Genomic DNA, 115343 nt, shown 5'->3' with positions numbered 1-115343 from the left:
AAAGCACATAAAGATTGGAAAAAAGAGACCGAACAAGGTTGGCATTATATGTTTTTAGGTTTGAAACAATTAGTAGAAACAGGAAAAATTACTTATCCATCATTTTAATATAAATTATAGAGAACAGAGTATTTTTTTTAATAAAAGGATGTCTCTGAACAATTAAACTAGGATTAAATTTTATAGCAAATGGGCGCTATTCTGTACTTAGGAATGCGCTTTTTTTGTATCCAGCAAGTTTATGGAAATGAACACTTTTAAAGAAAAATGCTCTATATAAATGTCCAAAATATTAGACATTCTTAGAATTTGATCATAAGATACATCTAAAGTATTGGACAAATTAAGTGATAGATTTGAAAAATATTATGAAGGTACTACGAAAAAAATCCGGGGGTTACACAGGAAATAAATTTGCTAACGGGGGCGAAAACTGAACAAAGCTGTCGCTTCTTTAACTATTGAAACAGGTTTGTTCAATAAGAAATCACAAAAGGAAGAGCATTTACTATAAAATAAGATTTGATGTATTAATGTCTAATAAAAAAGTAATGCAAAAAATTGAAAGGATGTACATTAGTATTATTACACGACATAAATAAAAATATATGGAGGTTAGTATGTTATTTATGATATTTGGGGTTATTGCAATAGTAGCAACTTTTATAAATCTTTATATGTATAAAGCAGGAAAGGATTATAAGCTTGCTATGGCGATGGGATTATCATTTACAGCATTAACACTTTGTGCAGAATACAGTCTTGTATCGGTGTGGGTAGAAGTGGAAGATTGGGCAGCTTTAATGGATGTAGTACCTGGTATGGAAAGGGCATTATGGTTTTTGACAATTGTTTCTATCTTACTAAATATAGCACCTATACTTTTAGAACGAAAAGGTAAGAAATAATGACTTATTGTCACATCATTTATATAATATGCAATTATTGTGTAAGTCTTTATGTATAACAAACGGGGACAGTTGAATAAGAAACTTTGAAAAAAGCCTGTATCGTATCAATGATTAGTTGGTAATCTACGATACAGGCTTTGCCTCTCAGCAACTAATTGTCCCTATATATTTAATTTAGTAATCTCTGCGTTTTTCTGTGATTTTGTTGTCTAAAATTATACAATTTACCTTGCGAATTCGTTTTATTGACTTTCACAACCGAACTGCTTATCCGCTGGAAACGCTACTTTTAAATGAGCAGACATAAAGGAGCTACAGGTTCCTTTTTGAGGATTTATTTTACAAAGTTATTTACGATTTCATTGAACTTTTCAGCGTGTTCCCAGAACATCATATGTCCACCAAGGACTTCAATCTTTGATTCCGGAGAGATTTTTTCGGTGTAAGCTTTTGCAATATGTGCCCAGTGCTCGGCGACGACCGTTAAGGTTGGAACCGATTTGCTTAATTCTTTTGCTTCATTTCGATAATCAGAAAACATACCTGAAGCAAAAAGGTTTCCAGCTATATAGTATGGAGTCTTTAATGATTGTTCGACAAGCCAGTTTAATTCTTCTTGTCTTAATTCCCTCTGTACCATTACCTGTGTAATGTATGCTGAAATGAACTCCCTGTGTCCTTTCGAATTACGTAAGCTTGAATTGTAAATGGCCGCAATATCATCAAGTGATCCCTCTACCCAATCCTCGTTTTGGATCGATAATGATTTAGGTGGCATATCAATTAAAACGGCTGACTTAATAGTACTAACTCCATATTGTTTAAAATACTCCCAAACGGTTAAGCAGCCGAATGACCATCCTACCAATGTTGCATTTTTAATATTTAAATGCTTTAAGACTTGTGCTAAATCCGTTCCGTGTGTTACGTAATCATTACCATGCGAGGTCACCGTAGATCTTCCATGGCTTCTAGGATCGAGGACAATGACACGGTTTGTTTTTGAAAAATAATCGATTTGTTTTGAAAATACCTCAGTTGTAAAGGTGAAACCTGGTATAAATACAATAGGTTCACCTTGTCCAACGTCTTGAACAAATAGCTCTACCCCAGAATCCACTTCAATGTACTTTCCGCCTAAAACTGTCAAATGGGCCAACTCCTTTTAGGGTATTATTTGATAGTTTAATATATACTGGGAAAATCGGTAAAATAACTACTTTTTATACATTTAAAAAGGGCACTTGTTTCGAACTATGTTTATTATGGGAAGTAGTTTTGAATCTGGCTTTGGAGCATGCGACGGAATAAGTTCAAGTAACTTTCCTTATTCAACAAACGATTGGGATTGCTAATTATTCAGTTAGAAGGGGAAGTGAAGCTGAACTTTTCTTAGGGGATCAACAAATAATCGACAAGTGCCTGGCACTTGTCGAAAAAAAAGCTTACCCAACATCTGGTAAACTTTACTTTACTTTACTGTCTATTTAATCTTTCTACTTCAGTTTCAATATTAAAGACTCGTTTATTTAACACTTCAGTTTTATGTTCAAGATTCTTATTCATCCGATCTAATAACGCAGTTATATCTTGAGGCTGACTTAGCTGGGATACGATGAACAGCAGTTTTTATTTCTGTTAAATCACTTTTAATTTGTTTTATGTCATTCTTAATATCTTCTTGTCCACTTAAAAGCTGTCTCAATAATTCTTCCATCCCACACCGACCTCCATTTTATATATTATATTACAATTTTACATTTTTTCGGTTGAAATCTTCTTTTAATTCATAAGTTTAACAAGAAGGTATTTTACAAAAAGAGAGTGTTTAATATAAATGGGTTCGGTTGATAGTTTAATCTGAGCTTTTTCATATAGTTTACTATCTTTTTTAACTTACGCCCCCGTTTAAACGGAACAACAATAGCGCTTTATTCTATTCACTATCTTGTTGTGGTGAAACAAAGATACTAAGTCCATTTTATCACCATAATCCCACATCTTAACCCAAGGATATGTATTTTCAGGAAGATAAGGTTCGTTCTTCAAGTGGTTTAATTACACTCATATCACGTTTAGTACCGTGTATTTTTGTAGCTGGATATACCATACCTAACATATTTATATTCTTTGTTGAAGTCTAAATAGTGAAGGAGCCTATTTACTTCTTCCAGATACGCTCCCCGTTACTTTCCGTAATGCTTTACACCAATTTAAATATGATTTGAAGCACTACATACTACTGTATGCCAAGTATATTAATTTCATTGTAACAGATCATATATTCAATATTCTTTTAATTAATTGTATAATGAAAATACCGATGTACCTTTGACTTAAACGTGGGATCACTAATTTAGTGGAACCCTACCGTTAGTTTGAGGACATTGGGTTTTTTTATGGTTAAAAGTAATGTAAAATTGTGTTGTGCAGTGACCCTTAAAGTGATTCCGACTTACTGGGATGTGGCTATAATTAGACCTCTAATATTGAAGTGAGGCACTCCACTTATACAATTAAAAGGCACTGCACCCAAGTTTAATAATTAAGCTCCATTCCTGTATTTTTTACAGGATTTTTTTATTTTTTAGGAGGAATTTTGAGGTTTTATGTCGTAATTTTTATTTTGTTTAAGAGACTATATTGAAGAAATCCAAAAACAATATAATATTAAGCAGTAGAAACTCTACCGTTGGTTGGAGCTAGGAAACTAGACTCTTGTGTTAAATATGAGATTTAATATCTGGCGATATAATCCTGACATACTACATTGGGCACAAAGCTCTCACGGAAACTTGGATAGTCAGATATGTCATACTGCGACTGGGAGGAGAAATGATGAACACTACCATTACTCCATTTAGTTATGGAAATGACACGCATAACAGCCATAAAGGACAGCGTAATTTTTATCAGTTTTATGTCGGTATTGATATTGGGGCGAGCTTTCACGTTGCATCCTGCATACCGTTTGATGCATTCTTAGATCCTAAAGGTAATGCTTGGAAACGGACGAAGACAATGAAATTCAACGCTGTTAGTTCTGGAATCGCTGAGTTTTTAGCAGCTCTTAAGAAAATCGAAAATCAATTTTCACTTACCAAAAGAGAATTTTTAATTCTATTAGAACCCACAGGCGGACATTATTCTTACCTAGTACAACAAGTCCTATTAAACGAGGGCTATGATTTATTTCAAGTTGAGAACAGTGCTGTTGGGGAATTTCGAAAGAAAAACTTAGGAATCACTGAAAAGACTGATTCAATGGATGCCAAAGTAATGGCATATATGGGGTGGCATAAGCAACTACATCCACATATGCAAGGTGTAACACTTATTAGACCTCAATCAGTCCTTCAATCCTTGTTTAGAACAGTAATGAGGGACAGATGGTATTTAAACGTACAACTAACACGGCGAAAGAACCAGGTTCAACAGCTTTTAAAAGTCACCCATCCTGATTTAAATAAAGCTTTTAAGAGCCTATCTAGCACATCTGTTCTTAAGTTAGTCTTAGAGTACCCTACGGGACTTCATATGAAAGAAGCCACAGCAGAAGAAATATATAATTTTTTATTAAAAGCTGGTGCAAAAAGTGTAGCTAAACGAGCAGCTAATATATTAGCTAAAGTGATGCCTAATACTATCGCAGTTCCAGCTGAACATCTTGTAGAGAGACAAAATTGGATTATAGAAGAAGCCCTACGTCTAGAAGAAAGTCTCAAGCTTATTGACCAAGAGATACATAAACTTTTGTGGGGAGATCCTGACAAAGGGTTAGACCCACACCCATATACAGAAATCTTAATGTCCCTTCCTTTTGTGAGCGAAAATATTGCATGTACACTGATTGGAGTTGTAGGAGATATTGAACGATTTAGTACATATAAAGAGTTCAAAAAATACCTCGGTGTATCCGCAGAAAATAAACAATCAGGAACATCAGTGACTGGTACAAGACAGACATACAGTGGTGTTAGAGATGCCAGGAGAGTCCTTTATCAAATCGCTTTAATCATATTGGCAAACGGGCAAAAACAACCTACCGTCTTCAAAGCCTACTATGACCGCAAGGTAAACGAAGGAATGAATAAGAAAAAGGCAATTGGACATTTATCCGGTAAAATTGCAGCACTTATCTACACTGTCTTAAAAAACAAAGTAAAATATGATCCAATCACTCACGCTAAAGCTTGTGGAGTAGAGTTTAACAATCTTTATATCAAAAATAACGAGGGAAAAACTAAGCTACAAATTGAAAAATAGAGTTAAATACACAAAACCCTAAGTGCTTTAAATGAGCAAAAATCACCTATTAATTATTAAATTTTAGGTGATTTTTCATCTTTATAAATACTTTTTATTCGTCAAAGCACTACACTACATTTAAGTGAATTACTTCACAATATCCTTAGTAAAAACTCACTTTTTTAATTAATTTTTTTTGATTAATTGTTATGAATTTTTTGTATTTCGACTTAAATTATTTATGTATTGAAAACTATAAAGAAGTAATGCTCTTAAAAAGTCGATAGCTAAGTATTGAAATTTAGTTAATTTCTCCAAAGTAAATATTTTATAACGATCTACAAGTTTTACTCCTCCTAAAAAGATAAAACAAATGTGAAGAATTAGATTAGAAATTAAATATAATGGAAATCTGCCATAAGTCATTTTTAACAGCCAAAGACTTGTAACAAAATATGGACCAAAATTAAAAAAGTTCATACTATCCAAAGGTGGTATCCCTCTATAAAATCTCCACCATTTTTTCTTTTCACCGAATAAATCTATTGCTTTTGTGAATGTACTTATAAAGATTGCAGCTGGAAGATATTTCTCAAATGAATTTCTACCTAAGAATGGAACTGTTAGCCATGGTAGGATTAACAAACTTATATAAAATAATTTTGAGTTTTTCATTATATCACCTCTATAGGTTATAATGTATTCTTATATATCAATTTATTCAAACATTTACATATTTTTCCGCTTGCGCTAAACTGCCCCTATAACAAAAAAGAGCTGCCGCATCGACAACTCCCGCTGTTAAGCTATTGCATCCCGTTAGCCATCCATGAAACGCAAAAATCAGCGCTTCACCACAGAGAATGAAAACGGTTAAGAACCGTCAATACTGATTCTACGGCTGGGAGAGGAAGGTCGCTTAACTATGGTGCGTTAGAGCCCATCCGTTAGTCTGACTCCAACGACCACGGTGCACCACTGACTGTCGCTCCCTTTAGGGAAGCACACATGGTAGATTAATCCCATTCTGGTTGCTGCACCAGCCTCCAATTATATTCAGAGCCGTAGGAAGGATGTTTTCAATGGATGTAGTCATTGAAAGAGCATGCGGTATGGATGTTCATAAGGACAATATTACTGCATGTATTATGACACCAGAAGGAAAGGAGATTCAAACTTTTTCAACTAAAACTGTATTTCTAATACAGTTGGTTGACTGGATTAAAGAGCATAACTGTACCCATGTTGCCATGGAAAGCACAAGTGTTTACTGGAAGCCTATTGTTAATTTACTAGAAGCAGAAGATATTGAGTTTCTAGTTGTGAATGCCCAACATATGAAGGCAGTCCCAGGACGTAAAACTGATGTCAAAGATGCAGAATGGATTGCCAAACTTCTTCGTCATGGACTCTTAAAAGCTAGTTATATTCCTGATCGTAATCAACGAGAATTACGTGAACTAGTTCGATATCGCAGGAGTATTATTGAAGAACGAGCTAGGCAACATAATCGCATTCAAAAGGTATTAGAGGGTGCAAATATTAAGCTAGGCTCTGTGGTTTCAGACGTTATGGGCGTTTCAGGTCGGGATATGCTTAACGCTATTACCGAAGGAGAAGAGGACCCTGAAAAACTAGCAAACTTTGCTCGACGTACAATGAAAAAGAAAAAAGATGAACTAATGCTTGCCCTTAAAGGTTATATCAATTCGCATCAACGCCTAATGTTGAAAACAATTTTGAAGCATATTGATTTTTTAACTGAGCAAATCGAGATGCTCGATCACGAAGTAGCAGGAAGAGTAAGCTCCCATCAAGAAGACGTTGAACGCTTAGACTCTATCCCAGGCATAGCTACCAGAATGGCTGAGCAAATTTTATCTGAAATCGGAACAGATGTTAAAAATCAATTTCCAAGTGCAGCTCATATGTGTTCTTGGGCAGGTTTGGTTCCTGGACATAACGAAAGTGCGGGAAAAAGAAAATCATCTAAAACTAAAAAAGGAAACAAATATTTGAGGTCAGCATTAACAGAAGCAGCTCATTCTGTCAGAGGATCTAAAAACTATCTCGGAGCACTGTATCGGCGTACAGCGTCACGAAAGGGAAAGAAACGTGCAGGAATAGTAGTGGCTCATGCCATGTTGAGAATTGCTTATTATCTCTTAACCCGTAAAGAAATATATGTAGACTTAGGCGAAGACTACTTTGATAAACAGAGACAACAGTCAATTGTACGGCATTCCCTACGCAGACTTGAAAGTTTGGGATACTCAGTAACATTACAAGAACCTGAAGCATTATAATCCAGTTCGTATTCCTACAATAGATCAATAAATCAGGCGCTCTCCCCTTTTTTTAAAAAATGAATGAGCTGCGTCTTCTTAAGTATTGCCTTTTTCCTTTAATTACAGAAGTTTATTTTCATGGTAGTTTAATAGGGCATTATTGATTTTTTTCTTGTAACCATTCTTTGTATTCAGGTAAAGTGTATTCATCAGTTTTTACCACGGTCCATTGATTATGGTTCTGTATTAAGAAGACCTTCATTAAATATTCCCCGCCAGATTCGTCGAAGTCATCTCTCAAATAAGCAATGTTTCCGTGAACCAGAACTGTTACTTCATTATCATTTATTGCATTCACTTTAATTCGTTCATAACTTTCAATATTGTAATTGGCATCCACCAAGCCAAAACCTTGATTTAAAGATTCAACCTCATTTTTTTCTACATTAACTCCTTTTTCACTATCAATATTCTCTTTTAATTCTGGGTACCTTTCCCAGAGAATGTTTATATCATTATTTATTACTGCTTGAGTTCTATGATACATATACTCTCTTACAGGCTTTATATATTTCACCAAATCTGATGGATCAGGTTCAACAAAACCTTCTATATTATATTTTGAATTAATGTCATCTGATAATGCCGAATTTTGCTGACACCCTAATAATGACAATAATAAAACGACGATTAAACTCCAAATATGAAATGTCTTCATATAATTTTACCCCCCTTAAATTATAAGACGAACTTTACTTTGCATATGTTTCAAATTGGCATCAAGAATCACATCTTATTCCACTAAACTGCTTAGTTAGTTGAATAAGCCTGTTCCGTTTCTCTCTAAATATTTTAAGATAAAATCCTAATAAACCTTTTAAAAACAAGAATAACTCATTATTAGTATCGAAAATGACGTATAAAAAAGCATAGCTTTTAACACTGTTTTTTTACGCTGTACATAATTTTTTATTGTTAAAAAGCTGCTATTCGCAATGTGAATTTAGGTGTTAAAAACTTATAAACGTTGTCATACCAATAAGAATAGGAGTACGCACCGCTATTCGAAATGTACCTATTGTTTTCTCTCCTAGAACTGAACCCGTTAATCTAAGACATCTTTTTTGTCATTCATATTGATACACCTCTTATAATTTTAGATTTGTAAATAACACTTTAATAAAGGAAATTCAAAAAGAGTAGTTTATCAATAACTTATAAATAGAAGTATAATGTAAGTAAAGAGATGAAAACGAATGACAATGAGCTATTTTTATTGAATGATTAACAAATTATTAGCTGGTTTACTAAAACAATCAAAAACTATTTTTTTCATGTTTTTTAGCATGGAAATAACCTGTAATTCCAGAAGTAAAAGTTGGTAGTAAACTCCATAAAAAGAAACTCCACCTTCCAGTCAAAACGCTAATGATCAAGAAAAACAGCGGCACCCCAATTAAAACCATTAAAGATACTTTTTGATAACGATTCATTTATAAGCCTCCCATCCACGCTTTATTATTCAAGAGCTTACTTAAGTGCACAATAGCCATTAATTGTGAAATAGGAAAACTGTTTAAAGCTCACTATTAAGTATACCATCATTTAGGTGGTGCCTTTCCAAAAAAAGGATAGCTAAATGTAGCTATTCAACATACGTGCAAATTATTGTATTTTAAATTTTCATTCCAAAAACGAACGAGTTCGTTAAACCTTGTAGGGGTTTTTTTTGTTCATGCAATAAATTGGTTACTAGGTTTTTTGTTTTATAATGTCCTGCCAATGTGGAGGAAGTTCATGTGTTTCAAGATGTTCATATTTCTTTAACTTAATTTGATTAGGAATTATTGTTGGAGCAATTTCAAAAGTCAATCTGTCTTTTCCCACAGAAATATGTGGTCCAACCACTGGTGTAATTTCTAATGTGATTAAAAAATGAAAGGTGCGGAACCCACCAGGTCTTTCTACATTTATGATTTCAACTTGGTAAGGATAGACCGATGGCGAATAAGTTAAATATTCAGCATAATAATTGCTCACCGCCTTATCTATTTCTGGACCTAATAAAAGCATTACTATATCATGGACCATCATTTCTTCCGTATCTTGAGGTGGCGTTGTTCTTTCGTGTTTCCATCCTGACAGGAGCCAATCGAAAAACTCAACTGATCTCAATCGATACGTTTGATTATTTTGGGTAAGGATAACATCACCATCTGCCAGTGTACAAAATTTTGTTTGATTTTGAACATGGCAGTCATAGGCAGGTTTTACTATAGCAACGTCACCGTTTTTCATTTTAATATTTAATAGGGCAATTGGAGTTTTTTTATAAACTATTTCTGATGTTTCTTTTTCAGAACTTGCTGTGTTAATCCATTCAATCACCTTTTGAATCACGGCTGCTTCAATACCATCATTTTCATTGAAAGTGCGTGTTCCTCCTGAAGTGCGGTTTATTTGCATAAAAGCAACATCCTCCCATTTCATTTGGACATTTGCCTTTACAAGTTGAACGGGCAGAAAAGTTCCTGTGAAAATTAGGAATAATATGACTAACTTTTTCATTTATTTTTCACCACCATTGTAGTACTGAAATGCTTTATATTAGTTTCCCTCAATTGAAAATCTTGATGATTGCCATTCTTTTGTAATCAAACAATACCAAAGTAACTCTGTTGTAGAGCTGCTTTGTTGGGTTATCTGGAAGGATATAAGGAATAAGTTTTAATAAAGGGAAGAAGCTATACCATCTATGCATGAGTAGGGGTTAGTCTCGGTTAACATTTAGAGTGGAGTAGTTATAAAATAAACTTTTAGTTGGTACATAAAACATTGAAGAACGGGAAATGTTAATTTCTATGAGTGGAAAAAGCACCTCGAGCTGGAGGAGTGCAAGAGGTGCTTATTTATCTGAACGGGAAATTGCGATAGCTCTTGGTGTATTGGATATCTTGATGTTTTGCAATTACCCGTTGGGATTATTATGATGTTCACTTTCATTTTTTTTATGCGGAATTATAATAAGTTATTTCAGACACGTCATTTCGACGTGTTATTTTTTGTGGTAAAACGCTGGTATGGTGCGAGGGGATTAGGTATTTTAAAGGAGATAACGCTCACTGATGATCCTGTCAACAATTATAGTTTTATAGTTTTGGGGTCAGTCCCCCAGTGGAGTAAAGCGTTAATTCAGTGGGGGACTGACCCCGTTTTTCCCGTTTTTCATTCGTTTGAATTAATGAACTATTTAGCATACTAAATGTATTTATTTACTTAGCAACCTAAGTATTGAATGTTTCTATATAAATCATCTGTTAAAACGGATGATCTATTCCAAAGATAGTGTACGAATCCATGCTTTCACTAAGTCATATCAATTTAAATCATCAATGCTTCCTGTTATGATAATAACAAATTATTATGTAATAACCTTTTGTATGGGGGCGCATAACTATACTATTCAAACACCTCCAAGCTCCATCCACCTAGTAAATTAAGAAGAAAGAAGTGGTTACTTCATGACAATAAATAGACCGACAAAATCCATAAAAGATATATCCTTTTCCGTCCTTGACCTTGCATCCATTGTGCAAGGGGGGACGCCTAGTCAATCCTTCCAACATTCGATAGAGTTAGCACAGTTAACGGAAAAACTAGGCTATAAACGGTACTGGTTAGCGGAGCACCATAATATGCCTGGCATAGCAAGCTCTGCAACATCCTTAGTAATCGGCCATGTAGCCGCGCATACTTCTACTATTCGTGTAGGATCCGGTGGAATCATGCTTCCAAACCATTCGCCACTGGTTATCGCGGAGCAATTCGGAACACTCGAAGCAATGTTTCCAGGCCGAATTGATTTAGGATTAGGGCGTGCACCGGGAACGGACCAACGAACAGCCCATGCCCTTCGTGGGGCAAACTACACCAATGGCGATGATTTTCCAGAACAATTAGAGCAACTGCAAGCCTATTTTCAAGGTTCTGGACCGGTACGAGCAATCCCTGGTGAAGGAGCAAATATCCCTATTTGGTTGTTAGGTTCAAGTGGGTTTAGTGCAAGGTTATCGGCACAACTCGGGATGCCGTTTGCTTTCGCCAGTCATTTTTCACCTGAAAACACATTACCAGCCCTGAAATTGTATTACGAGAACTTCCAACCATCTGAGGAATATAAAGAGCCTTACGCAATGGTAGCAGTAAACGTTATCGCGGCAGATACGGATGTGGAAGCCGAATTGCTCGCCACTTCCATCAAACAAAGTTTCCTAAACATGATAAGGAATACGCCAACACAGTTGCTACCACCAGTAAAGAATTTAGACGAGCTCATGAGCCCATATGAAAAGGCAGTTTTAGAAAAACAATTAGGTTCCACTATCATCGGAAGTCCTATCAACGTAAAGAGAAAGCTGCAATCCTTCTTAGATGAGACAAAGGCAGATGAGATAATGGTAAGCACAATGGTCTATGATCACAACGCCCGACTCCACTCACACCAACTCGTGGCTGAAATAATGGGGTTATAGGTGAGGAATAGTTTTAGGTTACGAAATCTAAACATATTTGTTACCTGGACTGCATAACAAACTGGAACTATTGTTGAAGACATCTTCTCTGTTTATTAGTAAATGCGCATAATTTGTTGAACAGGAACTGCCATTAATCACAGGATCCTTTGCTACACAGTACAAAGATACTATTCAACAGACAAGGTGAAGTAGCTTTTAATAAAAACGTCGTTTTCTTATCGGTTAAGAAAGCGATGTTTCTTTGTGATATTTAAAAATTAATCCATTTTACTTGTTGAACAATACCGCTCAGTTGTTCATTATTAATAATGAACAACTTATCCAATCGGGAATTTGATGATGAATTACTTTCAGACGCCAAAGTTAAAGTGATTGGAAATAAATTTAAAATCCAGAACTACTAGAAAAACGGTAGTTCGCAATCCCTATAGTTGTACTACTAAACATAGTAGAGATGGAAGCGATTGTGTTGTATAGTGAACATTTTCGTTCTTTGTTTATCTGATTGTAGCCAAATAATTGGCCAATTGCACACTAGCAATGTGCAATTTACTAACAATTTATAATATCATAAAGTCCTTCTTTTTATTTTTAAATGATTGCATTATTAAAGGCTAGAAGATAAAATAGCAATTTAAACTATTAAAGCTGACTAACATAGTGAGGGATTAGAATGAGTGAATTATCGATTTATAGTGTTGTTATTAAGAATGGGGATACAATGATTTTTACAACCGACATGCCAGAAGAAGAAATTGCAAAAATACCAGCAGCCAGACTTAATCAGCATCAGTTTTTTAATTATTTTCATGGTCATGGATACGATATGGAACTGCAAATGATTTTTAAACCTAATCCTCAATACTTTTCAAATAATACTGTCGAAGAATTTGTTGTTCCAACTAAATTACAAAAGGGGTATTATGAAGAACTTGTAGGTAATCAGAGAAAAGAATTTCAAGAACACATAAAAAAAATCGAAGTTAACCCACAAGAGAAAAAAGAGCAGAAACGAGAAAACCAAAACGGAGATCTATGGAAACTAGTATTACACGAAATGCAAAAAGCTCTTAGTAAACCAAGCTTTGTTACATGGATTGAGGGACTAGATGGTAGATTTGAAGGAGATACATTAGTTATATCAGCTAATAACTCATTTGCTCGCGATTGGGTAGAAACACGTTATGTACCGCAAATATCAAAGATTGTTAAGGGGATGTTGGGGCAAGAATATGATATTAAGGTTGTTTGCCCTGAAAGTTTATAGACTGTAATTTCAAGACCACAAAATGTTTGGAGTAAAGTATTGAACAATAAGAGGTTATTAATCTCACCTATACTGGATGTGAACTAAAAACCAATTATCCAATAGCGCTTATTCACAAACGAAGGAAATTTCTTATCTAACATAAGCCGTTTAGTTGAAATAAAACCAATAAGAAGCAACGTTTTCTACTAGATAAGAAACGTTGCTTCTTATGTATTTTTTGAGATTTTTGGATTATCAATTAATGAACAATCTCACTCGTTTGTGCATGAGAACAATTGTTCATTAAAATTAGCTCAATATCTATGGTTAGATAAACTAATCTGTGAAAATATTACTTAAACTAAGGCTGTAATATGGAGTAAGAAAACCGTCATTCTTTACTGCAGAGTAGACGTATACTAACAAAGTTATATTAAAGGTGTTTTTAAATGGTAGAATATAATAAATTACTGTTGGCTAAGAGAGGCGAACAATTACCCACTGTATTTCACTACAGGTACAAAGTTAGGTATTTTCATTATTAGTGTCCTAATATCTCCTTCGATAATGAAGAATGAAGAAATAACAGGTTTTACTATGGATCCTCCCAGTTAGCCATCCATGCCATAAAATCATCCACAGAGAATGAAAGTCTTTAGGAAGTGTCAGTCTGATACTGAACTTTTATTGCTTTCCTCTTTTTTTACGAAAATAGCAACTTAATGTAAAAAGGGGATTGACATTAAATATATAAAGTTATAATATATATCTTGTATTCGAGATATCTTAATTAAGTATTTAATCATTCGATATATATTTAAGAGGTGATAAATAATAGAGAGAAAATGTACAATCATAAAATGGTAATGAGCTAGAAAATATAGTTAGACTATTTGAGAAAAGGGAAAGAATACAAACTTGATTTTTTTTGGAACAATATCTCGAAATCGAGATAAAAAATAGGAGGATTTTAAATGATGGATTTTGGTTTACTATTAATTAGAGTAATAATTGGTGTTTTATTCATTGGACATGGTGCTCAAAAATTGTTTGGATGGTTCGGGGGTCATGGATTAAAAGGAACAGGAAGCTGGTTTGAATCCATTGGCATGAAACCAGGAATAACCATGGCACTTTTTGCTGGATTAGCAGAGCTTATTGGAGGAGGTTTGTTTGCTTTAGGACTTTTAACGCCACTTGCTGGAATTATGATTGCTGGAACGATGGTAATGGCTATCGTTAAGGTGCATGCACCAAATGGATTATGGGCAACAGCAAATGGATATGAATATAATTTAACCTTGCTTGCAGTAGCTATTGGAATAGCTTTAATTGGTCCTGGTCAATATGCTTTAGATGCATTTTTATTTTAATAATAATCTCAAATTAGAGATAAACTATATAGAGATAAATAATTAATACTTAAAATTAAAGGTAGGGTCAAAATAAAGTATCACGTTACTACGACTTAATTGATCTTAAGGAGGGAGTGTGAAAAATGAGTAAGAAAACAATGGGAATTCACCACATTACAGCAATCGTAGGACATCCACAGGAAAATGTTGATTTTTACGCAGGTGTTTTAGGTTTGCGTTTAGTGAAAAAAACAGTAAATTTTGATGATCCAGGAACATATCATTTATATTTTGGTGATGAAGGTGGAAAACCAGGAACAATTATTACGTTCTTTCCATGGGCTGATGCGTATCAAGGAAAAATTGGAGATGGGCAAGTAGGTGTAACTTCTTATGTTGTTCCGAAGGGTGCTATGAAATTTTGGGAACAAAGACTAGAAAATTTCAATGTATCCTACACTAAAATGGAACGTTTTGGTGAACAGTATTTAGAATTTGATGACCCTCATGGACTTCATTTAGAGATAGTTGAGCGAGAAGAAGGAGAAGTTAATTCATGGGCGTATAGTGGGGTAACTCCTGAAGTTGCTATCAAAGGTTTCGGGGGTGCAACACTATTATCTACTCAGCCAAACAAAACAGCAGATTTGTTAGAGCATGTTATGGGCCTAGAACCTGTTGGGAAAGAAGGCGACTTTATTCGTTTTCGTTCCTCAGCAGATATCGGAAATATAATCGACTTAAAATTAACTCCTAACGGTCGCGGACAAATGGGAGTGGGAACCGTTCACCATATTGCTTGGAGAGCTGTTGATGATCAAGATCATTTGGATTGGCAAAAATATGTTGCAGAGAATGGATATGATGTTACACCGGTTCAGGATAGAAATTATTTTAACGCAATTTATTTTAGGGAACATGGAGAAATTCTATTTGAAATTGCGACTGATCCTCCAGGATTTGCGCATGATGAATCAGTACAGACAATGGGAGAACAGCTAATGTTGCCTATACGATATGAACAATATAGAAAACAACTTGAACGCAGGTTAATACCTATTCAAGTAAGAGAATTAGATTAATTTTGTAAGGGAATGATTTCTTTGCTTTCAATTGACCCTACTATGAAGACGGAAAGAGAGAATTATAAATTTCTAATCGGAAGTATTATCCCGAGACCTATTGCTTTTGTAACAACATTGTCTGAAGATGGTGTATTAAATGGTGCACCGTTTAGTTATTTTAATATTGTTTCTTCTAATCCCCCAATGATTTCTTTATCAATCCAACGGTCTGAAGGGAGACAGAAGGATACGGCTAAAAACATTTTGAATAAAAGAGATTTTGTAGTCCATGTTGTTGATGAACAAAATGTCGAAAAGATAAATAAAACAGCTGCAAGCCTTTCTTCAAACCAAAGTAAGATTGAGTTGGCAAAATTAACTCCGATTAAAAGTAAGATAATTTCAGTTCCAGGAGTTAAAGAAGCGAAAATTCGAATGGAATGTACATTAGAACATTACTTGGAGTTAGGTGGATATGGCTCACCTGGATGTGATTTTATTATCGGCAAAGTCGTTCAATATTATATTGATAGTGATATTTATGAAAATGGAAGAATCGACCCAAAGGGACTCGCTGCGGTAAGCCGATTAGCTGGAACTAACTATGCCAAAATCGGCGAGATGTTTTCTATAGACCGACCGAATTAATTCACTTTAATCCGTTTCAAGAATGGAGGGATCTACTTGCTTAAAACGGCAGGGATTCATCATATAACAGCAATGGTAAACGATGCACAAAGAAATATTAATTTTTATGCCGGTGTGCTTGGATTAAGGCTAATAAAGAAAACAATCAATTTTGATCGTCCAGAAGTCTATCATCTTTATTTTGGAAATGAATCTGGTGAGCCAGGAACAGTGATAACGTTCTTTCCATGGGCTAAACAGTTAAAAGGACGTATAGGTATGGGACAGGTTGGTGTGACTAGTTACGTGATCCCTATTGGTTCAACTGAATTTTGGGAAAATCGTTTAAATCAATTTGGGATCGAATACAAATCAGCTAATCGTTTCGGAGAAAAATTTTTGACATTTAAGGATCCAGACGGTCTTGAACTAGAACTGGTAGAGAGAGAAGAAGGACCCATCAATACTTGGAACTTTGGAGGTATTCAGTCAAAGAATGCCATAAAAGGATTTGGTGGAGCTACTTTAATATCAGCCCAGCCACATCAAACTGCAGATATACTTGAAAATATTTTAGGTCTGAAATGTATTGGAGATGGAGAGGGATTTCTTCGATTGATATCGAAGGCTCCACTTGGAAATACGATTGATATAAAGTTAACTCCATCTGTTCGAGGATTAATGGGGGCTGGAACTGTTCATCATATTGCCTGGAGAGCCAAGGATGAAGAGGAGCTTCATAGATGGAGAGAGCTACTGATGGAAAAAGGATATTATCCAACGGAAATCAAGAATCGAAATTATTTCAAAGCGATTTATTTTCATGAAAAAGGGGGAATACTCTTTGAAATTGCAACAGACCCACCAGGGTTTATTGTGGATGAACCAATCGATGAACTTGGTGAAAAGCTCATGTTGCCTTCATGGTTAGAATCAAAAAGAGAAGAATTATTGGAAACATTACCCAATATTGAAGTTCGTGCTTTGGAGGGAGATAAATGATGAAACATGTATTTCAAAAAGGCAAAGACCCAAATAAATCTACATTACTTTTGCTTCATGGTACTGGTGGTAGTGAGTTAGATTTATTACCTTTAGCCGGAAGAATTGATGATGAAGCATCTATATTAAGCGTTCGTGGGAATGTGTTGGAAAATGGAATGCCTCGTTTCTTTAGAAGACTAGCAGAAGGTGTATTTGATGAAGCAGATCTAGTGTTCCGAACAAAGGAACTCAATGAATTTCTCGATGAAGCAGCCGAAAAGTATGAATTTGATCGTGATAATATTATTGCAATTGGGTATTCTAATGGAGCGAATATCGCGGGTAGTCTATTATTTCACTATCAACATGCTTTAAAAGGTGCAATGCTTCATCACCCGATGGTACCGAGAAAAGGAGTTGAGTTACCAGATTTAACAGGAAAATCAGTCTTTATTGCTGCTGGGACAAATGATCCGATTTGTTCACCATTGGAATCACGGGAATTACAAGATATGTTAGAAAAAGCGAACGCAAATGTAGAACTTCATTGGGAAGATAGAGGTCATCAATTAACAGTAGAAGAAGTTGAAGCTGCAGCAAAATGGTATCGTAGTTTATAATCTTTTATTTTAAAAATATTTCGGAGGTAAAGTAGTTATGTTTAAACATGAATTAGGAGCACTTATTTTACGAGTAACATTAGGAGTGATATTTTTTATCCACGGATTAATCAAGTTCCAAGGTGGAATTGAAAATATTGTTGGATGGTTTGAGAGTATTGGATTGCCTGGTTTTATGGCATATGGTGTTGCGTTAGTTGAACTAATTGGGGGAATTGCCTTGGTCATTGGTTTAGGGACTCGTCTAGTATCCGCTTTACTTGCAATTCTGATGATTGGAGCAACATTAAAAGTAAAACTTGCTGTTGGCTTATTAGGAAATGGTCAAATGGCAGGATATGAGTTAGATTTAGCATTCTTAGCTATGGCTATTTATCTTGTTATCAATGGAAGCAAGCTGTTATCGGTGAGTCAATTTATTTTCAAAAATGATTCAAATAAGGTATCAAAAGCTGCTTAAGTAATGCATGTAAATTAAATTGAAAGAAATAAGGAGGTTTGTAATAATGGGTTTCTTATCCAAATTATTTGGAAATTCAACTATGAAGGAGAAAGAAAATATGTCAAATGTAAAATTAGCGGTGATTTATTACAGTATGGGTGGTACAAATTATCAATTAGCAAAATGGGCAGAAGAAGGTGCAAAAGAAGTTGGTGCAGAAGTGAAAGTCTTAAAAGTCCCTGAACTTGCACCACAGTCAGCCATAGAAGGAAATCCGATTTGGAAAGCTCATGTAGAAGCAACAAAGGATGTGCCTGAAGTTAAATTGGATGATTTAGAGTGGGCAGACGCGATTATCTTCAGTGTACCTACAAGATTTGGTAATATGCCATCACAAATGAAACAATTCCTAGATACAACTGGTGGACTTTGGTTTAATGGAAAGCTTGTAAATAAGGTTGTAAGTGCAATGACTTCTGCACAAAACCCACATGGCGGTCAGGAAGCTACAATTTTATCTCTTTATACAACGATGTACCATTGGGGTGCAATTGTGGCTGCACCTGGTTATACAGATCCTGTAACCTTTGGAGCTGGTGGAAACCCTTATGGAACTAGTGTTACAGTGAATCAAGATGGAAAAATGGTTGAAGATGTCGAGGCTGCTGTTAAACATCAGGCAAAACGTACTGTTACAGTAGCAGAATGGGTAAAGAAAGCGAACCAATAATAAATAATAAAGCTCATCGGAAAATTCGATGAGTTTTTTTGTACTCACTTTTTATAAATTTATTAACAAACAACTCCCCGGGTAAAGTAAAGCGTTAACACACTGGGGGTCAGGGAGCTTTTATTAAATTAAACCTTAAAGTTGGTACATAAAACAGTGAATGACTGGATGTTAATTTCTATGAGTGGAAGAAGCACCTCGATATGGAGGAGTTCAAGAGGTGCTTATTTATCTGAACGGGAAATTGCGATAATTCTCGGTGTATTCGATATCTTGATGTTTTGCGATTCCCCGTTGGGATTATTATGATGTTCACTTTCATTTTTTTTATGCGAAATTTTTACAAGTTATTTCTGACACGTCATTTTGACTTGATATTTTTTGAGCTTTCTATGGCGGACATATACAGTCCTCATCTAATATGGTAATTAGGATATACGTTTCATTCAATTAATAATTGGCTAAATTAAACATTTAATTTCTGCATTAAATTTTTTTATAGAAACAAAATAAACTCATGTAATTAGAAATTTTTAAGATGATTTGGAGGCAGATTTACTATGAATGAAGAAGTTTTAGCTCACTCTGGGGATCCCGTTCAGATTCTAGAAGGTGAAAAGAAAGGCGAAAAGGGTAGAATAATCGCAGTATATAACAATTCAGCATCAATTGAACTAGATAAAAGAGAATCTAATGGGCGACCATCTAAAACCGTGTTGTCTCATAAAAAATATAAAGTGATTAAATAGGTAAGATCGAATGGCCGCCTTGAACCTGCTTTAAGTACAAAAGCTAGGGGTTAAATTTGAGTGATGGCATTCAACTTGTTCTATAAAACCCCTTCATATTTCTCATTTATGCTGGTCAAATAAAATACGAGACGGTTACATAAAACTTTAAGATACAAAAGGTCAGTTTTTAGAAGTTCCATTTTCGGAATGCGACAGTAAATCTTTCCTTGGAATATATGATGAATGAGTGCCTGAACCCCAGTGTGGTAAAGCGTTAGCGTGCTGGGGGGCAGGCATTTTCTTATCTCCCTTTTTGTTTACAAAATACAGAAGTGTATATATTCAAAAAAGTTTGGGAATAACATCAAATACATTCTCAAATTGACGAAGTAGACATTAACTAAATATACCAAAAAAGGAGCTAGTGCAATGAAGAAGACACTAAAAATTATCGGAGGAGTTTTTGGGGCTTTTTTTTTGTTAGTGTTAATTTTACTAATAATAGATATTTCAAACGATGATACTCAAATAAAAGATGAACCGCAAACTCCTGAGGAAAGAATAATTAACGAAATTAACGAAAAACTCGGAGAACGAACAAATGAAGATAAAAAAAGAGTGGTTAAAGTAGAATTTGGAGAATTTTCTAAAGTAACTTTAAACGGTGATGAAACTTTTTCAAATAAAGATTTGAAATTAAATATGTTATCTGACACAGCAGACGTTTTTCAAATCATTTTCAAAAATGAAGAAGTGAATAAAGTAATGGTTGGTATTCAAACAACCTTTGTTGATGAATACGGAAAGGAATATGATCAAGACGGGGTTAGGGTTGTGTTGAATCGAGAAACATACGACAAAATTGTATGGGAAAATTTTAATGTTGAAAACTACGAAAATGTTGCTGAGAGCTTATATATCCATCCTGCCGTTTCTGAGGCAGCGAATAATTAATATGAATTTAATTATAACGATTAATTACGCCCCAAAATGGCTTAGTATTGCAGGCAGGATAATGGGAATAGTGCCTGTGACTTTCCCAGTTTGATTGTTTATTTTCATTCCTTAGCGGAGGTTCATTATTCATTACATTTCCTGCTCCTAGAAAAGGAATGATATTTTAACGACTAAATCTACACTCAATCATATTTAACCGCACGGTGAGTTTTTCACAAGTGCGTTTTTTTTACATTTCTTTACTTTCACTTTTCTATTTGGCCAATGATCCTTAATAGGGGAACAAGATTGAGAATAGCAGCGTTAGCGTACTGGGGTCAGGAATTTAGATTCAAAAAGGATTAGGAGACACAAAAAAAGGAATTGGCAAAGGTTGATGTTGCCCCAGTTCTTAAACCATTGGATCAGGTTAATTGAAGAGGTAATTTGACTAATAAAGGTAAAAACTTAAAGGGGTTATGTTAGATAGTGAGTATAGTTAATTATCTTGGTTGTAATTTTACTTTATCTTACAGTAAAGATGTTAATGAGGACAAAGTTTTAATTGGGGAAAATTTTTCGGATGACCAAATGAGAAATTTAGTAAAGAAACACTTTACAACTAAGAATATATATGAGGTTTTTACTGATGATTATGTAGGTATGTCATTTAATGCTAACGACCAAGACCCTTATCTTAAAAAAAGCGAAAGTATTGAATACTTATGAATCCGTAGCAAAAGATACAGATCAAATATAATCATTGGTACATTAGAAAGCGGAGCAACAGCTAACGTTCATATTCAAGGAGGAATCAAACATCTGGCAGGCACACATATAGAAATTTTTGGTGATGAGGGAACGCTTGTCCTCACTTCTCCAGGACAGCTTCAATTAGGGCCGTACAAAGTGATGGGTGCACGACAAACGGAAGCAGCGCAAAATCCTTCCGAACTGAAAGAATTAACAATACCAGATCAATATGTTTGGGTACCTAAAGAAATCAAAAACGCTGAGTCAAAAGTCTTAAATGTGGCACAAGCACATAGAAAGTTCGCAAAAGATATTCAGGAAGGTATTTCTCAAATGCCTACTTTTGAAGATGCTGTGAAACTCCATCAACTTTTGGATGCAATCGTAAAAGCCGCTGAAACAGGCGAACGTCAATATTTATAATGGTTTTATAATTTACCGCTAATTAATTAAAATCATTGCTTAACGATCTTCAATTAAAGGGTGCTAATGTTGAAGATGAAAACAAAAACCAACAGATCCCTTGCTGCGCAGTACAAGGATACTGTTGAAAAATTACCAAGAGACGATTCGTATTTACCGATATTGTAACATAATAAAAAGCTAGAAATGATTTCATCCTAGCTTAAATTATTTTTTATTTCATTTGAGAATTGAATTTATTACTTCGGGCAAATTTATTACAGATATAGAACAACAGGATGTAAATAGGAAATGAATAAATTGAGTTCCAATGTAGAGGTTGATATACTTTAAAGAACATTGCCAATGGTTCCCCTATTAATGAAACTAATAATGCATAGATGATTGCTTTTTTTATAGGTGACCATTTAGGCCTTATCTCAATAAAAAACATCGTGGAAACTGGTAATAGGGTTAAATCCCATGGAGTGTCGCCGGGTATAAATGGAAACACATCGTATGGATATATCCAAAGTCCTAATTGTACTCCAATGGAATCCATTAATAAAGCTATTAAGGCCATAAATAAACCTGAACGAATTAAGTCTCCAGTATAGGATTTGTTATGGAATTTCCACCATATATACCAAGGAATGATCCCTAAACAAATTCCTAACCACCATCTAGGGGATAGAAAAATAAGATCCTGCCATTTTTCTATTAGTAAAAGGTTTGCTTCTTGATATTTTATGAAAACTTTTTGCATTTCTTTTATTACATCATACGTAGTCAATTAATATCACTCACTCTGATCCATTTTATATTTTGGAATTGGTTCTATATATATACTTGCTAATGAACAATACAAATATACTGGCAGTATACAACTATTAGAGACGATTACTCCAAAAGTAATCGTCTCTTTCTTACTTGAAGACTTAAAACTACGAAAATAAATAGCTATCCATATCCAGTTGGTATTTTGTGTGGAATTAGTGCCTGACCCCCAGTGTGGTAAAGCGTTAGCGTACTGGGGGTCAGGCGCTTTCATTGAAGTGCTTAAATAGGTAAGATCGAATGGACGCCTTGAACCTGCTTTAAGTGCAAAAGCTAGGGATTTAATTTGAGTGATGACCCCTACAGTTCAATAAAACCACACTCATATTTCTCATTTATGCAGGTCAAATATAATACGAGAAGGTTACATAAAACTTTAAGGTCCAAAAGGACAGTTTTTAGCTGTTTCATTTTCGGAATGAGACAGCAAATCTGTTTTTGGAATATATAACGAAATTAGTGCCTGATCCCCAGTGGTAAAGCGTTAGCGTACCGGGGGTCAGGCATTTTCTTTTAAGGGGTAAGAAAGTGATGGTAAAATAATGGTAATGAGGAGGGGGATTATGCTAATTTTTTCTGTAATTGCATTTTCTGCTTTGGTTATAGCGATTGTGGCGGCAATTTTAGCTATTAAAGGTAAGTATGGGCTTTACTGGATTTCTGCTGTTGGAATTTATATATTTAGCTTTTTAGCAGGTTTTTCGATAGGACAAATGACAATTGGATTAACTTTTATACCATTAACTTTGGCTATTGGATATTCATTTGGTTGGATAAAAAATAAAATACACAACATTATTTTTCTTTGTATAGGTATTTTTGCAGGATTTCTAATGGTGCTTTATGTAGATGACGCTTGGTTGTTTTTCCCTTTTTGGTTTTTGAGCTAACGGGTGAGTTTCTAATCTTAACAGTAACACTCTTTTGCTGACAATAACTTATTTTAGTTCATTGAATAAGTTGATAATGTCATATTCTATTAGTTTTCTTTCTGTCCATGTTTGAGTACCAGTAGGAATAAACAATAAAATAAGATTTAACGTATTAGTGTCTAATAAAAAAGTAATGCAAAAAATTGAGATGATGTTCATTTGTATTTTACACGACAAAAATAAAAATATATGGGGGTAGTAATGTTATTTATGATATTTGGGGTTATTGCAATAGTAGCAACTTTTATAAATCTTTATATGTATAAAGCAGGAAAGGATTATAAGCATGCTATGGCGATAGGATTATCATTTACAGCATTAACACTTTGTGCAGAATACAGTCTTGTATCGGTGTGGGTAGAAGTGGAAGATTGGGCAGCTTTAATGGATGTAGTACCTGGTATGGAAAGGGCATTATGGTTTTTGACAATTGTTTCTATCATACTAAATATAGCACCTATACTTTTAGAACGAAAAAGTAAGAAATAATGACTTATTGTCACATCACTTATATATGCAATTATTGTGTAATCTATATGTAAACAAAACGATAGCACTATAACGTTTAAAGAGTAGGCTACTTAAACAATAAAAGGAAATTTTCTGGCATAATAATAAAAGCGGGGAGGTATGTTATGGGGTATTTGATATTTATTATTGTCCTTACAATTTTAATAATCTTGTTAGAAAAAGGGCTAAATAAACTACTTAGTGTACAAAAGAAAAAGGTTTCGGAAACTCCTGGTAAAAGATTTGACCAATGGGGAAGAGGCATTATCTTACTTCTCTTTTTATGTACACTTCCGTTTTTTATTATGGTGGAAACCAGCTTTATGAAGTGGTATTGGATACTATATTTGATTGTATTATTAGGTTTTCAGTCAATTTTGGAATGGAAGTACTTGAAGAATTCAAAACAATATGTCGTTTCGCTTATTATCCTTATAATATTCGTAATTATTCTTTATAATATTGAATATTTTATATCAATATTCGACTGGAGTTAGTTTATTTGAATGAAGATAATGTGAAAGTGTGTACCTTAAAGGTGGCGAATGTTTGCTTGAAAATCGACAAGACAAAAGACTAGAAATTTTAGAGAGATAGTACTCGTGCTTAAAGTAACGGGAGGTTAGTGGAACAGTAGAGGTTACAGCGAAAGACTCTTTTTTTTGTTCAATTAATGGTCAGTAATCTTTAACAAGGGAGATTTACTTTATGTAATAAAATATTAAAGCATTACATGGAAAAGTGAGGGGAAACAGAGTTGAATAAAATTTTGTTACATTTTGAAGGGCTGGCAGTTTTAGTGTTAAGTGTATATCTTTATTCGTTTAATGAGTACAGTTGGGGAATGTTTTTAATATTGTTGTTAGCACCTGACATTTCAATGATCGGGTATTTGATTAACAATAAAGTTGGAGCAAGATGCTATAATATTTTTCATACTTATACTTTGCCGATTACTATTGTAATAGTAGGTTTACTCTTATCTCATCAGTTGGTGTTGGCAGTGGGGTTTATTTGGTCAGCTCATATAGGGATGGATAGAGCAATTGGTTACGGGCTTAAATATTCAACTAATTTTAAAGATACACATTTAAATAGAGTGTAAGTTGTTTTACAAACAGCAGAATTTAATATTGATTTACTTAATCTTGAAATGAATATAAATGGCTAAAGGGAATCTTAATTAAATGATTCTCTTTTTTGTTTTATAATCTTAAATTAAATAGGAAGGCTATTAAACTACCATGAAAATAAACTACTGTAAGTAAAGGAAAAAAGAAATACATAAGAAGACGTAGCTCATTCATTTTTTTAAAAAGGGGAGAGCGCCTAAATTTTAATTCATAAATTTCTCCAAATATATGACATAATGCTGTCAAGGTTTGTTCATTATAGTATAAATATAAAACATGAAAAGAGGAATGATCAAATGACAAATTTAACGATAAAACATATGGGTGAAATAAGATTAACCGGCTATCGTACGAACGTTCCACTCCCAACAATGGAGAATGTGGAAGATGTATCGAAACAAAAGTCCGCACACTTCGGGTCACTCGCAAAAAATGGCAAATTCGGTGCCTTAATGGCTGGAAGTCGAGACAAAATTGGGTATGCAGTTGGGACTACTAGCAGCGATCACCTATCCTATTTCGCGGGAGCAAATACAACGACGCTTGCTGAAGATGCGGAACAATTGGTTCTACCGGCCAATGATTATGTCGTGCTTACCGCACAAGGAGGGCCAAGCCGAAATTTATTTGACCAATTAATCCGCCACTTTTTTGGAGAAATCCTCCCAAATCATCCTGAGTGGGAGTATGTAGATACGTATGTCATTGAAATGTTACTAAACGGAAACCCAATGGATGCGGTTGTTGAATTAGCAGTTCCGGTGAAACTGTAATACACCAGGTCCATTGGTCCACCATTGCTAATAAAAACTATTATTATTAAAATTGATGAAAAAAATCCTAAGTTTTTAGGAGGGAAGAAAGTGGATATGGATTTTGGTGCAATCAATTATTTAGCAGTAATTTTAAGTGCGGTTGCTATCTGTATTCTTGGTTCAATCTGGTATTCACCTAAGGTATTCTGGAATACTTGGCAATCGTTAAAGGGGTTGAAGCAGGAGGATCTACCCAGCATGGGAAAAGTGATGACGGGTTCGATTTTGCTGGCTATTGTTAATTCCTTTTTATTAGCAATTATTGCCGGGTGGGCAACTATTGATGGTTGGGTAGATGGATTATGGCTCGGGTTAGTAGTAGGTCTTGTCATCGCCGGCACCTCTGCCACGAATGCCCAATATGAAGGGATGAAGTTGAAACTTTATTTGATAACGGCTGGTTTTCATGTTATCAGCATGATACTTGCAGGGATTATTATCGGGAGTTTCTCTTGATATTTCACTCAAATTTATAGGATATCTTTTCGGATAGGGATGTATTTTTAATAGTACATGACGGTCACTCTAGTAGAATGACCGTTTTGTCGTTTTTTGGACAGTTTTATCGAAGATGGGGTTATAATGGCACGCTTTTTATTTAATAATGTTGGATCAGAAGGTCATGTTAATCCAACGATTGGTGTTGTGCAAGAGCTGATTTCGCGTGGAGAAGAGGTAGAGTATTTTACAATCGATGAAAGTTGTTTATGAATAACTTAGATACTTCATAGATTTAGGGTCTATGATATTGTCTTTAGTTCAATTACTGCTACTACTATCAGACCTATAAATAATCCTTTATTGATCGATTCTTATTAATCTCTATAAAATTTATAACAAACCCTACTTCCTTCTCACTTGCATCGCTGCTTAACTGTAATAAGATCTAAAAAGGTATTAGTTGTAGGAGGAACCATTCGAGAAGTATTAAAGCATCCTAGTGTAGAAAAAGTTGTAAAAGTGGAAATTGACGATAAGGTGTTTGGATATTCTAAACAGTATCACCCTCAGATGTGGAAGTAAGTTTTCAGGAAAAAGAATAATAAATATACGAACTATAAACAATTGATTTTTGCATTAAATTTTTTATAGAAACAAAATTAACTTATGTTATTAGAAATTTATAATATGATTTGGAGTCGGATTTAATATGAAAGAGGAAGTTTTAGCTCACTCTGGGGATCCTGTTCAGATTCTTGAAGGTCAATAGAAAGGAGAAAAGGGTAGAATAATCGCAGTATATACCAATTCAGCATTAATTGAACTAGATTAAGAGAATCTAATGGTAGACCATCTAAAACCGTGTTGGCTCACAAAAAATATAAAGTGCTTAAATTGGTAAGATCGAATGGACGCCTTGAACCTGCTTTTAGTGCAAAAGCTAGGGGTTTAATTTGAGTGATGACCCCAACTAGTTCAATAAAGCCACCTTCATATTTCTCATTAATGCAGGTCAAATATAATACGAGAAGGTTCCATAAAACTTTAAGGTATAAAAGGACAGTTTTTAGCTATTCCATTTTCGGAATGAGACAGCAAATCTGTCTTGGGAATATATGATGGAATTAATGCCTGAACTCCAATGTGGTAAAGCGTTAGCGTACTGGGGGTCAGGCACTTTCTTTGAGCACTTTTTCTTTTAATAGTATATTTGGTTAAACCTCTTGTAAAAGGTTAAACGTTTAATTCTTGTTGTACTGAACGGGTATTATCTAAAAGAAAAAAACTTCGATTTTTTTTCGTCTTACTAATTTGGAAGATATGATTAGAGTCTTCACAATGATATAATTAAGGAAATATACTAGAGGCGGTGAAATTATGAAATGGTCAGAGGTTAGAAAATTATACCCTAATCAATTTGTAAAATTAAAAGTGTTGTCGTCTTACATTGAAAGTGGTCAAGAGTTCATTGAAGATATAGCGGTAATTAAACCTGTGTCAGATGAATTGGCAACAAAAGAGCTGCTTCAATCAAAAGGTGACGAGTTAGTGTACCATACTGCGAATGAAAATATTGTGCTTGAAGTTCGTCAAGATGTAGGTCTAAGGAGATTCTACTATCATGAAAATCAGGCATAAATATGGGTTGCTTTTAGTCGATATAATCTTAACATTCAACGGTAAAAGTAAATTGATAGAGAACATGGTGGTAGATACAGGAGCAGCAAGAACACTTATTTCTCAAGATATTGTTGAAGATATAGGTCTTCACGTTGATCTACACGATAGAATTGTTACCTACTTTGGAGTTGGTGGAAAAGAACATGCCTTTAGAAAACAAGTAGATAAAATTCAAATTAATGATTTTGTTGTTAAAAAGATCGAAGTAGATTTCAACGATTTTGGTTATGAGGACATAAACGGATTACTTGGATTAGATTTATTAATGAAAGCAGGATTTAATATTGATTTACTTAATCTTGAAATGAATATAAACGGCTAAAGGGAATCTTAATTAAATGATTCTCTTTTTATTAATCTTAAAATGGAAGGTTCTATCGGATAATTAAGAGAAAACCTATTTATATCAAGGGTTTGAGAATGTTTTGTTAAGTGCAAAATTACTGGCATGCCGATTTCGTGCCGATGTAGTTATCTTTGAGTGTAGGAGGCGAACTTTTTGAGTTCGTCTTCTTCTATTTTTTCGGTGATTGCAAGATAAGTATCCGCAGTTGTTTTTATGGTTTTATGTCCTAATCGATTAGATACATATTTCAGGCCTGCTCCTGATTCAAGAAGCAAGACTGCGTGAGTATGTCTAAAAACATGGGTGCCTTTGTATTCAATTCCAGCTTTTTTGCAGTAATTTTGGATTGTTTCACGAATGATAGAAGGCGTTAAATATTGTCCATGGTAATTTTGAAAGATAATGCCATCTTCATTCTTTTGGAATCTTGTATTACCTAGTATTAATTCATTTTGCTAATAGTGTGTTTGTGAAATAATGTACTTAATGTAACGGGTATTTTAGTTAATCTATGTTAATATTCTTAGATTTTTAGAATGAACAATATAAAACTATTATAGGAGAATCTTAAAATGAAAAAGAAAATGAACTATTTAATCTTACTTTTATCGACCATCTTTATTTTTGGTTGCACCAATGTAGAAGATGCAGCTGTAACTGGCGTAGTGACTTTCGCTTTTTTGCCTTTATTTGAAATAATGAGCTCAAGTGATAGCGATTGAGTACTTTTTTGAGCCCTACCTTCTATTTAAGCATATTCTTCATCCCATTTGATAAGTTCTTTGTCGCGGGACGTCCGATGCGATTTAGCAATCGCTAAAACGTCGAAGGCATATTGACTGTTTACCATGCGAAGAACAATAAAGATCGGCTAGTGCCCCTTGCACCTAGTCTAACTCAACGAATAATAAAGTTAATAGAAAAAATTCATCGTTATTCGAAATGTACGGATTATCTGTTTCCATCAATAAAAGGGAACCGAATAGACAAAAGTACGGTATACCGCCGTTTTAGGGACTATCTACAACGAGCCGGCATATCCCATACTAGTACCGGTCCGAGAGTACATGATCTTCGTTATCCAAACCTAAATAAAATCCAAACCTTTTTTCAAGGTACCTGTGATTAAAAGAGCGGATGAGAAAAATATTAAAGGGATTGCTCGAGAAGTAAACGATTTAGCAGCAAAAGTTCGAAGCGGGAAATTGTCAGGAGCGGAAATGCAGGGAGGAACGTTTACCGTTAATAACACAGGTTCGTTAGGATCGATATTATCCAATCCAATTATTAATTACCCACAAGCTGCGATCTTATCAGTGGAATCAATTGTGAAACGTCCCGTTGTAATGGAAAACGATATGATTGCTATTCGCAGTATGGTTAACCTTTGCCTATCTTTTGATCATCGTGTATTAGATGGGTTTGTTTGTGGACGATTTATAAAACGTGTTAAGGCCAAATTAGAGAATTTGATAGAAAGTAGGATATCAGTTTATTAACCAAACAAGTAGTATTTAGACATACAATTGTACCTAGTAGAGATGCGAAAATCTAATAAGTCGTAAGAGAGCGCTGCTAAAATGGTGCTCTTTTTAAATGTTTTTATTACATAAGCACAAACAATAGAGAACCAAAAAACACAACTTTCGGTATCTTATAAGTAGAAAGTTGTGCAGATAATGATTGGTATATAATTTATTTGTACCCTAATTCAAACATCTCCAATTAATATTGATTAGGATGAACATACTCCAGTAAGCAACTTAAGCAATCAAATAAATAATAAGTTCCCCATATTAATTCACTATCAGTTGCAACATTTAATTTTTTGTTAAAACAACCACTTAGTAACATTCCGGGTCTTCTATTATCAAATTCATTCATAGGAGTTAAATAGTTTGTAATCAAACGTTCTATTGATTTTAGTGCTATTTCACGATAGATTTTAGTTTTCTTTTCATCTTCAACTAAATAACTTAATTTTAATAAAGCTGAAGCTCCAATTGCTGTTGCGGATGTATCTTTGTTCGTATGTGGGATTGCAGGATCATCGAAATCCCAAAATGCAACGCCGTCCTCAGGGAGATTATTAACCCACCAATCAGATACCTTAATAGCAATATTTAATAATTCCTTTTCATCAGGTCTCCATTGATATCCAACAGTATAATGCATCATTGCCCATGCTTGGGCCCTTCCCCATGTACTATCATCTGCATAACCTTTATGTGTATAGCGTTTAACGAGATTTCCTGAGCTATCAAAAGATGCTGATTGACATACAGAACCGTCTTCACGAATACTTAACTCATCATTTTTAATAGCATGTTTTACAGCAATATCCACTAAGGATGAATCACCTGTTTCTTTAGCAGCCCAAAGCAATAATGGTGAAGCGCTTACACCATCAATATTAGTATCTGAAATTCCCACACTACTGGCTTCCTCAGCTTCATTGCCAAGAGGGATAAGGCCAGCTTGTGGATTGAATTCTGCTGCAATCGATTTTGCTGCGCGAATGGCGAAATCTTTTGACTTTTGATCATTAAGTAGAATGCTGCCAAGAGCAGCCCCATAATAAAAAAGGAACCCGCGAAAAACAGTTTGAGAATCAATACGAACTTTTAATAGTTCTGTCCATTTATGAGCCCAGTCAAGATATTCAGGGTTTTTCGTGGTCTTTGCAGCTAACCAAAGCATACCATTCCAGTAACCTCCCGTCCAATCACCATAGGGGGAATAGGTCCAATCTCCAGTTTGTCCATCGGCATAGTGAGGAAATTCATCACCTGTAATATTCGCAGTAGCTTTAATTCCTTCAAGCATATGATTATAAGCTTGTTGCAATAATTCTGTTTGCATATTATCCAGTTCCTCCTCGTATTGAATTAATAATTTAAAAAAAGTAATACTATTATTCTTTGATTTTGGAGTTCCTATGTAATTTCAAAAAATGGTGAACGCCATTCACTGAATATTAGTTAAGTGAATTATAATCTAATAACCCTCTTTATAGCAACATTTTTTTAATATTTATAATGTTTCAATTTTTCTTATAAAGTTTTTGTAAACGATAAAATAGAATCAACAGTTTTCAACAAATAAGAGTGAACAGATTATAACAAATAAAATTCAACAGTTTACCGCAATTAACCCCACTTTCTATATACTAAATTTGTAGTCTATGGAAAGTGAGGAACAGGGAGTGGAAAAACTGATGATCTACAACGAGATTCATAGGCTTCGTAATGAGGGGTTCTCCAACAGTGCGATAGCCAGAAAATTAAAAATTTGAAGGAATAGGGTGATTGAATACGGGAGGATGACACCAGATGAATTTTACTTATATCTAGACTCACTACAAAGCCGAAGCAAAAAACTTGATCCCTATCATAAGGAGATACTTGGATGGCTTAAGGAACATCCAGACATGTCAAGGGCTCAGGTATTTGACTGGCTAGAGGAGAAACTCAAAGTCAAATCGGTTACAGAAGGAACAGTCAGGAATTACGTCAATGATATACGTGAAGCCTATCATATCCCAAAAGTGGCATCCGGAAGAGATTTTAGTACAGTTCCTGAACTTCCTATGGGCCAACAGATTCAGATAGATTTTGGGCAACAAAGAGTTCCCACAACTGGTGGAAAGTACATACGCCTCTACTTTATTGCGTTTGTGCTAGCTCATTCTAGATACAAGTATGTAGAGTGGCTTGATCGGCCATTTCGAGCAATAGATCTTATTCGAATGCATGAAAATGCCTTTCGGCACTTTGGAGGGATGTCCATTGAATTAGTTTATGACCAAGATCGTTTACTGGCAGTCAGTGAGAACGCTAGAGACCTTATTATGACAGCGGAGTTCACCAAATACCAGCAGACAAGGAAGTTCAAGGTTTATCTTTGTAGAAAATCAGATCCACAGTCAAAAGGTTATGTATAGTAAAAAATAATGTAAAGTAAATCGATTTTCCCAAATAGATTTAAAGAGATATATTTGATTTACTTTACATTATTGTAAATGATTTTTTATTTGTTAAATCTCTTTAGCCATGCCAATAAATCGGTATTATTCTCCCATATCGACTCTTCTTTAGGAGTTACATCTACATATGCCTTTTCAATAGCCTCTCGTTTTTCTTTAGAATCTGTTTTTGCATAAACCTCTGTTACTTGAACAGAACTATGACCGAGAAAATCTCTAATATATACAAGATTTACCCCTGACTGAAGCATATGCATTGCTTTTGAATGACGGAGACAATGGCATGTAAATACCTCCGGTATTAATGTTTTGTTTTTCTCTTGCGCTAAACTTATATATTTATTTAATATATAGTTAATACCTGCACGTGTTAGCTTTTCCTTTCTCTTATTAAAGAAAAGAGGATAGGAGTTGGCATTGATTCGCGTTAGATCTTGTTCTGTCATATATTGTTTTAATATTTTAACAGTCGGCTCCATTAATGGCACAATCCTAGCCTTATTTCCTTTTCCTATTAATTTGACAGTATAAGGTTTATCGAATCGAATTATTGACGGTGTTAGATCAATGATTTCCTGTACTCTTGCACCTGTGTCATATAAAACGGTTAATAGTGCTAAATCCCTTCGTCCATCTTCAGTGCTAACATCGGGCATTTCTAAGAGTAATTTAATTCCATCAAGGGTTAAATAATTGACTGTTTTCTTTTCAGCTTTTTTAACAGGTATAGACATTATCTTCTGCCATTCCGATAGATTATCAGGATTTTCATATTGAAGATACCTAAAAAAAGAGTGTAGAGCTGCTAAGCGAACATTTCTTGTGGATATACTACATTTACGTTTATTTTCTGTCCAATCTAAAAATTCAATTACAACTTCTTTCGTTATCATAACCAAAGTTAATTGTTCTGCAGAAATATTTTTTAAATCTTTTAAAAAAAAGAGAAAAAGAATAAAGGTATCTCTGTAGGATGCAATGGTGTTCTTGCTTGCACCTATCTCACCCGGAAGAAATTTTGTTAAAAATCCCGTTTAATAATAAGAAAAGTCTGTTGGTTTCATGGCATTTTCACCTCCGGAAATATATAAGAACAGATGCTATTTACATTTTGAAACAATTCCGGATACATTTCTGATGTCAACCTTACATATTTATCAGTAGCCTCTAAAGAAGAATGTCCAAGAAATACAGAAAGAATAGGAAGAGAGTAGTACAAATCAAGTCCTTTGCGCGACATTTCAGCTAATGAATGCACACTGAAGGAATGCCTTAGAAAATCCTAACGTTTGGATTTTGTAAGTTATCCAAACTTTAATAAAATCTAAACCTTTTTAACAAAAAGCTGATATCTCGGTAATTTTAGCAAAAAAGATTTGGATTTTTTTCACTTATTCTATGCTAATCTTGTCACGGAAAAGAGCAGCTTAAATCTTATTGTAATGCTACTGGAGCACCAATAGGCATTTGGAGTAACGGAGATTCTATATCTTATTACCACCGAAAAGACCCTAATTTTTTTGAGGACATTCCGGCAGTGCCAAGAGCTGACCAGAAACTATCTGATATTCTAGAAGAACGATGGACTATTGCTGACCTGGTGGAAAAAGACAAGTTGTTGACTGAAAGAAAATCCTTAAAAGACCTTATTCTAGAAATGGAAGATGAGGTTTTAGCTAACGCTGGTGTGGATGTTTTTGAGGAACTTTTCAAGTTGATTTTCACCAAACTATTTGACGAAATGGAAAGTGGTAGGAATCGGAACAGGCATTTAGAATTTAGAAATTACGGCGACACCGAAATTGAATTGAAAGCCAAAATTCAAGGTGTGTTTGATCGAGCTAAGATTAAGTGGCCTGGTGTATTTACCGAGGACGCCAAAATTATGCTTACTCCTTCTCACCTTTCTGTTTGTGTGTCGTCACTCCAAGATGTGAAGCTTTTTAATTCAAATCTTGATGTAGTTGACGAAGCATTTGAATATCTAATAAATAAAAGCAGCAAAGGGGAAAAAGGACAGTATTTTACCCCACGTTATGTTATTGATATGTGCGTAAAAATGCTCAATCCAAAAGAAAATGAAACAATGATTGATACAGCAGCCGGAAGTTGTGGTTTCCCGGTACATACTATCTTCCATGTCTGGGAACAGATTATGATGGATGAAGGTCTGGACAAAAGTCATTTGTTTACAACAGAGAATAAACCAGCCAGATGTATTGATTATGTTAAAGAAAAGGTATTTGCTATAGATTTTGATGAAAAAGCTGTTCGTGTTGGAAGAACATTAAATCTTATCGCCGGAGATGGCCAAACTAATGTCTTGCATTTAAATACTCTGGATTATGAGCGCTGGGATGAAAACACAGAAGATGAAGATTGGCAAGACATTTATTTTGAGGGATGGAGAAGGATAAAAAGGTTAAGAGCTGTTAAAAACAGCAATAGGGACTTTTCATTCGACGTTCTCATGGCTAATCCACCTTTTGCCGGAGATATCAAAGAAAGCCGGATAATTGCAAAATACGAACTTGGCAAAAACGCTCAAGGTAAATATCAAACAAAGGTAGGAAGGGACATTCTTTTCATAGAACGTAACCTTGACTTCTTAAAGCCAGGTGGACGGATGGCAATAGTCTTACCACAAGGACGGTTTAATAACAGCAGTGATAAAAGGATTCGTGAGTTTATTGCTGAACATTGCCGTATCTTAGGAGTAATAGGATTAAATGGGAATGTATTTAAGCCACATACTGGAACCAAAACTAGCGTCCTGTTAGTGCAAAAGTGGGATGATGAGCTTTGCCCTAAAGTTGAGGATTATCCTATTTTCTTTGCCACAATGCAAGAGCCAAGTAAGGATAATAGTGGAGAAAAGATCTTCGTTCGTAAGAAAGATTATGTCAATAACTTAAATAATAATATCCCTGTAGAAAAAGATAAAGAGCCGGTAGTAATAAATAGTTATAACAGTGTACCTGAAGATTTAGATCAGTACCTTTTAGATACACATGGTCATTTGATTGTAAAGCACGACCTGTTCAATCATGATGGACTTACTCAAGATGGTATTGCTGAAGCATTTATTGAGTTTGCTAAGAAAGAAGGGCTATCCTTCTGGGGAAAGTAAATAGCCCTTTCAATGAAGAAAGATTTAAAGCTTTATTGAAAGGGCTTGAAGTTAGCATAGTACCATTATCATACGCACGGCAAAATAATGATGTATTTAGGTTTGACAGTAATTACTTTCAAAAAAAGTTCCTACTAGAAGAATCAATTATTAGAAGTAGAAACCATGTAATCCTCGAGAATCTAGGTGTAGACATAAAATCTTTCGGTGCATACTCTCTTAATAATGAAGTCAACTACTTAGATAAAGGAATTCCTTTTATTCGTGGAGTTAATATGAAAAAAGGAAGAGTGTCATTCACCGATATGATATATATTGATGAAAATGCAAATTCATTATTATGGAAGTCAGAAGTTAAACCGGGAATGATTTTATTGTCTATGTCCGGAACAATTGGGGATGTTGCACTAGCTTCGGATAGGTGGCAATATCCTATTAATTCTAACCAAGATATAGCAAAGATAGATACAAAAGGACAAATAAACCCTTATTATTTATATGCCTTCCTTATGTCTGAATTTGGGCAAAATTATCTAAAACGAGAAACCCGTGGAAGTGTCCAACAACACGTATTTCTATCTCAGATAGAGTTATTTGAAATTCCTGTACCTTCAAAGGAATTGTGCATGACAGTAGAGAAAATCATCAAAAGTTCAGATGAAGCAATGTTTCAGTCAGAGGAAGTTTATCAACAGGCTGAAGACATTCTTACTGAAGTAATTGGGTTGAAAAATTATGAAATTAGTAAAGAATCCACTAACGTTAAGAGTCTTTCTAATTCCTTTTTTACTTCTGGCCGTTTGGACGCTGAATATTATCAACCAAAGTATGAAGAAATTGAAAATAGAATTAAATATAACAATGAATGGAACACAATTGGGAATCTACTAGAAAAAATTGATACCGGTGAATATTCACCAGAATATTTTAAAAAGGGTGAGATTGAGGGGCTAACCTTCTATATTAGAAGCACCAACATTAAAAATGGTCAAATTGAGTTTGATGATGACTATTATGTAAAGAAAGATAATTTTGTTAGAAAAGCTAAAGAAGGGGATATTGTTACTGCACGAGTAGGTTCCGTGGGGATATTTGGTGAAATAAGAAAAGAGTTGCAGGATTCTGTATACTCAGATAATGTCCTTTCTTTTAGATTACCTAAAAAATTTATTCCTTCCGTTTATACACTACTGTTTAATTCAAAGTTTTATTTTGAGTTAATAGATAGATTGGCAAGAGGATCAGTTCAACAAAGGTTAAACCAGGAAACATTAAAGGATTTAATTATTCCAATTATACCCTACAATGTGCAGGAACATATTGCAGCTCTAATTGAAGAAAGTTTTAGTTTGAAAAAGTATTCAGAAACTTTATTAGAAACAGCTAAAAATGCTGTTGAAATTTCGATCGAACAGGATGAAGCTTCTGCTATTAGTTTTATTGATAAATATTATACTCACGCATAAACCAATAATCCCTTCCATCAAGGAAGGGACTCCTACTTTTAAAATACAATGGTTCAACTCAAACTAACTTTATGAACCAAATTTGAAACATTATTTAATTAAGGATTTTAGTTAATTGTTTCTTCTTTAATATAGAAAATCACTTCTTGCCGTTTGGTTCGTTTTCTTTGACTATTTATTATTATTTTCCGTCTCTTGCTTTTTGTTATAGTGTGCTGACAATTAAATTTGGATACCATTATCCATGAGATTCAGTATCATACCGGCACTCATCAATTTTGTGCCGATTTCATGCCGGATTGAGTTTGTTTTGTATTTTAATCCATTTGAATAAATGGCTTTATATCAAGACTTTGACCAGTTTTTTAATAAATCATTTCATATCGTTTTAAGCACATTTAATCAAGTTTGAAATGGAAGGCTTATTCAAATTATGGGTGCTTTTATAAGGAATTAGTGCCTGAAACCCAGTCAGTTATTAAAAGAACTTTAAAGAAAAAGAATGTATTGCAATCATCCAACACGAGGGGCATGGTACCCATGGAGATTTAAGAAATTTAGAATTAGATTTACAACATCAAGGAATTCGGTACAGGTTGGTTTCATTTCAAAATTAGAAGACCTTTAACATAATATATCAGCCCCAACTGCCTAAGAGCAGTGGGGCAGACACTTGATTAAATAATCATTAAAAAAAATCACCGGATGGTTCTACTAAAAAGTCACAGTAACCTACTCGGACTATCCCGATGCTGCGGCGCAAACGCCAATATACATATGGCGGTTTGCTGATATTGCTTTTTTAATATGTAATAGGATTCGTTAAGGATTTCTTGGTGTCCATTTTGAAAGGTGATAACGGTTTGAATTGCATGGTTTGTTGGAGAGCTAAAGGTTTTTATTGATTTAACATGATGATAGAAGATCCAGCTGCATTCAAAAGCTTTCGGTGAGTGAGTCGGAAATGCAAAGATATTTTCATTAGGATTAATTGGAATCGGTACTCGATGCTTCGAACCGGTTCGATGGGTTACAGCAGTACGTCGTCCGTCATAGGTAGAGCCTCCATCTAAACAAGACGCTTTCACGATTGAAATCGGGGTCTGCCGAACATATAAGGTTTGATTGTCTTCTAAGGCAATGCAGCAATAATCGATATGAGCCACTGATAATAAAGCCATTGTACTTCTATTTACTTCATAAGTATCTAGCACTTTTTTCATACACAGCACACTCCTTAGTTTTGAGGTAAATAATGAGGAATCTAAGCAATTACAGATCAATAAAGCGGTTACAACTACGGGCGTCATTCACATCCTTTCTCCTGAATGTCATTTGCATTTACAAAATGTAAGTTGAAATCCGCTTACTCGCTAGAAATTCACTTTACTAGAATATTATTATCTAATAATAAAAAATGCGCCACAGCCTGTGATGCATTATTAGATCATTTCCTAGCCTTTAATACCTACTTTTTAACATTTTCATCCTGCATAATTAATATTTCTTTAATAATCTTTAATAGATGATCATGCTCTTCCATACTTCTATCGTTAAGAAGTTTGATGATTTCGACATATGATTCATTTTTATCTTTAATATTGGGATCGACCGTGCTAAAAAATTCCTCTAGAGATACATTCAATTCGCGCAAAATTGAAACTAGCAGCACTAGACTTGGAATTGACACTCCTCGTTCAATCCTGCTTATGTGTGAATAATGCGTAGATACACAATAAGCTAATTCTTCCTGAGTGACCTTCTTCTTATTTCGCAATTCTCTAATTCTATCACCAATTTTTAGAGCTAATTCTTTCATTTTAACCACCTCTTAAAGGTAGTTAATAGTAGTTTATGATAATGAGGAACAGACTGAGAGTGTGTATTTATCTTTAAATGTGAGTGTGAGGGTAAGTTTGATGAAAATCCGCTTTAACAATGTTCTTTTCTTCATTTTCAATGAAAATCTAGTAATGAAATATGTAATACTAAGCAAAACATAAAGAAGAAATGGGCTTATTTTATTGATATAAACCAACCCGATAATAAACGGCTTTAGATGAGTAAAGTGTTAAGTGTTATTAGCATGAATGAAAGTAATAGCCTATTCATTTTACTTACAAGATAAAATTCATTCCTAATTACTGATTTGTCATTTTTTTACTTTAAATTGCTCTTATTATAATGGTAAAATTTTCATAAGGAAGGTGAGGGTTTTGAGTTGTCCATTTTGTAATTTAAGAAAAGATCAAATTGTACTAGAAAATGAAACAGCCTTAGCATTTTATGATATATATCCAGTTCAAAAAGGACATTTATTAATCATTCCGAAGGAGCATGTAATCTCGTATTTTGATGCGAGTGATATTGAAATTGCCGATATTCATGACCTTATAAAAAAAGGAAAAGAACTGCTTGACGATGAGTATTCACCAGATGGCTACAATATCGGTGTTAATGTAGGCCATTACGGGGGACAAACTGTTCCACATTTACATTTTCATTTAATTCCGCGTTATAAAGGAGACATCGAGGACCCAAGAGGCGGAATCAGAAAAGCGATTCCGAATTTGGTGCAGTATCCGTAGGGAGGGGGAAGTTAGGGTGAAGTACCGATTAGGTTTGATCGTTTTGCTCCTTTCATTTATTAGGTTACCATATATTTTATTATGTTAACTAATTCTTTTTCGTTGCTAAATACAGTTTTTTTTGAAAATTTTTAAACAATTAAAAATGAATCCCACTAAGAACCTTACTATTTTATATTGGGAAGGTGTATGGCCGTCCTAAAAAATATGATAATTTTGAGGGATCTAAAATGAGTGACACGGTAAGGGGAAATAAAAGCCTTTCTAATGCCTATATACAAACATGGGCAATAACCTGAAGTTTCTGCGGCAACTCCGAGTGGACGAGGAAAAGTGAGAACAGTTGTCGAAATAGAAAGTCAGCCTCATTTAAATCTGGTACGATGATACCAATACAGAGATAGTGAACAAAGTGAGATCGTATCTTGCCATTCTAGCTGCTCCCTGAGACGTATAGGTGCAACAAGATTTGTTCGAGCACTATCAGGATCCACAAATTGCAAAGGGAACCTCACCGTACAATTATCGATAAAAACCTACATTACGTTTACCTCGGACTTTGTTCGGCAGAACTTTGAGACCCTTTACAACACTGTAATAGAATACCATGGGGGTATTAACAGTTAGGCCCCCCATTATCCTTCGCGGGAAACTTGGACGCTTTCCTATACTGTAGAAGCTATCAACACATCTCCGGGGAGGGCTCCCAGGAAGAAAGATTTTGTGGGAAGATGACGAGCTCCGTAAACTGTATAGTACTATTGGGAGAAACGGTGGTATAAGGAATGGAACACCGTATGAATTGACAAGTGACAGGCACTCTTTTTAAGATTGTCCCATAAATATTCAAAAATTTTCATTTACCCAAAAAGATCCTTATGTTCTTCTTTAATCTTTTTGTATTCTTCTACACTTAGTACGGTAAGGTTATCCGGGGATATTATATTGTGCCAGGGTAATTCAAAATTTGTTTGTTGAGGATCAAAGCCCTTTTCTAAAAAAAACTGGAGGCTCTTAAAAGTATCTTCGATAGGCTTATTATTATTTTCTGACCGAAGTAAAGAACAATCAACACTTGAAGCAATAATTACGACTGGTTCATAAGAACAATTCATTATATGACGTAGAAATTCATTGTCCAAATCAACAGGTACTGAATATTCCTTTAGAAAATGATATAAGATTAAAGTATTTGAAATAAGTTCAGATCCATATTTATTTTTTGTATATCTTACTGCTGTAAGTTTGCTTGGTGTTAAATAGACACCATTATATCGATGATTTGCTATTTCATTATTAACAATCATCTTATTTTTCTTCAACAACCAATGTTCGGAATTTGGGCTCCAATTAGACTTAGGAAGATATTCGCTATACTCATAACCTTTATTTACGAGCTTCTTAAGTGTTTCCATTATATTATATTTCTTTGTTGGATTTTCTGCTCCTAAGCCTTTTGTTAATATGTCATGCAAAAATAAGGTTGAAGTACCATGATATAACGGAATCATTAGCCGCCCATCTTTTATAAATTGCATGAAATTTCCCCTCCTATAGCTCCAATGGTTAAAGATTGTCTTCTTTAGTATTACTTTCTTCCGTTTTTTTAGAAGTGTTCTTATTACAATCTTGAAATATTAATGGGTTAAAAATTATTAAAGTTTTTTGTTTAAATCATAAAAAGAGGTAATAAGTTAAAGGAACCACTGTCGAAATAACCAATAACTCATAACCTAAGTAATACAAGATATTCGTATAAAGGAGTAGTTAGGTAAAAGAAACAATGAAATGTATACTACTTCCATTAGTATGAATCTTTTCCAGAATGGAACCATAGGAAATAGGGTAATTAAAATCTTGTTATGTTAGTGGGAGGATAAAGTGTACGTTTTGAATGGTAGAAAAGCAGAAAAGTTAGACCCGGTTACTTTTGCTGAATTAAGGTTGCAGGAAAGTGATCTTGAAGAAATTTTAAGAAACAGCATCGATATGATATGTGATGATGAAGAATCAATGCTCATTGTAGGTCAGCAAGTTAAGAATGAAAAGAATGGTAGGAGTGACTTAACTGCAGTTGATAATAATGGCAATATCGTATTAATAGAAATTAAGCGGGACCGTAGAGATATTGAAGGTAGGAAAGAGGCATTCGAGTTTCAAGCTATCCGCTATGCAGCTAGTTATGCCACCATTGAGAGTACTGATGACCTTGTGAAAAAAGTTTATGCGCCCTATATTGAAAAATATCGAAATGAATTCGAACTTGGAGAGCTGACCTCCTTTGAGCTCGGTATTCGGAAATTAAATGAGTTCTTGAGAGTCAACGAGGCAGAAAAGAGTTTTAATCATAAGCAAAAGATCATTTTGGTAGCTTCCGATTTTGATGAACAAACACTTTCTGCTGTATCCTGGTTAAATAGTAATCAGGTGGATATGAGTTGTTATAAGCTTACTCCATATAAGGTTAACGAAGAAATTTATTTACATAAAGAGAAACTTTTACCCGTCACTAATTATGAAGATTATTATGTGAACCTAATGGATAAGTCGGTAGCTGTATCAGTAAAAAGAAATAAAGGTGGTACACGACGGACCCTACCGAAGATCGATGCAATGCTTGAGTGGGGAGTAGTAAAAGAAAGTGACATCATTGTTGCCAAGGATAGAGGCAATGAAGGAGTACTTATGGCTAATGGAAACATTAAAGTAGATAACGAAGAAAAATCAATACAGGCGTGGTTAAAGGAGATTTATGGATGGTCAAGTGTACAAACGTATGTCTTTGCTATCCATAAAGAAAGTGGAAAATCTTTATCACAAATTCGAGAAGAATATATGGCTCAGCAGGCGATGGAAGATAGTAAGGATTTGTAGATATTTTATATCAATTTACATGGAACTTACTACTATATCACTTGTAAATCTTGGAGGTTAAAGATGAATTTTGTCTGTTGATTATTACATTGATAGTTGTGATCATGAATTCAAAAATGATTCAAGTTCAACAGAATCGAATGAAAATAATAGTAGACAATTTTAATTCTAAATTAACAGAAGTCGAAGAAAAGACAGCAGGAGCAACTTCAAAAATATGAGAAATTGACAAGACAAGATATATCACAATACATAGAAGGTTTAAAAACAAATGTAGTTCATGAAGTAACTCATTTCTATGAAGAATCCACGCTGGTTTTAAAACAAGCAGTGAAACAATTTGAGGATCTTCTATTTGAAAAATTAAATTGTTATTTAAATGAGTTGAAAGTGATTATTTAACTTTGATTGTTTACATAACAAAAGCATCCTTGTATCCCTTTCACTTTATCGGTCCAGTTTCACGAAGATATGTGTTTAGTTGCGAATCTTTATTGGTAAAATAGATTATTTCCCCCTATAAAAAGATCTTTTGATGGATGCGTTGTAGGCAAAAATATATATGAAAGAAATCGATGATATTTTCATTAATTCAAATCCCTCATAAAGGATGGAAGGGGCTTTAGGAGAAAAAGTGCTAAGTAAATTAAGGAGAATGTAAAATAATAGCTTATCTAATCACATTCTAAGACGAAATCCTTACTTAATAACGGGTTTTGTCTTTTTTACTTTAAAACGGTCTTATGATAATGGTAAAATTTTCATAAGGAAGGTGAGGGTTATGAGTTGTCCATTTTGTAATCTTAGAAAAGATCAAATTGTACTAGAAAATGAAACAGCATTAGCATTTTATGATTTATATCCAGTTCAAAAAGGACATTTATTAATCATTCCGAAGGAGCATATAGTGTCGTATTTTGATGCCAGTGATATCGAAATTGCCGATATTCATGAACTTATAAAAAAAGGAAAAGAACTGATTGACGATGAGTATTCACCAGATGGCTACAATATCGGTGTCAATATTGGCCATTACGGGGGACAAACTGTTCCGCATCTACATTTTCATTTAATACCGCGTTATAAAGGAGATGTTGAGGATCCAAGAGGCGGAATTAGAAAAGCGATTCCGAATTTGGTGGAGTATCCGTAGGGAGGAAAAATCATGCAAAGTTATTTAATTCCTTATATTGATCCAAGAAAAAATGATGGTGAAGAAGATCCGATGTTGCACGAGTTTACCTATGGGGACGTGAATAATAGGGGCAGTTATTTAAGGTATAAGGTTGAGAAAGGGGATTATTTATTTTTTCATACAAATATAAGAGGGAAAAGTCATTTAACAGCTTACTATTATGTAGAACAGGTTTGTGCTGTGGAAGATGCAAAACAAAATCCTCTAATCATGGGAAAGTATAAAAATCCACATTTATATCGAAAAACGCTGCAAGAAAACGAAACAATTGTGTTCGGTCATTCTGTCTATTCAAAAGTGCTTTCACATCCCTTACCCTTAACAGATAAAATTTTAAATAAGCTGTCTAGGAGACCTAAATCAATTGCAAGGCCATGGGTTAAAATCAACAAGAAAGATATAGACTTTTTACTTACAATGATAAAAGAACATGAAGAGGAAGGGTTCCTAGAAGATACATATTTAATGACAGAGGAAATCGAAGAATTGCTCGAAAGTGATATCGAAAGCTTTATTCATAAGAAACCAATGTTTATTAATGAAAATATAGAACCATTTGAGAGACAGTTAGTTTTGGAGTCGGGTAAACGGATAGACTTATTATTTAAAGAGAAAAATGCGGATAGTTATGTACTTGTTGAAGTTAAGAATACAGTAATAGGTAGAGATGCTTATTACCAACTCAAAGGCTATTTAGACGAGTTAAAGGAAACAATGAATGCAGAAATAAAGGGAGTTATTGTTTGTAAAGGGATCTTGCCTATTGCGGAAAAATTTTATATAGACAAGCTGCAAAAAGAAAGGATTGAGATTTATTTTCATGTTTGGAAATTTGACTTAATAAAATATTAGTAGATAGATAGAAAGGGGATAAACAAAATGAAAAACCCACTAGAATTAAATTTTGGTTTAGTAAGTGAGGTATTTAAATATATTCATGAACAAGCATTATCAAGTGGCCTTTATGTTCATTTGACTGGCAATTACCAGACATTGCAACTGTTCCGCGACCAAAGGGCTTTCGATGGTGGTGAAAAATATATTGGAGCCATCCAATTTGAAGGAAGTAATAATTTTGATGTAAAGCCACCTTCTATTGTGAGCTTGCGCTTTAAAAGGTCCAACCTATCAAAAAACTTGCTTGAAGAGCTCGAAAGCATAACGGATTATAGAAAGGACAAGAATTCGGGTCCAAACATTAATACATCCGCTGAATCCATCGCCTTTAAATTTGAAAGTCTTGATTATAAAGCTAAAGAGACAATAGGTAGAATAGGAGGAATTGTTAAGCAGTATAGATAAGTGGGATGGGGTATTAAATGACATTTATAAATACACCGTTTGAGTTTAGGCAGGTTGTATTACAATAATCGTATAGTGAAGTGGCTAACTATGGCAAAGCATTGGAATGATGATCAAATTTATTTACTTGAAGCAATAGAAGAGTATCGTAACGTAATAGAAGGAAAGAAATTAAATGCTGCAAGACGAATTACTAAAGAATTTGCTGAAATACTCCACAAAAATACCCCGGAGCTACAGCATAGAATAGTTCAATCAATTGTGGAACGTTTGCCTTATTTAGATAATCTTTTAGCGGGTGTATTTAACAAGGAGAATTATGCAAAAAAAGATCAACATATATACGCTAAGGCACCTAGGAGAGATGGGAGTATAGAAATAAATTACTGTAATATGCGTCATTCCTATAACGGTGCTATAAGAAAATCCTGATTATTTTAAATTTCATTAGCACAGTGATGGTCATGTAGGTACCCTAGAGGCAGTAACCCCACTTGATTGCAGTTAACTTTATTGAAAAGTTCAGTAAATGGAGGAGAACAAATGCAAAGTCATATAGAAATGGAAATTTACCATGAGTTGGCCGACAAATTATCTCCTAACGCAGAAGTTACTAAAAGGCCAAATGAACAAAAGTATAGAGTTTGGTTGCCTATTAATGTTTCAGATGGTTTTATAATTGATTTTTCCGGGGAAGTAGCGGATGGTTTTCGGATTGGTTATGTAATAGATCTTGACCAGCAGAATTCGTCGCGAAGGAAGGAATTTTCTGAGAAAGTTAAAGAGATTCATAAAAAACGTAATTTAGAGGATCTTTTTGATGCTCCTTTAATAAATAGGCAAAAAAATGAAACTATATTGAGAGATGGAAGGATGAAGTGGATTAAGAATAGTATCCACCGTAGAATGGGCTTTCATAAATATATTCGCATAAATAACTTCCGAGACCTATCTTCGGAAGAAGTAGTAGGATTAATGGAGAAGAGTTCGAGATCATTTATTGAAACTACTATGAGGGAATTATTGTGAGAATAGTTGTTAGTTATAGAGATACCTAATATGAAGTATAGGTTTTGTAAATGATTCAGATCAAAAATTTACATAGTAAATGTAATGCCAATTCGATTAAAGGGGTTTTAATTATGAGGAAGTACTATGTTATCGACAATTGGGATTTAAATAGAATAATAAAATTGGCTCCGAGTATGGATGCGCCAGTTCGAATAGTAGATTACAAAGGTATACCTTGCAGTGTTCATGGTGAACCGCTTGAACTAGTGGATGGGGAATACAAAGGATTATTTGGAACTAAGATGAAAAAACAGGTAAACAAAACAATATCATCTTCCCACATCTATAAAGTAACCCATCCACAAAATATTGCGGAATGTGGCCACAGATTGAATAGATTCATAGTAGCCGCTGTTGATGCAAATCAAAATATAGATCCAATTATTGAAGTAACGAACAATGGACGGTGCAATTTAAGGTGCAGCCAATGGGCAACTATGCTTAAAGCAAAACATCACGAAGATGCATTTGTTTTAACACCGAGTATAGAAGAATACAATAACCTGTTGAAAATCCTAAGTCATCGGCTAGTCTTATAGTGTATGGTGACTTGTAACTCTTTCCTTTTTCAAAAATTATATGTTTTAAATATCATATTAATTGGGGGTTGAAGATCATGGGAGTCCCTTTGTCCAATTATACTGCCCTTAAGTACTTAGCTGATGGGTCGGAAAAGAGCAGAACCCAATCACAAAGTATAGAAATGGAGTTAGCATTAGATGCACTAGAAAATTATAGTGTATTTGCGTTTATTTTACATGATCCTACAGTTCATCAAGATTTTCATGAGCTTTTTGAAAAACAATTTAAAAATTTGCATTATAGTTCTGGAAAGCACTTAGTCTTTTTTGGTTTAGTCGATTCACCACAAAATTATAGATTAATAGGAGAACGACCATTTTATTCAGATGTACGTGAGATGATGGAATCGTATGAAAATGAGCTTAATCATGAGTTTGATCCAACCTATACAGCGTTTGCCATTGCAAATAGCTTAAATATCCAACCGGATATGCTACCAGCTATTGTGGTTACTCATGATACCCGAATGAGGTCTTATCGCTGGTACAGGACCTGCCCGGATAAACTTGAAACACAAATGAATAGATTAACAGGGATATCCAATCAAATGAATACTTATAAGAAGAATGATCGGCTGTCTTTGGATGAAAAACAAAAGATATTGAATGAGCTACTAGATGAGCAAGATCTAGACTTATGCAAAGGTGCGGGTACGACCAAGCTCAATGAAAGTATGGCAAGAGCGTTATCGGATTTAATGAGTTTTTTAATCGAAGAAGAACACGACAATCATTCATTCAGAAAAAGTGATCAGTTCATCCAAAGGATAGCGAGAAGTCAGCGAAATATATCTTTAAATAAAGTCAAGCAGAATTTGACTATATTACAATCCACTATTAAAAACGTCGATAGTGTTGAAGGACACATTATGGGATTAATTGAAGACCTAAATATTAAATTAGCGACGTACCTAGCCATTATGAACCAGAAAAAGTCAAAAGAAGATTATAGACCATCTTTCCTTAATCAAAAATGGTTTGAGAGTCATTCCTTATTTCTTCTGCAAACTGGAATGGAGGTAAAATCCTATCTTCAAACAAAAGTTAAAGCTGTAGATTACTCACCAAGTGCTATTTGTTTTGCAAAGATGTTTGAACAAGAAATTAATTATTCTATAGTCCATTGGATTCGCAAACAAAAATCAATTATTCTGCCTGATTATTTTAATAAAGTTCAGCCGAATGTTAAAGCACTTGTGAAACCTCACTTTAAATCTGGTATTGAAGGTTTCACAGTTGATTTTAATAAAAAGTCTAAAAATGGGACATGGCAGCCGCCAGAGTTAGGAAAAACTAAAGTTATAGCTGAAAATAATATCACAACAGATAACTGGCGTTCCATTGGCATTTCAAAACCAGAAGAGTTTCTTAAGGAATGGCATCAAATATATTTAATTCGAAATAAGGCTGCTCATACGGAAAAAGTATCCTTAGTAGAGATTAATAATGTTGAAAATGCTTTTTCTAAATTGGCGGAATATAACTTGCTCGAAGAAATGGCAACAATAAAAAGATCGTTTCAGAACAAGTTGGTATAATAGAGGTATGGCTTTACAACATTTTTGCAAGGAGGCGATACCTTGGAAACGTTAGCTCAATTAAAGCAAAAAATACTTGAATGGGAAGATATGCAAGGAATTGATGAAGACGAAGAAGAGCAGGAATGGATTCAAGAGGGAATTTCACTTTATGAAAAGTGTATTACAGTGGATCGTGAAAATAAAGCTGATTATTTACAGTCCCTTTCTATGTTGTACTTAAACTTTGGAAGAAATGAAAAAATGAAACATTCCCATTTCCAACGAGCATGTCGTAATTTGAAACAAGCAGCATATATACAACCAACAGATCCAAGACCATGTTATCATCTTTCTTTTGTCCTAGAAAAACAAGAAAATTATGAAGGGGCTTTATTTTATGCCGAACGTGCAATCAAACTAGGTATAGATGATAAACTCAAATACAAGCTCTATTGCAACATGGCTATTTGTTATAAGAAACTTAGGTATCGTACAGATGCGTTTCAATACTTATCTTTGGTTGAAGAAAAAACTAAAGTTGATCCGGTCATTGCAGCATTTTCAATGCCCTACATAGCGAAAATTAAAGCTCTGAAAAATAAAGGTTATGTACCGCTATCACAACAACATGGTACTTTTGTAGAAACAGAGGAAGAAATTGAGTACAGTGTTTCAAATGAAGAACGTGTAGTTTTGATTATTCATCCATATAAAACCGCTTTGAATGGTAAATTAGAGAGTGTCCCGTTCTCTTCTGTTAAGGCACAAATTGTAGAAACCATTATGCTAAGTGAGACAGGAGTGTCCATCTCACAACTTGCAGAGGTTCTTTGGGACTATAATTCTATGAATATGTCAAAGTCGTATGTTCCACGGATGATTAATGCAATTCGAGAAGATATTAAATTGGCAACAGGGATGGATGGGAAGGTTCTTCTAAAAAATGTAGATGGAAATTATGTATGGGACCATCAATTGCTGAAAGGAAGCATCCATTATAAAAAAAACATGATAGGTAGGCGTTCGGCCACAAGTGAGGGGATTACAATTTTGTAATCCTCTTTATTTTATAATTAAAGCAACAAAAAGGAGGCGTTGTTAAATGAAATCAAATTTATTAACACTGGAATTAATGGAAGGTCAAGAAAGACTATTTGAAGCATTGGAGATGAGAGGATTTCTAGTTGAAAAGAAGGGTCCATTTCTTTCATTGGCAAGCGGGAGTGCAGCTTTAGATTACCAGGCATTAAGGAGATTACTGAGAAAGTATAATATCCCTGTATATTGGGATGGTGACCATTTTCAACTACTTGTTAACAGATTTCCAGTCATAATGATGAAAAAAATTACAACTGAACAAGGTCATGAATTTTCTATTAATATGCAGGACTATCAATATAAATGGAGAGCTTTTGTGACTCGAAAATATGGTCTGAAAGTCAATACTATGGATTTAGATCCTTATATTGCAAGTCTTGTTAAAGCTGTGAATCAAGCAGGGATTGCCTGCTTAGCAGGCTGTGATGGGCATCTGAAATATGCACCTAATTTACAATTTTCAGGTGTGTATAACGGGGCTTGGTTCCATATTATCCAGAAACATTACTTTAAAGACCTGGAATTAAACTATACATGGGAAGTAAACTTTAAAGGTAGATCGGGGGCAAGTCTGTTTGCAAGCAAAAAAGGAACTGAAAGCTGGGATATGAGGAAAATTTACGAGGATACATTATATATGGCTTATAGGCTAAAGGAGCATTCTGAAGAAGTAAGAAACATTAAGATTAACTCTTTTAGACGTAATCGAGAAATGAAAGAAGTTGCAGAAGGATATAGAAAAAGTGGGAATTACTTAGAATTGGTTGGTTGGATGGAGGAAGTTAGTTTTCAGGAGAAAGTTTAATAAACATAAGAACTATTATATATTTGGAGGATGATACAATGAATTTTACATTAGTATTTAAAGGTATTGAAAGAAATTTATCATATATGTTGGCTTTTGAGCCAAGTCCAGTTTGGAAAAAACATGATCATGAATGGCTAGTCGTGGTCGAACCGAGAAAACCAGAATACCATGTAGGTGGACTTCGTCAATTATTAAATCATGAAAAAGAGAACATTAATGAAAAAGAATGTATTGTAATCATCCAACACGAGGGGCATGGTACCCATGGAGATTTAAGAAATTTAGAATTAGAATTACAACATGAAGGAATTCGGTACCAGTTGGTTTCATTTCAAAATTAGCAGGCCTTTAACATAATATATCATGCCCCCACCGCTGAATAGCAGTGGGGCAGACTTTTGATTAAATAATCATTAAAAAAGTCATCCTCATATATAATGAAAGTTTTTACTAAATAGTCACAGTAATCTACTCGGACTATCCCGATGCTGCGGCGCAAACGCCAATATACATATCGGTTAATCATGGAAAAGTAGTAAATCACATCATTTGTTTTATGGAAATGATGGAAGAAAACATTTGTATAAGGTCACTTGGTAAATCAAAATTGCTTATACTTTACCGTTCCGTTAACAGAAACAAGCTGTGACATAAATCTCAATATGTTTAGAACTATGGTATGTATTCCTTTAATATTATAAAAGTAATTAAATTTTGAAGGGACTTTATTTCATGCTGAATTTGCTTTCAAATTAGGCTTAAATAAGCTATATTATAAGCATTATGCCAACCTGTTATAATGCTTTAATTTTATGGAATTGGGGATTCTAATATCAATCATAAAACAGGGAGGCGTTCAATGGAAGAGTTAGATACTGTATATGTAATTGAAACATCCGAAGATTTGTATTTGGTAGAAGATGAAATATATGAAGGTAGCGTGTTAGAGGGTATTTTAGAACTAGCTGTTAAGTTTGATTCGTATGAAGATGCAGAGGTATTTTTGAAAGACATGAAAGATGTTGGTATAAAAGGGCAAATTCGAACAGCCAAGATCTATATAGAAGTGATTAAGGAATAAATATTTCATATAAGTTCAAGATTTTTTGGTCTACATTGTCTGAAAAGACAGGTCCTTTATCTAGGTTTAAAGTGACCTGTCTTAATAATTTATTATCTATATGTTTTTTTATTTATTTTACAAATTTTAACATATTGGTTAATATTAAGATAATATTTAATAGACTTTAGACCATGTGTTAAAATAAACCACTCCGCATAGAGAAGAGTATTATAACAAAAATAATATGATATATTGATTACTCACTATAGCAAATCCAAATCTAAAATAAGGAGGAACTATGAATTTAGATAAATTAGTTGAGGAAATTGATAAGATTAAATTACATAAGCAAAAGAAGATAGGAGCTTCCTTGAAAAAACCTTTGTTACTTTTGTTACTTATTTCACTAATAGAAGGAAAGAAAGTTAATCAGAATAAATTTCATTTTACATACATTGAAAAAGAGCTAGATTCGTTAATTAGGATGTTTGGAGGACGTTCCGGTACTAGTCAGCCAGAGCAACCATTTCATCATTTAAATAGTTCTATTATTTGGGATATCCATGTACCAGACGGAGTTCAATTCAGCAATAGTAAAACGTTACCTAGAAGTATCCTAAGAGATCCAGAAACTTATGGGTACTTTAATGACGAAGTTTATCAACTATTACAATCCGACCAAGTTGCAAGAATTAAAGTTATTCAGTATATTTTGGAGAAATATTGGCCTGAAACAGTACAATCTGATTTAAGAGAATTACTGAACTTACCATTTAATGTTAATATTAAAAAGAGAAATCGGAACTTTATGTACCAAGTTTTAGCTAATTACCGTCATAAATGTGCAGTGTGCGGTTTTTCTTCTTTGTTTAATCAAGTAACATTTGGAATAGATGCTGCTCATATATATTGGCATGCTTATGGTGGACCAGATGAAATAACAAATGGACTAGCATTATGTAAATTACACCATTGGGCTTTAGATAGGGGAGTATTTACAATCGATCCAGTTAACTTTGAAATCATTGTATCGGGTAAATTTGTTGCACAAGACTCAAAAAGTATCGAACTCTTAGAAGTAATTAAAGGTCAAAAGATTGATTCATTTAGAGATGTACCTCCTGATCGAGGTTTTATAGAATGGCATAACGATAATGTATTTGTTGTGTAGTTTATAAAAGGTCAATTTTGTAGTAACTACATATAAAAACCAACAACAACTAGGAATTATTGTATCTCTTTTTAAATTTAAGTTAGAATTATGGTGTGAAAATACAGTTGTTATTGAAGGTGTATTCTGTGTATAAAGATCTAAATATATCATATCATTATGAGTCAGGGTTAGAACAAAATATTGTTCGGGATTTTTATTTACCTATTTTATCAAATACAAGTATTTATAAACGTTTAATAGGGCACTTTTCCATTGAAACACTTATTTTAGCTGCTAAAGGTGTTGTGGAGATTATCGATAATAATAGTACTTTTCAATTGATCTCGTCAGTTAAATTCTCTCCCCAGGAATTAGAGATATTACAAGTAAGTGAAAGTTCTCGTGAAGAGATTATTGAAAATGTATTAAAGAAAACATTATCAAACCCAAGTGACTCATTTCAGAAAGCTAGAATTGGGGCTCTGGCTACTCTTTTAGATAATAACCAGTTGGAAATTAGACTTCTAATACCTAAAGATTATTCTTTTTTAGGCATTCATTACGAGCAAATTGGTATCATGGAGGATTTTGAAGGAGAGCAGATTGCATTTGTTAATCAAATTAATGAAACAAAAGGGGAATATCAATCTAATTATGAAATAATGGATGTCTTCTTCTCTTGGAATACTCAAGATAGAATTAGAGTTGAAAATAAATATGGACACTTTCAAAAATTGTGGACTGGTGAACATAACCTTTATGAAACGATAAATTTACCTGAATCTATAAAAAATATAATAATTTCTTATAAAGAAGAAAATGTAAATTTAATAGAACCAGAGGTTGGAAATAATTCATCTACTTTCAATATTAATATATTTCCTAAAATCCCTTTATATATACAAATTAGAGAATATCAACAAGAGGCTATTCGAAATTGGTTTAGGAATAATTGTCAAGGACTACTTGAAATGGCAACTGGTACAGGGAAAACGATTACGGCACTTACAGCGACTGCCAAGTTATGGGAGGTAACAAAACGATTGGGCGTCGTTATTGTATGCCCTTACACTCATTTAGTAGACCAATGGGTGAAAGATATAAAACAATTTAATATGTCTCCTATTATTGCATATCAGTCTAAGCGACTCTGGGAAGATGCGTTGTATAATGAAGTTACAGCATTTCAATCTGGAATAACTAATCACTTTTGTTTGGTTACAACAATTGCAACTTTTACAACTGAGAGTATGCAAAGTATTTTAAGAAAATTAAACTCAGATGTTTTGTTTATAGCAGATGAAGCACACCATTTGGGTGCAAGAAAAAATCGAAAAAGACTAATACATACTTTCCCTTATCGGTTAGCGTTATCGGCTACACCAAATCGCTGGCATGATGAAGAAGGAACAAATGAACTTATAGAGTATTTTGGAGACTCTATTGTTTTCCAATATGGGCTGGATAAAGCTATAGGAACATTTCTGACAGAGTATTATTATTTCCCTCATATTGTATATCTAGATGAAGATGAAAGTGAATATTATTATGAAATCACTAAAAAAATTGCTAGGATGTATTTCCAGGACATGTCACCTGATGAAAATGAATCTTTACAATCCCTTTTAATTGAACGGTCAAGAATTCTTAGCCGAGCTCGTAATAAATTAGTCATTCTTAAGGAATTAATGAAAGATCGAAAAGATTCAAAATATAATATCATATATTGTGGTGATAGTCAGGTCGATGGAGAGAAACAGATTGACTCTGTAGTGAATATACTTGGAAACGAATTCAATATGAATGTTCATACTTTTACATCTAGGGAAGATAAAGAAGAGAGGAAAGTGCTTCTTAAACGATTTGAAGATGGAGACCTCCAAGCTTTGGTAGCTATTAAGTGTCTTGATGAGGGTGTGGATGTACCAGCAACACAAACGGCTTATATTTTATCTAGTAGTACCAATCCGCGGGAATTTATTCAACGCCGAGGCCGAGTTTTAAGAAAGCATAAGACTAAACAATTTTCTTATATTCATGATTTTATTGTAGTTCCTAGACAATTAGAAGATTTAGATTTAGTAGAACCAACAGTATTTAATATTGAAAGAAACTTGATTAAAAGAGAGTTATCACGTTTTTCTGAATTTGCAGATCTGGCAATTAATGGACCTTTAGCCCATGAAAAGTTAAATGAATTAAAACAAGCATATCATTTATTGAATGTTTAAGGAGTGGTCGACAATGGGGATGGAGAAAGAACAAGTACAGGATATATTGAGTAAACTTCCAGAGGACTATGTATTTATTTTAAAAGATATTTTAGAAGCAGAGAAAGAAATATTACATCGGAAGAACTTACAGGGAACCAATATTACAAGTACTATTATGGATATAGTGAAAGAACGGGTGAAATAGTATGTTACTTGAAGAAATTATTTTGAAAAATTTTCGACAGTATTATAATGTCCAAAACATAAAGTTTTCTAAATCAGCAAAGCAAAACGTAACAGTGATCCATGGAGAAAACGGTTCGGGAAAAACTGCACTTCTTAACGCTTTTAGTTGGTGCTTTTATGAAAAAATAGATTTACCAAACGCAAAACAAATTATTAACGAACAGGCAATAAATGAAACTAAACCTAATAGTGAAGTAGAATGTGCGGTCACTATTAGATTCACAGAACAGGATAAGCTATATACTTTAAAACGATTTGTTTTGGCAAAAAAAGATGAAGAAGGGAAAATTTATTATGGTCAACCTGAATTACAGTTAGAATTTAAAAGGAATGGAAATTCAGAACTAATTTCTAACCCTACAGATGAGATCAATAGAATCTTGCCTGAAAATCTAAGAACTTATTTCTTCTTTGATGGGGAGCGGATTGATAACTTATCAAAAGATCATAGCTCAGGTGAAATTAAAAGTGCTATAAAAAACATAATGGGATTGGAGATATTAGAACGGTCTATAAAACATACTGGAGATGCTGGTACCAAATTCAGAGGCGAATTAAAAAAGTATGGTGACCCAGAAACGATTCATTTAATTGAAGAAATTGAAGAATTAGAGACAAAAAAACAGGAGTTTAATAACAGAAAAGAACTTCTAGTTAAAAACCTGGATGTAACAAAGAAACAAATTAAAGAAATAGAAAATAAATTAAAATTTATTGAGGGTTCACAAAAATTGCAGGAAGAAAAAGAACAAAAAGAAGATGGCCTGGAGCAAGTAAGGACGGAATTGAAAAAATTACAAAAAGAAATAATGGAATTTGTTAGTAAGAATGGATATTTAGCTTTTAGTTATTCGCCAATCAATACAACTGAAACTATTGTATCAGACAAAGAACGTGATGGATTTGGGATCTCAGGGATTAGATCTTCGTCTTTTATTGATGATTTAATTGATAGAGGTATTTGTATTTGTGGCACTGAAATTAGGGAAGATTCTTCACATTATGTACATCTACTTAAATTAAAAGAATTTCTTCCACCACAGAGTCTTGATAGTGCTATTATTAATTTCAGAACTGGAATAAAAATTGTAAAAGATGCCCGCAAGAAATTTTACGAGCAATTGAAAGAATTAAAACAAACAGAAATTAAACTACAAACAAGTGAACGGAAATTAGTTGAAGAAATCAATGAAATCAAATCTAAATTAAACGATAAAGATTCCGAAGAAATTGCAGACTTAGTATCGAAAATGGAAAAGCTTGAACAAACTCAAAGTACTACTGATCGAGAAATAGGAGCAATTGACAATGAATTGAAAAAGATTGATCAAGAGCTTAAAGATAAAGAGAAAGAACAGAAAAAGTTAAATTCTATTGCTGATAAAGCTCAATTGACACAAAAAAGAATTGAAGCATGTCAAACACTAGTGCAAACCATGGAGGATATTTATAATATTCGCGAGAAACTTGTAAGACAAGAGCTCCAAGAAAGAATTACGGAGGTTTACAGACAATTTTTAAGAAAAGGATATGAAATTAGATTATCCGAACAGTATGAATTAAATGTTTATAACCATAACAATAGTAAAGTTGGTATGTCTCAGGGTGAAAGACAAATTACAAGTCTTTCTTTTATAGGGGCTATAGTAGATCTTGCTAGGGAACAATTTAAAAAAGAAGTTAAAAGTGCTTTTGAAGAAGGAGGAATATATCCATTGGTAATGGATTCTCCATTCGGGGCCTTAGATTCTGATCATCGTGAAAGAATTGCAAAAGGAATCCACAAATTATCAGACCAAGTGATAGTTATTGTTTCCACCTCTCAATGGCGTGGTGAAGTTGAGGGACAAATGAAAGACCTAATTGGTAAAGAATATATGCTAAAATATAATGATCCACGTCTTAATAAAGAACAACCATATGAATACACTGAAACTATTGAGGTGATGTAGAGTGTATAGAAGGATACGAAGACCAAAAGAACAAGAGGAATATTACAACAAATTAACCGATTTGGAAGAGTTCGGTCTATTCTCAACATATAAAGATGTATTTATGGCAGCTGGAGTGCTCGGGTTTATGGAAAAAAAGAAACGTGAATTTACTACTTCCTTAGAAGGTATTGATTGGAACAGGTTTAATCTGGAAACTGATGAAACTGTTATAAATGCAATCGCAGTTTCTGATAGTGGAGATCCTAAACTTGTGAATACCGATGATGAGACATTTGATAAGAAGATAACAATCTTCGAAGAATACGCAGCTGCTGGGGTTGAGATTTTATATAAAAAAGTAATGGACGATCCGAAAAAAGCTCTTAATATTTATATTGAGTTTATTATGTCTATGGAGGCTGAGACAACAGCCAAAGAAAGAAACTTAAGAGATATAGCGGACTTATTAACCTTTTAGAGAAAGGCGGACACATTTCCGCCTTTCTCTTAATTTAGGTAATGCATTAATGCTTTTTCTTAAATTAATGACCGGGTAAGACCTTCTTGTTCGGATGTACTAATTAACTGTTTTAACAGGAGGACTTGAGTAGAGATATGTAGAAGGAATAAATATCCTTCTACAATTGCTTGAATATATTGAGATCTTCTTTTTCAATAAAACTAGACATAGAAAATCGTACAGTTGAACGAACTTGGTCAATTGACATACCAATTGCTTCAAGTACATGTGAAGGTTTACTAGAACTACAAGCTGAACCAGTAGATGCTGCAATTACTGGGGCTAAATTCTTAACTAGTAGCTCGTTATTAACTCCTTTAAATTGAACGCTTAAAACCCCTGGTATCTTGTCGCTTTCATCATTGTTTAGTGTAATTTGATTGCCGAATTTTTCCTGCAATAGTTTGGTAAGGTAGTGCTCTAGCTCAGTTAGTTTCTTAATATTTTCAAGAAGGTTTACGCTAGCTATTTGAGCTGCTTTTCCCAAGCCAACAATGTTATGAACTGCAAGTGTACCACTTCTTATTCCATGTTCCTGTCCACCACCATGGAGTAGGGGAGTGATCCTTGTTAATAAATTATATTGATCCCTTCGAATAAAAGCTGCGCCAATACCTTTAGGTCCATGAAATTTATGACCAGAACAAGATAAGAAAGTAATTCCAGGATAAATCGATAAGTCAACTTGTACCTTTCCAATGACTTGAGTAGCATCTGTATGCAAAAAGACACCTTTGTCATGACAGATTTGTGCTATTTTTTCGATGTCATTAAGCGATCCTAGTTCATTATTACCCCAAATTAGTGTAACAAGAATAGTTGTGTCTTTAATTTCATTTTGAAGTTCTTCTAAATTAATCCTACCGTACTGATCTACATTTAGATAAGTAACATCAAATCCTTTACCCTCTAAATAACCACAAGTTTCTAGAACAGAAGGATGTTCTACTTTTGAGGTAATGATGTGATTTCCCTTAGAAGAATAAAAGTCTGCTACTCCTTTAATAATCATATTATTACTTTCAGTGGATCCACTAGTAAATATGATCTCGGAATCATCTGAGCCAAGCAAAGAGGCAAGAGAATGTCTTGCCTCTTTGACAGCATTTTTTGCATTTTCAGCAATAGAGTAATATTTGCTGGATGGATTTCCGTATTCTGCTAATAAAAAGGGGAGCATAGCATCTTTTACCTCCGGATGGATCGACGTTGTTGCACTATTATCCAAATAAAGCATAAATATCACCCTAATTTATCATTTTTAATAGATTTTGAAGTAATTTTTCGTAATTACCGGCATGTTTATATTCATTTTCAAGTAAAACAATACCTCGTTCTAAGTGTGCATTAAAAAGATCTGGAAAGTATTCTTCGTCCGTAATATTTCTTTTTGAATGTTGTCTAATTAATGCTTTATAAATGTAATCATTTTCCCCAGTCATCGCATTTCGATGAATATCCACACCGCCTTTATTCTCTACTAAATTTGGTATGGAAGGTTCCCTTAATGATAGGGCTAGAGAAATTCTAGAAATTATATTCCAAGTAAGTCCTGTGGCAGATTGAAGGGAGACTAACTTTTCCCCAGTTTCCTTAGATGTTTTTAATCGGAAATTCATAAACTCAACTCCATATTTTTAAAAGGGAAATACTCGTTTAAGATTCGAGTTTCCTTTCTTTCAACATTAAACTCTAGCATATACTCTTTTGCAACATGATCTTTTAATATTCTGTAATGGTCTTCATCAATTTCAGTATCTGTCGATAAAATAATAGCTTGTCTTCCGCAGTTTGGTATGAACTCTCTTAATACTGCAGCTTTATGGGTTCGGTCTAATCGGCCTAATAATGTATCGAAGATGAAGGGAACTTTTCTGCCAGAACATTTGAAGATCGCCCAAATTATCGAGATTAATAAAATTTCTTTTTCACCTGCAGATAGGGTAGATTTTTCTATAGGATCTTTTTGGGAGTCCAATAGAATCACATCATAGTTAGCTGGATTAATAATAATAGTAGAAACATAGTTGTGTTTTCTGAAAATTTTCTTTAGCATAATGGATGCTTCTATTTGAACTTGTTTTAATTTTTTCTTAAGTTGGATTTCTCTAAAGCGCCTACTAAGCGCAATTATTTTTTGAGACTCCAAGAATGAACTTTTCGTTTTGTCGTTATCTCTTAGTGTACTCTGTATTTTATTAATAGAGTTCATAGTATTTTCGAACTCGGTTTTCAATTGTTCTAAAAGTATCTCTTGTTGGCTTAGCTCAGCATCTAAACGGTGTAGAGTGAGTTGGATATGTTCCATTCGCTCAATCATACTGCTAAATTCATTAGTTGTATCGTTTACTTTTAGTCGTTCTCTAAGTTCTTGAAGTTCATTTAGCTTATTCTTGTTCTCTGTAATAACATTTATTACCTCTTGATCCAAACCACTTTCAACCTTTAAGTACATATTTTCAATTAAGCTACTTTCGGAAAAAGAAGCACCATGTATTTGAGCGATCTCCTCTTCAGGTTTTAATAAATCTAATAATTTTTCTTTCATTATATTACTTTCATCTGTTCCGATCTCACTATTAAGAGAATATAAGATCTCCTGTATCTTTTCGGTCGTAAGCTTTGTATCCAGTTGCTTATAAAGCTGCATAGACTCTTCATTTTGGATCTGTTCTCTGGTTTGTCCAAGCAATTCTTTTGTTAAGTAAAATGGTAATAGATTTGAGACAAATTCCTTTATTTTCTCCAAGTTTTGCTTTCGGTAAACTTCAATATGATTCATTTCGGTTATGATTTCATCACGTTCAGACTTTACTAGACCACCATATCTTTCAAAGTCATTTCTTAGCTGATGATATTCACCAGATAAATCTTCCTTCTGTTGATTTAGTTCTTTTATTTGTAACTCGGTGTGATAAATCTTTCGTCTTGTATTTTTTTCATTGGTGTTTAAATCATATAATTCTTGTTCAAGTGAGTTTAATTTTTTTGAGTCAATGTCTTGAGTTGAATAATTTTCTAGATCCATTTCAAGCGTTTCAAATAGGTCTAGATTAAAGACAACCTTTGAAAGATTTTTTAGGTAGTCGGAAAGTAGGTCCTCATTGACAATTCTAGCTATTTCCTCACCATCAAATAAACATAAATCTAATAATTGAGGAGGCATGATTTCTTTTAATTTTGATTGAAATAGTTCTTTATCATACTCAGTAAGGTGTTTACCATTAGCAATTAGTTCAAAATTTTCTTTTATGTTTTGATCATTTGTATGCCAATGCCGATGTAATATATAATCAATTTTCTCGAAGTTATCGACTAGAGAAAATTCTAATTTTATTCTAAAATTGTTTTCGCAATTTTTTTTAGCATTATGGTTTAAGATGCTTTTTACTCGTTTGAAGTAGTCTGCATTTTCGGTTTTATATCCATAACCGTATGAACCAAATAATCCTAACTTAATAGCATTTAATAATGTTGTTTTTCCTGCACCATTTTCGCCGCCAATTAAAATTACATTACTATTGTTCTCAGTGCGAAAGTCGAAGGAGTTAACCCCTTTATAAGCTCCGATGTTAGTTAATTGAATTTCATTAATAATCATTGTATAACCCTCATTTTCTACTTTTATAAATGTAGATAATCTTGTTTTAGCGCTTTGCTAATTTCGTCCAATAAACCTCTTCTAACTTTATACCCTGAGTAGCTTTTTTCGATTGAAACTAACTTCTTTAGAACATTAAAATCGACCTTAAATTCGTCTGCTAATAATTCAAGGTCAGAAATTTGGTCTTTATCGAAAAGTGGGCGGTCGTCTATTTCCCAATCAATTGAATAGCCCATAATTTCTTCAAAAATAGTAGGGATTTGATCCTCCCAATCACCATTTTTAAACCAAATTTTACGGATTTCTTTTAATTCTTCTATACTAATTAATTCATGATGGGGGTCATCTGGATGTTTTAGGTCTTTTTGAACCTTTAGGAGCTCAATTAGCATTTCTTTACGTGTTTCCATTGTAAAAGGTCCTAAACCAAGTTGTGCGTGTTTTGTAATAATTTGCCCATCTAATGTTTCCTCTTCATATGTCACTAATAACATCTGATCTTCTGGCGCACTTAAATCGATATTGTGTTTAGTAACATGGTCTTTAAAATTTTCTCTTTTTACAACTGTATAATCAGCTAAAGGCACTGACTGTTTTGGCCTGCCAGCTTTTTTTGGAATTAGCACATGAGGTTTCCCGTCTATTTCCTCAATTTGTATATCTTTATAATAAACTTGGCCGTTCATTCTGTACTTCATTCGTCTGCTACGATCATCTCTAATTGACGTTAACCAATTTCGATAATTTAACAATGGTTTTAGCCAATCATGTCCACTATGAATAAAACCACTTAAAGCTTTATCTTCATTAACAACTGTACAAACCCAACAACCAAAACGACTATTCCCACATGAACCGGCACTTTCTTTTATTGTTTTATCAACAACGAGAGGACATTCTCCGCTATTGGAATCTTGATAAAGTCGATTGAGTTCATGATTGTCATCACCCCATGGTGACGGGTGATTTAAAAGGTAGTACCAAACATCATCTAAGGTAAAACTTCTGATAGGAGCATAGACATAGGCATTTGTTAAAGTTGAATGGCGCATAAAAGTCTTTCCATCTACAGAATGAGAACGAATAACATTTCCGCGTGTTTGACTTTCATCTTCACGAACTCCTAGAACCATAATAACTTCTCCGAACGACGACACCTTATCCATAATAAATTGATTCGCCGGATCTATTTTTAATCGATCTGTGCACCATCTGAATTTTTGGTTTGGGGTGGGATAGCCTTTGCCAATGATATTTACCCAAAAAGAATTCTCATAAACAGGTTTAACTTTGTGAGTTTCAAAGGGTAAGTCTCTGTTTAAAGCTTCGTCCTGAATTCTTCTTAAAGTTTTATTAATAGAATTTATGATTAAGGGCGTTTCTACTAATGTATCAGAAGAAATTACATAAACCTTTTTATGTAATTCTTCATTAGGCATCTCACTTAGGGCTTCAAAGACAAGTTGAACTACTACTGTAGAATCTTTTCCGCCACTATAACCTACTACCCACGGGCGATCATCAAGTTTATATGCTTTTTTTATCTGCTCTTTTGCTTCATCTACGAAACTCATATTCTTATTAAGTAGATTACTAATGATGCCATTTTCCATATTAAACTACTCCTTTAAAATATTTATCTTCCAGTGCTTGCTCCGATTCTGTCAAAGGTAACCCTATTAACTGTTTGATTCTATTAGAGGTTAGTTGAATTGTATAGGTAGTTTTTTGGATCCGTCCATTTTGGTTAAAGGAGCGACCAAGCCAATCATTTGTATTACTTCTATTCCAGTCAATTTTTGATAGTTTTTCAATATAATAGATCCAATCTATTTGATGGTAATTCCTTAAATAATAGCCGACTAATCCAACTGCTTCAATAAATACACCATGCCCGACAATGAAATTTGCTCGTAATTCCCGTGTTGTTAATTCTTTTTTAAAGACCAAATCCCATTCTACAATAGTTTCGCACAAGACACGCCAAAATTCTCGTAGAAATTCATCATCTTCTAGAGTGATTTCGTCGCCTTTACTTTTCCCTAATAATTTGAGATTTGTATTAAAAATATGATTTAAGGCTAGTATTTTTGGAGAATTTTTGGATAAAGACACCCTTTCTTTATCTGTATATCTATTTAGTAAAGGAACTGTTGATATTATGTCCTTTGTTAGTAAAGCTAATCGATCACGATGGTCATAAAGAATTCCAATTGATGATGTAGTATTAACCGCGTGCCGATTTAAATCAGAAAATATTTGCTGAGATTTTCGTAGACCCTCATCGTGAAAAAATACAACAGAGATTGTTTCGTTGCCAAGTTCAGGTGAAATCTTTAAAGCTTCCTCAATAGCAGCTCGTCTATGTTGGCCGTCATTTATTAAAAATCTAGCGTCTAGAGCAATTCTTAATTGCCCCAAATCTTTTGAGGTAGGTTCGCTATTAAATGGATAGAATTGAATATCACCATCAATTGATGCTGTAATAGATGAAAAAACATAATCATTCTGGTTTTCTACAATATAATTTGTCATTTCCGGTATTCTAGCTTTATTTAGAATTCTTTGTGCTCTATGTTCGGGTGGGATTTCTTCCTCATCAAATAGAAATATTTTAGGAATAATTCGTAAAGGGCACATAGCAACAAAATACTCTTTGCCTGCTTGAATCCCTCTGATAGCTGGAAAATTATAACTAAAAGTTGCGTCCATATCTAAACCTCCTGATTACGTACGTAAATTGTTAATTTGATTATAATTGTTTTTTTTATGATATACAACTAAAAAGCCGAACTATTATTCGTTTTATAAGTAATCAAATTAATTGACAAATTTCGATATCGCCTTATTTATTAAATAGAGGGGAAATATGGTAATATTAAATAATAAGTATAATAAATCGGAGATGATTAAGAAGTGAGTTCGGAATACTTTTTAGGTTTCTTAGAGGAAATCAATCCAATAGCTGCTCAAAATGCTAAAAAGATGGAAGAGCTTTTATTCCATGATCCAAGCAGCTCTATTGTAAAAGCTAGATTATTTGCTGAAGCTATTTTAAATGATGTTTTTAAACAAGAAAATATAGATCCTCCATACTTAACAACTTTATTTGACAAGATATCATTCCTATCAAGGGAAGGTTATATTATACCAGAAATGCAACAATCGTTAGACACGATCCGTATGTCTGGAAACAAAGCTGCTCATGATGGAGAGTTTAATGATATTACGGTAGCTTTTAAATTGCATAAAGAAATGTATAAGATTGGGGTATGGTTTTATGAAGTTTATTCACTTGAACAACTTAAAGTCCCTGTTTATGAAACACCAAAACCACCTCAGAAGGAAAATATTCAGGAAATCGTGAAAAAGCAAATACTAGAAATATTGGGTGCAGGACGTTTTGAACATGACGCCAATGTTAGTCAAGAAGACCAAGTGAATAATAATTATAATGAAGAAAAGCAAAAGATTATTAATATAGATGATGAAAAAATTGAACCATTCAATATTCTTACAAAGGATCTTGGTACTGGTGAAAGTTACTTGCTAAGAGAATTAGGGAGACTTAAGGATTCCTCCCAAGAAGCGATTGAAAATGCAAGTCAGTTTAGTGCTTTTAAGAATTACTTACACGTAGATCGGAAAATTCAATTAGATCTAGAATTAATACTTAACCAAAATAAAGATAGACAGAAAGGTAATTTAATACTTCTGTGTGGGAGTGTAGGGGATGGGAAATCACATCTTTTAGCATATCTTGCTGAGAAAAAGCCGGAGTTATTAGCGAGCTACACCATTTTTAATGATGCTACCGAAAGCTTTTCACCTAATAAAAATGCTATGGAGACTTTAGAAGAGGTTCTACAGGATTTTTCGGATCAAAAAATAAAAGGATCTACTGAGAAAGTGATTCTTGCTATTAATATGGGTGTCCTACACAATTTTATCAATACTCAACACAAAGAGTTTTCGTATAAACAGTTAGAAGAATTTATACACCAAAGTGACCTGTTTTCACAAAATATTACTACACATTTTAGCGATAGTGTTTTTGATTTATTAAGTTTTGGAGATTATCATTCGTTTGAACTTACTGAAAAAGGTCCAACATCAAGCTTTTATTTGTCTTTATTACAAAGAGTGTTTAACTCTTCTGACCAAAACCCTTTTTATCTAGCATTCAAGGAAGACCAAAATAGTCAGATCCATACGATGGTACACGAAAATTATAAATTGTTACAAAATCCTTTTGTCCAAGAACAAATTGTTCAATTAATTATTCAAACGATTATTAAGAAAAAACTAGTTATTTCTGCTCGGGCCTTTCTAAACTTTGTAGCGGATTTGGTTATTCCGGATAATGTAACTAATCGTACACTAATGTCTGAGTTTGAAGTACTTAAGTTTTCATTACCTAATTTATTATTTAATCGAAAAGATCGATCACCTATATTGCAAGCAATGAGTCAGCTTGACCCAATCCACAAAAGATCTATCTTTATTGATCAGTTAGTAGTTGAGTTGAATACTCTTAATGAATGGGACTTGGTTATAGATCAGTATATAAAAGATCAAACTCCAAAAAAGTGGTTAACACCGTTTGTTTCCAAGGATAGCTTGACAGAACACTCGTTTAATTTGTTTTTTGAGTCTTTCATTAGAATCACTTTCTTAACAAATAAGGATTTTGCAATTAACATTAGTGATCGTAGTTACATAGCCTTTTTACAAAACCTTTATTATTTTAATACCGGAGACAGAAGAAAAATAAAAGCGTTTTATGATGAAATCAAAACGGCTATTTTTAAATGGAAGGGAAGTCCAAAAAAGGAGTATATTTATTTAAATAAACCTTCTGAAAAATATCGTTTATCACAAAAATTAAGCTTACGTCCGACAATAGACCATTTAAAACCAAACACAAATGATGTTTTGGAATCTTTTAAATCATCTATTGTACTTGGATATCATGGTGGTAATAGTGATGATAAAATCTTTTTAGATATCGATTATCCATTATATTTGTTATTAACAAGAGTAAGGGATGGGTATAGACCCAATAAAAAAGACGAAGAAGATGCGATTAGGTTCGTTGAATTTATTGAAAAAATAATGGCTTTTGGGGAAAAGAAACAGGAATTACTTGTTCATTTTCCTAAGGATAATCGCTTTTATATGATTAAGCGTGATGATTTCGGAGCTTTTGTATTTGAAAGGGAGTAATAGCTGATGGTTCGAACGTTGGATCGAGAGTACTTAAATGAACTTTTTACAAAAAAAACAAATCACGATACTGGAAAAACTTTAGATGTTCTACCATTCACCTCGCAAACGGGAGCAATTAGAGATAAATTTCATAAAGTAATGGGGGAATATGTTAGGAACATTTGTCAACTAAAGTATGACGAAAAATCTTTGGGTAATAGGGAGTTTTATGTATCATCAAAAGAAAATGAATTAAGTGAATATATTGCAAGCAATGTTGAATTTAATAACGATGATGAAATGTATGATTTTACCAGGTTTTTAGATCAATATTTATTTAGTCAGGATGAAATTAAACCGATCCATCCATTTTTATTTAATTATATGAGCATTAAAGTAGATAAGGATAAATTGGAAAATGAATTAAAAAAATACGGTCAATTCTTAAATGAAGTTTTTGGTAAAAACAATTCAGAAATAACATCTATTTTTACTACTAAGGATTCCGAAGATATATTAACTGAGCTGATATTAAGTAAAATGGATGCATTAAAGGAAACTAAAGTAAAAAGTGTTCAGTATCAGCCATTACTTAACTCTTTTAGCGAGCTTTATAAAGAAGACCTTATATATTTAAGTAAGTATAAAGACTATTTTTTAGCGTCATTTCCATTGCTTACACATTACTATGTCTTTATGTATGCTTGTCAATTGTTACTAAAATTTGAGCAATATACTGAATCGGATTTCAATAAAGTTCATCCCCTTTATTTTGCACTTGAGTGGGAGTCAATAAGTAAACGAAGAAAAGCTGCTGACGAACTAGAGGGATTTAAATTTATTAAAGAAAAGTCAATTAACCTTTTTAGACATATACATACGATCTCTCATTTAAGTCATAATTCATTAAATGAAGATAATAAGGCTGGAATAAGTTTTATGCCCTATAGTGAGCTTTATGACAGAATTAAAGCAAAGGGCAATGAATATGAACAAGAGTTCTTAAAAGAACTTAAACAATGGATTCAAGATTATTCTATATATAAGAAGGTTAACGTAGTAGATCATTCTGAGGACCTTCCTGCCGCATTTAGAGTCTTGTTTACTTGTTTAAAGGAAGGTATGAGTGCTAATGTTTGTAAAAAATATGGTGAAAATATTGAGGATTTAGGTGCAAACCAATTTATTAAAACTAGAGGCAGTTTAGGCCAGGTGCTTAACGTAAAACATGAATTTTTACTGTTACTAACAGCTGTCTCGGTAAAGGATAAACGCATACCTTTAAATGAATTATTTAAAGAATACGAAAAAAGAGGAATTAAATTTGATCGTTACTCCAAAAAAGAGATTATAAAATTATTTGATAATCTAAATATCTTAGATAAAAAAAGTGATAGTGGTGATGCTCAGTATGTCAAGCCAATTCTATAATTATATATCTTCCTTATTAGTCGATTATTTCAGACAGATCGAGCTAAAACAAGGTGATCGTTTTTATCTTCAACTTGATAGTGAATCTGATGTTGAAGAGTTAGTAAAAGCGTTAGAAAGTATTGAAGGAATAAATACATTTAAATATAAGCATGAGCTAGGTGAGGAATATACAACATTTTATATTCCTTTTAGAAACATAAAACTTGTCATAGCTCATACTTCTGAATATGTCAAACCAGATTTCCTCGTTACTTTACGAAACTTAGTTGGAGAGCAAAAAGGAGTTTGGGAAAGTACGGCATTAGTAAGTATTGTTTCGGAACAATTGGACTCAATTCAAGGAGGTAGTAGTGATTTACAAAAAGAGGGAATGCCTTTACACCCCTCCTCCCTATTTACTAATTTAAAAAATGATATTGAAAATAGTGTGTTGGAAAAGGTTGACCAAATTATTCTATTAGATAATCTAGAGAACTTAATGAAAGAACAATCAATTCAACAAATAACATTCTTTGAATTTGAAGATATATTTACGACACTACAAAAAGGGTCAATTGAAGATGCTGAATATCATAAATTTGGACTTTTTAAAGATCCAGATTTAGCAAAATTTAAAGGTAAAGATCAAAAAGAACGTTTAAAAGAAAATAGAGAGTTTTATGATTACGTTAGAAAAGTTCATGATTTCGGTTTGGAAGAAGAAGAGTTAGAAAAGAGATTCTCGCCTGATGGAGCAAAGGAATTGATAGCAGAGAATTGGCGAGAAGTATTGTTTCCAAAGGTTCATAAATTTAACGAGGACTTTAAAAAGTTAAATAAAAAGAAAAAAGTGGATTATACTTCTTTAAAAGCAAAGGATAAATTATCAATTTGGGACAAACCGTATAGGGAGACTGCAGCGGGGCGAAGAAAGAGACATATTGTAATTTTTAACCCTGAACAAAAAGAAGAGGTTGAGTTGCAAATTTCTTTTAGTCTAAGTGGGAATGACAAAAGTTTATCTTCGGATTTCCTAAAAGTAGCGAAGATATATAATGAGAGTCTAGAAGTTGATGTGAAATTAACAAATATTGGGGCAAAAATTTTTACAAAAAAAGATAAACCAACATTTGTTAAATTAGCATATAAACATGATAACAAAGCATCATTAGGGGCTGAATTCTATATTGCAGTCTTACCATTGGACCCTATATATTTAGACCGTTATCGGTCTATGTATATTGTAGATCCAACTAATAACTTTATTGCGCTTTATTTTGAAAACGATGAATTAAGTTTTGGAAATGGCATTGGGGTAAAGAAAGTAGAGGTTTCTGAGGATAATATGCTAGTTTCAGTTTTAGAAGACGAGAGGTTAATTCTCACTCCGCTGCCTGAAGCGTTTAATGATAATGATGAATTAAAGATTAAGATTCAATTTCAAACTGCTACTATTCCTCTTCTTTTAAAAAATGAATTACCAGAATCTATGCCAATCACTGGCCAACGATTATGGAAACTTATAAGAGAAACGAATACAGATGTTCAGTGGATTAGAGAAAATAATCGATTAATACTTGAAAATCGAGAGTTTTATTTTCATTCAGAATATCGCGACTTCTTTGAATGGGAAGATTATTGGGTTGAAAATGGTATAAAAAGCGCTAGATACGAAGCTGAAATACTACACCCAGAAGATATAAAATTAAGTGATGATCTAAAAGAGGCTTATAGTCGATTTATTACATATTTTAAAATTAAAAACTCAATACCTAGTTTATGTACTATAACAGAGGATCTAAAGAAACGAGCAATTGATCTTATTAATGAATATCAAAAAGAAATAAAAAGCTTTAAAAATGGGAATCCAGCAGGACGAAAGGGTAGAGACTTATTCAAACTTGGAACTATTCAATCTAATGGTATTGTATATTTTACTCCTTTTCATCCAATAATGATTGCGTTTAAACTCAAACTATATGAATTATTAGGTACAGAGGAAGTCGATAACAGTATTTTAAATCGGCTGAATCCAGATGCCCTGGTTCCATTTCTTTATGACGAGAATGAGGATTTGTATAAACCTGACCACCAACAAGCTGCTATAGATTGGTTAACGTTTAAACATGTAAATAAAGTCTCTGTCTCAGATGCAAATCTTTATTTAGCAAAAGTTGTAAATGATAAACTTACACAATTTAAAGACCATTTTTCATATTTATTTATTGAAAAGTCTCAGGCTCCTTTGCAAATAAACATTATTAATATTTCAAATGATTTAGAGGTTATTCGCGGGATTTTCTTATGGATGTTAAAAGAACTAGATCATGAAGGACCTGAAAAAATAAAACCTGTAGAAGTTACACTATATAAAGAAGAAAACTCAGAAAGTTCGTTTGATTTATATGCTCGTACAGAAACGGTATCACAGTTTGAAGAATTATTCGATATTAAATTAAATTCAAAGGAGCTGGATGGAGAAGATATCCTAAGAATCATAAGAGAAAAATTGTTTTTTTACAAACAAGAACCTAGTGCTGAGTTAAGATATGCTCACATCTCTTTTTATAAGATGCATGCCCAAGAGCATCATGCCGTTCAACCTATAAAAGAGATGACTTCCGGACTAACTATTGACGGACTGTATTCTAGCGTACCTTCAATGAAAGATGAGGAAAATTATAAAAGTGGCTTTGGTACAAAAGCATATTGTGTGGAAGGAGAAAATAATTACTTAACTAGCACAGCATATAATGTTAATGAACTAGCAGCCAATTTAAGAAATGGTGGAAATGACAGTTATCGAAAAGGTGAAGCTATTTTCTCACGGACAACTACTGCAGATGAAGAAACGTTAGAAAGAATATTCAGTTCGTCTTACTGGGTTACTTTTATTGATCCACTTATTGATTTGGAATTCTTCAACAGCTATGACGGGAATCTAGTCGTTATTCATTATAGTGATCAATATTCTTCATCTAGTCGTTATGATGCCATAACGGTGACAGATAAATCACACCAATACTATGCAGTTATTAAGGAATTTCTAAAACTGAAAGATGTTAAGGGTTCCGATAAAAATGTCCAAAATACCATTAAAGCTTTCAACACATTTAACGGTGAATGGCTTTTAAAAATTATTGGGAGTAAAGGTCATTATGACCGAGAAAAGTTAAGTATTATTTCAGCAATTAAATATTCCGTTTCTTATTTTGATCATCCAGATATTTTATGGGTTCCGATTTCACTTGAGGAAATTCTTCGTGTTGCCGGGGCAGTGAGCCTGAATAAATCTGAAGGTATATTCACGGCAAAAAACCTTGGCGTAAAAGGGAGTCACAGCGATGATTTGCTGTTAATTGGTTTAGAGTATAACAATGATCAAATATCACTTTACTTTTATCCAATCGAAGTGAAAATTGGAATTAATAAAGGAGAAGTATTAGAGAAGGCAAGAGTGCAGGTAAAGAAGACAAAACATTTATTTGTAGATGTATTAACTGGTGAAAGTGGAGAGTTTTTTACTGGAAAGTTTTATCGGAATTTCTTTGCCCAATTACTGCTAGCTAACGCTCAGAAAATTGATCAAAGTGAATTCTGGAATGATAAAGAATACAAACTTTCTGATGAAATTATTGAAAAACTATTGAAAGATGACTATCAAGTTTCAGACAATTTAAAACCATATATTGGTGACGGGGCGATATTATCATTTCAGAAAGATGCTTATCATAGAAGTGCTCATTTGGAGGATGATATTCTTCTCCTTAACCTTACAGAAAGAGACGGATATGAAGGATTGGTAACACCGATTGAAGAAATGAGACAATGGATTCAAGAAGAACCAAATGATTTTATAAAAGAAGATATGCTTTCGTACATGTATAAAGCAGGAAATAACAATCAGAAGTTACCAAATTACCAAGAACCAATTCACACAGGAATACAAAAAGAATCGTATAAATTGAATAATGGTATAGAATTGGTACCGGAACCAAATATCGAGGGAGAGACTCTTTCTAAATCGCCAACAGTTACAGGGGAAACAACTATAAATAAGTTCGATTATAATGATTCATCTGATATCATTAGGGAAGATGATAAGGTTACAATCCAAATTACAGATGAAAGTCTAGAGCAAAATGAAGAAAGCAGTAAGACTCTCGGATGGGCAGCGTTAGAAAAAATAAGAATAAGATTAGGTAGGGCTGAAAATTCTAACCGAGAAATATTTTGGGAATATGGTAACAAAGGACTTGCAAATCGTCACCTATTGATTTCAGGTAAGTCCGGGCAAGGAAAAACCTATTTTATGCAATGCTTGCTATTAGAAAAATCAAAGCTTGGTATTCCTAGCATAGTAATTGACTATACCGAAGGTTTTTTACCTAATCAGCTAGAACCAGAATTTGTTCAATACTTAGGCGATAAACTTAAGCATAAAATTGTTTACAGTGAAAAGCTACCGATTAATCCATTTCAAAAGAATGCTCGTGATATTGGGGGAATTAATCTACCAGAGTCAAATACAGATGTAGCCGAAAGAATTAAAAGTGTATTTGCGGCTGTTTATAAATCCTTAGGAATTCAACAACAAAATGCTATTTATGAAGCTGTGTTCAAAGGTTTAGAATTATATGATGATCAAATGAATTTAATTAAATTAAAGGAATTGCTTGAGGAAGATGGATCTAATTATGCCAAAACTGCTTTATCACAAATAAGACCGTTAATAGATCGCAATCCTTTTAGTGAAAATCAATCAATCAAATGGAATGATATTGTGGATAGTAATGGGGAAATTCATATCATTCAATTAACAGGTTTCCCGAGGGATGTACAATTAATGATCACTGAGTTTATTCTTTGGGATTTATGGAATTATTCAGTTCAAAATGGTAATAAGAATAAACCAATGCCTGTGATTATGGATGAAGCCCAGAATCTAGATCATACCGAAAAATCACCATCAGCAAGAATATTGCAGGAAGGTCGAAAATTTGGATGGTCAGCATGGTATGCAACTCAATTTTTGAAAGCGCAATTAGATTCAGATGAGTTAGCTAGATTGCAAATGGCTTCTCAAAAGGTCTACTTTTCACCACCAGAGCAGGAATTATCGAATATTGCTGCTAGTTTGGCTAAAGACAATCAAGAAAAGAAACTTTGGGAAAATAAACTTGCTTCATTGAGAAAAGGGCAGTGTATAGTCCATGGCCCAATTAAAAATGAAAATGGGGAATTATCACAACCTACTGTTTTGGTAGTAGATATAATACCACTATCAGAAAGAATATAAAAAAACCCACCTTGGTGGGTTTCAGAGTGTAGAGAAAGGGGTATTTTTTCTCTACACTCTTTTTTGTTTAATGAAAATTAACCTAATATAAATATGAGATAGAATAAGAAAATATCACTCCCAACCACCTAGCCAAGTTTCGCCAGATGGTTGGCAATCTTTTTCATATTCTGGCAAGCTGCTGTAAGTAGCACTTGCTCACTTGCATTTTTAATTCCTCGTAACCGGCAGTAGCGAAGCCCATGCAGTTCTTTTGAATCTGCAAAGCTTCGCTCTACGGTTTCTTTTCTATATTTATAAAGAATTTTTCCTCCTGAAGATAATCGGTTAAGTCTCACCTTCTCTTTATGTTCTTCCCAAACATGTCGGGTGACCACTTTTTGCTTATTTTTTGACCGTGTACATTGTTGTAGGAGAGGGCAATTTGTACATTTTTTAGAGTCGGATTTATATTCACGATATCCTTCCCTTGTTGTGGTACGATAATTTAATTGTTCACCATTGGGACAGACATATACATCTGTATCCGCATCATATGTAAATTTCCACTTTTGAAAAAGTCCTCTTGTCGGTTGATATCTTCTGTGGGCAATTACACCAAAGATCTCACGATCAAATAATCCCTTACATATTGGATTTGTTAAGTATCCAGAATCTAGTGCCACCGCTTCTACGTTAAAATCAAATCGTGAGATTTGACGATCTAATCGCTTGAGATAAGGAACTGAATCATGGACATTACCGGGAGTTACAAAGGCATCTGTTATAATATTGTATTTAATATCGGTTGTACGGTGGTCTAGATAACAGAACATTTCTTGCTTATTATCACGTGACATAAATCCACAATCCGGATCAGTTGTACTCTTCCGGATTTCTTTCGTTTCATTCACCTCCTCTTTTTCCTTTAGAGGCTTTTTTCCATATTTTACTCGATCTTCCTCAATGGCTTTATTTAATTCCTCTACATATTCACGTGTCTCCACTTCAACTTCTTCTTTTATGAATTTATGCTTATTTGCATTTGCCTTTAAATGAGTTGAATCAGTAAACAAGACTCTCCCACCAACCATTTTGTGATTAATGGCTTGCATAACACTTTCATCAAAGATCTCTTGAAAAATGTCAGTATCTTTAAAACGCATTCGACGGTTCCAACTTATAGTGGAGTGGTGTGGCACTGGATCAGTTAATTTAAGACCAAGAAACCAGCGGTAAGCAATGTTCATTTGTATTTCACGTTCAAGTTGTCTTTCTGAACGGATACCGTAAATATAACCAATAAACATCATCTTAAATAAAATAAGTGGATCCAACGAAGGACGTCCATTATCTTCGCAATAGTACGGTCGAACTCTTTCTGGAATAAATGAAAAGTCTATGTACTTATCGATTTTTCTTAATAGATGATCTTCAGGGACAAGGTCTTCCATAGATACAAATTCAACTTCGTTTTGAGTATTTTTTCTAGTGTTAAACATACTAATCACCATCCTATCTATATTACCTATATTATACCAAATTAACGCGGTGAATTGTTAAAGTTAATGATGAAAAAAATAGACTGTCGAGGGTTTCTCGACAGCCTGAAACCCACCTTGGTGGGTTTTTTATAATATTACAAGTCTGAAATCTTCGATTGAATTTTTATTTTCAAAGTCTTGCTTTAATCTTCTTAATCCTTTTTCAATAAATGCTAACATGTGCTTGTGAAGCTGATCCTCGTCTAAAGAAGAGGATACTTCATTAATGATTAAATGTTTGAAAAGTAAAAACTCTTTATCCTTGATGATATTGTCTGGGATCGTCCACTTATTCTTTCCACCTGGGTAATCTTCAGTTACTGGACCATCTGAAACTGCTATTCCTTTGGAGAGTGCAATTTTAACAGCCATAGGTCTCTCAACTTCTAGCGTATCAGCGATCATATCCAAAATTTGTTTTCCTTCCTCCGAAAGAGTCATTCTCCGATTTGCCATTTCATCACCCTTTAATAAAGTTGAAATATCCGTCACGAATAATCGTATATTTCTTTGTTTCATCATAATCTAGCATATATTGTTTATAGGAATGTTCTTCCATAACTTTGACATATTCTTCAGTAATCTCAGTATCAGTAGATAAGATAATAACTTGATCACTGAGCTCTTTATAATAAAAATTAATTAATCGGTTTCGATGGTAACTATCCAATCGACCAAGAGGTGTATCAATCACCATTGGTAAAGATAGGTCAGACGCTTTTGTTAAGGCCCAAATTAAAGCAGAAGAAATCATTTGCATTTCACCAGCGGAGCGATCTTGAATGCTAATCTCCTGCATACGATCATTGTACAAACGAATTGTGTAAGTCTCTATATCAAATTCAATCTTTCCGAATTCATCTTGCTTCCTAAAAAGCTTTTGTAACATAGATGAAAATTCTTCTTTTATATAAGTAGCTTTCATCTTGGTCATTTCAGTAACATACTGAGTCATTGCCTTAATAGTTTGCTCTACTTGTATATTACGCTCTTGGAGCTCTTCTAGGTTTTCATCTTGACCTGATAATCTGGTTAATTTATTTAATAAACTCGTTTTTTCATCTAGCGCTGCGTTTAACTTCTTTGTGAGTGTTTTATATTTTAAATTGATTTCACCTAATTTTTTTACTAATATATCAATTTTGTTGTTTTCATCATCGATATTAACAGCTTCAGGTGCATTACGAATTTTTACTTCTAGATCTTTTAAATCTTGTTCTAATTTATCAATCCTATTAATTAAGTTTGAAATTTGGCTTTTATCTTTTGGTGAAATTGTTGTTAAATATGTGTAATCATTGTTTGATATGTCATGGATTTCTTTTGTATCATTGGGTATCGTATTTCTTATCTTGTTTTCTTTTATCCAAATTTCTTCACCTAACTGTTTAATTTGCGATAGTTGCTCGGAAGATAAGGGTGGATCAATATCCTTATTCAGTAACTGATCCATAAAATTTCTATAGGGTGTCAAAGAAGCAGTTTGTAAGATCCTCTTATGACTTAATTCATTTTCAAGTTTAAGTTGTTTTTTTAAGTTCAAGATTTTATTACGCAGAATAATATTAAGCATATTGTGTTGTAAAAAATCATGTAACTCTTTTTTTGCATGTTCAATCTCAGTGGCAGTGCGGGATTGTTGCTTAACTATTGCTTCTCGTGATTTTGAATTTTGTGAAATTTTTTGATTGCGTTCTTGTTTTGCATCACTTATTAGTTTTTCGTATTTACGAACTTCGGAAGACAGTTTGTCTTTTCTGACTTCAAGTGTTTTAATTGTTCCATTAATTTCGTCCAACTCAGTCTCAATGTTTTTTAATTTAATTTGGCTAACTGATCGTGCCAATTTATTTTCGATAGAACTTTTAAGTGAACGAAGATCGATTAACATTTGCTTATAAGCGTCCATTCCGGTAATTTTATGGATTGCTTCTTTCATTTCTTCACTATTTTGCCGTAGCACAATATCCTTGATTTCCTCACCATCAAAAATAAAGAATGGTGCAGCGTGATAGGGGATAATTTTATCGATTAGTTTGTTATAAGCTTCAATATTATCAATTCGTGCATGTTTTGAGTGTGTTGCATTTGGCTTTCTGACATAAAGTTCCCGTTCTTCGTGGCTAACTCTTTTTAAATGGTCAAAATACCATTTCACTTTTAAGTTCCATTCTTCACCTTTGTCAGTTTCTATAACTAACGAAACAGAACAGTTTCTGCCCCCTTCATCATAGAATGTATTGTTAATAACGTTTGAAAACACCCGTTTATGTTCCTGTTCCGTCATTCCACGTTTACCAAAAAGAACATAGGTTATAGCCTTAAGAATAGTGGTTTTCCCTGCTCCGTTTAATCCACCTAGTAAAATGAGGTTTTTTCCTTTTTCCTCTCTAATCTCTTTAGGTATATATAAGTTAACTTCTTGAACACCATAATACGTTTTAAAATTATCAAATATAAGTTTTTTTAATAACATGAACAATCACCTTGCTAATTATTTTTTGAAAAATAGTCAATTAACTCTTGATATTCATTAATGCGGTTACCTTGACTAACATTTTCATATGAGAATTTTTCAGAGGCACGGATAATCTCACGTGCCAACTTTAAAGAGATATTATTTTGATTGCAAACTTTTGCTAATAATTCAATTTCTCTTTTTTTAATTTCTTTCATATCTTACACCCTTTATTGAATCGGTAATTTATTTTAGTAAAAAATATATATTATTTTAATTTTAACATATAAAAGAAATAAAATTCCTATAGAAAAAAACAATTGTGCATTATGTGACATAATATTGAAAAGAATTTCCGCATTAGTTGGTTGGAAATTGTCAGTTTTTCTGCTTTTCGAGGAAATAACTAAGTAATAATTGTAACTATTGCTCTGCCATTTTATTAGTTGTCAAAGTGAACGCTGAATTTTAGAAATAACACTGTCGGATTAAACTCTGTGCCACACCCAAAAAAAGTTAGGCAAATCTTTAATGCATGATTCAAATTGAAACAAATAAATCAAGAAGCAAGCAAGTTCTTTAGTGCTGTTTTTTTAACTCTCCTAATAGTCACAATTAAAAAGTTACATTCATAAAGGTTCTACTAATGGCTTGATAAGGGTTTCATTGAATAATTAGTAAAATTTACAGAGGATTCGTAATTTCAATTCGCTTAGGATATGAAAAGTGTTATAAGTGAAATGCCACCTTTATCCACTCAACTTCTGTTAAAACAAATACTTAGTAACTCACCATTATGGGATAATGTGTTATCCATGCCACATTGAATCAAGCTTGACCAAAGTCCCAACAAACTTCACTAGGTCAATAGACCTGTCCCTCGTTCCATAGTATAATGGTACATAATTTGTATTATAGAAGAATATTTTTTAAACGTAACTTTTATGCACAGGGTAACTTTATGAGCGTTCTGTAAGGGTTGGTAAACGAACCATTTCCGTATCCATATGTCCTTGTCCTAGTGAGTGATAAAAAGTGTGGGGTTCCATTCCAATCGAAGTACGTTTTGATTATTGTCTATAAGGCGCAATACCTTTCACCTATATAGTTAAAGTATTATCTTTACTTACGAAGTCATTATCTAACAATCTAATGTTTCTATCTGATCATAATCAACGTATTTTTAACTTGAGTAGCTGGCCTAGCGAAGCAAAAATTGATATTGTGGGCCGTTAATTATTAATTTGTCTAATATGTTACTAACAAGTGTATAAGAGGTTTATCGATATCGACAATGAAGTAAAGCAGTAGAGTGACTGAAAATACTGTCTCGAGAAGAGCAAGAGAAAAAATTGACTATTACCTGTGTCTTATAAGGGGGATGTATTTTGGCGATTATTTATCCTAAACAACCAGATTTTAAAAATGATGCAGAAGAAATTGTATATACTATAATAAAGCATACTTTACCAGCTGACTATATTTGTTACTTTAATTATCAAGTGAACCATCACCGCTTTGATATTGCCCTGCTTGTTCCAGATAAAGGAATTGCGGTAATAGAGGTGAAAGGGTGGACAGGCGAACACTTAACCGTAGAAGACAATAATAGTATTTTATTCCAGCCATTATCAGGGATGGAAACCTCAGAAAACTCACCGTTATACCAGGCTGAGCGATATCAATATAATTTAGTTAACTTAGTTCAAAAAAAATTGAATAAAAACTTCCTGGTAATCCCTATGGTCTGCTATCCAAATATGCAAGAAAAAACCTTTGCTAAAAAGCGGATGGACATAGTTTCTTCAATTGAACAAACAATTGTAAAAGAGGATATGTTGGACGGTGAAAAATTAAAAAATAAAATTCTGTCCTTATTTCAGAGTATAAATGAAAAGAAGTCCACAGATAAGTTCCATTTTCAACATATGCTTGAATTCAGAAGACTATTTGAAACAGATGAGCAAATTAATGCATCGTTACCTAAATTAATCAAAAAAGAACAATCGAAAAAAGATGTAGATTCTAAAAGGAAAATTTACTCATTATTGCGTTATATCTCTGAAGATGTAAACGAAGAAGAGATGTTAAAATACTTTAAGAAATGGATAAATGGTACTAAACTCTATTTTATTTCAAGAAAAAGAGAGCTACTAAACAAATTTAAATCAAACTTTGAAAAATATATGAAGGAACAGAAAATCGATCCAAGGTTTCTATTTGATGAAACCGAAATAACGGATAACTGCATTCGTACATTTAATTTTCAAATCGCTTATATTAATGAACGGCCACACTCCTCTTTTGAGATTTTTAATGGCGATGCAGAGGAAGTAGCGAAATATGAAGAACGTTTAAATGCTTTTCATAACAATAGTGAATTTAACAAGGATCAATATTTAATTGAACATGCTCCTATCAATACAAACATAAATATTAAAGCGGGTGCCGGTACAGGAAAAACGTATTCGATGGTATCTAGAATTAACTTTCTGATTTATGAGCATGGGTTAACGGCTGACCAGTTAAAAGAAGCAATTGTACTTATTACCTTTACAAATGAAGCTGCGATGAATATGAAGAAACGCCTTCAAGAAAATTTTAAAAACTATTTTCTTTTAACACGAAATCGTGAATTTTTTGAAATGATTGAAATTATTAGTGATATGAACATTTCTACCATTCACTCATTAGCAAAACGCATTCTACAAAACTATGCCTCGAAGATTGGTCTTGGTAAAAAGTTTCGCATTGTTACAGGAAAGTATGAACGTACTAAGTTTATTGAAGATGTTCTAGATGATTATATTAATCAAGAGTTAGAAGGTGACCCACAATTACTTGCTGACTTGAATACGAGTACGTATCATTTGCGAAAACGATTAAAGCAGTTTCTTGACAAATTAGACAATAAAAATGTAGATCTTGTAAATGATACTTTAACATTTGGGAACTCTAGCAATGAGGAGCTAGACCACTTAATACAAAAGGTATTAAAGAAGGCAGAAAATCACTTAGTGGATTATTTTAATAACCAAAACCTACTAAGGTTAAAAGATTTAATGGTTCGCATTAAAACTATTATGCTAGACCCTGAACGGTTCGCTTCACTAAAGGCGGAAACAGAAGTATTTAAAAACAGAGTGAAGTATGTGTTTGTCGATGAGTTCCAAGATACGGACGATGTTCAAATAAAACTATTAAAACAATTTCAAACCCTACTAAACTATAAGTTTTTCTGTGTTGGAGACATTAAGCAATGTATTTACCGCTTTAGGGGTGCGGAATCAAGAGCGTTTGATCAACTAGTAGGAGATACGAAGAATTGGGGGATTTCCTACCATTTAGCAAAGAACTATCGCTCAGACAAATATTTATTAGAGAGATTTGAAAGCATCTTTCAACAATGGGGTAAAGGGAAACATCCGAAACTTCAATACGGAAAAGAGGATACGCTTACAAGTCATATTAATAAAAATGAGAATTCTAATGACTTTTTCCGAGGGTTCGATCTTACTAATGAAAAAGAACTGGAAGATCACCTCGTCACCTTACTTAATAACGAGATAGAGAAGCTAAATGCAAAAGGGTCAATTGGTATTTTGGTTCGTGAAAATAGTGATGTAGAGAAAATTAAGCAAATTGGCTTAAAGCGAAAAGACTTAAATGGATACATCGAAACTGATGTTGGCGGGAACTTATTTCAGCTAGATTCTACATTAGATTTCTACAAATTAGTACTTGCATTACGAAATCCTTATTCTGCTCGTCATCTATACAATTTGTATTCAACAGCCTACATTAAAACAGAATTTCCATACGAAAGGGCTTATGAAAATAAAAAAAATACATCTCAATTAGTAGATTTATTTTACAAGAATCCTCCTATTAAGGGGTGGAACGACTATATAATGCAACTAAAATACAAACCCGTTTTATCTGTATTACGTACTATTCTAACCGATATTGACCCTTGGAAAAATTATGCTCAACAGCTGGATCTTTCAAATGCAGCAAAAGGTCACAATTTACGGCTATATAAATATAACCTCGATCTCTTATTTGAGAAATTGTCCACTATCTCGGAGAGTGAATATATAACAATTAATTTAATCGAGCAATATTTAAAAATTATGATACTAACAAAACAAAATGTAGAAAATAGACAAGATGTCGAAGTTGATCCAAATCAAAAGCGTATTTATTGTATGACGATTCATAAGTCAAAGGGACTTGAATTTGATACAGTCATTATTCCGTATACCAATCGTGATATCGAAAATGTTCGTAAAGGTGGAGATGTTGAAGTACTTGTTTTAGAAAATAACGAGGTAGGCTATTCAATAAGGTTTGAATCGGATGAACGGAATAACAGGAACCGATTTAACTATGTTGAAAATGAAAACTTCATAAAAGAGGTAACAAAAGAAAAACGTGAAAAAATAAATGAGGAAACAAGAATCCTTTATGTTGCAATGACAAGAGCAAAGAAGAATTTTTTTTATTATAACTTCCCAAAGGGAGACTACAATACGAGAAACTTAACTTGGTATAAGCTAGTTAACGAGTGTAGAGATTAACAGAAAGGGTTATTTAGATGAATAAAATCTATACGTACGCAGACCCGTTTGCGTTAAAGGAGACTTTCTTTTGGGAAGAAATAAAAGATTCCCCAAACCTTTGTGTTTCACAAACATTAGTAAACGGATTAAAAGCTGCACATGGAAGAGATAACTTCTTATTTATAAGCACAATAGATAACTTTTTGAAGGATTTTTATGAAATCTGGGTTGACAATCCAGAAAATGAAATCAAACAATATTTGTCTTTAAGTGAAGAAATTATTACTATTCCGAACAAGAAACTACAAAAGTCACTTAAGTTTAATCAAAGAGAGGTCATGCAAGCGCTGAAGTTTCTAATTGAGCTTGAGGTCGAGGCAAATGGATTTGATGAATCTCAATGTACAGAAGAACAACAAGTCTTTTTAACTATATATAAAAATTTACTTCCAAAAGATGAATGGGGCAAGTTGAAAAAGATCGAAGACAAAGATCAAGAAAGTGTGTTAGAAAGTGTAGAATGCTTGTTAATTAAAGAAGAAAAAAAGGTAAAAGAACAGAAACAAAAGTTTAAACAGGAGGCTACTATTAAAGAGCAAGCACCTAATGTAGTTGGGAATCGGAGTGCGCGTAGAAGAGCAACCACTTCTAGTGAACGTCAATTGATAGAGCTAGAAAAAGAGCTTCAGCATATAAATAAGATTAAAGAGATGATTCTTAAACCTACTTATACAGTAGACAAGATTGTTATTCATGGGGTACACCAATTCACTCCTTTATTGCTTAAGTTTATTAAACATTTAAACCAAAATAACATCTCTGTGATCTTTGTGTTTCATTATATGGAGCAATATGAGCAAACCTTCGCTACCTGGAAAAGGGTCTATAGCTGGACAGGGATCGATTTCGAAAGTGATCCAACGCTTTCTGTTCCAATTAAGGAGAAATCTTTAGGAAAAGCGATTGGAGATTTAATAGATGGAAAACGAACAAATAGCAATGTGGAAGGGATGGAACTTATCAAATTTGATAACATAACATCTTTTTCAGATCACGTCTCACACATTTATAAAAATGCTAAGGGGCCGAAGAAACTTGCAAATATGGCAGAACACTTCTATGCACCAAATAATAGTCAAGTTCATGAATTATTGAAAATGTACCACCCTGAGCAATTTGGAAATAAGCACTTTTTAGCGTATCCAATTGGACAGTATATTTTAGGTCTATACAATATGTGGGACGCAGATAAAAAGATGTTAATTATTAATGAAAGAAGTCTTAGAGAATGTCTGTCTATAAATATTGTTAATTCAAAAGAAGGAAAGTCCCCTTTACAAATCTATAATAAAATAGCGTTGTTTTTTAAGGACTTACAGAATATCGATCAATTTTTGAAGAGGCTTGATCGTTTAATTAAAGTGGTTGGTGTGATAGAGGAAGGAAAAGAGTGGTTTATAGCGAGACTCAGGGGTTTTTCATTCTATCATTGTTCATCTAGTGAATTGAAATATTTTCAAAAAGTGATATCGGACTTATTTACGATTGCTAATCATTTATTTGGTGAAAATACAAATGGATATGTCAATTACCAAGACCATTTTAAAAGGTTAGTTAAATTAATTTCAACAAACTTTGGGGCTGAGGTTTCCGATGAGGAAAATGAAATACTTGCTTTGCTAGAGGAACGTTTATCCAGGGTTGACCAATTACAAGTAGAAGGAAGTATAGAAGATTTAAAGGAAACGATTCATTTTTATCTAAATCGTCCACAAGATGAAGATGATGCGAATTGGATTGTGAAAAACTTTGAACAACTAGAAGGGGACTTGTTAGTAGAAAAGTCGAAACCTAAAAACCGAACTGCTCTTTCAAATTTCCATCTTAGTATATTATCTGATCAAAAAATGAAAGTCCCTATAAAAGATCTTTTGCCTTGGCCGTTAAATAGTAACTTCTTTAATGCGTACAATGGCTATTTAGAGGAACTCGATACCGTGTTTACATGTAAAAAGGAATATTCCCGATTTATTAGTTACGCCTTCTTTAATGTGAACTATTTTTCCAATGATAAGTTGCTTTTGAGCTTTATAGAAAATAGTGAAGGGGAAAAGGAAACCCCATACTTTTTACTAGACATGGTTGGAGTAAAGGTTAAGAATGAACCTTCTCCAAGAATGGGTGTAAACACAGGGAAAAGGGAACAAGGCAATAATGGAATAGATATTCAATTAAATGAAGTAAATGAAGCGCGTAGCATTTCATTATGTGAGTATCGATATGTTCACGACTATTTACTCGAAGATGATAATTATTTTGAAAATGAGTATCATTGTAAGCTGTATTATCGAGCGATCTTAGTAGAGTGGATTATGCGTGAAAGCAATAAAAGGAATGTAGACCCTAGTAGTCTAGTAGCGGAAGAAAATAAGAACCTGCGAGAGTTTTTTCCATTTTGGAAAGATATAGATTTTTATGATATGGAACAATGGGTTCGAAATGATGTAAATCGAACCCCAGATGACGAGTACCTGCAGTTTAGAGTCCAGTTTTTATATCGAAAACTAACAGATGAGGATGGGGATGATCTATTACGCCCTGCCTGGGAATATGATAGTAGGCACTTTTCAAACGAACAAAAAAAATTTGGTAATAAGTCTTTGCGTAAATTAGATACACACCCATTGCTTTGTCAGTATTGTAAGGTTCGAGACGTGTGTCTTCATCACTTTACAACGGAGGGAGAAAATTGAGTCAATTATTAACAATTGCGATTTCAGAAATGGATCCTCATAAATATAAGGTGATCACGTATGACTTGAATGAAGGGGATTATAAATCCTTGAATATTGAAAAGAGAGATTTCTTTAAAAATGAGAAACCTGTTTGGGATATGTTTGCCGTAACAGAAGCAGATGTAATTCCTGACAGGGGAGAGTTGTTCAAGGTGGTAGGTGAGCCAACCTTCATACAAAACAAAACACCTGAAGAAATGACAGCTTTATTTGAGAAATTACAAATCTCTGCAAGGCGTTTTTATTCCAACTCAAATATCCGTTATGGTGTAGTGAAAATTGGTTCAGTTGACAGATTGAATCCACCTGAAAAAAATAACCGTATTAAACAAAGAGTTGATTTTACATCAAAAGGATTTGAACGTACAGGTGTGTTAATAAAGGATTATCAGTGGCTTACCTATTGGGAAAAGTTACATGAGGAACAATGGGAAGAAAAGCTAAACCATTGGCTAGCATATTTTAATAAACCTGAGGTAAATGTTTACGTTGTGATGTATTGTCATCATTTTAAGAGGAATTTTAATCGCTGGATCTCAGGGTTTCATTGTTTATAAAATTAGGAGCATTCCTGTAATGAAGAAATTTGAGGGTTGAACAAAAAAAGAGCCCCTTGGTATGATACGAGGTGTCCACAGCTGATCAGCACTAAGGACCCTTAATTTAAGTAACCAAGGAGGACTCATAATGAATTATACACAAAATCAAAAAATCTCTCAAATCACACCTTCAACTTTAGTTATTGGCATTGATGTTGCAAAAGAAAAGCATGTAGCACGCGCACAAGACGACAGAGGCTTAGAATTCGGAAAGCGTCTGATTTTCCAAAACAGATTTCATGGCTTTGAGCTATTACTAGAATGGGCTCACCGTCATGCAAAAGAAAATTCTAAAGATCATATTATCTTTGGTGTAGAACCAACAGGTCATTTTTGGCTGAATCTTGCTTATTATCTTACGGCAAAGGGCTATGACATTGTGTTGGTCAATCCAATGCATGTAAAGAAAAGCAAAGAGTTTGATGACAACTCACCTACGAAGAACGATACAAAGGATGCAAAAGTAATTGCACAGTTGATTAAAGATGGGCGATACTCTGTACCTAATCTCTTTGATGGCATCTATGCTGAACTTAGAGAAGGCGTCAAAGTTAGAGATCAACTCATCCAACAATTAATGATTACAGAAGGGCGTATTCAAAATATGATTGATCGCTACTTTCCAGAATTCTTCGATGTCTTTGGAGACTGGGAAGGTAAAGCAGCTCTTTGTACATTAAAACTTTTCCCATTTCCATCACAAATCGTGGAGATGACACCTGAAGAGATACTTCAAGAATGGAAACTATTTGTTCAAAGAGGTGTTGGAATTAAACGGGCTACAAAGTTAGTAGAGGCTGCTCGTAAGAGCATTGGTTTAACTATTGGAACCCAATTTGCACAACGAGAGATGGTTAATCTCCTTGAACAATTAGAGCTTTTCAGAAAGCAACTAGAAGACCTTGATCAAGAGTTAGAAGGTATTGTTAGAACGATACCTGGTGCAAATGAAATGATTGATATTACAGGACTTGGCGTGGCCACAGTCACTACTGTTTTATCTGAAATTGGGGATCTCAAAAATTATAAGCATCCCCAGCAGCTAGTTAACTTAGCAGGGCTCTCCTTACGAGAGAATAGTTCAGGGAAACACAAAGGAAAAACAACCATTACTAAACGAGGTCGAAGTAAACTACGAAGGGCTTTGTATATGGCTATACGTCCTCTGGTTGCACATAATCCAACGTTTAAAGCCCTGCATCATTATTACACAAAACGCCCTGATAGGCCTTTAAAGAAACAGCAGTCTCTGATTGCCTTGTGTTGTAAATTATTACGAGTCATTTTTGTCATAGGACATAAACAATGTCAATTTGATGGTTCCAAGTTATTACAAGGGATACCTCAAGAAAACCTATTACAGGTTGCATAATCAAACAGTAAACACTTTAGATACTCTATATTCTCAATAGATAAACACCAATAGTGCAGAGTCGGAGTTTATTTTTACCATTCGGGCTATGACCCAGTATAGGAGCATATCCGACCTCCACCTTATGGATACGCAGGACGAAGGAATGTATGGACCCGATCCGGTGAGACATGGGAGGGTTAGCGGCCGTGAGTTATGTGGAGTTTTCATAGCACGGTTATACCAATAATTACCAAACTATACCAGTTTGGTGGTTAGGATGCACCTCCACCTGTAAGGAACTTGAAGAAATTCAAATACTATCCACTGTTTCAGGTGTGTTAACTATTAGGTGTTTATGAAACTTTGAGAATACGTGAGGATTCTAGAGATATTTAAACTTTATTGAGGGAGGGTAAAGCATGAAAAACGAAGAGTTAACGTCATTTCTTGAAAGTGAACTAAAAAATCTGAAACATAGTCCAGAATTTTGGCAAACAATCTTTACTTTTATCCAGGAAAAAGCTAATAGCTATAACACTTACTTGAGCGATCAAGGGGTAAAGGATTTTTTTAACGAAGAAAAGATTACCAATCATTTAAACTATGTGAATCAAAAGATTACGGCTTTAAGTCAATTATCTTTTATAATCGCTGCACAAGATAAAAAATTAAAACAAATTGAAAATGCATTTGAATCGTTGGAACAAGAGAACCATCAACTTTTAGTACAGAAAGAGGAAGATGGAAAAAAATTCGCAGATTTTAGAGAGAAAATGGAACGTAGCGTTGAGAACCGAGAAAAGGTAGTAAAGCGGGAACTCAACGCTAAACTAGATATCTTACGTAATAGAATTAAAACTGTAGGCAAATTAAACCAACAATCGTATGATCCAGAAAATGAAAAGTTAGAAATGGTTAACGTAAAGATAAGTGATGCTGTTAAAACGATGTACCAAGTGTTAGTAGAAACGGAGCTTTGGCCGGAAAGTGAAAACCAGCCAGAGGAGCTGAAAATTGCAAAAGACAATCTTAATGTTGCTAGAAGAAGGACTGCAGGTTCTAGAAAGCCATCAGAGACTAAAGAAGAAGAAAAAGTAGAGAAGGCTAAGGATGAGCATGATAAATTGAATAATGAAAAGGAAATCTTAATGGAGAACAAACAACCTGAAAAGGGAAAGGTAGAACAGACTGAGAAAGAGCAGTCCAAAAAAGGTAAGGAAAAAGAAGTTGATAATTTACAAGTTGAATGTGATATTGTAGATATTTGAAGCAGCTTTAAACCAACAACAACTTATTTTGGAAGGTATGGAAGAGGAACAAAAGGAAAAAAGAAGTAGTGACTATATAGATAGGGTTGAAACATCGTCTGGATATATTGCTGAAAATAGTGAAACAAAAGCTACTAGCGAAAAGTTAATTCGTCAAGATTCTAAGAATTTAGATCAGCCAAAGCAAGAAGATGGCAAGGATAAGGATGAAAAAATGCCTGAAGAAGAAGTGAACCATTCTCAACAACATGAACAGCCTGAAGAAAATCAATGAACAAAAAGGGTTACACAAAAGGAGAAGTAGTACCTCCTTAAAGTTAGAGAGGAGAGTATAAAATGGAGCCTATTTATGGAATAGACCTGGGGACTTCTAATTGTCTCGCTGCACAGGTGGATGAACTGTTTGGGACAATTAATATTGAATGTTTAGAGGATGAAAATTCTAATATCTCTTTTCCTTCAGTTGTTCATTTTCATAAAGAAAATGAAGTTATTGTAGGAGATCGAGCAAAAGAATTATTGCCTCGTTTCCCAGGTCCAACTGTCGAGTTAGTAAAGCTTCGACTAGGGATGGAAAAAAACTTAGAGCTGACGATTAATGGAAAAAAAGTAAAAAAAAGTCCACAAGAAATCACTGGTGCAATGCTTAAACATTTTCAAACATTGCATAATAACAAAATTAAAAAAGCTGTTTTAACAGTACCAGCCAACTTTAATGAAAACCAAAAGAAGGCGATTTTGGAGTCTGGGAAATTAGCAGGAATTGACATAGTGGAATATATTACGGAGCCAAGTGCAGCTATTATGTATCACCTTTATGATCAATTTAAGGATAAGGAGTTTGAAGCATTCTTTAAAGAGGAACGAAACTTTTTAGTGTTTGACTTTGGTGGAGGAACATTGGACCTTTCTTTAATCAATGTTTCAATAGATGAAAAAGGCAACTTAAAGCCTAATGTATTAATCACGGAAGGAGATAATGTATTAGGAGGAAATGTCATTGACCTAGAGTTGACACGATTTTTACTATACGATCTACACACATATTATTATGATTCATTTACTCATAAACTAACAGAGGTATTTGACTACTTTTATGAGAATAAAAGGTTCCCTGATCATGCTGAAGAGGAAGTAGTTGAATATATTTTAGATGTGAAGAAGAATGCAGAACGTGCCAAAGTCCAGTTGTCAACTGAGGAAGTCGTCACAATTGAATTTCCACCATCAGCCCAAGCTTCTGAAATGTATGCAAACCTTGATTTGTCTAGAGAAGTATTTGAGGAAGAAGTATTGGAAGAGAAGGATTTTGGACAACGTGTCATAAATGCCCTTGAAAATTTGGAATCAGAGAATAAAGACTATTATGAAATTCATGAAATCATTTTTGTTGGAGGGTCTGCACAAATTCCTTATTTTCAACAAAAATTTATTGAAAAATACCCAAGCTTGAAAAACAAGTTAAGCGTATCTCGTGATTATGACCGAGCTATCGCAATGGGTGCAGCTATTTTGGGAGCAATCCGAAACGGTATTGAAGTTCCCCCATTTGGATTGAATCGATGCTTTAACCAGGTACCACATAATATCTTTATTGATCATAAAGGACACTCAGACCTATTTGTACGAGCTAGAACTAAAATTCCGTTCGAAAAGCCAGCAGAAAAGCAAGTCAGAATTAGGCATGCTCTTGAGACAAATATTCATATCATTCTTAAAGAGCAATATGGAGACTATGACTTCGACTTAAAAGAAAGAGTTTCAAAAGAGCACTCCATAAAAGAGGTTAATTTTTACCATCCGTTTTTCTATACAAATGAAGAAATAACGGTCACATTATTCATTGATGAACACGGATTTATTAACATCTCAGCCTTACATGACAGAACCAATGAATCCGTCGATTTCAAAACAGAAAAACTATTCCAGCTAACAGACAAAGAATTCAACGAAGCTAAAACTCGAATAGACCAACTACGAGAAATAGAACTAGACTTAAAGAATATAAGTTTTTAAGGGACAGAGGGACATTTTTTTGTCGATTTTGCACACTTCAATGGTCGATACAACTAATAATTGTATAAAAAGCTTGTCATAAAGCATGAAACTATTTTTCCACTTGAAGATGCACTTAATACTTCTATCACAATTGGACATTCACTTAATACACATATTCAGCTAAAAGTATTTGAAGAAAAAGGAAATAGAACCATTAAAGAGGCGGAGTTTAATCACCCAATTTTCTATAATGGAGAAACAATAGAGGTTGAGTTTAATATTAATGACCATGGAATCATTAGTTTTTCGGCCCTCCATCCAGAAACTAACGAAAGTGTTGATTTTATGTTAGATAAATTATTCTTGCTAGATGACCAAGAAGTAAGAACAATTAAGGAAACTCTTCGTTATACATGATAATATAAATTTTGTTCTTTCGTATTATAAATAAAATTTACAATTTCTTCTTTATTTTGAAAGGCGATTACTTATGGTAGTCGTCTTTTTCTTATAGGAATCTGAATTTATGTTGTTCCTTTCTGGTAATAAAGCTATTATTAATCACGACCTGTCCGGTTAGAATAATCAGATTTGTATAACTATTTCTAATATAAAATTATGATGCATATTATTTCCTATGCTATTATAAAATTATTAGTATTATTTTGCCAAATAATTAAAATTTAAATTTAATAAAAAATAATTGTACTATTATTAATAAAAGGGGAACCTGCCAGATGAACAAAAGTGAATTAAAAAAGGAGCAAAAGTTACTTTATAATACAATAGAAAGAATAAAAAACCAATCCTATTATGTTTGGGAGTTAATAACAAGACAAAAAAATAAATTTAATAGTGGAAATTATTCTTTAGGGGATGAAGTCACATATCAGCGTGGAAAACAGGATAGCAAATTGCTTGAACGTGCTGAAAAAAATCCTTACTTTGGTAGTTTTGAAATAGTCTCTGAAGACGGTGATATAGAAAATTATTATATAGGGAAACAAGGGATTAAGGATAATAATGAAAACGTTGTAGTTGTGGATTGGCGGATGCCAATTGCTTCAGTTTTTTACAATTTCACCCCGGGTGCATCTACTCAAAGGTATACTGTGAATGATGAAAAGTTGAAAAAAGTTTATAAATATACAGTTGATGTTCTTAGAAAAAAAGAATATACGATAAAAGATCAAAAACTTATCAAAATCATCCAACAGGTTGCTGAAACTGACAGTGAATTAAATAAAACAATTACGGAATTAGGAGATCAACTCACTATAACAGATGACTTTCTAAAAGAAATTATCGAAAATAGTGAGACAACGGGCTACTTAAAAGAAATTATTGCCACAATTCAAGCAGAACAAAATAAAGCAATAAGACAACCGATTGATCTAAACGTTATTATTCAAGGTGTTGCTGGCTCAGGCAAATCATCGATTGCATTGCACCGTTTATCATACTTGCTATATAACAATAAAAATATAAGTCCTGAGAAAGTTGTAGTTCTCGGTCCTTCTAATCTTTTTATTAGTTCTGTTAAGGACTTATTACCTGATCTAAGTTTAGAAGGGATTAAACATTCCACCGTTCAAGAACTAATTCTAGATTTTATCAAACCTGCACTAAAGTCGGTTAAATTTGATCTAACAATTAATAAATATTTTGAGGACTTGCTTTTTCTAAACGGTGATAACAATGCAAGAAAAATTATTAAATTCAAAGGATCTGAGTCGTTTGCGATACTTTTAGATATATTTATTTCAGATCTTATTACACAGTATGAAAACCTTATCAAACCGGTTGTTATATTAGACGTGGAACTAGATAAAGAGACTTTACTCAGCATTTATGAGGGTTATAAGTATTTGCCGTTTAAGAAGAGAATTGAGCGTTTTCTTGTGCATGTAGAGAATCACATTAAAAGAGTACTAGAAGAAAGAGTAAAAGATTTAGAGCAACAGCTTGAATTTGTTAATCAAACATTTTTGATAGACACTGGATTAAAACAGGATGAGCTTACTGCATTAAAAGTTAAAATGCAGGAAATAACAAAGTATAAAGTACAAAAGATTCGTACAATTTTTAAGTTAGAGTTGGATAATTGGAAGAAGAATATGAAAGGTCCAAGTTTATTAGATATATATAAACAAGTCTTATCTTTTGAAGTATTAAATGCTTTTAAGCATGAGCTTGCCCCCGGCATACCAGATCTATTTTCAAATTATAAGTTAAATAAGGTAACCTATTTTGATTTAGCACCGCTGTTCTATATTTATCTTTTATTATATGATAAACCTGCGGAGTATTCACATATTGTGATTGATGAAGCTCAAGATCTATGTTTTATTCATTTTGCCGCTTTAAAGAAAATTACAAAAACAATGACTCTTTTAGGTGATAAAGATCAATCTATTTTCATGAAATACGGTCAATATGACTGGGATGAACTAAATAATACTGTATTTAAATTGGATAAAAACGAGATACTGACTTTAGACACTAGTTATCGCTCAACAAAAGAAATTATTGATGCAGCTAATACTGTACTTAGTAACCAAAACAATCTATTACATTCTCCTATTATTCCTTTAAATAGATCGGGAGAAAAAGTGAATTTTGTGGAAGTTACGTCAGGAAGAGACCTCTTAGATAATATCATTCATACTATTAAAGAATGGAAAAAGAAATATAAAAGAATTGCCTTAATTCATAAGGATGAACAAAAAGCTAGAAAAGTAGCGGAATATCTTACACAAGAATATAACAAACGAGACGTCGTTTATATTAGCCCCGAGCAGGAAGTTGTAAATAAGTCTATATCGGTGCTGGCGTCCTATCATTGCAAAGGAATGGAATTCGATGCTGTAATCCTATTAAATATAAATGCAGAAAGTTTTCCAAAGGATGATTTACATTCACGTTTGCTGTATGTACTTTTGACTCGTGCTCAGCAAGAAGTAAAGGTTTTTTATCAGGATACTCCTTCATCATTGCTGGAAGGGCTTATCCCACATAATCCTAAAGAAATTTCCGTTTTTGATGATATATTATAGTATTTCAGTAATGATGATATTTGAGGGTTGAAAAACCAATTGCCTTAATAGACCTTTAATGAGACAGCAGTCTTTGATTACCTTGCGTCATAAATTACTACGTGTTTTTTGTCATCGGACAAAAGCATTGCCATTTTGATGGTTCAAAATTATTGCAAGGGGTACCCAGAAAAATATTACAGGTTGCATAAACTATCAGTTTAAAACTTCTGACCTCAAGTTAATCAATTGACAAACACCAATAGAGCAGAGTCAGAGCATATTTATTTCATTCGGACAAATGCCCCAGTATAGGAGCATATCCGACCTCCACCTCGTGCATACGCAGGAATGTATGGACCAACCGGTGAGACATGTAAGGGTAAGTGTCCGTGAGCTGTATGGATAATGAAACGCAGGGTTTTACACATAAACTCCAAACATATCCAGTTTGCTCGTTTGGATAGCACCCTCCTGTAAAAAATAAATATTTCTACCAGTGATAACGATTATCAGTGGTGAGTCTACTTTTTGGTGTTAATGAAATTCTAGAATACGTGAGTCTTTGGAAGAAAATTTTGCTTTATAAAGGGAGGTACTATGTTTAAAAACTTTTTTAAGAAAAAAGAAAGCAAACATGAACATAATAAACATTATGGTAAACAAAAATTTAAGTGCTTAGATTGTGGAAACTTTCTTAACGATGGTGAAAGTCTCAGATGTAATAAATGCCATGGGGCCCCTGCTAATTACAATAAAGAAAATACCATAAATAAAAGTGTTTATGATAAGGATGGCTATGATAAGAAAGGTTTTAACTATCAAGGATTAGATCGAGAAGGTTATAATCGGGAAGGCTATAACAAAAATGGATATGACAGGAATGGCTATGATAAAGATGGTTTTAATTTGTTAGGTTATAACAAAAAAGGGTTTGACAAGGAAGGTTATAATAAGGAAGGTTTTAACTATTTAGGATTAGATCGAGAAGGTTATAATCGGGAAGGCTATAACAGATATGGATATAGCAGGAATGGCTACGATAAAGATGGCTACGATAAAGATGGTTTTAATTTGATAGGATATAACAAAAAAGGTTTTAACAAGGAAGGTTTTAACAAGGAAGGTTTTAACTATTTAGGATTAGATCGAGAAGGTTATAATCGGGAAGGCTATAACAGATATGGATATGACAGGAATGGCTACAATCGAGAAGGCTATAACAAAGAAGGTTATAACAGTAAAGGTTATGATCGAGAAGGCTTTAATAAACAAGGCTATAACAAGGATGGATATGATAACCTAGGATTTAATAAAATGGGGCTCCATAAAAATGGTACGGTATATGATGAATTAGGATATAACATAAACGGTTACAGTAAGAGTGGTTATAATAAATATGGATATAACATAGAAGGATTTGATATTAAAGGTTTTAATCAAGAAGGACTAAATAAAAATGGCACCTACTTTGATAATAATGGTTTTGGTGTTGATGGGTTTAATCAATACGGATTAGATTTAGAAGGCTATAACCGTGGAGGCTATGATCAAGAAGGTTATAATCGAGAAGGTTATAATCGCCAGGGTTATAACAAAGAGGGATATAACATTGAGGGCTATGATCGAGAGGGCTTTAATTCGTTAGGTTATGATGTTTATGGTTATAATAAAGAGGGTTATGATCATGAAGGCTGCGATAAAAATGGCTATAATAAAGATGGTTATGACCGTGATGGCTATGACCATAGTGGCTATAATAAAGAAGGCTATGATAAAGAAGGGTACAATCGAAAGGGTTATAACGAAGAGGGTTTTGATAAAAATGGATTTGATATTGAAGGATATAATAAACGAGGCTTTGATAATAGCGGCTTTGATAGACAGGGTTATAATCAAAGTGGAGAGTATAACCAATATATAGATAGTTATATAGAGAATAATCATCTTAGACAAAATGGCCAAAAAATTATTTATAGTGAAGGAATAAAAGATATATTATTGAGAATTGAAAGTGCAAAAAAAGCTATGAGATTTTATGATTATATAGCAGCAATGGCACATATAAGAACAGCAGCAGAATTATTTTCAAAAGAAAGGTTTTTAGTAAAAAAAATTAACGACCTTAATGATAGCCAATTTAATAGACTAACCGATTTGAATGAAAAAAAACTATTATCACTAAAAGAATTTGAAATTCTAAATTCGATTCGCTTAGATGGTAACGAAGCGATTCATCAAGGATATGTAGATAGCGCTAAAACAGAAGTATTATTGAATAAATTCTTAACTATTGTTCATGACTGGATTGAAAAAGATTATTGGTAAGCGGACCTTGGTGCCTGACCCCCAGTGAGGTAAAGCGTTAGAGGGGGCAGGCACTTTTCTCCTAGAAGTTCCTTTAATTTAGTATTATTTTTTTATGGTGAAGAATATTGGGCTCATTCTTCATCATATTCATCTTCCCAACCTTCTCCGCTGGAAAAATCAGGAACATAACAATAGGCTGCTACATTTTTTATTTCATCTACCATAAGTGTAATAATATTGTCTATCATTTCGCTTTTTGGAGGGAATGGGAAGTCTGATTGAAGTTCGTATTCTTGATAGATGAAATAATCAGTGTACGTATACAAAAACATTAATTCCCTCATTGGAGCATTATATAATTTTGACTCTAAATGGTTTTCTATATCATCAATGATAATTTCTAAAGGATACCCACCTCCATATTGTATTTGATAACAGAATTCTTCCCAATAGTTAGAGAAATTATAGTCATCTCCCTCAATAGAGACATCATAAGCAAAGTTTTGGATGCTAATTTTTAATTCTTCCAGATAAGAATTGAGTATATTATCATCCAAGGATGACAAATGTCTTGATACCTTTTTATTTATCAGTTTCATTATTTGTTGAGAAATTTTACTAAGCTTATAACCTTTAATATCGTTAACGTAATATGAGTCTATCTCATCTCTAGGTATATCTTCACACTTGATAAACAAAAAGTCTATTTCACTCTCGTCTAAGTTCCTGAAGTTTTGAAACATAATGATTGTTGTTCTATTTATTATTTTTTTATATTGGTCTGGTTCATAAAGTATTGTAAATAATAGCTCATCAAAAAATGTTGAAAAATTTAATCTGTATAAATTATTGAATCCGTTCTTATCCATAGGAGTTTCTAAGATATTTAAACAATATTTCTCATATATTTGATTTAAATAATTTTGAATAATTCCATCTCTCATAATTTATTTTTCACCTACTATTCTTAAGTAAAATACAAAACTTCGACTTTAAGTAATTATTTCCTCCTTTTGTTATAATAAAACCATAAATATAAGATAAGAAATCTTGAAAGGAATTAATCTTACCCCCTAGTGAGGTAGCAGCGTGTGGGCAGCTGCTTGGTCAACAACAAGGTAATGCTATTAATAAAAAAGTCTTAAAAGAATATGCTAGCTCCGAAAATAAAAACGGTTTTCTTGCGTAAAGAATACTTAGGTTACCGTTATCTAATCTAATTTTAAACTATCAGGTATAAAGGCCGAACAGGTTAAAACCAAAGGAGAGGTTATTAAACAGCTGATAGTCCAATTTTTCGTAACTCTCTAGGTGAGAACCTGACTTAGAAAGTGTGGCTGTTAAGAGAGTTGGCCATTTATTTTCATGGATCGAGTCACTAGGTTTAGTTGATAAAGATTTAGTTCCAAAGGGAGGTGTAAACATGGAACACATTGAACCAGAAACTCAAAGTATGAAATTTTGGTGGGTCAATATGGGGCAGAAATATAAACCGCAACGTGAAGGTGGTTTTATGTGGGCACCACTTACAAATAAAATCGGGAATCAAGTGGGTCACTATAGTGAGCTGGCCAATGCTGAGGTAGGCGACGTTGTGATTGTCTATGGTAAGCCTGAAATTAAATCGATTGGTATTGTTTCTGAAAAAGCAAAAGTGGAACAAAAGCCAGCGTCATTAGCTGATGAGAATTGGAATGAAAAAGGGAACTTGGTCAAACTAGATTACTATGACTTAGAGCAATGGATACCAAAGGACTCGATACCTTCACCATGGAGATCTGAGGATGCCGGACCGTTTGATCGAAATGGGAATTTGAAACAAGGCTATTTCTATCCTGTCTCTGAGGATTTTATGAAAAAGTTTTATCCGCAATATAAAGACCTCATGTCACCTGTTGTCCAAGAACATATTGAACGTGCTATTGAGTTTGAAGAGACGTCAATGATGAACGAACAAGAATTGATGGACCATATACATAGCTATATTACTTCCAAGGGCTTTACATACGAAAAAGATGACATCATCAATTTTTACTTGTCGCTTAAAACCAAACCATTTGTTATTCTTTCCGGAATCTCCGGTACCGGAAAAACGAAAATCGTGCAATGGTTTTCTGAAAGTATTGGAGCGACTGGAGAAAATGGGCGCTTTTTGTTAATTCCCGTTCGTCCAGATTGGAGTGATAGTTCAGATCTTCTTGGCTATACCGATATTCAGGGGAAGTTTAAGAAAGAGATATTAACTGAATTCCTGATGAAAGCTGCAGCTGACGAGGACAAGCCGTATTTTGTACTTTTAGATGAAATGAACCTTGCGCGTGTTGAGTATTATTTTAGTGATATTTTAAGTGTGATGGAAAGTAGAAAGTGGGAAAACGGACGGATCATTACATCCCAACTTTTATCTGAAAAAGAAGTTGACGGCGGCTTAACGATACCATCTAATGTTTATTTTATTGGAACCGTTAATATGGATGAAACCACCCATCCTTTTAGTAAAAAAGTGTTAGATCGTGCCAATACGATCGAGTTTAATAGGATCCAGCTCGATAACTTTTCATTTTTACAAGAAGGCCAGATGCAGTCGATCACTGTTGGAAATGATGCACTAGCAGGCTCTTATTTATTTTTAAAAGATGCATTTACGGAGCATGAAACGTTGATTCACAGTGTGACGGAAAAACTAATGTCAGTGAATGTGATTTTACAAGATATTGGCGCACAGGTTGGCTATCGTGTTCGAGATGAGGTTTGTTTTTATATGATTTACAATGCTCAGTCCGGTTTATTGAATGAGGACGATGCTTTTGATTTCCAGCTGATGCAGAAAATTTTACCGAGAATTCATGGCAGTGATATTCGAACAGAAGTCGTTCTCAAAAAGCTATTCCGCTATTGTACAAATCAAGAGGTTGACGCTGATGCTACTAGAGACGAAGGTTTTTATAAAAGAGTCACCTATCCTAAGACAGCTAGGAAGCTTACAGAAATGAGTCGGAGGTTTGAACAAGATGGTTTCACATCCTTCTGGTTATAGCTCTGAAGATGTTGAATTGGTTGTGATTGAAACGGAGGACATGATTGTTTCGATTAAAGGCAAGCCTTTTCATGAAAAGTATGAGAGTTTAAGACAATACAAGGCGTTGAATTCATTTGAAGATATGATATTTAAGGTAAAGAGCAATAAAGACTATAAAGCAGAGGTCTTTGATGTCAAAAAAGGCGAGCTGTCTGACTTTGAAGAAGGGCCGTTTTCACCGATCTTTTTTGAAAATGGAATTTACCAAGTGATCATCCATTCGCTAAAGAGTCAGCCGCTGTCGTTTTATCATGAACATCCTAGCCTGCGGAAAGCCATTGCACATATTGGAAGGTCTGGTACGCAGATACTGGGTGGGAATCTACGGTTCTTAAACGAGGTCGGACTTACAGCTTTTGAGATTCGTAGCGGTGAGGAGGCATTGCTGGAGGTGGAGTTGGAGATTTTTCCGACAAAGCTCGATTATAAAGAGGACTATCAGCAGCTTTTGCAGGAAGTGAATGAAGAGATTTATAATTTGGCCTATGATTTTTTACGAAAGACGTACCTGAAAGCGGGTAGGACGTTTGTTGAACAGCCGTCGCCGGCGGAGTTTTATCGATTGCTGCAAGGTCATTTTGATGATTTGGTAAAAGCGTTGCAGCATATTGAGCGGCAGCCGCATCATCAATTGCAGACTACCTATCGACAAGTGCGCGGTAATCAGTTGAAGAAGATTGATTCTGTTGGTCGTGCCTATTTACGAAAGCGTGCACATGATGTGTTTCAAGATGTTGAGCATGGGATTCAGCTTGCGGGTCGGAGTATGCTGCCTGTGAAAGGCTGGGCTGCTAAAAAGGGGCTTTCTTTTGATACGCTTGAGAATCGGTTTGTGAAATGGATGGTTGCAAGGATCGTTGATCGAATGGAGGATCTGCTGCAGAAGTTGACGCAGACGAAGGGTGTGTATGTTAGGAAGCCTGATGAACATTTACTAGCTGTTATTCGGAGTCAGCAAAAGCAATTGATGGGTATGTTAAACAAACCTTTTTGGAAGGAAATTGGCCGGTTGGATCGATCGGTGTTAAGTTTAGTGATGCAAATGGCACCTGGTTATAAAGATGCTTATCAAATTTTTCTAACGATTATGAGAGGCCTGGCGTTGGAGCATGATTTTTACAAAATGTCTGTGAAGGATGTTGCGACGCTATATGAATATTGGACGTTCTTGAAATTGGGGCAATTGTTAGCGAAGAAGTATGAGCCGATCGAGCAAGACTTGGTGAAACTGAATCGGAACGGACTTGTTGTTCGGTTGGATGAGACGAAGGAAGCGCGCAGACGTTTTCGGCATCCGGTTACAAAGGAAGAAATTGTTTTATATTATCAAAAATTAGATAAAGGCTTACCGACTGTTTCGCAAAAGCCAGACACGATGTTGAGTATTCAGAAGAATGGCAAGGATTATCGCTATAATTATATTTTTGATGCGAAATATCGGATTGATTTTGCGGTGCCTGGAACGGATTATGGCGATCGCTATAAGCTGCCGGGTCCGATGGAGGAGGATATTAATACGATGCACCGCTATCGTGATGCATTGGTTGTGAAGGAAGCGGGGCATTATGAGCGGAATGCATATGGAGCGTATGTGTTGTTTCCTTTTTCAGATGATCGCAGCTATGTGGAGCATGACTTTTATCATAGCATTGGTGAAGTGAATGTTGGAGCGTTGCCGTTTTTACCGAATACAACCGAGCTAGTGGAGAGGTTTATGGATCGGTTGATTGAGTCTAGTCCTGAGGAGTTGCTGCGCGAAGGGATTTTGCCACGGGGTGTGACCGAGGAGTGGCGATCTTCGTTTGATGAGTCTGTGCTTGTGGGTGTGGTGAAGAATGCTGTGAATTTTGCGGCGCATCTGAAGGGTGGCTTTTATCATATTCCGGCAAAGCGACTGGTTCCGGGCTGGCAGGAGGCGAAGTANGAGCTAGTGGAGAGGTTTATGGATCGGTTGATTGAGTCTAGTCCTGAGGAGTTGCTGCGCGAAGGGATTTTGCCACGGGGTGTGACCGAGGAGTGGCGATCTTCGTTTGATGAGTCTGTGCTTGTGGGTGTGGTGAAGAATGCTGTGAATTTTGCGGCGCATCTGAAGGGTGGCTTTTATCATATTCCGGCAAAGCGACTGGTTCCGGGCTGGCAGGAGGCGAAGTATGTGGCGTTGTATTTGCCGAAGTGGGTGTCGCAGGAGGAAAATGGGATTGTTTATTATGGCAAAATCGAGCGGGTTGAGGTCAAGAAACGGCGGGAGATTACGGAGATCCCTAAGAATGGCGATGAGGAGTATGTTTATCTTAAGGTTCGCTATTGGGAGCGGTTAGATGATGTGATTCGTCCGGTTCAGTATGGTGTGCGCGTATATATGATGACGACGTTGAATACATTAAAGCAAGCAAAAGAGCTGCCGGAAATTTTTATGAAAAGTGGCGAAGAGGTCACGCTGTGGCGGATGCTGCGGCGGATTTCTAGAAGTGTGAAGGTGGAGCTGGATGCACGGGATGTGGATCAAGCGAGTCGGGTAGAACGGTATCGGTTGAAGGATTTGGTGGTTGAAGTGGATCATGAGAGCGAGGAATTGAGGATTAAGCGGAATGGTGTGGTGAAGGAGATTGAGATGAGGGAATTGGCGGAGAGACCTTCGGGGGTTTTTCGGGAGATTGTGGGGGTGATGGGGGCGGAGTATAAGAGTTAGCGGATCTTGGGGCCAGGTTTCTGGCTCCTTTTAATTTTTAGGAATGAGATAGTTGACCCTGAAACGGGTTTGATGAGCTAATTTTAGACTGTCCATTCGTCCTACAGAAAAGTATATAAAAGGGGAAGAATTTCGCTACCATTTAGTGATTTCTAATTTTTTAACAACGTTAATTAATTAATTAATTAAAAAAAATGAATAAATATTTCTAAACGCAAATATATATTTAACAGGTTGAAAGGGCTTTCTTTTTAATATTTGATAAATTTAATAAATTAATTAAATAGTAAGGGATTGAGGTAATGATTAATGAATACAGAAGCAAGATTAGGTAAAAATCATGAAAGTCTTCAACAGGAAAATAGAGAACTGGTTTTAAAACTATTATCATTCCCACCTAAAAAGATATCCAGAAAAGAGCTCTCACAAATAACTGGCTTGACACCAGCAACAATCACAAATGTAACCAAGAATTTAATTGAAAAGAACATTGTTAGAGAAACAGAGGAAGTCCAAATCTCAGGACAAAAAGGCAGAAGAGCAATCTCCTTGGAAGTTAATCCAAATGGCCGAAAAGTTATAGGAGTTAGATTAGCTAGAAATTACATTATAGGTGGGCTTTTTAATTTAAACTGTAAGGTTCTTCATACTGAACGTGTAAATATTTCAGCAGTTTCCCAAATAGACAATGTCATCAAATCTATGAAAGATATTATAAGGACTTTAATTGAAAAAAAGGAAAGCAGTGATGAGATTTCTACTATTGGTATAGCAACACCTGGCCCACTTAGTGTTAAAGAAGGGAAAATTACATTAGTTAGTAATTTTCCTAGTTGGAGAAACATTCCTATTAGAGAAATAATATACAACGAGTTTGGAATTAATACTGTAATTGAACATGATGCCCATGCAGCTGCACTTGCAGAAAAAAGATTTGGTCTTTATGGAGATTCTAAAACTTTGATTTATATAGCGGCAGGAAGAGGACTAGGAGCAGGGATAATTACAGAGCATGGGATATTTAATGGTACATCAGGTAATGCTGGACAAATTGGTCATACTTCAATCGACTATAACGGCCCCATTTGCGAATGCGGAAATCGTGGTTGTTTAGAACTTTATAGTTCTAGTACTGCAGTTTATAAGAAGGTATTAAAAGAATTTGAAAATAATAAAGTAAATACCTCTTTGGATATTAAAAAGGGATTTACCGCTGATGACGTATTAAAAGTCGCGGCATCTGATGATGTCTTTGTAAGAGAAACTATTACGGAGTCAGCTAGATTATTAGGTATTGGAATTGTAAATTTAATAAACATTTTTGAACCGGATACTGTGGTATTGGGTGATGAAATGTCAACAGCTGGTGATTTCTGGTTTGATACTGTAAAAGAAACTATCTTATCCAACACCTTCCCGGAAATCTCAAGAAATATTAGGATTAAAAAAGAATCATTAGAGGGGGATAACTTTTTAGTAGGAACAGGTGCTATAGCACTTGAAAACTTATTTAAAAATATTTAGTCTATTATGTCCTATTTCATAGGTATACTCGGTTTTTAAATAACCGTTAAATATAAATCAAATCTATATTTATTGGAGGGAAAAAGGGATGAAAATTTTTAGAAGACCTAGTGATGGAGTAGCTGCAGGAGACGCAATTCCATTCTATTGGAAGGGGGTATATCATTTATTTTACTTAACTTCTCCCGCGGGAACAAAGAAATACCCTGAAAGAGTCAGAACTACATGGAGGCATGCAGTATCTAAAGATTTAGTGGTATGGGAGGAACTACCTATTGCATTATCCCCTGGTGAAGAGCCAGAGTGTGATTCAAACGGGGTATGGACTGGATCAGTTATTTATGCTAATGATAAATTTCATATTTTTTATACTGGATATCACATCGCATCTGATTTCCCGCAAACAATTTGTCATGCTACGAGCAATGATTTAATTAATTGGGAAAAGGATGAGAAAAACCCAATAATAAAACCAGATATAAATATATATGAAAACATAGATTGGCGAGATCCCTACGTCTTTTGGAATGAAGGTGAGCAATGCTATTGGATGATATTATCTGCAAGGTTAAATAAAGGACCAGATAGTAGAAGAGGTTGTATTGCTTTAGCTACATCCGATGACCTTGATAATTGGACAGTTCATGATCCTATATATGCTCCTTATTCAACAAATTGTCCTGAATGTCCTGAAATGTATAAGATGGGAGATAAATGGTACTTGGCATATTCAAGGTTTTCCGAGTCTGCACAAACTATTTATCGGATAGCTGATAATCCAAGAGGGCCGTGGCGTGCTCCGATTGTAGATGGGTTAGACGGAAGAAGGTTTTATGCTGCAAAATCACTAGAAGATGATAATAAAAGAAGATTTTATTTTGGATGGGTACACGATAGAGAAAATGAGGTTGATAATGGTGAATGGGAGTGGGGAGGAGATTTTACTGTTCCAAGAGAAGTCATTGTACTTCCAAATAATGACTTAGCAGTAAAATGTCCAGAAGAGATAACAAGGACCTACAATGTAAGATGTCAAAATGAATTTAATGGAATTATGGGTAAATGGACTGTATATGGAACAGAAGTATTAAATGTGGAATCATTATCAAAATTATCTTATGGATTTTTTAATATATCACAAGAAGAATTTTTATTCCAATGCAAAATCACCCCAACTGATGTACGTGATAGTTTTGGTATATTAATTAAATCTGATAAGGAATTGGAAACTGGATATATTCTGAAATTTGAACCAAGTGCCCAGAGAGTATCTCTAGTTAAATTACCACAACCCATGGATCCTTTCTGGTCTACATTATCAGGTAAAACCGTTCCATTGCCAGAAGCTGATGGACCAAGAGTTGTTGAAAGACCTTTATTAATAGATAATAACAGTACTTTGGATTGCAAAGTAATTGTAACTGATACAATAATAGAGGTTTTTGTCAATGATAAAGTCGCATTATCATACAGGGCTTACGATAAAGGTCAACACCAAATCGGCTTAATAGTTGAAGACGGATATGCACAATTTAGCTCAATAGAATTCAAGAAGCAAATGAATTAGAGTTTGTTATTAGTTAAATAAGTAGCGGGTTAGTAAACGGTTACAATAAACTTGAAATAAAATTAGATTTAGCTTTACCATTTTGAAAAATAGCAAACCACCATGATTTTAATTTAAAAAACTCTTAACATTCGGGGAGGAAATAAGATGAAGAGTAAAAGGTTTTTTAAGGTGTTATCATGGGTTTTAATTTGTATTATGCTTTTGGGAATGGTAGCTTGTTCAAACGGAAATCAAACTAATAATCAATCTAACAATCAAACTGATAATCAAACTAGTATAGAAAAACAAGATACTAATAAATCTACCACTGAGAAAAAATTAGTGATTGGATCATTAGTGCAACCGTTAGATAATCCTTGGGTAGTTAATTATGTCAACTTCCAAAAACAAGTGGCCGAAGCATTAGGAATTGAATTAGTGGTTACTTCTGACAAAGGTACTGAAGATTCAAATGTTCAAGGAATGCAGAGTCTTTTAGGTAAAAATCCTGATGGCATAGTATTTGATCCTATCACAAAGGCAGCAGGTACTAGAAATGCTGCGCTGTTAGAACAATTTAAAGTTCCTGCTTTTACAGCTGACCGTCTTGTGGTAAATGATATAAATGAGTACACTGGGGAATACCTAATTGGTCAGGCTACTTTTAGTAATGTTGATTGGGGATACCAAATGATGAATGCTCTTATAGATCAAGGCGCTAAAAAAGTTGCTGCAATTTTAGACCCTAAAGGTGTGCTAACAGTAGAAGAGGCATGGACAGGAGCAACAAAAGCATTGGAAGAAAATCCGGATGTAGAGCTCATAGCCGAACAATGGCAACAGAAATCGAGAGAGAATGCCATTCAAACAACACAACGATATTTAACTAGATTTAACTCAGGCGAAATCGATGGTATTATGGCTTTTGGTAGCACAGTAGGATTAGGTTCACTTTATGCTATTCAACAAGCTGGAAGAGATGATGAAATTATTGTATCTACTTCTGATGATGATCCAAATGTTATCGATGCAATACTTAATGAGGAGCTATCAAGTACCCTTGGAGCTCATTGGATGATAGGTGGATTTGGCTTAATATTGATGTATGACTATCTACACGGTTATGAACCTTTAGAGAATCAACCGCGCTTTGAATTATTCAAAATTGATAAAAGTAATGCCGAACAATATTCAAATAGATTTCTAGAGGGAGAACCATTTAGTGCAGAGGAAATTAGACAAATGTCACAAGTTCATAATAAAGATGCTAATTTACCAGAAATAATGCGAACATTGAAAAATACTTGGAACAATTAAAAATAACAAAGGGCGCTTTCATATATTGGGAAGGCGCTCTTTTAACATAATCGTTCTTGATCATAATCGAGGGGGTTTATTCAAAATGGTTAATGAGAAAAACTCAGAACGTCCTATATTAGAAGTAAAAAATATATGTAAAAGATTTGGCGGGGTAGAGGCACTTAAAGGGGCATCATTCAATCTGAAAAAGGGGGAAGTTTTGTCTATACTAGGTGACAATGGTGCAGGAAAATCAACACTCGTAAAGACTTTGGCTGGAGTCCATCAACCTGATGGAGGAAAAATATATTTAAATGGGACACCAGTTAAAATTAACGATGTAAATACTGCGAGGAATCTTGGAATTGAAATTGTTTACCAAGATCTGGGTTTAGTTCCTAATATGGATGCCCCTTATAATTTATTTCTTGGTAGGACTCCTAAAAAATGGATCTTTTTCGCAGATCGAAAAAAGATGATAGAAAAGACACGTGACTTATTAAAAAAATTACGAATATCGACAATTCAAGATTTACTAGTGCCAGTAGAAAGTATGTCAGGTGGACAACGCCAAGCTTTAGCCATAAGCCGTGCAGTTGCTTTTGAGAATAAAATTGTGATTCTAGATGAACCGACTGCTGCACTTGGTGTTACAGAAACAGCTGAAGTATTAAAACTAATTAAAGATTTAAAGAATCAGGGAACTTCAGTTATTGTAATTACACATAATTTAGAACATGTTTTTATGGTTTCTGATAGAGTATTGGTATTAAGAAATGGTAAGAGCGTTGCACAAATGGAATGTTCAGAAATTGATGTTGATAAAACAGTTAAATTAATTACTACAGGTACTTTATAAATGGGAGGTAGTAGCTGTGAGTCTATCAAGTAATATAAAAACTGATAAACCTTCTGGTAAAATTAGATACAATTATTTAGATTATTCGACTATTTTTAAACAAAATTTAGTGTACTTTGCCTTAATAGGAATAGTAATATTCTTTTGGATCATTGCTGGTCCACAATTTATGACTTTACAGAATTGGACATTGATTCTCCAGCAACTGCCGGTTCTTGCAATTATTGCTATCGGAGCTACTTTTGTAATTACAGGCGGATACATCGATTTGTCAATCGGATCATTATTAGGAATATCTTCTATTTTAGGAGCTATGTCTGTTCAATTATTTGGTCCTATTGGGTTATTAGGAGGTGTTTTAACTGGTATTGTTTTAGGGTTGCTTAATGGTTTTCTTTTTTCTTATTTAAAAATACCGTCTTTTATAGCTACCCTTGGTACAATGGTTATTTATAGGGCGGTAATTGCAGTGATTTCAGACGGGCAGGCAGTCTATTTGAATGTTAGTGGAAACCAAAATAACTGGCTGCAAACAATGGGAAGTTTCCCTTATGTTTGCTTTATACTTATTTTCATTGTTTTCATTTCCTGGGCATTTTACAATAAAAGTGTATATGGTAATGACCTAAAGGCTATGGGTGGAAATGAAAAGGTAGTTCAACTGATGGGTGTAAATGTAAAAAAGTATAAAGTATTGACATTCGGAATTACAGGTCTACTTGTTGGAATTGCAAGTGTTATTAACCTATCTCAAATGGGGGCAGCTACACCTGTAACTGGCCAACTAATGGAATTAGATGCCATTGCGGCAGTTGTGATTGGCGGTACAGCACTTAGCGGCGGTAATGGGAGTGTAGTAAAATCAGTAGTAGGAGCTTTGACTTTGATTGTACTTGCAACGGGATTAACAATCGCTGGGGTTCCGCCTTCTTGGAATGAAATAATTAGAGGGGTATTGTTGATATCGGCTGTTGCTATTGCTCTGGATCGTAAAAAAATTGGTACAGTAAAATAACTATTATTATTCTTAAATAATATAACTATAGGCCTGGTGATAAAATGGCATATTTAATGAGCTTAGACATAGGTACATCTAGCCTAAAAACAATGATTATCGATGAAGAGGGTTTAGTGAAATCAATATGTGCTGAAGAATATACTATTGAAATTCCTCACGAAGGTTTCGCTGAGCAAAATCCAGAAGTATGGTGGAGTGCTGCTATTACTACCATTAGAAAATCATTAAACATCACTAATATTACCCCTAGCGAAATAAAGTGTATCGGAATTTCGGGCCAAATGCACGGAATGGTACTTGTTGACAAAAAACAAAATGTCATCAGAGATGCAATTATTCACAGTGATCAAAGATCTAGATTACAAGTTGAGCGCATAAACAATCTTATTGGAAAAGAAGAAATTGGTTCAAAGACGTTAAACTCTGTTTTTCCAGGGTTCCAACTAGCATCTCTTCTTTGGGTAAAAGAAAACGAACCAGAAAATTATAATAGAACTTTTAAAGTAATTCTTCCAAAGGATTATATCCGGATGAAACTTACTGGAAATACTGCATCAGATTATACTGATGCATCTAGTACATTAGCTTTTAATCCAATTGATCGAAAGTGGGAAGAGGACATTATTACTAGATTAAACATTGATATAGAAATGTACCCTTCTCTTGGTGAATCCTATGAAATAGCTGGTTATGTTACAAAATCTGTTTCAGATGAAACGGGGCTAAAACGGGGAACTCCTGTAGTCTATGGTGCTTCAGATCAACCGATGCAGGCTTTAGGCAATGGTGTAATAAAACCAGGAACTGGTACTTCAACTATAGGGACTGGGGGCCAAATATATACACCGGTAGATAAACCAATTTTAAATCGGTTGTTAAATACTCATACATTTTGTAATATTACACCAGATACATGGTACATGATGGGCGCTATGATGAGTGCAGGATTGTCACTAAAATGGTTTCGAGATAATATAATCAATAATTTAAGCTATAAACAAATGGATGAAAAAGCTAATGAGATATCTCCTGGTAGTGAAGGGTTAATTTTCTTACCTTATCTTGCGGGGGAGAGAACCCCACACCTTAATCCAAATTTAAAAGGTATGTTTTTTGGATTAACTTTAAAGCATAATTCTGCGAATATGGCTCGTTCAATTATGGAAGGAGTAACATATGGTTTAAAAGATTCGCTTGAAATTCTCAAAACCTTAGGCGCTGATATAAATCAAATTATTGCTTCAGGTGGTGGTGCACAGAGTAAACTATGGTTACAAATTCAAGCGGATATATTCGGTACAGAAATATATACTACCAATACAATTGAACAAGCTTGTACAGGTGCAGCAATTTTAGCTGGAGTAGGTATTGGGATTTATTCTGATTTTGAAGAGGCTTGTAAAGTTGTAGTTAAAAGGAATCCAAATCCAATTGAACCAATATTTGAAAATGTTAAGAAATATGAATATTTTTATGAAAAATATAAAAACCTTTATAAGAGTAATAGCAATATATTTTGAGTATGAGATAGATAAATTAAAATTCTAAATAAAAATACCTGCGCCCTGTTGTTATGCACTTAGGAATGGAATAGATCTAGTTCACTTAACAGTACATATGGATTATATGTACTCTTGAGCCTATCTCTGATTTGTTAATACCATTTATATGCATAGGGATAGGGATACCTCTAATGACTGGCGGCAAAAATGAATTTTTTAAAAACCTTAAAACATATATTATTGCTTATTTTGGTTCCTAGAGTGTGTGATACGAACTCTTTTTGTGCGACGGGCAGTCGCTTTGAGTGTTGATTATTCAACACTCTTCTTTTTCTTTTTCTGACAGAGACGTCATTTCGATGAAACGACTGAAAGATGATAAAGAAATTGAATCCCAGATGGTGGAAATCCATCCCCGAGGAGACTGACCTAGCTCGGGAAGCTTAATCTAGGGCAACACCGTGAGGTGTTGTCTGAAGGAGATGCGAAAAGTCGAGAGACACGTAGGCGAAAGGACAGACCCTAATGCAATAAGTGTGAAGTACAGCACGGGATAAGTTGGCGACTTTTCGAAAAGTGAGGAAGCCCACTAGAAAGGCATTTTCTTTAGAAGTCAGATCGAGGGAAAAAAATGGGAAGAAACGCCCACTAGGTATACCAACAATAGAAGATCGTATTGTCCAACAAAGTGTGGTAAATGTACTTCAGCCGAAATTCGAAGATAACTTATTTCACAATTGGTCAGTGGGATATAGACCAAATCGTGGAGTGGAGAGAGCATTACAAATTATTCGGGAAAAGTTAAAGGAATTGGGATTAGAAATCTCTAAAGAGAAAACAAGAATAGTCAATTTCCATAATGATAATTTTGACTTTCTTGGATTTACTTTCTACCATTGGAAACATGGGAAGAAGGATGGTAAGCTTACTTTTCAAGTCACTCCGAAGGAGGAGTCCGTTAAGGACTTTAGAATGAAGATTAAGGAAAAGACTAGAAAGACACTTACTCTAAATAAAGAAGAATGGATAAATCGTGTTAATCCAATCATAAGAGGTAAAATGAACTACTATCTAACAATCATCAAAGCTATAAAGGCTAACGAGGAATATGGACAGGAAAGTCATTGCAGAACTCGTATGATGAGAGGAATACTGCAAAGGATAGATGGATACATAAGGAAAGGTTACGAGTGGCATTTATTCATAAGCATCCTAATCAAATTAAAGGAATGAAAATGAATAGTAAATGGAATAACGCATTTTTCCTTAAAATTCAACTAATTCCCTCCTACTGGCTTTATCTCAATAAGGCTTATGGATACACCAAGGAACAATATTTGAACGATATGACTAAGAAGGCTAAAAGAAATTTAAAGAAACGAATTAGCCGAGCAAAAGAAAAAGGTGAAGAATATTACACTTCTCACCGACTCCAAAAGATGCAAAATGCCTGGAATGCATCCTCTTGATAAAACATTGTAACATATGGGTAAGCCGTATGCCTTAATAGGGCACGTACGGTTTGATAAGGGGGAAGCCTTGAGAAAGGTTTCCCTACTTTATTATTTTTGTTTACATAGTGCATGAGGATTAGAAAACTGACTTTTAACAATACAAGTAACAATTCTTATAACATAAGAGATTTATAGAGTAGACAGTGTGTTAGGTAATTTAATACCTTTTCTAACAATATTATTGAACTCTTGGATTGTATTATTCATATAAGAACTAGGTTTAATAGATTTATTGTACGTTTATTATTGGTTTAAAGGTTGAGTTAACCTCTGGGTAGGTATTCTTGGTTAAGCAATTATGACAATAAACAAGTAACTCTTCCTGAGTCAATGTTTATGAACCATTCGATCAAGACTTAGTCAAGCTGAATCGTAACGGCATTGCCGTCTGTTTGGAAGAACACGAAGCAGCGTAAAGGCGATTTCGTCATCCGGTCACAAAGGAAGAAATTATTTTATATTATCAAAAATTAGATAAAGGCTTACCGACCGTTTCGCAAAAGCCAGAATGGGGCTTTTTATAGGAATATAAAATAAGTTATGAACTTGTAAATGTGTTTGAAAAAAGAGGCTATCGGCTGTTGTTGGTGCCGATCCTTTACCGGGACTGGCACCTTAATTTCGGAATGAATTTTTTTAATTATAAGGTTGTATTTAGTTTAAATTCAATTTAAATCACAATCTCTAGAAATGAGTTTAGCTGTTTTTTGTAGACTCTCTAATATATTATTAAGATTGGCTCTAATGTTTTTTTCAGGTCCATCGACAGTTATTGCACAAACAACATCGCCTAAATAATTAGTGATTGGTGCAGCGACAGAGAAGTACCCTTTTTTAAATTCACCGTTATTTAACGCATAACCCAGACGTCGTATTTTTTGGAGCTCTAGAAGTAACGTCTCCTTACTTGTCTGGTTTTCATGAGTGGTATTATAATTCGAAGAATTGCTAAGGAATTTATCTATCATTTTCTGAGATTGAAAAGCTAACATAGCCTTGCCTGAGGCAGTAGAACATAAACGATTTCTTAAACCAATATTTGTTACAATATTTGTTGGTTTAAACGCCTCTACCTTTGCCAGGTAGCTGACTTCATTATTCTCCATGATAGTTAAATAGACGGATTCATTAACTCTATTTACCAAGGCCTCGATATATGGTATTGTCATAAAGAATGGTTCGTATTGTGTTGAAACAGAGCGGCCCCACTTTATTAATTTTGAACCTAAACGATATCGTCTTGTTTGTGTTTTTACTAAGATATCCTCTTCGTATAAAGTACTTACAACATGATGAACTGTACTAATATTCATATCAAGTTTTGTTGCAATGTCGGTTACCCCTAATTCTTTATGTTCTTCATTAAAGCAATCAACAATCCTAATTGCATGTTTTATTGAGTTAATCAAGAGTTTTACACTCCTTTAATTGTAGATTTTTTATAATTCAATTGTATTAAAAATATTCGGAAAATTCAACCTTATATTTCATATTATGAAATAAAGTTGTTGATATTATATTATTGTATAACTAATATTAATTTTAGGATAGTAAAAGTTGGAATTGAGGTGGTTTTATGAATATAAGTGGATTTGGGAGAGTTGCAATTGTTACTGGTGCAGCTGCAGGGTTAGGCTTAACTATAGCACGCTCCTTGCTTTTGGAAGGAAAAAGAGTGGCATTGGTTGACATTGATAAAGAGGCACTTGACCGTTTGCAACAGGAAGAATTTTTTAAAAAAATGAAAACAAAAACAATGTTCATATGTGCAGATGTATCGAACGTTGAAGAGATACATGAGAGTGTAAAAGAAATTGTTTTAAAATGGAATAGAATTGATATTCTAGTAAACAATGCAGGTATCAGGTCTGAGACTGCTCTTGAAGATATTACCCTGCAAGAATGGAATTTTATTTTGGCAACGAATTTAACAAGTTCATTTTTCTTTTCTCAAGCTGTTATTAGTATCATGAAGGAACAAGAATGGGGAAGAATAATAAATATTTCTGGGACTGCTGGTCAATATGGTTCAATAAACGCAGGTGCTCATTATGGAGTTTCAAAGGCAGGTCAGATTCTATTAACAAAAGTATTCGCAAGAGAACTAGCGCAATATGGAATAACTGTAAATGCAATAGCCCCGGCGGTTTTAAATTCACCAGAAATGCATAGAGTAGATCCGGAAAAAATGAAGAGGATCATTGAGTCAATACCAGTTGGGCGAGTAGGAGAGACAGAAGAAGTGGCTAGACTAGTTTCCTATTTAATATCTGAATCTACTGATTATGTAACAGGATCTACTTTTGATATCAATGGTGGCCAATATATGAGATAAATATCTTTTAAACTAAAAAAGTGAGAAACCTGGCAATCCTGTTTGCCGGGTTTATTTTTTTGATTTACCATCTAGATTTATATATATACAAAGTGGCTATATGTTGATATATAAAATAACTAGTAAATAAAACCAAAAAACTTTTCCCGTTTTTCATATTATGAAAAAGGTTAATTGTATGACCATAGTGTATATGGTATAAAATAATTACAGCCAAAATATTCAGAATTTATAGAAAGGTGTGGAAATATTGAATAGTATTTGGACCAATTTATTTCAGACTGATTTTTCTTTGAAGTTTTATAATGTTAATGGTGTAAGAACAAGGTGTCTAGAAGCAGGAGAAGGGGAGCCGCTTATACTTCTTCATGGCGTGGGTGGCCACTTGGAGGCATATGCTAGCAATATTGCAGAACATGCAAAAGACTTTCATGTTTATGCAATTGATATGATTGGACATGGTTTTACTGATAAACCTACTGATGAAGACTATACTATCCCATATTATGTAAATCATTTACTTCAATTTATGGATGAGTTAAAAATTGAGAAGGCCTCTATTTCAGGAGAATCTCTTGGGGGATGGGTTGGTGCATGGTTCGCATCAGAATATCCTGAAAGAATTCACAAGCTTGTTTTAAATACATCTGCTGGTATTACAATGAATCCACAGGTAATGGAAAAACTAAAGACGCTAACTCAAGATGCTGTATATAATGCTACGAAAGAAAAAACACGTAAACGCTTAGAGTTTTTGATGTATGACAAATCGATGGTTACAGATGAATTAGTAGATGTAAGATATAGCATTTATGCACAACCAAGTATGTCTGAGGTAATAAATAGAGTGTTGTGCTTGCAAGAAGTTGAAATACGAAAAGCTAACTTGCTAACAGAAGAAAGATTAGCTTCTATAAAAGCTCCAACATGCGTAATTTGGACTACACATGACCCTACTGCATCGCCCGAGATTGGGGAAAAATTAGCAAGTCTTATTCCTAATAGCGAATACCATTTAATAGAGAATTGTGGGCACTGGCCACAATATGAAACAACAGAAGAATTTAATCGGATACACAAGGAATTTTTATTAAGGAAAATCTAATATTATAGCAATTTACTGTAGGTTAATAATTTAATAAAAATACTTAGAGGTGATAGTATGATAGGTTTAGGTTTAGCATCGTCGCATGCTCCAGCAAGTTTTCGACCGAAAGAAAAATGGGGAGTTATGTCCCAACGTAGAAATATAAATATACCAGAACCACCACAATTGGCTGAAGAAACAGAAGAAGTTATAGAAAACTACATTGTAAGAATTGATGCTGCTTTCGATATACTAAGAAGGCAAATTGAGGACTATCAACCGGAAGCTTTGATTATTGTTGGCGATGATCAATACGATATGTTTGATGATAGTAATATGCCGGCATTTTCTATCTATACAGGCGATGAGATTTGGGGAGCTACAAGTGTATCTTACCTAGATGATGAAGATGTTGAAGAATCCATTATTCGAACACCTTGTCATAGTGAATTAGCAAACTATTTATTAAAGGGGTTAATCAAAAAAGGATTTGACCCTGCATACAGTAAAAAAGTTCATGCATTAGGTAAACCGAATCGCGGTGCAGGTCATGCATTATCCTTCCCTCTTCATAAACTAGTACCTAATTTTGATATTCCTGTAATTCCTATATTTTTAAATGGATACTTCCCTCCACAACCTACTGGGCAACGTTGTTGGGATTATGGGGTAGCTATTGCAGAAGTCATGAAGGATAGACCAGAAAAAATTGCTATCTACGCATCAGGAGGCCTTTCACATGATCCTATGGGACCAAGATCAGGATGGATAGACGAGCCATTGGATCGTTGGGTACTTGAAAGGCTAGAAAAGGATAAATCTAAGGAATTGACAAATTTATTTACCTTTGATTCTGATACTTTACGTAGTGGGACTGGTGAAATTAGGCAATGGATCACTGTAGCAGGAGCTATGGATAGAAAAGCTACAGTCATAGATTATATACCAGCTTATCATACTAAAACAGGTTTAGGGTATGTATATTGGCCGGTATTAGACTAATTTAGGGTAAATGGGGGTTTTATTTTGAGTATATGGACGGATCTACTAGGAGCGGAAATAAGATATACCGGTAAAAAATATAAAACAAGATTGATAGAATTCGGTCAAGGAAAACCTTTAATCCTTTTACATGGAAATGGAGGGCATGTTGAAAATTTTGCGAATAACATTCCGCACTTTGCGAAAAACTTTCGGACAATTGCCATTGATTTGCTTTGGCATGGATATTCATCAAAACCTCCATTTGATCCTGCATTGATTCCAAGTTTTACCGATCAAATCAATGACGTTATGGATTCAGAAAAAATTGAATCTGCATATTTTGTGTCACAGTCCATGGGAGCTTGGCCTGCCATGGAAATGGCATTGAGTCATAAACATAGGGTTAAAAAACTTGTGTTAACTACACCACAGGGATTTATTCTAAACGAAGAGCATCGAATAAATCAAAAAAATCATTTATTAAAATTACGAGAGAAAACATTGGTTGGACTTGATGATTCTAACCTGGAAAATATTCGATTAAGACTGGAACGACTTGTTGTGAACAAAGATCTAATTACGGATGAGATGGTTCGTATAAGACATAAAATTTATAACGATCCAGAAACAAATAAAAGCTTAAAACAATTTGCTATAGAGTATTTAGGCGGCGAAACATCGGAAAAATATCTTATTAATAAAGAAAGACTTAGTAGGATTGATTGCCCTACACTAGTATATTGGGCGGAGAATAACTCTGTGCCTCCATCTATAGGAGAGAGATTAGCAAACGCAATTAAGAAATCTCAATACTACTGTGCAGGGCAAACAGGTCATTGGGCTCAATTTGAAAACCATGAAGAATATAATGCGGTTGTAACACGTTTTCTTCTAGAGTAACCAAGTTGGTTTTAACAAATATTTCTTTAGAAAGAAGTGTTCATAAATGGAACAAAAAGTGGCCATTGTAACCGGTGGAACATATGGGATTGGAAAAGAAGTCGCTTTAAGGTTAGCCAATGAAAATTATAAGGTAATTGTAATTGGAAGAAGTGAAAAAAATCAGCATGAAAGCAAAAAGTACTTTAAATCAAAAAATGCTGATGTTGATGTGGAGTTATGTGATGTTTCTAAAAGCGCCGAAGTGGACCAAATCATTAAT

At 34.0% G+C, this 115343-nt stretch carries 102 protein-coding genes and 5 pseudogenes (2 of these 107 only partly in view); 81 read left to right on the top strand and 26 right to left on the bottom strand.

Annotation, left to right across the window (positions count from 1 at the left end):
- Positions 1 to 108, top strand: the 3' portion of a protein-coding gene (locus C1724_RS06810) for an SRPBCC family protein (RefSeq protein WP_102345950.1). The gene continues 393 nt to the left of window position 1, outside the view; the window shows 108 of its 501 coding nt (coding positions 394-501); its start codon lies beyond the left edge, outside the window; it ends in the stop codon at positions 106 to 108.
- Between the two features lie 512 nt (positions 109 to 620).
- Positions 621 to 908 carry a hypothetical protein gene (locus C1724_RS06805; RefSeq protein ID WP_102345949.1) on the top strand — a complete coding sequence of 96 codons (288 nt, stop codon included), beginning with the start codon at positions 621 to 623 and terminating at the stop codon, positions 906 to 908.
- Positions 909 to 1245: 337 nt separating this feature from the next.
- Here the strand turns inward: C1724_RS06805 and C1724_RS06800 are convergent, their stop codons facing one another.
- Positions 1246 to 2061 carry an alpha/beta fold hydrolase gene (locus C1724_RS06800; protein WP_102345948.1) on the bottom strand — a complete coding sequence of 272 codons (816 nt, stop codon included), beginning with the start codon at positions 2059 to 2061 and terminating at the stop codon, positions 1246 to 1248.
- Positions 2062 to 2469: 408 nt separating this feature from the next.
- Positions 2470 to 2628: a hypothetical protein gene (locus C1724_RS25510; RefSeq protein WP_180994153.1), complete on the bottom strand. Its 159-nt coding sequence runs from the start codon at positions 2626 to 2628 to the stop codon at positions 2470 to 2472.
- Positions 2629 to 3749: 1121 nt separating this feature from the next.
- Here C1724_RS25510 and C1724_RS06795 point away from each other — a divergent pair.
- On the top strand, positions 3750 to 5177 hold the full coding sequence (locus tag C1724_RS06795) for an IS110 family transposase (RefSeq protein WP_102345947.1): 1428 nt from the start codon (positions 3750 to 3752) through the stop codon (positions 5175 to 5177).
- Positions 5178 to 5366: 189 nt separating this feature from the next.
- On the opposite strand, the gene C1724_RS06790 is transcribed toward C1724_RS06795, so the two are convergent.
- Positions 5367 to 5834: a hypothetical protein gene (locus tag C1724_RS06790; protein ID WP_102345946.1), complete on the bottom strand. Its 468-nt coding sequence runs from the start codon at positions 5832 to 5834 to the stop codon at positions 5367 to 5369.
- 407 nt (positions 5835 to 6241) lie between these two features.
- Here C1724_RS06790 and C1724_RS06785 point away from each other — a divergent pair, with 407 nt between their 5' ends.
- Positions 6242 to 7465, top strand: coding sequence for an IS110 family transposase (locus tag C1724_RS06785; RefSeq protein WP_102345945.1), 1224 nt, complete (start codon positions 6242 to 6244; stop codon positions 7463 to 7465).
- 139 nt (positions 7466 to 7604) lie between these two features.
- On the opposite strand, the gene C1724_RS06780 is transcribed toward C1724_RS06785, so the two are convergent.
- The 3 genes from C1724_RS06780 to C1724_RS06775 all read right to left on the bottom strand — a co-directional run bounded on the left by C1724_RS06780 (position 7605) and on the right by C1724_RS06775 (position 10015).
- A complete protein-coding gene (locus tag C1724_RS06780; protein WP_102345944.1) occupies positions 7605 to 8165 on the bottom strand; it encodes a hypothetical protein in 561 nt (186 codons plus the stop codon).
- A 598-nt stretch (positions 8166 to 8763) separates the two neighbouring features.
- Positions 8764 to 8940 carry a hypothetical protein gene (locus C1724_RS25505; protein WP_180994152.1) on the bottom strand — a complete coding sequence of 59 codons (177 nt, stop codon included), beginning with the start codon at positions 8938 to 8940 and terminating at the stop codon, positions 8764 to 8766.
- A gap of 259 nt (positions 8941 to 9199) precedes the next feature.
- A complete protein-coding gene (locus C1724_RS06775) occupies positions 9200 to 10015 on the bottom strand; it encodes a DUF3888 domain-containing protein (protein WP_102345943.1) in 816 nt (271 codons plus the stop codon).
- 953 nt (positions 10016 to 10968) lie between these two features.
- Here C1724_RS06775 and C1724_RS06765 point away from each other — a divergent pair.
- The 13 genes from C1724_RS06765 to C1724_RS26345 all read left to right on the top strand — a co-directional run bounded on the left by C1724_RS06765 (position 10969) and on the right by C1724_RS26345 (position 21896).
- Complete coding sequence (locus tag C1724_RS06765) at positions 10969 to 11979, top strand: LLM class flavin-dependent oxidoreductase (RefSeq protein WP_102345941.1); 1011 nt, start codon at positions 10969 to 10971, stop codon at positions 11977 to 11979.
- A gap of 676 nt (positions 11980 to 12655) precedes the next feature.
- Positions 12656 to 13249 (top strand): DnaA N-terminal domain-containing protein, encoded by a 594-nt coding sequence (locus C1724_RS06760; protein ID WP_102345940.1) that lies wholly within the window; start codon positions 12656 to 12658, stop codon positions 13247 to 13249.
- 956 nt (positions 13250 to 14205) lie between these two features.
- Positions 14206 to 14604: a DoxX family protein gene (locus C1724_RS06755; protein ID WP_102345939.1), complete on the top strand. Its 399-nt coding sequence runs from the start codon at positions 14206 to 14208 to the stop codon at positions 14602 to 14604.
- Positions 14605 to 14729: 125 nt separating this feature from the next.
- Positions 14730 to 15668 (top strand): ring-cleaving dioxygenase, encoded by a 939-nt coding sequence (locus tag C1724_RS06750; RefSeq protein ID WP_102345938.1) that lies wholly within the window; start codon positions 14730 to 14732, stop codon positions 15666 to 15668.
- 21 nt (positions 15669 to 15689) lie between these two features.
- On the top strand, positions 15690 to 16298 hold the full coding sequence (locus C1724_RS06745) for a flavin reductase family protein (protein ID WP_102345937.1): 609 nt from the start codon (positions 15690 to 15692) through the stop codon (positions 16296 to 16298).
- 36 nt (positions 16299 to 16334) lie between these two features.
- The gene (locus C1724_RS06740) at positions 16335 to 17279 is read left to right on the top strand and encodes a ring-cleaving dioxygenase (protein WP_102345936.1); all 945 of its coding nucleotides are present in this window, start codon (positions 16335 to 16337) and stop codon (positions 17277 to 17279) included.
- Complete coding sequence (locus tag C1724_RS06735) at positions 17279 to 17881, top strand: alpha/beta hydrolase (protein WP_102346757.1); 603 nt, start codon at positions 17279 to 17281, stop codon at positions 17879 to 17881. The genes C1724_RS06740 and C1724_RS06735 overlap by 1 nt, the downstream gene beginning before the upstream one ends.
- 37 nt (positions 17882 to 17918) lie before the next feature.
- Positions 17919 to 18341 carry a DoxX family protein gene (locus C1724_RS06730; protein ID WP_102345935.1) on the top strand — a complete coding sequence of 141 codons (423 nt, stop codon included), beginning with the start codon at positions 17919 to 17921 and terminating at the stop codon, positions 18339 to 18341.
- A 46-nt stretch (positions 18342 to 18387) separates the two neighbouring features.
- Complete coding sequence (wrbA, locus tag C1724_RS06725) at positions 18388 to 19053, top strand: NAD(P)H:quinone oxidoreductase (RefSeq protein ID WP_102345934.1); 666 nt, start codon at positions 18388 to 18390, stop codon at positions 19051 to 19053.
- Between the two features lie 560 nt (positions 19054 to 19613).
- Positions 19614 to 19802: a DUF2187 family protein gene (locus C1724_RS06720; protein WP_102345933.1), complete on the top strand. Its 189-nt coding sequence runs from the start codon at positions 19614 to 19616 to the stop codon at positions 19800 to 19802.
- A gap of 411 nt (positions 19803 to 20213) precedes the next feature.
- Positions 20214 to 20738 (top strand): hypothetical protein, encoded by a 525-nt coding sequence (locus C1724_RS06715; protein ID WP_102345932.1) that lies wholly within the window; start codon positions 20214 to 20216, stop codon positions 20736 to 20738.
- A gap of 471 nt (positions 20739 to 21209) precedes the next feature.
- Positions 21210 to 21449 carry a hypothetical protein gene (locus tag C1724_RS06710; protein WP_102345931.1) on the top strand — a complete coding sequence of 80 codons (240 nt, stop codon included), beginning with the start codon at positions 21210 to 21212 and terminating at the stop codon, positions 21447 to 21449.
- The gene (locus tag C1724_RS26345) at positions 21450 to 21896 is read left to right on the top strand and encodes a Gfo/Idh/MocA family oxidoreductase (protein WP_374703444.1); all 447 of its coding nucleotides are present in this window, start codon (positions 21450 to 21452) and stop codon (positions 21894 to 21896) included.
- A 214-nt stretch (positions 21897 to 22110) separates the two neighbouring features.
- On the opposite strand, the gene C1724_RS06700 is transcribed toward C1724_RS26345, so the two are convergent.
- Positions 22111 to 22668 (bottom strand): CBO0543 family protein, encoded by a 558-nt coding sequence (locus tag C1724_RS06700; protein ID WP_102345929.1) that lies wholly within the window; start codon positions 22666 to 22668, stop codon positions 22111 to 22113.
- A gap of 607 nt (positions 22669 to 23275) precedes the next feature.
- Here C1724_RS06700 and C1724_RS06695 point away from each other — a divergent pair.
- From C1724_RS06695 to C1724_RS06655, 10 genes are all read left to right on the top strand, one after another.
- The gene (locus C1724_RS06695) at positions 23276 to 23602 is read left to right on the top strand and encodes a hypothetical protein (RefSeq protein WP_102345928.1); all 327 of its coding nucleotides are present in this window, start codon (positions 23276 to 23278) and stop codon (positions 23600 to 23602) included.
- Positions 23603 to 23845: 243 nt separating this feature from the next.
- Positions 23846 to 24133 carry a hypothetical protein gene (locus C1724_RS06690; RefSeq protein ID WP_102345927.1) on the top strand — a complete coding sequence of 96 codons (288 nt, stop codon included), beginning with the start codon at positions 23846 to 23848 and terminating at the stop codon, positions 24131 to 24133.
- A 146-nt stretch (positions 24134 to 24279) separates the two neighbouring features.
- Complete coding sequence (locus C1724_RS06685) at positions 24280 to 24651, top strand: DUF4181 domain-containing protein (RefSeq protein WP_258000291.1); 372 nt, start codon at positions 24280 to 24282, stop codon at positions 24649 to 24651.
- 260 nt (positions 24652 to 24911) lie between these two features.
- Complete coding sequence (locus C1724_RS06680; RefSeq protein WP_102345925.1) at positions 24912 to 25259, top strand: DUF4260 domain-containing protein; 348 nt, start codon at positions 24912 to 24914, stop codon at positions 25257 to 25259.
- Positions 25260 to 25583: 324 nt separating this feature from the next.
- A complete protein-coding gene (locus C1724_RS06675; RefSeq protein WP_102345924.1) occupies positions 25584 to 26060 on the top strand; it encodes a GyrI-like domain-containing protein in 477 nt (158 codons plus the stop codon).
- Between the two features lie 96 nt (positions 26061 to 26156).
- Complete coding sequence (locus C1724_RS06670; RefSeq protein WP_258000363.1) at positions 26157 to 26558, top strand: DUF1761 domain-containing protein; 402 nt, start codon at positions 26157 to 26159, stop codon at positions 26556 to 26558.
- Between the two features lie 126 nt (positions 26559 to 26684).
- Positions 26685 to 26813, top strand: coding sequence for a hypothetical protein (locus C1724_RS26000; RefSeq protein WP_258000374.1), 129 nt, complete (start codon positions 26685 to 26687; stop codon positions 26811 to 26813).
- 147 nt (positions 26814 to 26960) lie between these two features.
- Positions 26961 to 27125, top strand: coding sequence for a hypothetical protein (locus tag C1724_RS06665; protein WP_102345922.1), 165 nt, complete (start codon positions 26961 to 26963; stop codon positions 27123 to 27125).
- Positions 27126 to 27920: 795 nt separating this feature from the next.
- The gene (locus tag C1724_RS06660; RefSeq protein WP_102345921.1) at positions 27921 to 28181 is read left to right on the top strand and encodes a hypothetical protein; all 261 of its coding nucleotides are present in this window, start codon (positions 27921 to 27923) and stop codon (positions 28179 to 28181) included.
- Positions 28165 to 28545, top strand: coding sequence for a retropepsin-like aspartic protease (locus tag C1724_RS06655; protein ID WP_102345920.1), 381 nt, complete (start codon positions 28165 to 28167; stop codon positions 28543 to 28545). The genes C1724_RS06660 and C1724_RS06655 overlap by 17 nt, the downstream gene beginning before the upstream one ends.
- Positions 28546 to 28694: 149 nt before the next feature.
- Here C1724_RS06655 and C1724_RS06650 read toward each other — a convergent pair whose 3' ends face one another.
- Positions 28695 to 29012, bottom strand: a complete 318-nt coding sequence (locus C1724_RS06650) for a tyrosine-type recombinase/integrase (protein WP_102345919.1) — start codon at positions 29010 to 29012, stop codon at positions 28695 to 28697.
- 129 nt (positions 29013 to 29141) lie between these two features.
- Between C1724_RS06650 and C1724_RS25500 the strand changes: the two genes are divergently transcribed.
- Positions 29142 to 29291 carry a hypothetical protein gene (locus C1724_RS25500; protein WP_180994240.1) on the top strand — a complete coding sequence of 50 codons (150 nt, stop codon included), beginning with the start codon at positions 29142 to 29144 and terminating at the stop codon, positions 29289 to 29291.
- Here the strand turns inward: C1724_RS25500 and C1724_RS06645 are convergent.
- Positions 29240 to 29401: pseudogene (locus C1724_RS06645) on the bottom strand (DNA replication/repair protein RecF); the annotation flags it as partial. The gene C1724_RS25500 and the pseudogene C1724_RS06645 sit on opposite strands and share 52 nt — an antisense overlap.
- Positions 29402 to 29443: 42 nt before the next feature.
- Between C1724_RS06645 and C1724_RS26340 the strand changes: the two are divergent.
- Both C1724_RS26340 and C1724_RS06635 read left to right on the top strand, forming a co-directional pair.
- A complete protein-coding gene (locus tag C1724_RS26340) occupies positions 29444 to 29698 on the top strand; it encodes a tyrosine-type recombinase/integrase (protein WP_374703443.1) in 255 nt (84 codons plus the stop codon).
- Positions 29685 to 30068 (top strand): annotated as a pseudogene (locus C1724_RS06635) (2-oxo acid dehydrogenase subunit E2); the annotation flags it as partial. The gene C1724_RS26340 and the pseudogene C1724_RS06635, both read left to right, overlap by 14 nt.
- A gap of 226 nt (positions 30069 to 30294) precedes the next feature.
- Here C1724_RS06635 and C1724_RS06630 read toward each other — a convergent pair.
- Entirely contained in the window at positions 30295 to 31431 is a 1137-nt protein-coding gene (locus C1724_RS06630; protein ID WP_102345916.1) for a glycoside hydrolase family 88 protein, read from the bottom strand.
- Positions 31432 to 31999: 568 nt separating this feature from the next.
- On the opposite strand from C1724_RS06630, the gene C1724_RS06625 reads away from it, so the two are divergent.
- The gene (locus tag C1724_RS06625; protein ID WP_258000290.1) at positions 32000 to 32512 is read left to right on the top strand and encodes a DDE-type integrase/transposase/recombinase; all 513 of its coding nucleotides are present in this window, start codon (positions 32000 to 32002) and stop codon (positions 32510 to 32512) included.
- Positions 32513 to 32598: 86 nt separating this feature from the next.
- Here C1724_RS06625 and C1724_RS06620 read toward each other — a convergent pair whose 3' ends face one another.
- Together C1724_RS06620 and C1724_RS25995 are read right to left on the bottom strand one after the other, a co-directional pair.
- Positions 32599 to 33288 (bottom strand): tyrosine-type recombinase/integrase, encoded by a 690-nt coding sequence (locus C1724_RS06620; RefSeq protein ID WP_258000362.1) that lies wholly within the window; start codon positions 33286 to 33288, stop codon positions 32599 to 32601.
- A 45-nt stretch (positions 33289 to 33333) separates the two neighbouring features.
- Positions 33334 to 33561: pseudogene (locus C1724_RS25995) on the bottom strand (site-specific integrase); the annotation flags it as partial.
- A 611-nt stretch (positions 33562 to 34172) separates the two neighbouring features.
- Here C1724_RS25995 and C1724_RS06610 point away from each other — a divergent pair.
- Positions 34173 to 35684, top strand: a complete 1512-nt coding sequence (locus tag C1724_RS06610; RefSeq protein WP_219723254.1) for an HsdM family class I SAM-dependent methyltransferase — start codon at positions 34173 to 34175, stop codon at positions 35682 to 35684.
- 275 nt (positions 35685 to 35959) lie between these two features.
- Positions 35960 to 37150: a restriction endonuclease subunit S gene (locus C1724_RS06605; RefSeq protein WP_142386523.1), complete on the top strand. Its 1191-nt coding sequence runs from the start codon at positions 35960 to 35962 to the stop codon at positions 37148 to 37150.
- A gap of 722 nt (positions 37151 to 37872) precedes the next feature.
- On the opposite strand, the gene C1724_RS06600 is transcribed toward C1724_RS06605, so the two are convergent.
- Both C1724_RS06600 and C1724_RS06595 read right to left on the bottom strand, forming a co-directional pair.
- Positions 37873 to 38373, bottom strand: a complete 501-nt coding sequence (locus C1724_RS06600; protein WP_102345914.1) for a competence protein ComK — start codon at positions 38371 to 38373, stop codon at positions 37873 to 37875.
- Between the two features lie 245 nt (positions 38374 to 38618).
- Positions 38619 to 38969: a helix-turn-helix domain-containing protein gene (locus tag C1724_RS06595; RefSeq protein ID WP_102345913.1), complete on the bottom strand. Its 351-nt coding sequence runs from the start codon at positions 38967 to 38969 to the stop codon at positions 38619 to 38621.
- Between the two features lie 388 nt (positions 38970 to 39357).
- On the opposite strand from C1724_RS06595, the gene C1724_RS06590 reads away from it, so the two are divergent.
- Entirely contained in the window at positions 39358 to 39738 is a 381-nt protein-coding gene (locus tag C1724_RS06590; protein WP_258000289.1) for an HIT family protein, read from the top strand.
- Positions 39739 to 40598: 860 nt separating this feature from the next.
- Here C1724_RS06590 and C1724_RS06585 read toward each other — a convergent pair.
- Positions 40599 to 41276 (bottom strand): hypothetical protein, encoded by a 678-nt coding sequence (locus C1724_RS06585; protein WP_102345911.1) that lies wholly within the window; start codon positions 41274 to 41276, stop codon positions 40599 to 40601.
- A gap of 343 nt (positions 41277 to 41619) precedes the next feature.
- Here C1724_RS06585 and C1724_RS06580 point away from each other — a divergent pair, with 343 nt between their 5' ends.
- The 18 genes from C1724_RS06580 (at position 41620) to C1724_RS06505 (ending at position 57274) form a co-directional block, all read left to right on the top strand.
- Positions 41620 to 42612: a hypothetical protein gene (locus tag C1724_RS06580; protein ID WP_102345910.1), complete on the top strand. Its 993-nt coding sequence runs from the start codon at positions 41620 to 41622 to the stop codon at positions 42610 to 42612.
- 225 nt (positions 42613 to 42837) lie between these two features.
- The gene (locus C1724_RS25495; RefSeq protein WP_180994150.1) at positions 42838 to 43014 is read left to right on the top strand and encodes a hypothetical protein; all 177 of its coding nucleotides are present in this window, start codon (positions 42838 to 42840) and stop codon (positions 43012 to 43014) included.
- Positions 43015 to 43393: 379 nt separating this feature from the next.
- On the top strand, positions 43394 to 43765 hold the full coding sequence (locus C1724_RS06575) for an HIT family protein (RefSeq protein ID WP_102345909.1): 372 nt from the start codon (positions 43394 to 43396) through the stop codon (positions 43763 to 43765).
- Between the two features lie 12 nt (positions 43766 to 43777).
- Positions 43778 to 44659 carry an endonuclease NucS domain-containing protein gene (locus C1724_RS06570; protein ID WP_102345908.1) on the top strand — a complete coding sequence of 294 codons (882 nt, stop codon included), beginning with the start codon at positions 43778 to 43780 and terminating at the stop codon, positions 44657 to 44659.
- A gap of 27 nt (positions 44660 to 44686) precedes the next feature.
- The gene (locus C1724_RS06565) at positions 44687 to 45109 is read left to right on the top strand and encodes a hypothetical protein (RefSeq protein WP_102345907.1); all 423 of its coding nucleotides are present in this window, start codon (positions 44687 to 44689) and stop codon (positions 45107 to 45109) included.
- 90 nt (positions 45110 to 45199) lie between these two features.
- On the top strand, positions 45200 to 45541 hold the full coding sequence (locus tag C1724_RS06560; protein WP_102345906.1) for a hypothetical protein: 342 nt from the start codon (positions 45200 to 45202) through the stop codon (positions 45539 to 45541).
- 111 nt (positions 45542 to 45652) lie between these two features.
- Positions 45653 to 46138, top strand: coding sequence for a hypothetical protein (locus C1724_RS06555; protein ID WP_102345905.1), 486 nt, complete (start codon positions 45653 to 45655; stop codon positions 46136 to 46138).
- Between the two features lie 113 nt (positions 46139 to 46251).
- Positions 46252 to 46719 (top strand): hypothetical protein, encoded by a 468-nt coding sequence (locus C1724_RS06550; protein ID WP_102345904.1) that lies wholly within the window; start codon positions 46252 to 46254, stop codon positions 46717 to 46719.
- A gap of 77 nt (positions 46720 to 46796) precedes the next feature.
- Positions 46797 to 48299: a hypothetical protein gene (locus C1724_RS06545; protein WP_102345903.1), complete on the top strand. Its 1503-nt coding sequence runs from the start codon at positions 46797 to 46799 to the stop codon at positions 48297 to 48299.
- A 42-nt stretch (positions 48300 to 48341) separates the two neighbouring features.
- Entirely contained in the window at positions 48342 to 49337 is a 996-nt protein-coding gene (locus tag C1724_RS06540; protein WP_102345902.1) for a tetratricopeptide repeat protein, read from the top strand.
- 46 nt (positions 49338 to 49383) lie between these two features.
- On the top strand, positions 49384 to 50184 hold the full coding sequence (locus tag C1724_RS06535) for a hypothetical protein (protein WP_102345901.1): 801 nt from the start codon (positions 49384 to 49386) through the stop codon (positions 50182 to 50184).
- A 38-nt stretch (positions 50185 to 50222) separates the two neighbouring features.
- Entirely contained in the window at positions 50223 to 50528 is a 306-nt protein-coding gene (locus tag C1724_RS06530; protein WP_102345900.1) for a hypothetical protein, read from the top strand.
- A 518-nt stretch (positions 50529 to 51046) separates the two neighbouring features.
- Positions 51047 to 51268: a hypothetical protein gene (locus C1724_RS06525; RefSeq protein WP_102345899.1), complete on the top strand. Its 222-nt coding sequence runs from the start codon at positions 51047 to 51049 to the stop codon at positions 51266 to 51268.
- 280 nt (positions 51269 to 51548) lie between these two features.
- Positions 51549 to 52421 (top strand): phosphorothioated DNA-binding restriction endonuclease, encoded by an 873-nt coding sequence (locus C1724_RS06520; RefSeq protein ID WP_102345898.1) that lies wholly within the window; start codon positions 51549 to 51551, stop codon positions 52419 to 52421.
- A gap of 128 nt (positions 52422 to 52549) precedes the next feature.
- A complete protein-coding gene (locus C1724_RS06515) occupies positions 52550 to 54634 on the top strand; it encodes a DEAD/DEAH box helicase family protein (protein WP_102345897.1) in 2085 nt (694 codons plus the stop codon).
- Between the two features lie 13 nt (positions 54635 to 54647).
- Positions 54648 to 54821: a hypothetical protein gene (locus C1724_RS25490; protein WP_180994149.1), complete on the top strand. Its 174-nt coding sequence runs from the start codon at positions 54648 to 54650 to the stop codon at positions 54819 to 54821.
- 1 nt (position 54822) lies between these two features.
- Positions 54823 to 56814, top strand: a complete 1992-nt coding sequence (locus C1724_RS06510) for an AAA family ATPase (protein WP_102345896.1) — start codon at positions 54823 to 54825, stop codon at positions 56812 to 56814.
- Position 56815: 1 nt separating this feature from the next.
- Positions 56816 to 57274, top strand: coding sequence for a DNA phosphorothioation-associated protein 4 (locus C1724_RS06505; RefSeq protein ID WP_102345895.1), 459 nt, complete (start codon positions 56816 to 56818; stop codon positions 57272 to 57274).
- Between the two features lie 160 nt (positions 57275 to 57434).
- Here C1724_RS06505 and C1724_RS06500 read toward each other — a convergent pair whose 3' ends face one another.
- The 5 genes from C1724_RS06500 to dndB are packed head-to-tail and all read right to left on the bottom strand — an operon-like array spanning position 57435 to position 63632.
- The gene (locus C1724_RS06500; RefSeq protein WP_102345894.1) at positions 57435 to 58553 is read right to left on the bottom strand and encodes a cysteine desulfurase family protein; all 1119 of its coding nucleotides are present in this window, start codon (positions 58551 to 58553) and stop codon (positions 57435 to 57437) included.
- Between the two features lie 10 nt (positions 58554 to 58563).
- Entirely contained in the window at positions 58564 to 58935 is a 372-nt protein-coding gene (gene dndE / locus C1724_RS06495) for a DNA sulfur modification protein DndE (RefSeq protein WP_102345893.1), read from the bottom strand.
- Positions 58932 to 60917: a DNA sulfur modification protein DndD gene (gene dndD, locus C1724_RS06490; protein ID WP_102345892.1), complete on the bottom strand. Its 1986-nt coding sequence runs from the start codon at positions 60915 to 60917 to the stop codon at positions 58932 to 58934. The genes dndE and dndD (C1724_RS06490) overlap by 4 nt, the downstream gene beginning before the upstream one ends.
- A 23-nt stretch (positions 60918 to 60940) precedes the next feature.
- Positions 60941 to 62533, bottom strand: a complete 1593-nt coding sequence (gene dndC / locus C1724_RS06485) for a DNA phosphorothioation system sulfurtransferase DndC (protein WP_102345891.1) — start codon at positions 62531 to 62533, stop codon at positions 60941 to 60943.
- Between the two features lies 1 nt (position 62534).
- Positions 62535 to 63632, bottom strand: a complete 1098-nt coding sequence (gene dndB / locus C1724_RS06480; protein WP_102345890.1) for a DNA sulfur modification protein DndB — start codon at positions 63630 to 63632, stop codon at positions 62535 to 62537.
- Between the two features lie 204 nt (positions 63633 to 63836).
- On the opposite strand from dndB, the gene dptF reads away from it, so the two are divergent.
- From dptF to dptH, 3 genes are read left to right on the top strand one after another with little or no spacing between them, the layout of a single operon-like run.
- Positions 63837 to 66146: a DNA phosphorothioation-dependent restriction protein DptF gene (dptF, locus tag C1724_RS06475; RefSeq protein ID WP_102345889.1), complete on the top strand. Its 2310-nt coding sequence runs from the start codon at positions 63837 to 63839 to the stop codon at positions 66144 to 66146.
- 6 nt (positions 66147 to 66152) lie between these two features.
- Positions 66153 to 67559, top strand: coding sequence for a DNA phosphorothioation-dependent restriction protein DptG (dptG, locus tag C1724_RS06470; protein ID WP_102345888.1), 1407 nt, complete (start codon positions 66153 to 66155; stop codon positions 67557 to 67559).
- Positions 67540 to 72840: a DNA phosphorothioation-dependent restriction protein DptH gene (gene dptH / locus C1724_RS06465; RefSeq protein WP_102345887.1), complete on the top strand. Its 5301-nt coding sequence runs from the start codon at positions 67540 to 67542 to the stop codon at positions 72838 to 72840. The genes dptG and dptH overlap by 20 nt, the downstream gene beginning before the upstream one ends.
- Positions 72841 to 72968: 128 nt before the next feature.
- Here dptH and C1724_RS06460 read toward each other — a convergent pair whose 3' ends face one another.
- The 4 genes from C1724_RS06460 to C1724_RS06445 all read right to left on the bottom strand — a co-directional run bounded on the left by C1724_RS06460 (position 72969) and on the right by C1724_RS06445 (position 77039).
- Positions 72969 to 74321, bottom strand: coding sequence for an IS1182 family transposase (locus tag C1724_RS06460; protein ID WP_180994148.1), 1353 nt, complete (start codon positions 74319 to 74321; stop codon positions 72969 to 72971).
- 129 nt (positions 74322 to 74450) lie between these two features.
- Entirely contained in the window at positions 74451 to 74819 is a 369-nt protein-coding gene (locus C1724_RS06455) for a hypothetical protein (protein WP_102345886.1), read from the bottom strand.
- A 4-nt stretch (positions 74820 to 74823) separates the two neighbouring features.
- Entirely contained in the window at positions 74824 to 76839 is a 2016-nt protein-coding gene (gene dndD, locus C1724_RS06450) for a DNA sulfur modification protein DndD (protein WP_102345885.1), read from the bottom strand.
- Between the two features lie 14 nt (positions 76840 to 76853).
- A complete protein-coding gene (locus tag C1724_RS06445; protein ID WP_102345884.1) occupies positions 76854 to 77039 on the bottom strand; it encodes a DNA modification system-associated small protein in 186 nt (61 codons plus the stop codon).
- 1170 nt (positions 77040 to 78209) lie between these two features.
- Here C1724_RS06445 and C1724_RS06440 point away from each other — a divergent pair.
- The 11 genes and pseudogenes from C1724_RS06440 to C1724_RS06395 all read left to right on the top strand — a co-directional run bounded on the left by C1724_RS06440 (position 78210) and on the right by C1724_RS06395 (position 94760).
- Entirely contained in the window at positions 78210 to 81401 is a 3192-nt protein-coding gene (locus tag C1724_RS06440; protein WP_102345883.1) for a UvrD-helicase domain-containing protein, read from the top strand.
- 17 nt (positions 81402 to 81418) lie between these two features.
- Complete coding sequence (locus C1724_RS06435) at positions 81419 to 84136, top strand: hypothetical protein (RefSeq protein WP_102345882.1); 2718 nt, start codon at positions 81419 to 81421, stop codon at positions 84134 to 84136.
- Positions 84133 to 84735 carry a hypothetical protein gene (locus C1724_RS06430; protein WP_102345881.1) on the top strand — a complete coding sequence of 201 codons (603 nt, stop codon included), beginning with the start codon at positions 84133 to 84135 and terminating at the stop codon, positions 84733 to 84735. The genes C1724_RS06435 and C1724_RS06430 overlap by 4 nt, the downstream gene beginning before the upstream one ends.
- Before the next feature lie 130 nt (positions 84736 to 84865).
- Positions 84866 to 86149 (top strand): IS110 family transposase, encoded by a 1284-nt coding sequence (locus tag C1724_RS06425; protein WP_102345880.1) that lies wholly within the window; start codon positions 84866 to 84868, stop codon positions 86147 to 86149.
- A gap of 401 nt (positions 86150 to 86550) precedes the next feature.
- Entirely contained in the window at positions 86551 to 87399 is an 849-nt protein-coding gene (locus tag C1724_RS06420) for a hypothetical protein (RefSeq protein ID WP_102345879.1), read from the top strand.
- A gap of 37 nt (positions 87400 to 87436) precedes the next feature.
- The gene (locus C1724_RS06415; RefSeq protein ID WP_102345878.1) at positions 87437 to 87673 is read left to right on the top strand and encodes a hypothetical protein; all 237 of its coding nucleotides are present in this window, start codon (positions 87437 to 87439) and stop codon (positions 87671 to 87673) included.
- Positions 87674 to 87735: 62 nt separating this feature from the next.
- Positions 87736 to 89415 (top strand): Hsp70 family protein, encoded by a 1680-nt coding sequence (locus tag C1724_RS06410; RefSeq protein WP_102345877.1) that lies wholly within the window; start codon positions 87736 to 87738, stop codon positions 89413 to 89415.
- Between the two features lie 60 nt (positions 89416 to 89475).
- Positions 89476 to 89814, top strand: a complete 339-nt coding sequence (locus tag C1724_RS06405) for a hypothetical protein (protein WP_102345876.1) — start codon at positions 89476 to 89478, stop codon at positions 89812 to 89814.
- A 320-nt stretch (positions 89815 to 90134) separates the two neighbouring features.
- A complete protein-coding gene (locus tag C1724_RS06400) occupies positions 90135 to 92453 on the top strand; it encodes a HelD family protein (RefSeq protein ID WP_102345875.1) in 2319 nt (772 codons plus the stop codon).
- A gap of 46 nt (positions 92454 to 92499) precedes the next feature.
- Positions 92500 to 92644: pseudogene (locus C1724_RS26335) on the top strand (IS110 family transposase); the annotation flags it as partial.
- 388 nt (positions 92645 to 93032) lie between these two features.
- Positions 93033 to 94760 (top strand): DUF4145 domain-containing protein, encoded by a 1728-nt coding sequence (locus tag C1724_RS06395; protein WP_102345874.1) that lies wholly within the window; start codon positions 93033 to 93035, stop codon positions 94758 to 94760.
- 113 nt (positions 94761 to 94873) lie between these two features.
- Here C1724_RS06395 and C1724_RS06390 read toward each other — a convergent pair whose 3' ends face one another.
- Entirely contained in the window at positions 94874 to 95686 is an 813-nt protein-coding gene (locus C1724_RS06390) for a hypothetical protein (protein WP_102345873.1), read from the bottom strand.
- 1001 nt (positions 95687 to 96687) lie between these two features.
- On the opposite strand from C1724_RS06390, the pseudogene C1724_RS06385 reads away from it, so the two are divergent.
- The 10 genes and pseudogenes from C1724_RS06385 to C1724_RS06340 all read left to right on the top strand — a co-directional run.
- Positions 96688 to 97779: pseudogene (locus C1724_RS06385) on the top strand (McrB family protein); the annotation flags it as partial.
- On the top strand, positions 97754 to 100510 hold the full coding sequence (locus tag C1724_RS06380; RefSeq protein ID WP_102345871.1) for a restriction endonuclease-like protein: 2757 nt from the start codon (positions 97754 to 97756) through the stop codon (positions 100508 to 100510). The pseudogene C1724_RS06385 and the gene C1724_RS06380, both read left to right, overlap by 26 nt.
- Before the next feature lie 309 nt (positions 100511 to 100819).
- The gene (locus C1724_RS06375) at positions 100820 to 102034 is read left to right on the top strand and encodes an ROK family transcriptional regulator (RefSeq protein ID WP_102345870.1); all 1215 of its coding nucleotides are present in this window, start codon (positions 100820 to 100822) and stop codon (positions 102032 to 102034) included.
- 88 nt (positions 102035 to 102122) lie between these two features.
- Positions 102123 to 103601 (top strand): glycoside hydrolase family 32 protein, encoded by a 1479-nt coding sequence (locus tag C1724_RS06370; protein WP_102345869.1) that lies wholly within the window; start codon positions 102123 to 102125, stop codon positions 103599 to 103601.
- A gap of 147 nt (positions 103602 to 103748) precedes the next feature.
- Complete coding sequence (locus C1724_RS06365) at positions 103749 to 104900, top strand: substrate-binding domain-containing protein (RefSeq protein WP_102345868.1); 1152 nt, start codon at positions 103749 to 103751, stop codon at positions 104898 to 104900.
- An 85-nt stretch (positions 104901 to 104985) separates the two neighbouring features.
- Positions 104986 to 105741 carry an ATP-binding cassette domain-containing protein gene (locus C1724_RS06360; protein ID WP_102345867.1) on the top strand — a complete coding sequence of 252 codons (756 nt, stop codon included), beginning with the start codon at positions 104986 to 104988 and terminating at the stop codon, positions 105739 to 105741.
- Positions 105742 to 105757: 16 nt separating this feature from the next.
- Positions 105758 to 106756 carry an ABC transporter permease gene (locus C1724_RS06355; protein WP_102345866.1) on the top strand — a complete coding sequence of 333 codons (999 nt, stop codon included), beginning with the start codon at positions 105758 to 105760 and terminating at the stop codon, positions 106754 to 106756.
- 44 nt (positions 106757 to 106800) lie between these two features.
- The gene (xylB, locus tag C1724_RS06350) at positions 106801 to 108279 is read left to right on the top strand and encodes a xylulokinase (protein ID WP_102345865.1); all 1479 of its coding nucleotides are present in this window, start codon (positions 106801 to 106803) and stop codon (positions 108277 to 108279) included.
- Positions 108280 to 108837: 558 nt separating this feature from the next.
- Complete coding sequence (locus C1724_RS26330) at positions 108838 to 109494, top strand: group II intron maturase-specific domain-containing protein (protein WP_142386522.1); 657 nt, start codon at positions 108838 to 108840, stop codon at positions 109492 to 109494.
- Between the two features lie 2 nt (positions 109495 to 109496).
- The gene (locus C1724_RS06340) at positions 109497 to 109730 is read left to right on the top strand and encodes a hypothetical protein (RefSeq protein WP_180994147.1); all 234 of its coding nucleotides are present in this window, start codon (positions 109497 to 109499) and stop codon (positions 109728 to 109730) included.
- 710 nt (positions 109731 to 110440) lie between these two features.
- On the opposite strand, the gene C1724_RS06335 is transcribed toward C1724_RS06340, so the two are convergent.
- Positions 110441 to 111184: an IclR family transcriptional regulator gene (locus C1724_RS06335; protein ID WP_102345862.1), complete on the bottom strand. Its 744-nt coding sequence runs from the start codon at positions 111182 to 111184 to the stop codon at positions 110441 to 110443.
- 167 nt (positions 111185 to 111351) lie between these two features.
- On the opposite strand from C1724_RS06335, the gene C1724_RS06330 reads away from it, so the two are divergent.
- The 5 genes from C1724_RS06330 to C1724_RS06310 form a co-directional block, all read left to right on the top strand.
- Positions 111352 to 112110, top strand: a complete 759-nt coding sequence (locus tag C1724_RS06330) for an SDR family NAD(P)-dependent oxidoreductase (RefSeq protein ID WP_102345861.1) — start codon at positions 111352 to 111354, stop codon at positions 112108 to 112110.
- Between the two features lie 250 nt (positions 112111 to 112360).
- Positions 112361 to 113215, top strand: a complete 855-nt coding sequence (locus C1724_RS06325; RefSeq protein WP_258000287.1) for an alpha/beta fold hydrolase — start codon at positions 112361 to 112363, stop codon at positions 113213 to 113215.
- Positions 113216 to 113272: 57 nt separating this feature from the next.
- On the top strand, positions 113273 to 114199 hold the full coding sequence (locus C1724_RS06320; protein ID WP_102345859.1) for a hypothetical protein: 927 nt from the start codon (positions 113273 to 113275) through the stop codon (positions 114197 to 114199).
- Positions 114200 to 114223: 24 nt separating this feature from the next.
- On the top strand, positions 114224 to 115081 hold the full coding sequence (locus tag C1724_RS06315; RefSeq protein ID WP_180994146.1) for an alpha/beta fold hydrolase: 858 nt from the start codon (positions 114224 to 114226) through the stop codon (positions 115079 to 115081).
- Positions 115082 to 115127: 46 nt separating this feature from the next.
- Positions 115128 to 115343, top strand: the 5' portion of a protein-coding gene (locus C1724_RS06310; RefSeq protein WP_102345857.1) for an SDR family NAD(P)-dependent oxidoreductase. It continues 537 nt past the right edge of the window; the window shows 216 of its 753 coding nt (coding positions 1-216); its start codon is at positions 115128 to 115130; its stop codon lies beyond the right edge, outside the window.

Source organism: Bacillus sp. Marseille-P3661 (assembly GCF_900240995.1).
GTDB lineage: Bacteria > Bacillota > Bacilli > Bacillales > Bacillaceae_J > OESV01.
Note: the sequence above shows the minus strand (reverse complement) of the source record. Positions and strands in the feature narration are given on the sequence as shown.

Bases quoted from the DNA above. Each gene is read 5' to 3' on its own strand.
- C1724_RS06630 (WP_102345916.1), bottom strand. From the start codon at position 31,431: ATGCAAACAGAATTATTGCAACAAGCTTATAATCATATGCTTGAAGGA.
- C1724_RS06565 (WP_102345907.1), top strand. From the start codon at position 44,687: ATGAAAAACCCACTAGAATTAAATTTTGGTTTAGTAAGTGAGGTATTT.
- C1724_RS06560 (WP_102345906.1), top strand. From the start codon at position 45,200: ATGGCAAAGCATTGGAATGATGATCAAATTTATTTACTTGAAGCAATA.
- C1724_RS06625 (WP_258000290.1), top strand. From the start codon at position 32,000: ATGTCAAGGGCTCAGGTATTTGACTGGCTAGAGGAGAAACTCAAAGTC.
- C1724_RS06530 (WP_102345900.1), top strand. From the start codon at position 50,223: ATGAATTTTACATTAGTATTTAAAGGTATTGAAAGAAATTTATCATAT.
- C1724_RS06320 (WP_102345859.1), top strand. From the start codon at position 113,273: ATGATAGGTTTAGGTTTAGCATCGTCGCATGCTCCAGCAAGTTTTCGA.
- C1724_RS25505 (WP_180994152.1), bottom strand. From the start codon at position 8,940: ATGAATCGTTATCAAAAAGTATCTTTAATGGTTTTAATTGGGGTGCCG.
- C1724_RS06595 (WP_102345913.1), bottom strand. From the start codon at position 38,969: ATGAAAGAATTAGCTCTAAAAATTGGTGATAGAATTAGAGAATTGCGA.
- C1724_RS06795 (WP_102345947.1), top strand. From the start codon at position 3,750: ATGAACACTACCATTACTCCATTTAGTTATGGAAATGACACGCATAAC.
- C1724_RS06520 (WP_102345898.1), top strand. From the start codon at position 51,549: ATGAATTTAGATAAATTAGTTGAGGAAATTGATAAGATTAAATTACAT.
- C1724_RS06400 (WP_102345875.1), top strand. From the start codon at position 90,135: ATGAACAAAAGTGAATTAAAAAAGGAGCAAAAGTTACTTTATAATACA.
- C1724_RS06395 (WP_102345874.1), top strand. From the start codon at position 93,033: ATGTTTAAAAACTTTTTTAAGAAAAAAGAAAGCAAACATGAACATAAT.
- C1724_RS06660 (WP_102345921.1), top strand. From the start codon at position 27,921: ATGAAATGGTCAGAGGTTAGAAAATTATACCCTAATCAATTTGTAAAA.
- C1724_RS06620 (WP_258000362.1), bottom strand. From the start codon at position 33,288: ATGTCTATACCTGTTAAAAAAGCTGAAAAGAAAACAGTCAATTATTTA.
- C1724_RS06600 (WP_102345914.1), bottom strand. From the start codon at position 38,373: ATGAAAAAAGTGCTAGATACTTATGAAGTAAATAGAAGTACAATGGCT.
- C1724_RS06435 (WP_102345882.1), top strand. From the start codon at position 81,419: ATGAATAAAATCTATACGTACGCAGACCCGTTTGCGTTAAAGGAGACT.
- C1724_RS06735 (WP_102346757.1), top strand. From the start codon at position 17,279: ATGAAACATGTATTTCAAAAAGGCAAAGACCCAAATAAATCTACATTA.
- C1724_RS06715 (WP_102345932.1), top strand. From the start codon at position 20,214: ATGAAGAAGACACTAAAAATTATCGGAGGAGTTTTTGGGGCTTTTTTT.
- C1724_RS06415 (WP_102345878.1), top strand. From the start codon at position 87,437: ATGGAAGAGGAACAAAAGGAAAAAAGAAGTAGTGACTATATAGATAGG.
- C1724_RS06575 (WP_102345909.1), top strand. From the start codon at position 43,394: ATGAGTTGTCCATTTTGTAATCTTAGAAAAGATCAAATTGTACTAGAA.
- dndE (WP_102345893.1), bottom strand. From the start codon at position 58,935: ATGAATTTCCGATTAAAAACATCTAAGGAAACTGGGGAAAAGTTAGTC.
- dndC (WP_102345891.1), bottom strand. From the start codon at position 62,533: ATGGAAAATGGCATCATTAGTAATCTACTTAATAAGAATATGAGTTTC.
- C1724_RS06780 (WP_102345944.1), bottom strand. From the start codon at position 8,165: ATGAAGACATTTCATATTTGGAGTTTAATCGTCGTTTTATTATTGTCA.
- C1724_RS06425 (WP_102345880.1), top strand. From the start codon at position 84,866: ATGAATTATACACAAAATCAAAAAATCTCTCAAATCACACCTTCAACT.
- dndD (WP_102345892.1), bottom strand. From the start codon at position 60,917: ATGATTATTAATGAAATTCAATTAACTAACATCGGAGCTTATAAAGGG.
- C1724_RS26000 (WP_258000374.1), top strand. From the start codon at position 26,685: ATGGCACGCTTTTTATTTAATAATGTTGGATCAGAAGGTCATGTTAAT.
- C1724_RS06545 (WP_102345903.1), top strand. From the start codon at position 46,797: ATGGGAGTCCCTTTGTCCAATTATACTGCCCTTAAGTACTTAGCTGAT.
- C1724_RS06365 (WP_102345868.1), top strand. From the start codon at position 103,749: ATGAAGAGTAAAAGGTTTTTTAAGGTGTTATCATGGGTTTTAATTTGT.
- C1724_RS06460 (WP_180994148.1), bottom strand. From the start codon at position 74,321: ATGTTTAACACTAGAAAAAATACTCAAAACGAAGTTGAATTTGTATCT.
- C1724_RS06420 (WP_102345879.1), top strand. From the start codon at position 86,551: ATGAAAAACGAAGAGTTAACGTCATTTCTTGAAAGTGAACTAAAAAAT.
- C1724_RS06445 (WP_102345884.1), bottom strand. From the start codon at position 77,039: ATGAAAGAAATTAAAAAAAGAGAAATTGAATTATTAGCAAAAGTTTGC.
- C1724_RS06775 (WP_102345943.1), bottom strand. From the start codon at position 10,015: ATGAAAAAGTTAGTCATATTATTCCTAATTTTCACAGGAACTTTTCTG.
- C1724_RS06605 (WP_142386523.1), top strand. From the start codon at position 35,960: ATGAAAAAAGGAAGAGTGTCATTCACCGATATGATATATATTGATGAA.
- C1724_RS06675 (WP_102345924.1), top strand. From the start codon at position 25,584: ATGACAAATTTAACGATAAAACATATGGGTGAAATAAGATTAACCGGC.
- C1724_RS06695 (WP_102345928.1), top strand. From the start codon at position 23,276: ATGCTAATTTTTTCTGTAATTGCATTTTCTGCTTTGGTTATAGCGATT.
- C1724_RS06370 (WP_102345869.1), top strand. From the start codon at position 102,123: ATGAAAATTTTTAGAAGACCTAGTGATGGAGTAGCTGCAGGAGACGCA.
- xylB (WP_102345865.1), top strand. From the start codon at position 106,801: ATGGCATATTTAATGAGCTTAGACATAGGTACATCTAGCCTAAAAACA.
- C1724_RS06340 (WP_180994147.1), top strand. From the start codon at position 109,497: ATGAATAGTAAATGGAATAACGCATTTTTCCTTAAAATTCAACTAATT.
- C1724_RS06785 (WP_102345945.1), top strand. From the start codon at position 6,242: ATGGATGTAGTCATTGAAAGAGCATGCGGTATGGATGTTCATAAGGAC.
- C1724_RS06685 (WP_258000291.1), top strand. From the start codon at position 24,280: ATGGGGTATTTGATATTTATTATTGTCCTTACAATTTTAATAATCTTG.
- C1724_RS06390 (WP_102345873.1), bottom strand. From the start codon at position 95,686: ATGAGAGATGGAATTATTCAAAATTATTTAAATCAAATATATGAGAAA.
- C1724_RS06550 (WP_102345904.1), top strand. From the start codon at position 46,252: ATGAGGAAGTACTATGTTATCGACAATTGGGATTTAAATAGAATAATA.
- C1724_RS06755 (WP_102345939.1), top strand. From the start codon at position 14,206: ATGATGGATTTTGGTTTACTATTAATTAGAGTAATAATTGGTGTTTTA.
- C1724_RS25490 (WP_180994149.1), top strand. From the start codon at position 54,648: ATGGGGATGGAGAAAGAACAAGTACAGGATATATTGAGTAAACTTCCA.
- C1724_RS06455 (WP_102345886.1), bottom strand. From the start codon at position 74,819: ATGGCAAATCGGAGAATGACTCTTTCGGAGGAAGGAAAACAAATTTTG.
- C1724_RS06535 (WP_102345901.1), top strand. From the start codon at position 49,384: ATGAAATCAAATTTATTAACACTGGAATTAATGGAAGGTCAAGAAAGA.
- C1724_RS06730 (WP_102345935.1), top strand. From the start codon at position 17,919: ATGTTTAAACATGAATTAGGAGCACTTATTTTACGAGTAACATTAGGA.
- C1724_RS06570 (WP_102345908.1), top strand. From the start codon at position 43,778: ATGCAAAGTTATTTAATTCCTTATATTGATCCAAGAAAAAATGATGGT.
- wrbA (WP_102345934.1), top strand. From the start codon at position 18,388: ATGGGTTTCTTATCCAAATTATTTGGAAATTCAACTATGAAGGAGAAA.
- C1724_RS06375 (WP_102345870.1), top strand. From the start codon at position 100,820: ATGAATACAGAAGCAAGATTAGGTAAAAATCATGAAAGTCTTCAACAG.
- dptG (WP_102345888.1), top strand. From the start codon at position 66,153: ATGGTTCGAACGTTGGATCGAGAGTACTTAAATGAACTTTTTACAAAA.
- C1724_RS06510 (WP_102345896.1), top strand. From the start codon at position 54,823: ATGTTACTTGAAGAAATTATTTTGAAAAATTTTCGACAGTATTATAAT.
- C1724_RS06655 (WP_102345920.1), top strand. From the start codon at position 28,165: ATGAAAATCAGGCATAAATATGGGTTGCTTTTAGTCGATATAATCTTA.
- C1724_RS06585 (WP_102345911.1), bottom strand. From the start codon at position 41,276: ATGCAATTTATAAAAGATGGGCGGCTAATGATTCCGTTATATCATGGT.
- C1724_RS06690 (WP_102345927.1), top strand. From the start codon at position 23,846: ATGTTATTTATGATATTTGGGGTTATTGCAATAGTAGCAACTTTTATA.
- C1724_RS25510 (WP_180994153.1), bottom strand. From the start codon at position 2,628: ATGGAAGAATTATTGAGACAGCTTTTAAGTGGACAAGAAGATATTAAG.
- C1724_RS06750 (WP_102345938.1), top strand. From the start codon at position 14,730: ATGAGTAAGAAAACAATGGGAATTCACCACATTACAGCAATCGTAGGA.
- C1724_RS06790 (WP_102345946.1), bottom strand. From the start codon at position 5,834: ATGAAAAACTCAAAATTATTTTATATAAGTTTGTTAATCCTACCATGG.
- C1724_RS06500 (WP_102345894.1), bottom strand. From the start codon at position 58,553: ATGCTTTATTTGGATAATAGTGCAACAACGTCGATCCATCCGGAGGTA.
- C1724_RS06525 (WP_102345899.1), top strand. From the start codon at position 51,047: ATGGAAGAGTTAGATACTGTATATGTAATTGAAACATCCGAAGATTTG.
- dndB (WP_102345890.1), bottom strand. From the start codon at position 63,632: ATGGACGCAACTTTTAGTTATAATTTTCCAGCTATCAGAGGGATTCAA.
- dptH (WP_102345887.1), top strand. From the start codon at position 67,540: ATGTCAAGCCAATTCTATAATTATATATCTTCCTTATTAGTCGATTAT.
- C1724_RS06360 (WP_102345867.1), top strand. From the start codon at position 104,986: ATGGTTAATGAGAAAAACTCAGAACGTCCTATATTAGAAGTAAAAAAT.
- C1724_RS06410 (WP_102345877.1), top strand. From the start codon at position 87,736: ATGGAGCCTATTTATGGAATAGACCTGGGGACTTCTAATTGTCTCGCT.
- dndD (WP_102345885.1), bottom strand. From the start codon at position 76,839: ATGTTATTAAAAAAACTTATATTTGATAATTTTAAAACGTATTATGGT.
- C1724_RS06330 (WP_102345861.1), top strand. From the start codon at position 111,352: ATGAATATAAGTGGATTTGGGAGAGTTGCAATTGTTACTGGTGCAGCT.
- C1724_RS06805 (WP_102345949.1), top strand. From the start codon at position 621: ATGTTATTTATGATATTTGGGGTTATTGCAATAGTAGCAACTTTTATA.
- C1724_RS06555 (WP_102345905.1), top strand. From the start codon at position 45,653: ATGCAAAGTCATATAGAAATGGAAATTTACCATGAGTTGGCCGACAAA.
- C1724_RS06760 (WP_102345940.1), top strand. From the start codon at position 12,656: ATGAGTGAATTATCGATTTATAGTGTTGTTATTAAGAATGGGGATACA.
- C1724_RS06720 (WP_102345933.1), top strand. From the start codon at position 19,614: ATGAATGAAGAAGTTTTAGCTCACTCTGGGGATCCCGTTCAGATTCTA.
- C1724_RS25500 (WP_180994240.1), top strand. From the start codon at position 29,142: ATGAAAAAGAAAATGAACTATTTAATCTTACTTTTATCGACCATCTTT.
- C1724_RS06670 (WP_258000363.1), top strand. From the start codon at position 26,157: ATGGATTTTGGTGCAATCAATTATTTAGCAGTAATTTTAAGTGCGGTT.
- C1724_RS06765 (WP_102345941.1), top strand. From the start codon at position 10,969: ATGACAATAAATAGACCGACAAAATCCATAAAAGATATATCCTTTTCC.